This window comes from Streptomyces sp. NPDC002499, assembly GCF_053595415.1.
In genome coordinates this window covers 226671-336430 of the sequence record NZ_JBSFXO010000004.1, presented here as the reverse complement: position 1 = coordinate 336430, position 109760 = coordinate 226671, and the positions used below count along the sequence as shown (strand labels likewise).

Genomic DNA, 109760 nt, shown 5'->3' with positions numbered 1-109760 from the left:
CGGGGCATGAGAAGTGTCAATGGGTCGAACGGGTAACGGTTTCGACAAGCATTCGGGGGACCTTTCGGTCACCAGTGCCGTCTCCCACAGAACCTTCACAGACGCGCCTAGGAACCTGACCGTCCGGGAACTTAGTCTTCCCGCGTCATGGACTACTGCCTCCCCTGCCGCCGGCACCTCAACGGCGCCCTCGCCTGCCCGGGGTGCGGTGCACCCGTAGAAGAACTCCGCGCGCAAGCGGGGCAGCAGCCCAACGAGGAGCGCCCGCAGGCGAGTTCGTACGACGGTGAGGGCACCGCACGGGTCGACGTCGGCGCGGACGAGGCGGAGGAAGCCGGGGAGACCGGCGAGGCCCACGACGACGAGGACGCGCCGGCCGGGCGTGCCGCACGGCGTGCGCAGGACCGGGGACGCGGGCGCGGTCGAGGCCGTGGCACGGACGCCGAAGGGCCCGGCGGTGGCGCCAGTCGCCGCGATCGCAAAGCCGCGGCACACCGACGTCGCAGACGCAGAACCCTGCTGATAACCGCCGGCTTCGTCCTGGCCGCCGCCGGTCTGAGCCTCGCGGAACTCGGCGTGGACGCCCCCTTCTCCACCCCCAAGCCGGCCGCGGCGGGCGACGCCTCGGCGGAGGGCGGTTCCGGCGAGGAGGCCGGCGGGACGGCAAAGCCGCTGGACGACAGGTCGGACAAGGGGAGCGGGTCGGACTCCCCGTCACCGGACGACTCCGCCTCGCCCTCGGCCTCCGAGTCCGAGAAGGACAAGGACAAGAAGGGCGAGGACGACACCGACTCACCGTCGCCCACGCGGACTTCACGACCGGGCGTCACCTCGTCGGCGCCCGCCGAGAGCGCGCCGGCCTCGACGCCCACACCCACCTCGGACCCGACGACGTCCGACCCGAGCCCGGACCCCTCGCCGTCGGAGACGTGCGACCGGTTCCTGTGGTGGTGCGCGTAAGCCGGCACCTCTGTCCCGGCCGGCAACTCCGTCTCGACGCCTAGGCGTTGAGCATCCTCTGCAGCAAATCCCGCAAAGACAGCCGCTCTTCGTCCGACAGGCCGGCCAGTGGTGCGCGGGCGAAGCGCAGGTCCTCGCGCAGTTCCCGGGCGACCCGCAGTCCCTCGTCCGTCGCCGCCGCCAGCTTCACCCTGCGGTCCGCCGGGTCGGTCCGCCGCTCCACCAGGCCGCGTGACTCCAGCCGGTCCACTATCCCCGTCACGTTCGACGGCTCGCACTTCAGCTTCCGCGCCAGCTTGCGCATCGGCAGCGGCTCCAGCGACAGCAGACTCAGCAGCCGGGCCTGCGCCCCGGTCAGGGCGTGCTCGCCGGCCGCGTCCTCGTAGTCCTCGTAGAACCGGGCCACGACATCGCCGATCAGCTCGACGACCTCCATGGTCAGCGGGTCGGGGCGGCGGGTCCTCTGCGGTGTGGCCATGGCTTCAGGATACCCCGTTACTTGACATCATGAAATGTTAGCTGCATGGTTATTTCAGGTACTGAAGCATTTCTGCAGTGGCAAGCGTGAAAGGTTCCGTCATGATCAACCGCGAATGGCACCTCCTCAGCCGTCCCGTCGGCTGGCCGAAGTCCGAGGACTTCGCCCTGGTCGAGGCGGAGATCCCGACGCCCCGCGAGGGTCAGGTGCTGGTGCGGAACAAGTACCTCTCCGTCGACCCCTACATGCGGGGCCGCATGAGCGCCGCCAAGTCGTACGTCGCCCCCTTCGAGCTGGGCAAGGTCATGCAGGGCGGCGCGGTCGGCGAGGTCGTCGAGTCCAAGGCCGAGGGCATCGCCGTCGGCGACCACGTCCTGCACTTCCTCGGCTGGCGCGAGTACGCGGCCACCGACGCGAAGAACGTCGTCAAGGTCGACCCCGGCACCGCGCCCCTGTCCACCTACCTCGGCGTCCTCGGCATGACCGGCCTCACCGCCTACGCCGGCCTGCTGCGCACCGCCTCCTTCAAGGAGGGCGACTCCGTCTTCGTCTCCGGCGCCGCCGGTGCCGTCGGCAGCCAGGTCGGCCAGATCGCCAAGCTCAAGGGCGCCTCGCGGGTCATCGGCTCGGCCGGCTCCGACGAGAAGGTCAAGCTGCTGGTCGAGGAGTACGGCTTCGACGCCGCGTTCAACTACAAGAACGGGCCGGTGAGCGAGCAGCTGCGCGCCGCCGCACCCGACGGCGTCGACGTCTACTTCGACAACGTCGGCGGCGACCACCTGGAGGCGGCCATCGGCTCGCTGAACCAGGGCGGCCGGATCGCGATCTGCGGCATGATCTCCGTCTACAACAGCACCGAGCCGGTCCCCGGCCCGAAGAACCTCGGCCGCCTGATCCAGACCCGCGGCCGCATCGAGGGCTTCCTGGTCGGCGACCACTACGACCTCCAGCCGGAGTTCGTGGCCGAGGTCGGACCCTGGGTCGCCTCGGGCGCCCTGAAGTACCGCGAGACCGTCGTCGAGGGCATCGAGAACAACCTGGAGGCGTTCCTCGGCCAGCTCCGCGGGGACAACACCGGGAAGATGATCGTCAAGCTGTAGGACGTACGGCCCGTTCGGCCGTCGGACTGCTGGAGGCCGCACCCCTGGACGTGGGGTGCGGCCTCTGCCCGCTGGATAAGCCGCCGCTGCTCACCCCGCCGCCCGACCCGCGAGAGCGGCCGCGTGTACGGCCATGACCAGCCGGTTGTTCTCCGGTGCCGCCCCGCCGGGGAAGGCGAAGCGGCGGCGGGTGTAGCCGTAGGCCAGGCCCGAGCGGGGGTCGGCGAAGGCCTGGGAGCCCGCCGCTCCGCTGTGCCCGAAGGCGCCCGCGCCCAGGAACGCGTGCCAGGTGTCCGCCGTGGCCTGGAAGCCCAGGCCGTAGGAGCGGTGGGTGCGGGTGACCAGGTCGTAGCCGGCCGAGTGGATCTGGCCGACCTCGGCGATGGTGTCCGGCTTGAGCAGCGGCGGCCGCCCGTCCACCTCGCTGATCGTCGCCGCGTACATCCCGGCGAGCCCGCGCGCGGCGGCGACACCGCCCGCGGACGCCGGTCCCTTGGCGCGTACGGCACGGGAGTTGATGTAGTCCACGAGACCCACGGCGTCCGGCGCGTGCTCGTTGAACGCGATCGAGGCCAGGGTGTGCGGACCGGTCGGCACCGAGTCCAGCACCGCCTGCTCCGGCGCGGTGGGGATCATCGGCTGCGCGGGACGGAAGCGGGGTTCGAGGGCCGCGGGCAGACCCAGGTGGAGGGCCAACTCGTACGGGACGCGCACGCGTTCCTCGAAGACGTCCTGGAGGGTGCGGCCGGTGGCGCGGCGGACGACCTCGCCGGTGAGGGCGCCGATGACCAGCGCGTGGTAGCCGAAGGCCGTCCCCGGGCGCCAGAACGGGCGCTGGTCGGCGAGGCGTTCGGCGATCTGCCGGTCGTCGGCGAGCTCGGCGGGGGTGAAGCCGGTGTCCGTGCCGACGACACCCGCCTGGTGGGACATCAGCTCGCGCAGCGTGAGGGCGCCCTTGCCCTCGGCCGCGAACTCCGGCCAGTAGTAGGTCACCTTGCGGTCCAGCTCCAGAGTGCCCTCCTGGACCAGGAGCGCCACCACCAGATGCGCGGCGCCCTTCGTGGACGAGAACACCCCGAACAGCGCGTCGGGACCGCCGTCGCCCGCCCACAGGTCGACAACCCGCCGGCCGTGCACGTACGCGCACAACTGGCCCTCGTAGTCCGCCCGTTCCGTGGCCACGAACGCGGTGAACTCCTCGCGTACCGCCTCGTACCCGTCCGCGACGGTGCCGTGGATCTCCTGAGTCATCCGCTCTCCTCGATCTCAGCCGCTGCTCGCGTGCGCCATGCTGAACAACGCCCGTCCGACCTGCGGGAGTTCCCCCTTCGGGTGATCCCGGAAGAGAGGCTCCGTGCCGAACAGGACGACCTGTGGGCCGCTGACGACGGACGCCTGTCCGCCCGCCGCGGCGGGACCCCCCGAGCCGTCGGCGAGCGGCCGCCAGTGCCCGGAGAGAAGAGGATCGCCGGTCGCGTACGACTGCTCCACCCGGACGTCCGGGCCGAGCTCCGTGAACCACACCGGCGCGTAGACGAAGCCGTGGTCGGGGGCGCCTGCGGTGACCGGGCCCGAATTCACCACGCGCACCACGCCGTTGGCGTCCCCGTTGCCCTCGACGGCCCGCGCCTTCAGCAGCCCCGCCGCCGAACTCAGCTCCGCACCGGTCGCTCCCCGCCCCACCAGTCCGTGACCGGCGAGGAAGGCGTCCAGGGCGGCCCGTGCGGTGTCCGTGAGGCCGCCCCGGTCCAGCCCGGCGGAGACGAACAGCACGTCCGTCGCCGACCAGTCGAAGCCGGCGTTGAGGGCACCGGTCGAGACCGGGGTGACGTCGAAGTCCATCTCGCGCAGCGCGAACAGCTCGCCCGCGGTGACGGCGGCGGCGACCCGGACGCGGTGCAGGGGCGTCGTCGGACCGGCCTGCCTCGTCGCGTCGAAGGCGACGTCGTACGCACGGGCCGCGGCCTCCACTTTCGCGCGCACCGAGGCGGACACCGGCTCGGGGACGAGCGCGCTGCCGTCGGCGGCCCGCCGTACCGGAACGCCTTGCCGGAGCAGGGAGTTGAGCGCCGCGAGTTCGGCCGGATCGGTGAGCTTCAGGCGGAGGGCGCCGCGCGGGGCGACGTATCCGACGCGCGCCGCGGCCGAGACGGGGCGCAGCGGCAGACCGGCGAGGCGTCCGTCCGGTACGGGCCGCACGGTCGCACCCCACAGCCGCCCCAGACTCCAGCCCGAGATGTCGTACATCACCGACACCTTGTCGCTGATGTCCCGCCCGTCCGCGAGGAGCACGTTCGCGAGCCCCCGCTTGGGCTGGCGCATGTCGACGACGTACGAGCCCTTGGCGTACGTCCGTCCGCCGAGCCGGATCGCCCTGCTCGCGCGGGTGACGCGGACGTCGTTGGCGAGGAGGTGGTCGACGAGCCGGGCGGCGGCCGTGGTGGCGGGGCCTGGGATGACGTAGGCGCGCGGGAAGTCGGTCGTGTAGACGTCCTCCGGGCCGATGCCCGGCACGCCCGGTACGGTCCGCTCCGACACCGGCACCTGGGCGGCGCCGGTGGCTCCGCGGCGGAAGACCTCGATCTGGTCGGCGATCAGGGAGGTGCGGCGGGTGCCGACGAAGTCGAGGGTGGCGCGCAGGGCGGCGCCCGCCACGTCCACGTTGATCGCGGCCCGGCGGCGGAGTTCGGTGACCGGCAGGTTGTCGTAGGCCGCGTTGTTGACCTGGAGCGGGATCTCCACCGTGTGCGCGGCGACCGTGCCGTGGAAGGCCGCGTACTGCGGGGTGAAGATCGGCGGCCAGTCGTCCCAGCCCTCCTCCTGGTCGCGGAAGGGGATCTGAGCCGGCTCGACGCCGTCCGCCGCCGGGGTGTAACCGAGGCCGTTGACGGCGGCCTCCATGCCGAGGGCGTTGGCGTAGGTGTTCTTCAGGAAGAGGTCGTACTCGTAGTTCTCGCCGTGCGGGGGAGTGGTCGGCTCGATCAGGGTGCCGTTGACGTACCCGTGCAGATCCAGCATCACGGCCGGCTGCTTGTCGATCTCGGTCTGCCGCATGGCCCGCACCTCGGGCTGCGAGGCGGTCACGAAGTCCCGGTTCAGATCGAAGCCGTTGGCGTTGGTGCGGGTGCCGGCGATACGGCCGTCGGGGTTCGCGGTGACGTTGAAGTAGAGGCGGGTGTGCGCGAGCAGGTCCTTCGTCTTCGTGTCCTTGGCGGTGGCGAGTCGCTCGATGAGCGCGAGGGAGGCGTCGGTGCCCTCCCACTCGTTGCCGTGGATGTTGTTGTTGAAGAACACGGGCGCCTTGTAACGCGCCTTGACCTCCGGGGACTTGGCGGCCGTGGCGGGCGCGTTCTCGATCAGCTCCCGCATCCGCTCCTGGGCCGAGGCCTCGCGGGCGGTCTCCGGGGCGGTGACGGTGACCAGAAACAGCCGATGCCCACCGGCCGACCGCCCGGTCACCTCGACACTCACCCGATCACCGAGCCGCTGAAGGGAGTTCAGCTTCGGGGCGATGGCGTGGTACGGGGTGAGGCCGAGCTTGAGGGACTTGTCGGCGGGGTTCTCGGGGTCGGGGGAGAGGACTTGGCGGCGGGGATAGCCGAGGGGAGTGCTGGCGCCGGTGCTGGTATCGGCACCGCCGGCCGACGGGTCGGCGAGGGCGCGCAGGGCGGCGCTCAGGGGACTGCGGGCCGCACCGGTGTCGCTGCTGTCGCTGTCGAGGGCCGAGCCCTCCCGGACGGGTGGCTTCGGGTCGGCGCCGGCGGTGTGGGGGGTGAGCAGGAGTGAGCCTGCCGTGGTGAGCGCGAGGGCGGTGAGCAGGGGTCTCGCAGGGACGGTTCGCGTGATGCGCACGTGTACCTCCTCCGGGGCTTCCTGAGATCGGTACGGCGAGATGTACCTGTTCGACTCAACCGCAACAAGAGGGAGTTCCCGGCACCGATGCCCCGGATGGCGCATCCCGATGGGTGCGATCGGGGCATGCTGAGAGCGGCGGCGACCACCGGCGGCGGTGTGCGAGGCGAGGAGAGACCCCGTGGCAACGATCCCTTCGCTCCCCAGCAGGGACGACGTACTGCGCATGGCACGCAGCACGACCGACATCACCGGCCAGCTCCTGGACACGGCCGGCAACATCACCAGGATCGCGATCAACACCTTCGATCCGAGGGACGGTTCGGGTGCGGAGGCACTGCGCGTACTGCGCGAGACGACGGCGGAGTTGGCCGAGGCGAGCGCGTCGCCGCAGGCCCAGGAGGCCTTCTACCGGATCGTCGACACGCTGACCCGCCTGGGCACGACCGGCGCGCCGCTGGCCGTGCACCCGGTCAGTGAACCCGCCCAGGTCCTCCTCGCGGCGCTCGGCGACAGCCTGTTGCCGGTGCTGGACGCGGTGGAGCCGGCGGTGGAGGAGTTCGCGACGGCGCTCGGAGACCTGCTGGAGGCGAGCTCTCCGCTGCTGCCGGCCGTGGCCGGGGTGATAGCGGGCGTGCTCCTCGCGGCGACCCCGGTGATCCGCTCGACGGCGGAGGTGCTGCGAGACGCGTCCCCCGAACTCCGCCGCATGGCCGACGCGTTGACGTCGGCGCTGGCGCCCCTGCTGCCCCTCCAGGTGGCGTTGGCGGAACGAGCGGCCACGGCAGGAGCGGGCGTGGCCCGCGCGACCCTGTCCCCCCTGGCGGACCTCACGGAGGCGGCAGCGGCGACGACCCAGACGGTCCGGCCGGTACTGATCGCGGGAGAGGAGCTGGTGGTGTCGACCCTCGAACAACTCCAGCCGCTCCTCCTGACGGTGGCATCGAGGACGGGACGATTGGCGCGTTCGGCGGCGGTACGGGTGAGTGCGGCGATGGCGCCGGCGGGGGAGCGGGGGGTTGTGGTGGCGGTGCCGGCTTGAGGCGCGGCGTGGGAGACACATCGCCTGGTGGCCACGGCACGGCCCCGCTAACGTGACTGCCATGCCGAATGACCTCCCCGACCTCCCCGCCCTCCGGGCATCGCACGAGGACCGCGACCGGGTCGTGGACGTCCTGCGGATCGCCGCGGGCGACGGCCGACTCGACGCCGAGGAACTCGACATCAGGCTGGAAAGCGCGCTGACGGCCCGGACGTTGGGCGAGCTGGCGGAGCTGACCGCGGACCTGCCGAGCGCGCCGGCGACCAAAGCCAAAGACGTCCTGGTGGTGGAACAACACGGCGGCAAATACATCCGTGAGGGCCGCTGGCAGGTACCCACCCGCATCGAACTCCGCACCCAACTCTGCCGAGTCACCTTCGACTTCACCCACGCGGAGATCACCTCGGACGTCCTGCGCATCGAGACGGACATGGTGCACGGCAAGCTGTTCTTCGTCGGCGCGCGGGACATCACGATCGACACGGACGAACTCAACCTCACGTACTCCAAGCTCAAACTCCGCCGCAAGATCTCCACCGAGGCTCCCCGCCTCCGCGTCGAACTCACCGGAAGGCTCCTGCACGCGAAGGTGATCGAACGCCGATCGTGAGGGTGCTGAGCCCCTTGCTAGGGTGCGCCGATGCCATCGATCAAGCAGTTCCAGGTCACCTTCGACTGCGCGGAACCCGAGCGTCTGGCTCGCTTCTGGTGCGAGGTGCTGGGATACGTCGTACCGCCGCCCCCGGAGGGTTTCACCACCTGGGACGACTACAGGAACGCGCAGTCCCCTGAGGAGCGGGACGCGTGGTTCGCGTGCGTCGACCCCTCGGGCGTGGGCCCGCGCCTGTACTTCCAACGCGTCCCCGAAGGAAAGGCCGTCAAGAACCGCGTACACCTCGACGTACGGGTCGGCACCGGCCTGGTGGGCCCGGAACGCCTCGCCGCCCTGGAGGCCGAGTGCGCCCGCCTGCTCCCACTGGGCGCGGTCCACGTACAAACCCTGTACGACGGCACCGACGCCTGCATCCCGATGCAGGACATCGAGGGCAACGAGTTCTGCATCGACTGAGGGTCCTTGGAAGGATGCCTACCGTCGGCGAGGGGTCACGTCACGTCGTGCCTGCGCGTCGGACAGTGCTTGGCACTCTCGTCAGCGAAAACGCAGAGCTGACCGATGAACTCCCGGTACTCGGCGGGGTAATCGAGGTCCTTGGCGGGCGGCCCGGTGATCCACTGCTGCCAGAGGCCGTCCGGGGCGAGGAATCGGGCCGCGTGGTCGGTGCCGAGCTTGGCGTCGAGCAGGAGGAGCGCACCGAGGGCGTCCGTCTGGTCATAGTCGAGGTCGGGGCGACGCAGGTAGTGGTCGAGGTAGGCGACCAAGAGGTCGGCGTCGGCGGCGGTGCCGAAGGTGGCCAGCGCGACACAGTACGCCTGGCCCGCATAGGGACCCTTGCTGGCGAGCAGGACTTCGCCGAGACGTTCCCGGAACTCGGTTCGGCCGGCGACAGCGATCAGCCAGGCCGCCGTCTTGCTCTCACGCCATCCCCAGTCGAGCAACAGCCTCAGTTCTCGAGGGGTGATCTTCCCGGCGTCCTTGCCCAGCTTCCGCGTGAACTTGGCTCGGTCGCGCCTGCTCAGAAAGAGAAGAGCGCCGCCCAGTTTGAGATACCGGCGTCCGGGAGTGACATAGCGACGGGTCAATCTGAACAGTTCGGCTTCTTCAGCGGTTTGACGCATGGCGGCATCCTCGTACGCACGCAGCCGTCTTCGGACCGCGGCCCCCCAAAGGCCCCTCACAGACACCGGCCCCCACCCCACCCCCGCTCGCCGATAGGCTTCCCACATGCGAGATCTAGGGGCCGGCTTCACGTACCTTCTGAAGGGCCATCAGTGGGCGGCCCGGCACGGCAAGCAGTATGGGTTCGGGCTGTTGCCGGGGCTCATCACGCTGGTGCTCTACCTCGCGGCGCTGATCGCGCTGGCTCTCTGGGGCGAGGACTTCGTCACCTGGGCCACGCCGTTCGCCGACGACTGGTCGAGTCCGTGGCTCGGTCTGTTCCGGGGGTTCCTGACCGCCGTGCTGTTCGCGCTCGCCCTGCTTCTCTCCGTGCTTACGTTCACCGCGATGACTCTGCTGATAGGGCAGCCCTTCTACGAGAACCTCTCCGAGAAGGTCGACCGGGATCTGTCCCCGGACGGCACCGCGCCCGAGTCCGGGCTGCCGCTCTGGCGGGAGTTGTGGATCTCAGCCCGTGACAGTCTGCGGATTCTCGTCCGCGCCGCGGTCTGGGGCGTCCTGCTCTTCGGCCTCGGCTTCCTGCCCTTCGTCGGGCAGACGGCGATCCCGGTGATCGGCTTCTTCGTCACCGGGTTCTTCCTCACCGAGGAACTCACCGCTGTCGCGCTTCAGCGCCGAGGCGTCGACCTGCGCGCCCGCCTCACCCTCCTGCGCTCCCGCAAGACCCTGGTCTGGGGCTTCGGCACCCCGTTGGCCGTGGCCTTCCTGGTCCCGTTCGTGGCCGTCTTCCTGATGCCGGGCGCGGTCGCGGGCGCCACCATGATGGCCCGCGACCTGTTGGACGAGGGAACGGCGGAACCTGATCCCGAGCCCGAGCCCGACAACAAGCGGCTCACCTTCTGAACGTCACTTCCCGAACGTCACGTCCGCCGCCACCGTCACGATCGCCCGCACCTGATCGATGATGTCCAACCGGTTCTGTACGAACTGCGGATCCGTCACCGCCCCCGTCGCCGGATCCGTGTTCCCCGCCCCGAACTGCAGTACCGGCGTGTGCACATGCCCACCCGGCAGCGTGTCGTGCAGACCGAGCCGGTCGCGCAACAGCGTCGCGCGGTACGCGATCTCGTTGGAGAGATAGTCCCCACCGCCCCCGGCCCGCGCGGTCGACCCCGCCGTCGGCCCGTCCTCCCGCACGACCGGAACCGTGCCGCCCGCCGGTATCTCGGTGACCGCCGTGTGGTCGTACACCGGGAACCGCCCCGTCTGAGCCGCCACGATCGCGGCATACGGCAATGTCGTGGTCGTCCACTGCGGCTGCGAGGCCGGGTCCGTGACCGGCACGGTCTCCGTCCTGCTGACGTTGTCGTTGTCCGGGAACCCGCCCCGCCAGGCCCCGTTGGTCCGCTCCACGTCGATCCGGCCGACCCGCCCCTGACTCACGGTCGTGAACAGGTCCACCTGCTTCAGATACGGCCGCAACGTCCGCTCCACGGTTCCGTCCGCGAAGTCCTGCCACCGCACCGGGAAGACGACCGTCTCGATCCGCGCCGGCCCCTCCGCCGTCCTGATCACCGTGCCGTCGAGCGCGAGCGCGGTGGCCCCGGAGGGGTTGGAGATCCGGATGTCCCGGTCCAGCGTGAACGGGTCGAAGCCGGTCACGAGGATCCGCTTGACGCCTTTCCCGTGCGATGAGTTGACGCCCTTGCCCGACGACGACTTGCGCGAGTAACGGACGTCCTCCTGCCCCCTGGACGTCCGCTCCAACGCGTCGATCAGCGCCGCGCGTCGAGTGTCACTCAGCCCGAACCCCGGCTCCCAGGTGCGTACTTCCTTCGTCAACCCGAGCCGCGCCCAGTACAGCGGCCGGTCGTCGTCCCGGCTCAGATCCCCGCCCGCCGGCCCGCGCCCCTGCGCCCGGTCCACGGCCCGCCGCCACAACGCCGACCCCTCGCGTACGACGATCCGCCGCGCCTCGGCATAGGAACGGGCCCGCTCCAGCGCCCGCGCGAACCCCGGTGCCACGTTGTCGAATCCGGACCGCTGAAGGATCTCCTGCGGTACGGCCCGGTCGAGCCGCTGTTCCTCGACGGTGGGCGCGGGAACCGTCTCGGCGGCCGTCGCCGCAGTGGGGGTGGCAAGGCCGGCCATCAGGGCCAGGCCGAGTACGCCGATCCGAACACGTAGAGAACTCAAGGGAGTCGGGTCCTTCCGTCGCCGTGGGGTGCGTGGTACCGGACGGCCGCAGTATCGCCCGAGGGAAGCGGTCCACGCCATGGGGCAGGTGGGACAGCCGGATCGGGCAGGTCAGGCGGTCGGACCGATCACGTGGGCATCATCAGCAGCACGAGGACGAGCAACGGCACCGTCTGGAACACCGCCGCCCCGCGCAGCCGCCCCACCCACAGCGCCACCCCGACGGCCACCACCACCCCGCAGGCCACGCCCAGTTCGGTCAACGGCGGCTCGTACGCCTCCTCGTCCCAACTCGCCGCCCACCCGGTCATCCCGGCCGCCAGCCACCCGTATCCCACGAGAAGGGCATTGAGGGGCAGAAGCGCGAGCGCCGCCACGAAGTTCCGCATGGACACCATCGTCGCGACGGGGGACGGTCGGCGCCTGAGTAGCCGTACCTAAAGACTGTCCGAAAAGCCGTCCGACTCCGCCTGCCACGGGGACTTCCTCGGCCAGTCACCCCGGCACCCGCCCCGCCCCCTCCCGCAGCACCCCCACGAACGCCTCCACCGCCGCCGCCGGCGTCCGCCCCCGGGCCGTCGCCGCGTACACCGCCCGGGCAGGGGCTCCCTCGTCGAGCACCCGTAGCAGCACGATGTCCGGGCGTACGGACCCGGCGGCGAGGGCCGGGACCAGGGCGACGCCGAGGCCGGCGGCGACGTAGCCCTGTTTGGCGGTCCACTCGGCTACGACGTGGGCCACGCGGGGGCGGAAGTCCTGGCGCAGGGCCGCGTCCAGGAGGGTGCCTTCGGGGTGGGGGCTGCCGGAGATCCAGTCGGCGTCGGCGAAGCGGCCGAGGGGGATCGGGGAGGTGGAGTTCGACAGGGGGTGGTCGGCGGGGACGGCTACGTACAGGGACTCGTCGAGGAGGTGGTGCAGTTCGTACGGGTCCAGCGGGGCGCCGGCCGTCGTCGAGACGACCGCCAGGTCGAGGTGGCCGGTGGTGAGGCGGTCCAGGAGCCTGGGGGTGAGGCCCTCCTCGCGGGAGACGTGCACGCCGGGGTGCCGGGCGCGGAACGCGGCCAGGGCGTGCGGCACCAGCTCCGCGTCCGCCGTCGGGAACGCCCCGAACCGGAGCCGCCCGCCCGCCACTTCGCGCAGGTCGGTCAACTCGCGGGCCACGCCGTACAGGATCTCGGCGACGGACTCCGCGTGCGGCACGAGGACCCGGCCGGCCTCCGTGAGCCGCACCCCGCGCGGCAACCGGTCGAAGAGCGGTGTGCCGCCCAACGCCCCTTCCAGTGCGGAGATCTGGCGGGACACGGCCGACTGGGTCCAGCCGAGCGCCCGCGCGGCCACCGTGAACGAACCGTGCCGGGCGACCTCCAGGAAGACGCGCAGCCAGACCGTCGAGACATCCGGTGCGGTGGGGGTCTTCCGTGAAGTCGCGCGATGCTGATTCGGCATGTCAGGCATGCTAGACACTCGCTTGTCGCATCGTGACGGCCGCGCCTAGCGTCGACGGCATGCGTATCACCCTGGACAGTCCGCCCACCGCGCCCCAGCCCGCGAGCCCCTACTACTCCCAGGTCGCCCGCGTCGAACACCCCGACGGCAGCGCCCTGTTGTTCGTCTCGGGGCAGATCGCCGAGGGCGACACCATGGCCGAGCAGACGCGCGGGATCTTCGAGGCACTGGAGGCTCTGCTGAGGGCCCACGGGGCGACCCTGGACCACGTCATCAACATCCGCTCGTACCTGACCGACATCGACAAGCTGCCCGAATACGGCGCCGTACGAAGGGAGTTCCTCACCGGGACTCCGCCGACGAGCATGACCTTCGAGGCCTCGCGGCTGTTCCGGCCGGAGGCGCAGATCGAGATCGAGGTCGTGGCGGCGGTGCCCGCGCCGCACTGATCACTGTCCGGCCGGCTCAGGCCTCCCTGCCCCTTTCCCTGCCCCTTTCCCCGTCCGTTTCCTCGCCCAGCAGCGCGAGGAAGTCCCGGAACGCCCCCGGCATGTCCACCGACTCCGGGTCCAGCAGCCACTGGTACTGGAGCCCGTCCATCACCGCGACCAGCAGCGGAGCGCCCCGCTCGGGCGTGAGGCCGTTCGGGAGACGGTCGCCGTACTCGGCGCGCAGCACCGCCGCCATGTTCGCCCGCACCCGCGTGTACCGCTCGGTGAAGTACTCCCGCGCCGGATGCCCCTCCGTCACGCTCTCGCCGAGCAGCGCCGAGAAGGTCTGGATGATCGCCGGGCGCATGGCGTTGTACTCGACGAGGGCGGCGAGCAGATCCACCCGCCAGGCGGTGTCCGGCATCGCGTCCCACCGGTCCCGTTCCTTCAGGACGGCCACCAGCAGCGCCTCCTTCGTCGGGAAGTGGTGCAGCAGCCCCTGCTGGGTCAGCCCGACCCGCTCGGCCACCGCTGCGAGGCTCGCCCCCCGATAGCCGCGCTCGGCGATCACCTCAAGGGCGGCCCGGACGATCTCCGCCCGCCGCTCCTCGCTCCTGGCCCTCATGCCGTCACGGTACGGCACACGGCGCACGAAAAATAACTGGGAGGTAACGAAACCTACCGCTCTACAGGCAATCGAGGCAGGATGAGGAGAACCGAAGGCACTCAATGAGGAGGCACTCCCATGGGGGGAACGGAATCAGCCGTCGAGGCCGCGCTCGGCAAGCTGGACCTGGACGCCAAGGCCCATCTCCTGGCCGGCCAGGACACCTGGTCCCTGCCCGCGCTGCCGGAGATCGGCCTGCGGTCCCTCGTCATGTCCGACGGCCCGATCGGCGTCCGGGGTGTGCGCTGGAGCGCCGACGACCCGTCCGTCGCCCTGCCCTCCCCGACCGCCCTCGCGGCCACCTGGGACCCGGAGCTGGCCCGCCGGGCCGGCACGCTGCTCGCCCAGGAGGCCCGCCGCAAGGGCGTCCACGTGCTCCTCGCGCCCACGGTCAACCTGCACCGGTCCCCGCTCGGCGGACGGCACTTCGAGGCGTACAGCGAGGACCCGTACCTGACGGGGCGGATCGGCGCCGCGTACGTCGGCGGCGTACAGGCGGGCGGTGTCGGCACCACCGTCAAGCACTTCGTCGCCAACGACGCCGAGACCGACCGCTTCACCGTCGACAACTCCGTCTCCGAACGCGCCCTGCGCGAGCTGTACTTGGCCCCCTTCGAGCACATCGTCGAGAACGCCCACCCGTGGGGCATCATGACCGCCTACAACACGGTCAACGGCACGACGATGACCGAGCACCGGTATCTGGTGAACGAAGTCCTGCGCGGCGAATGGGGCTTCGACGGCTACAACGTCTCCGACTGGAGCGCCGCCCGCCACACGGTCGCGGCCGTCGAGGGCGGTCTGGACGTCGCCATGCCGGGCCCGCGGACCGTGTACGGCGAGGCCCTGGCGAAGGCCGTCCGCAACGGCGAGGTCGAGGAGGCCACCGTCGACGAGGCCGTGCGCCGCGTCCTGCGGCTCGCCGCCCGCGTCGGCATCCTGGAGGGCGCCGAGCCCGCCGTCACCGACCTGCCCGAGACCGTCGACGGCGAGGCGCTGGCCCGCGAGATCGCCCGCCGCTCCTTCGTCCTCGTCCGCAACGAGCAGGGCGCCCTCCCGCTGCGGGCGAACGGCACGGTCGCCCTCATCGGCGCCGCCGCCCGCGACGCCCGCGTCCTCGGCGGCGGCTCCGCCACCGTCTTCCCCTCCCACATCGTCTCCCCGCTCGACGGCCTCACCGCGACCCTCCCCGACGGCACCCTCACCTACTCCGTCGGCGCCGACCCCGCCACCGAACTCGCCGTCGCCGACAAGGGGTTCGAGCTGACCACGATCTGCCGCGACGCGGCCGGCGAGGTCATCGGCACCCGTTCCGTGCCCAACGGGCACATCCAGTGGATGGGTTCGGACCTCCCGGTGGGCGTCACCCACGAGAACCTCCACACCGTCGAGTTGACCGGCACCTTCACCCCGCGCGACAGCGGCCCGCACACCTTCGGCATCAAGGGCATGGGCCCCTTCACCCTCACCCTCGCCGGCACCACGTACTACGACGACGTCCAGCGCCCCGCCGACGACTCCGACCCCTTCGAGGCCATCTTCGGCGCCCCGGTGCCCCGCGCCCAGGCCGAACTCGTCGCAGGCGAACCGGTGCAGATCTCCCTCACCCACGTCTTCTCGCTCCCCGAGGGCGTCCCCTTCAAGGTCGTCGCCTTCGCCCTCGCCCACCAGGAACCGCAGCGCGACGAGGACGAACTGATCGCCGAGGCCGTCGAGTCGGCCCGCGCCGCCGACACCGCGGTCGTCGTGGTCGCCACCACCGAGCGCGTCGAGTCGGAGGGCTTCGACCGCAAGGACCTCCGACTCCCCGGCCGCCAGGACGACTTGGTCCGCGCCGTCGCCGCTGTCAACCCGAACACGGTCGTGGTCGTCAACTCCGGCTCCCCGGTCGAACTGCCCTGGCGCGAGGACGTGTCCGCCGTCCTGCTCAGCTGGTTCCCCGGCCAGGAGGGCGGCGAGGCCCTCGCCGACGTCCTCACCGGCGCGCACGAGCCGGGCGGCCGACTGCCCACCACCTGGGGCGCCCTGGCCGACGCCCCGGTCACCCAGGTGACCCCCGTCGACGGTGAACTCCCGTACACCGAGGGCGTCTTCATCGGCTACCGCGCCTGGGAGAAGGAGGGCCGCACCCCCTCGTACCCCTTCGGCCACGGCCTCGGCTACACCGACTGGACCTATCAGTCCGTCGACGTGGACGGCATGACCGCCAGGATCCGCGTCCGCAACTCCGGCGCGCGCCCCGGCCGCGAGATCGTCCAGCTCTACCTCGCCCCCGCCCGGCCCACCGCCGACCGCCCCGGCCGCTGGCTGGCCGGATTCGCGAGCGTGGAGGCCGGTCCGGGCGAGACCACCGAGGCCGTCATCGAACTCCCGCGCCGCGCCTTCGAGATCTGGGACGAGACGGCCAACGGGTGGTCGTTTGTGAAGGGTTCGTACGAGATCCAGGTCGGCCGCTCGATCACCGACCGCAGGATCACCGCGACGATTAACGTCTGAGGCGGGACGAGCCTCCCCACGAACTGCCCCGGTCCGGGACCTGACCCCTGGACCGGGGCGAAGTGGTTCTCGGGCACGTGGTGTTCGGGCGGCCTCAGCGGGTCGCGAACCCGTACACCGTCTCCGACCGGTACACCTCGCCCGGCCGCAGCACCGTGCTCGGGAAGTCGGGCCGGTTGGGGGAGTCGGGGAAGTGCTGGGTCTCCAGGGCGACGGCGTCGCCGGGGGAGAAGGGCTCGGGCAGGTGCTCCCCGGTGTACAGCTGGAGACCGGGTTCGGTGGTCGAGACGGTCAGCACGCGCCCGGACGCCGGGTCGTACAGCTCACCGACCTCGCGAGGAGCGGACGTCACCCCGCCGTCCAGCACGAAGTTGTGGTCGTAGCCCGCCCCGACCTTCCGCGTCTCCCGGAAGTCGAACCGCGTGCCCGCGACCCCCTCCAGCACACCGGTCGGGATCAGATCGGCGTCGACGGGGGTGTACTGCGAGGCGGCGAGCCGCAGTTCGTGACCGCCGGCGTTGCCGCCACCGGCCAGGTTCCAGTACGAGTGGTTCGTCAGGTTCACCACGGTCGGCGCGTCCGTGACCGCCTCGTACGCGATGCGCAGCGCGCCGGAGTCGTCGAGCGTGTACGTCGCCGAGACCTCCAGCCGGCCCGGAAACCCCTCCTCACCGTGCGGACTGACGCGGCTCAGCCGCACCCCGTGCCCCTCGTCCGCGGTCACCGGCGTCATCTCCCAGACGCGCTTGTCGAAGCCGCGCTCGCCGCCGTGCAGGGAGTTGGGCGGGGTGTTCTGCGCGAGCGCGTACGTCACGCCGTCCAGCGGGAAGCGGCCGCCCGCGATCCGGTTGGCGTACCGGCCGACCAGGGCGCCGAGATACGGGTCCGGATGCGTGAGATAGCCGTCCAGGTCGGCGAACCCGAGCACCACGTTCCCGGTCCGCCCCTCCCGGTCCGGGATCTCGACGGACTGCACGATCCCGCCGTACGAGAGGATCCGCACCCGGACGCCGGACCGCTCCAGGGTCCAGCGGTGCACCGGGGTGCCGTCGGGAAGTGTGCCGAACTGTTCGCTCATGGGCGGAACCCTAAGTCACGCCTCTTTGGCGACGACGGCACGGTAGGCCATCTCCGCCAGTCGGGCCTGCCCGTTCACACTCGGGTGGAACCAGTCCCAGTGGCTCAACTGGTCGGTGCCGAACCGGTAGTCGTAGACCGCGCCGCCGTCGAACCGGCACCGCTCGTCCTTGGCGCAGACCTCCTTGAGCACCCGGTTGTAGTCCTCGACCCGCTGCTGCACGGTGTCCCGGCGCAGGGTCGCCGCCGAGTCCAGCGCGTCCGCGTCGGCCAGCATCGAGGGGCAGATGCCGAGCTTCCACACCTGCTTGCCCATGGCGTTGGTGCGCCCCTGGGACCACAGCCGCTTCAGGTTCGGCACGCTCGCCACGTACACCTGTGTCTTCGGCAGTCGCGTGCGCAGGGTGCCCAGGGCGTCCTCGAACTCGGTGCGGAAGTCGGCCACCGAGGTCATCGCCGAGGTCGAGGCGCGACAGGCGTCGTTCGCGCCCGCCATCACCGTCACCAACTGCGGCTTCTTCACGGCCGCCTGCGTGATCTGCGCGGACAGGTCGGCCATCCGGGCCCCGGTCACCGCGTAGTTCCAACTGTGCTCGGCCGCCTTCGCCCGCCCCAGCAGCCGTACGGCGAGACTGTCCACCTCCTCGCTGTCACCCGTCGCCCACGACACCTCCGGGCAGTCCGCCAGCACCGAACAGGCGTCGAAGCCGCGCGTGATGGAGTCGCCCACGGCGGCGACGGAGCCCGGACTCACGTCCCAGGCCGAGGTCGGCGACGGCTTCGCCTTCTGCGCCTTGGTGCCGTCCGGCGCCGGGGAATTGCCACCGGCGGCGTCGCAGCCCGCGACCCCCAGGACGGTCGCCGTCACGGCGGCCAGCACGGTCCGGGAGCGGTGGCTGGGCTTCCGCATCGGCGATGATCCCCTCGGTCGGCGCACACCGGCAGACATCAACCGGTCTCCGTACATAACAACGCGCGAGAGTTCCCGATCCACGCGGCGTGCAACGGTTCACGCCGTACAGGCGTCCTGCCGGGTGAATGGCAGGCGTTTGTGGGCATCAGGACGGACGGTACGTCACACTCCTTGCGCCGCCGCACGGTAGCCTCGCCATCAACGTGGCCCGCCCGCCACAACCGCCCGCCAGTCAGCAAGATGTCCCGCTCAGCCCGGAGGTCCCGGTGACGACACGTGGAGTTCTGTACGTGCACTCCGCGCCGCGCGCGCTGTGCCCACACGTCGAATGGGCCGTAGCCGGCGTGCTCGGCACCCGAGTCAACCTCGACTGGATCCGGCAACCGGCCGCACCCGGCACCTGGCGCTCGGAGTTCTCCTGGCAGGGCCAGCCCGGCACCGCGTCCAAACTCGCCTCGGCGCTGCGCGGCTGGCACCTGCTGCGCTTCGAGGTCACCGCCGAGCCCACCGCCACCGCCGAGGGCGAGCGCTACAGCTGCACCCCCGAACTCGGCATCTTCCACGCCGTCACCGGCATCCACGGCGACATCCTCATCCCGGAGGACCGCCTGCGCGCGGCCCTGATCCGCTCCCAGCAGGGTGAGACGGACCTGGAGGCGGAGATCGCCAAACTCCTGGGCAAGCCGTGGGACGACGAGTTGGAGCCCTTCAGGTATGCCGGTGAGGGCGCGCCGGTGCGCTGGCTGCACCAGGTGGTGTGAGGTCGGCAGACGCCGATTCCTCCTGCACGCCGAAGGGCCCCCACCGACCGGTGGGGGCCCTTCAGTTACGTACGAGAGTGCGTACGGGCGATTCTCAGACCGTCCGGAACGCCAGCACCACGTTGTGCCCACCGAACCCGAACGAGTCGTTCAGGGCGGCGATACGGCCTTCGACCGGCAGCTTGCGAGCCTCCCCGCGGACGACGTCCGCGTTGGCCTCCGCCTCCGGGTCGAGGTTGTCGACGTTGATCGTCGGCGGCGCGAGCCGGTTGTAGAGCGCCAGCACGGTCGCGACCGTCTCGACGCCGCCGGCCCCGCCGAGCAGGTGACCGGTCATCGACTTGGTCGCGGAGACCGCCATGTGGTCCGCGTCGTCGCCGAACACCTTGCGCAGCGCCTTCAGTTCGGCCACGTCACCGGCCGGCGTCGAGGTCGCGTGCGCGTTCACGTGCACGATCTCCGCCGGGTCCAGGTCGGTGTTGTCGAGCAGGTTCTGCAGGGCGTGCGAGATGCCACGCCCCTCCGGCTCCGGCTGCACGATGTCGTGGCCGTCGGCGGAGATGCCCTGCCCGACGGCCTCGGCGTACACGCGGGCCCCGCGCTTGGCGGCGTGCTCGGCGGACTCCAGGACGATCACGCCGGCGCCCTCGCCGAGGACGAAGCCGTCCCGGGCGGTGTCGTAGGGACGCGAGGCGCCCTGCGGGTCGTCGTTGTTCTTGGACATCGCCATCATGTTGCCGAACGCGGCGATGGGCAGCGGGTGGATGGCCGCCTCCGTGCCACCCGCGACGACGACGTCGGCGCGGCCGGTGCGGATCATCTCGATGCCGTAGCCGATGGCCTCGGCGCCCGAGGCGCACGCGGAGACCGGCGTGTGCACGCCCGCGCGGGCGCCCACGAGCAGACCCACGTTGGCGGACGGGCCGTTCGGCATCAGCATGGGGACGGTGTGCGGGGAGACGCGGCGGACGCCCTTCTCCTTCAGCACGTCGTACTGGTCGAGCAGGGTGGTCACACCGCCGATCCCGGAGGCGATGACGGTGCCGAGACGGTCGGGGTCGACCGCGGCGTCCTCACCGGCCTTGTCGGTGAAACCGGCGTCGGCCCACGCCTCCTTGGCCGCGATCAGCGCGAACTGCGCCGAGCGGTCCAGTCGGCGGGCCTGCGGACGCGGGATGACCTCGGAGGGGTCCACGGCGGCCGGCGCGGCGATACGGACCGCCTGTTCGGCGGCCCACTCCTGCTCCAGGGGCTTCACGCCGGAACGTCCGGCGACCAGTCCCTCCCAGGTCGAGGCTGCGTCGCCACCCAGCGGTGTGGTTGCGCCGATACCGGTGACGACCACGGTGCGATTGGTCGGGCTCACGGGAATTCTTTCTCCAACGATTACGAGGATTCAGCGGCGCCACCGCCGGGTGGCGGGGCCATGCAGTCGGGGCTAGGAGGTGACTCAGCCCTGGTGCTTGAGGATGTAGTCGGTCGCGTCGCCGACCGTCTTGAGGTTCTTGACGTCCTCGTCCGGGATCTTGACGTCGAAGCGCTCTTCGGCGGCGACGACGACCTCGACCATGGACAGCGAGTCGACGTCCAGGTCGTCGGTGAAGGACTTGTCCAGCTGGACGTCCTCAACCGGGATGCCGGCGATCTCGTTCACGATGTCGGCGAGACCGGCGACGATCTCTTCTTGAGTGGCGGCCATGTCAGGCGCTCCTTCTTTGTGATCCAGAGGGTTTGGCGGTGGTGCCGTGCCGGATCCTTGGTGAAGATCCGGCACGCAGTGCCTAGGGGAGGGTAACGACCGTCGCGGCGTACACGAGACCCGCCCCGAAGCCGATGACGAGCGCGGTGTCGCCGCTCTTCGCCTCACCGGTCGCCAGAAGCCGCTCCATCGCGAGCGGAATCGAGGCGGCCGAGGTGTTGCCGGTGGTGCGTACGTCACGCGCGACCGTGACGTGCTCCGGCAGTTTCAGTGTCTTCACCATCGAGTCGATGATCCGCTCGTTGGCCTGGTGGGGAATGAAGACGTCCAGGTCGTCCGCGGTGATTCCGGCCGCGTCCAGCGCCTGCTGGGCGACCTTCGCCATCTCGAACACGGCCCAGCGGAACACCGCCTGGCCCTCCTGCGTGATCGCAGGGAACTTGTCGACCGTGCCGTCGCGGTAGTCCGTCCACGGCACCGTCTGCTTGATGGTCTCGGACTTGTCGCCCTCCGAGCCCCACACGGTCGGACCGATGTGCGGTTCCTTGGCGGGGCCGACCACGACCGCGCCCGCGCCGTCACCGAACAGGAAGGCCGTCGCGCGGTCCTCCAGATCGGTCAGGTCGGACAGCCGCTCGACACCGATGACGAGCACGTACTCCGCGCTGCCCTCGACGACCATGCCCTTGGCGAGCGTGAGGCCGTAGCCGAAGCCGGCGCAGCCCGCCGAGATGTCGAACGCGGCGGCCTTGTTCGTGCCCAGCTTGTCGGCGATCTCCGTCGCCACGGCCGGGGTCTGCTTGAAGTGCGAGACCGTCGACACGATCACGCCGCCGATCTGCTCGGCGGTGATCCCCGCGTCGGCGATCGCCTTGCCGGACGCCTCGATGGACATCGCGGCGACGGTCTCCTCGGCGTTCGCCCAGTGCCTGGTCTCGATGCCCGAGCGCGAACGGATCCACTCGTCGGAGGAGTCGATCGTCTCGAGGATCACCTCGTTCGGCACGACACGGACCGGCCGGTAGCCGCCCACACCGAGGATGCGCGCGTACGGTGCGCCCTTGCTCGGCTTGATCTTCGACATGTTCGTACGGCTCCTTCTTCAGGCGTTGGCGTGCTCGGTGATGAGCTCGCGGGCCGCGTCGAGGTCGTCCGGGGTCTTGAGGGCCAGCGTCTTCACGCCGGGCAGTGCGCGCTTGGCGAGGCCGGTGAGGGTACCGCCGGGGCACACCTCGATCAGGGCCGTGACGCCGAGCTCCTTGAAGGTCTCCATGCACAGGTCCCAGCGGACCGGGTTGGCGACCTGGCCGACCAGCCGCTGAAGGATCTCGGCGCCGGTGGCGACCGTACGACCGTCCTTGTTGGAGACGTACGGGAGCTTCGGGTCGCCCGGCGCGAGGTCGGCGGCGGCCTTGGCCAGCGCGTCGACGGCCGGGGCCATGTGGTGGGTGTGGAAGGCGCCGGCGACCTTGAGCGGGACGACCTTGCGGACGCCCTCGGGCTTGTCCTCGGCCAGCGCGGCGAGCTGCTCCAGCGTGCCGGCCGCGACGATCTGGCCCGCGCCGTTCACGTTCGCCGGGGTCAGACCCAGCTTCTCCAGGTGCGCGACGGAGACGTCGGGGTCGCCGCCGAGCAGCGCCGACATGCCGGTCTCGGTGATCGCGGCGGCCTCGGCCATGGCCAGACCCCGCTTGCGTACGAGGGTGAGGGCGGCGGAGTCGTCCAGGACGCCCGCGAAGGCGGCCGCGGTGATCTCGCCGACGGAGTGGCCCGCGACCGCGCCCGGGGTGACGTCGCCCAGGGCGGTGGCGGACAGCAGCCCGGCGGCGACCAGCAGCGGCTGGGCGACGGCGGTGTCACGGATCGCGTCCGCGTCGGCCTGCGTGCCGTAGTGGGCGAGGTCCAGGCCGATGGCGTCCGACCACGCGGCGACGCGGTCGGCGGCACCGGGGAGGTCGAGCCAGGGAGTCAGGAAGCCGGGCGTCTGAGCGCCCTGGCCGGGAGCGACGAGTACGAGCACTCTCACACTCTCTCTTGTGGACGGCCACGACCGCCCGTGGGGACAGGGACGAAGAACACGAGGCGGTTTTGTGGAGCCCCGACAAAAGGCTAGGTCTGGGGATCTCCATCGGCCAGACGCCCCAGGATCAGCGCGATCCGCAGCGTGAACGCCGACCGTACATCCGATGGCGACCAGCCGGTGACGTCAGTCACACGTCGAAGCCGGTAGCGCACGGTGTTCGGGTGCACGAAGAGCATCCGGGCGGCGCCTTCGAGACTGCTCGCCTGTTCGAGATAGACGGAGAGCGTCTCCAGAAGCGCCGACCCGGCTTCCTCCAGCGGTCTGTAGATCTCCTCCACCAACTGCTCCCGCGCGCCGGGATCACCGGCCATCGCGCGCTCCGGCAGCAGATCGTCCGCGAGCACCGGCCGCGGGGCGTCCTGCCAGGCGGAACACGCCTTGAGTCCGGCGGCGGCGGCCTGCGCGGACCGGGTCCCGGCGAGCAGGTCGGGCACCACGGGCCCGGCCACCACGGGACCCGCGGCGAAGGGCCCGATCAGCGACTTGGCGACGGCGATCGGGTTGTCGCTGCCGCCGGCGATCACCACGAGCCGGTCGCCGAGCACGCCGGTGAGTACCTGGAGCTTGGCGTGGCGGGCGGCCCGCCGGATGGCCTCGACGGTCAGCTCGGAGTCCCCGTCGGGCGCGGTCCCGAGGACGACGCAGACATGTTCGGGCGCGTTCCACCCGAGGGCGGCGGCCCGGCTGACGGCGCCCTCGTCGGCCTCCCCGCTCAGCACCGCGTTGACCACGAGCGACTCCAGGCGCGCGTCCCAGGCACCGCGTGCCTCGGCGGCCTGGGCGTAGACCTGGGCGGTGGCGAAGGCGATCTCCCGGGCGTACACCAGCAGCGCCTCGCGCAGCACGCTCTCGTCGCCGGGGGCCGCGACCTCGTCGATCGCGGACTCCATGACCTCGATGGTGGTCCGCACCATCTCGACCGTCTGCCGCAGCGTGATCGCCCGGGTCAGCTCACGGGGCGCGGTGCCGAACACGTCGGTGGAGATGGCCTGCGGGGCGTCGGGGCGCCGGAACCACTCGGTGAACGCGGCGATACCCGCCTGGGCGACAAGACCGATCCAGGAACGGTTCTCCGGGGGCATCGCCCGGTACCACGGCAGCGTCTCGTCCATCCGCGCGATGGCCTGCGCGGCGAGACTTCCGGACGACTTCTCCAGTCGCCTCAGGGTCGCGGAGTGCGAATGGACGGGCACCGGGGCGCCGGGCTTGCTGGCTTCGGGTTCGGGCACGGGGACAAGACTGCCTTATCGGGACGGGGGTGTGGGGGGTCGGGGCTACCGTGGGGGTGTGATGGATGTGCGGCGCGCTGCTGAGCGCTATCCAGGCGGGGAGCCGGCGGCCGGCATCGAGTCCTGGCACGCGTTCTCCTTCGGGCCGCACTACGAGCCCGACAACCTTCGGTTCGGGGCCGTGATCGCCTGCAACGAGGAGCGGCTCGCTCCCGGTGCCGGGTTCGACGAGCACCCGCACAGCCATACCGAGATCGTGACGTGGGTGGTGGAGGGGGAACTCACCCATCGGGACTCCGCCGGGCACGAGACCGTCGTCAGGGCCGGGGACGTGCAGCGGCTCAGCTCCGGGGCGGGGGTACGGCATGTCGAGCGCAACGTCGGGCCCATGCCCCTTGTCTTCGTCCAGATGTGGCTCGCCCCGCTGGAGCCCGGTGGCGATCCCGCCTACGAGATCGTCCACGGCATCGCCGACTCCACGCCGTACGCCGTTCCGGAGGCGGGCGCGATGCTGCATGTGCGGCGACTGGTGGCGGGGGAGCGGACGGCCGTGCCGGACGGGGCTTTCGTGTACGTGCATGTCGTGCGCGGTGAAGTCCGGCTGGACGGCGAGGAGTTGGCGGCGGGCGACGCGGCCCGCATCACCGACGCCAAGGGGGTCGAGGCGGTGGGGGTGACGCCCGTCGAGCTGCTGGTGTGGGAGATGGCGGGCCAGGACCGGAACTAGGGCCCGGATTAAGGGAGTTCGGCGAGCACGGCATCCGTGAACGCCGGCCACACCTCGACCGCCCACGGTCCGAACGCCCGGTCCGTCAGGGCCACGCAGGCCGCGCCCGCGTCCGGGTCGAGCCACAGGAACGTACCCGCCTGGCCGAAGTGGCCGAAGGTGCGCGGGGAGGACGAACCGCCCGTCCAGTGCGGGGACTTGGAGTCGCGGATCTCGAAGCCGAGGCCCCAGTCGTTGGGGTTCTGGTGGCCGTAGCCGGGCAGGACGCCCTTGGTGCCCGGGTACTGGACCGTCATCGCCTCGGCGACCGTGCGCGGGTCGAGCAGGCGCGGGGCCTGGACCTCGGCGGCGAACCGGAGCAGGTCGTCGACCGTCGAGACGCCGTCCTTCGCGGGGGAGCCGTCGAGGGAGGTGGCGGTCATCCCGAGCGGCTCGAGCACCGCCTGGTGCAGGTAGTCGGCGAAGGGGATCTCCGTCGCCGCGGCGATGTGCTCGCCGAGCTGCTCGAAACCGGCGTTGGAGTACAGCCGCCGCTCACCGGGCGGAGCCGTCACGCGGTGCTCGTCGAAGGCGAGGCCCGAGGTGTGCGCGAGCAGATGCCGCACCGTCGCGCCGGGCGGACCGGCCGGTTCGTCGAGGTCGATCGCCCCCTCCTCGTACGCGACGAGGGCGGCGTACGCCGCGAGCGGCTTGGTGACCGAGGCCAGCGGGAAGCGGTGGTCCGCCGGGCCGTGCGTGCCCAGGAGGGTGCCGTCCGCGCGCACGGCGCCCGCCGCGGCGGTGGGCACCGGCCAGTTCTCGATCAGCGCGAGGCTCTTCAGCGACATGCCGTCGAGCCTATGCGCTCACAGGTGCAGCTCCAGCAAGGGGTCCGGCTTGGGGCGGAAGCCCAGGGAGACGTACAGCGGCTCGGCCTGCGGCGACGCGGTCAGGTGGACCCGGGCGGCGCCCCGCTCGCGGAACCAGGACAGCAGCTCCGCCATGCACGCGCGCGCGTACCCCCGGCGCCGGGCGTCGGGATCGGTCGCCACGCTGAAGACGAAACCGACCGCCCCGCGCGGATCCCCGGACTTCCCGATCCGGTAGTCGACGGTGCCGACCACCAGCGCGGCCAGCCCCTCGGGCCGCGCTGGGTGATCCACGACGAACGCGGCGAAGTCCCCGTCCCGCTCACCCAGCTTCTTCCGCAGGGTCGGCAGCGACTCCGCATGCCACTCCGTGGACCCGTCCGACCCCGGCAGGGCGTCGATCATCACCTGGCGCAGACGCAGCACTTCCGGCGCATCCTCGGGTACCGCACGACGTACGAGACTCATGCCCGTACGCTAGCCACCGCCCCGCCACCACGTCCTGCCGATTTATTACCTGTTCCGCTTGCTTGGAGTGCACTCCAAGGCCATAGCGTTGAGCGCATGACGGTGATGGAGACCACCCCCACCAGGACCGACCTCTGCGGCGCCCCGCCCCACCCGCACCGGCGCCCCGAGGGCGAGGACAGCTACACGATCAGCGAGGTCGTCGCGTTCACCGGCCTCACCGCGCACACCCTGCGCTGGTACGAGCGCATCGGGCTCATGCCGCACGTCGACCGCTCCCACACCGGCCAGCGCCGCTACAGCAACCGCGACCTCGACTGGCTCGACCTCGTCGGAAAGCTGCGGCTCACCGGCATGCCGGTCGCCGACATGGTCCGGTACGCGGAACTCGTGCGCGAGGGCGACCACACGTTCGGCGACCGTTTCGAGCTGCTCGAAGCGACCCGCCGGGACGTCGTGGCCCGGATCGCCGAGCTCCAGGACACGCTCGCGGTGCTCGACCGGAAGATCAGTTTCTACGCGGACGCCGACGGCGCCCGTGCCTACGAGGCGGAGAAAGTGCGATGACGAACGGCAGGATCCCGACCGTACGACTCGGCGCCACCGGTCCGGAGGTCGGCGTGCAGGGCCTGGGCTGCATGGGCATGAGCTTCGCCTACGGCCCCTCGGACGCGCAGGAGTCCCGCGCCACCCTGGAGCGCGCCCTCGAACTGGGGATCACGCTGTACGACACGGCGGACGCGTACGGCCAGGGCGAGAACGAGCGCTTCCTGTCCCCGTTCTTCAAGGCCAATCGTGACCAGGTCGTCATCGCGACCAAGTTCGCCCTGTCGATCCCGCCGGGCGAGCCCACGCGCCGGGTCATCCGCAACGACCCGCCCTACATCCGCCAGGCCGTCGAGGCGAGCATGAAGCGCCTGGACGTCGACGAGATCGACCTCTACTACATGCACCGGCGCGATGTGAACGTACCGATCGAGGAGTCCGTCGGTGCCATGGCCGAACTGGTCCGCCAGGGCAAGGTCAAGCACCTGGGCCTGAGCGAGGTCACGGCGGCGGAACTGCGCGCGGCGCACGCGATCCATCCGATCGCGGCCGTCCAGTCCGAGTGGTCCCTGTTCAGCCGGGACATCGAGCCCAACGTGGTGCCGGCGGCGCGGGAACTGGGCGTGGCCCTCGTCCCCTACTCCCCGCTCGGCCGGGGCTTCCTCACCGGCTCCTTCACCCACGCCGACAAGGAACTCACCTCCGACGACTTCCGCCGCCAGCAGCCCCGCTACACGGGCGAGAACGCGGCGGCCAACGCGGCCCTCCTGGACCCCATCCGCACCATCGCCGCGGCCCACGACGCCTCCCTCGGCCAGATCGCCCTGGCCTGGGCCCAGCAACAGGCAACGGTCCACAACCTGCCGGTCGTCCCGATCCCGGGCACGCGCAAGCCGAGCAGGGTGGAGGAGAACGCCGGAGCAACGGCCATCGTCCTGACGGAGGCCGAGCTGGCAGCCCTGGAACCCATCGCCTCCAAGGTGGCAGGCGACCGCTACGCAGACATGCGGTTCTCATCAGCGGGCCGCGAGTAGAGGTACCTCACAGCTCCGCCAGCAACTCCGCCTTCTTCACGGAGAACTCCTCATCGGTGACCAACCCGGCCTGATGCAGTTCCCCAAGATGACGGATCCTCTCGGCGATGTCGGCCGGATCGCGCCTCGGTGCCCCGGCCGACACAGCCGCAACGGGCCCACGATCCCGAACCGCCGCCAAAACCGCCGCAGCGAACGGCAACGACTCGTGCACGGGCCCGTACCCCAGCCCGAACACCACGGCCGCCGGATCCTGATCGGCCTGCGCCGGCTGCGCGCCCACATCCCGCCGCAGCAACCGCAGATGCCCTTCGAAGACCTCGGGCGACCGCCACTCGACACCACTCAGCTCGGTCACCGGGAAACTCTGGTCGCCGGCCTTCCACTTCGCGGACGACGCGCCGGTCCAGAACCACCGGAAGTGCACGGTCTTCCCGTCGAAGGACGCCTTCGCGTCGTACGCCTTGAACGCCCGCGGTGCCTCGGGCGCGGCCACCAGGAACCGCTCCGCGGGCTCGTCGTCCCCGCTCAGCCGTGCCCGCAGCTCGTCGGCGTAGTACTCGGCGAGCGTCTCGCGTTCGGCGGACAGCACCAGCCGATACGGATCGCACGCTTCCTTCAGCTGCCCCGCCGCCGCCTCGACCAGTGGATCCGCCCCGACCCGTGGAACGATCCGCAGGACCACCGTGCCGCGCTTGCCGGGCGTCAGCGTCACCCCGGCGATCGCGTCGAGCGGAACACGCCGTTCCCCCAGCGCCTGAAAGAGCTTGGGTGTCCGAATCCCGCGTTCGTAGCGGATGAGCACGGAGTCGGACTCGAACTCCCAGGCAGCGTGAAATCCGGCCAGTACGTCACCCATGCGGCTCATCGTATGCGCGGACCGCTTCTTCGTCGCCATCTCGCGCAGACCGCAGTTCCTGCGCCTCTACGCGCGTCCGGTCGTCGCCGCGCCGGACAAACCGGCGAGACACGCGTCGTTGTCACGCGCGCACCGCACCGAGCCGTACGCGCCGACGCCGATCTCGGCGAAGTTGAGGAGGCTCTCGGTGTCCGGCTCGAAATAGCCGCCGTGTCCCTTCGCGCCCTGTGCCGACAGCACCCGTGCCCCGAAGGCCGAGGAGACCGGGTCGGCGCCGTGGCCGAGCCCGCCGAGCTCCAGGTAGGGCACGTCCTGGATCCAGTCGGTGGCGTCCCGCATCGACCACACCTGTGCGGAGGTGTGCAGGTGGGAGGCCTTCTCGGTGCGCATGCCGGGGCTGCCGGCCACCGCTATGTCGGCCACCCGGCGCGGCAGCGTGTGCGCGGCGATCCCGCACACCACGGAGCCGTAGCTGTGGCAGAAGAGCGAGACCGGCGCCTTGCCGGGCAGGGCGCGCACCAGGGCGTTCAGCCGCACGGCGCCGTCCTTGGCGCGCATCGCGGTCGCCGAGTCGATGCCGAGTCCGGCGGGCGCGGTGTAGTCGGCCCAGGCGATCACGGCCGTACGCGTCGAGGGGTCGGCGGCCTGCTCCGCGGTGTAGAGCGACTTGGCCATGCCGACCGGTGCCGAGTACGGCTTGTTGGTCTTCTGGAAGGTGAGCAGGTCGGTGTCGACGCCGGGGACGACGACCGAGACGCGCTCGGCGTGCTGGAGGTTGCCGAAGACCTCGGCGACCCGGCCGGTGCCCTCGGGGTCGAAGGCGAGGATGTGCCGGCCCTGGTGCATCAGCGCCTCGTAGCGGTGCATCCGGCGGCCGGCCTCGTGCTGCCCGGTGGGCGAGAGCCGGCTGTCGTGCATGCGGTTGGCCTCCACCCGGCGCTGCTTGGCGAGCGCGAGGTGGTTGGCGCGGTAGCGCAGGGCGACGGGGGCACCGTTCATGTTGCCGACCGCGAGGGGATAGCGGTGGGCGAGATCGGTGCGCTGCTGCACGGTGAGCGAGGCGAAGAACCGGGAGAGCACGGCGGGGGCCGCGTCCGGGTCCGGGAGCCGGTGTCCGTGCAGGCGGCCGTGTTCCCAGGAGGAGCGGGAAGCCTGGAGCGGGGTCTTGTCGTGGTGGCTGCGCAGGGCCGTCCAGCCCGTGGTCGCCAGCATCACGAAGACGACGGCCAGCGCGAGCAGCGCGCGCCAGACGTTCAGTTGCGGGGAGGTGTCGAAGGAAGTCACTGGGAGGACACACTAGGAGAACGGGACGGTCTCGCGTGAGCCGAGTGACCGAGATCACGTTTCGATAAACGTGGCGTTGACCTCAAAGGTTCCGAAGGTTCCTCAGTGTGTTCGCCAGCTGTCCGTGAGTGCGGGTCCCACCTGTTCGAGGTAGGTGTTCGTCAGCTCGCGCATCGCCGCCAGACCGAGGTCCTCGCGCCGGGTCCACTGCCGCTCCGCCACCCGCATCACCCCGCCGAAGACCGCCACGGCCAGCCGCGGCCGCGGATCGGCGTCCACGTCGAGGCCCTCGCGCTCGGCGAGCACCCGCGCGATGGTCTCCTCGGTCTCCTCGCTGTGCCGCAGATGCGCGGCGAGCAGCACCGGCGTCGACTCGATCACCCGGTACATGCGCAGGAAACTCTCCAGCGGTACGACCGACTCGACGATCTCGTTGAGGTCGTCCCAGTTCCCGAGCACCGCCCGGCGCAGCGCCTCCAGGGGCGCCTCGTGGGCGGGACGCTCGCGCACCGCCTCGATGAAGCGTTCGGTGACCAGGTCGTGCAGTGCGAGGGCGGCCTCGTCCTTGCCGGCGAAGTAGCGGAAGAAGGTGCGCTGCGAGACGTCGACGGCGGCGGCGATGTCGTCGACGGTGGTCCGCTCGTAGCCGCGGGAGGTGAACAACTCGACGGCGGCGCGCAGCAGCTCGTCCCGGGTGCGCTGTTTCTTGCGTTCGCGCAGTGTTTCCATATGCGTCAGTTACCGACTTGTGAATTGGTTTGTCAATTGTCAGCGGCTGTCATTAGCCTCGCGGTATGACTAGTCAGACCACCATCGAGACGGCGGGGTCGGGGGACAAGGCACCGACGCTCCCGTCGGACAAGGCGCCGTCCGCCGGGCTGCGCGGCCACCCCTGGTTCACCCTCATCACGGTCGCCGTCGGCGTCATGATGGTGGCCCTGGACGGCACCATCGTGGCCATCGCCAACCCGGCCATCCAGAAGGACCTGGGCGCGAGCTTCGCCGACGTCCAGTGGATCACCAACGGCTACTTCCTGGCCCTCGCGGTCTCCCTGATCACCGCCGGCAAGCTCGGCGACCGCTTCGGGCACCGCCAGACCTTCCTGATCGGCGTCACCGGCTTCGCCGCCGCGTCCGGCGCCATCGGCCTGTCCAGCAGCATCGCCGCGGTCGTCACCTTCCGCGTGCTCCAGGGCCTGTTCGGCGCGCTGCTGATGCCGGCCGCGCTCGGCCTGCTGCGCGCCACCTTCCCGGCCGAGAAGCTCAACATGGCGATCGGCATCTGGGGCATGGTCATCGGCGCCTCCACCGCCGGCGGCCCGATCCTCGGCGGTGTCCTCGTCGAGCACGTCAACTGGCAGTCGGTGTTCTTCATCAACGTGCCGGTCGGCATCATCGCCCTGGTCCTCGGCCTGGTGATCCTGCTGGACCACCGCGCGGAGAACGCGCCGCGCTCCTTCGACCTCCCGGGCATCGGCCTGCTGTCCGGCGCGATGTTCTGCCTGGTCTGGGCTCTCATCAAGGCTCCGGCGTGGGGCTGGGGCGACGGCAAGACCTGGGCGTTCCTGGCCGCGGCCGTCCTGGGCTTCGCCCTCTTCGCCTTCTGGGAGACGAAGGTCAAGGAGCCGCTGATCCCGCTGGGCCTGTTCCGCTCGGTCGCGCTGTCCGCGGGTGTCGTGCTGATGGTCCTGATGGCCATCGCCTTCATGGGCGGACTGTTCTTCGTGACGTTCTACCTCCAGAACGTGCACGGCATGAGCCCGATCGACGCGGGCCTGCACCTGCTTCCCCTCACCGGCATGATGATCGTCGGCTCCCCGCTCGCGGGCGCCCTGATCACCAAGCTCGGCCCGCGCATCCCGCTGGCCGGCGGCATGGCGTCCGTCGCGATCGCCATGTACGGCATGTCGACGCTGGAGACGGACACCAGCAGCGCCGTCATGTCCATCTGGTTCGCCCTGCTCGGCCTCGGCCTCGCGCCGGTCATGGTCGGCGCCACCGAGGTCATCGTCGGCAACGCTCCGATGGAGCTCTCCGGCGTCGCCGGCGGTCTCCAGCAGGCCGCGATGCAGATCGGCGGCAGCCTCGGCACCGCGGTCCTCGGCGGCGTGATGGCGTCCAAGGTGGACAGCGACCTGGCGGCCAACTGGAAGGGCGCCGGGCTTCCCGAGCTCACCCCGAGCCAGCTGGACCAGGCCTCCGAGGCCGTCCAGGTCGGCGTGGCACCGGTCGCCAAGGGCACACCCGAGGCGATCGCCGCGAAGATCGCCGACGTCGCGCACGACACGTTCATCTCCGGCATGAGCCTCGCCTCCCTCGTCGCGTGCGGGGTGGCGGTCGTGGCCGTCTTCGTCGCCTTCCTCACCAAGCGCGGTGCGAACGCGGACGCCGGCGCGGGCGTGGGCCACATCTGACGGGACGGGGTCCGGGGACGGCCGGTCGGGCTCGCCTGACGGGTTTTCAACGGACTTCGCCTATCAGGGTGAAGACGCTAAAGATTCCTTCAGTTCGGCACGCGCCGCAGGTCACAGTGGGTCAAGCCCTCCGCAGGGGGTGACTCGGACCGCGGCGCGCTGCCGGAGGGGGACAGCGCGCCGCAGGCCCGGGGCGATGAGCGGCCGCATCGGGGGTACCCGAACTTCCGAGCCCCGAACAGACTCCGGGGCAGAGGGAGTTGATGATGGCGGGCTTCGGAAGCCGAACGCGCAGGCACCCCCGCTCGCGTGGCCGCACGAGGTCACGGACCGGGCCGGACCGCGCGACGCTGGGAATCGTCGGAGTCGTCTGCGCGATCGCCGGATTCTTCGTACTGGGCCTCATCCTCGGCCCGGTGGCGGTCGTCTGCGGCTGGCTCGCCATGGGCCGCACCTGGGGCAGGACCCGTCCGGTCCCCGCCCTCGTGGCCCTGGTGCTGGGCGCGCTCGACACGCTCCTGGCGATCTACTGGCTGTTCCTCTGACCGAGCCCGCCACATCCTCCGGCGCACCGCCGATCACGTCTTGGCCGACGGCTCCCGCAACGGCGCGGACGGCTCGCGCAGCGCCGCGACCTCGGCGCGCAGCGCCCGCACCTCCGCGGTCAGCGCCTCGATGGCCTCGGTCTGCCGCCGCTCCTCCACGTCGTCCTTCTCGAACCGCGCGAGGAACCACGTGGCGATGTTCGCGGTGACCACACCGAGCAGCGCGATGCCGGACAGCATCAGCCCGACGGCGACCATCCGGCCCAGACCGGTGGTCGGCGCGTGGTCCCCGTACCCCACGGTCGTCATCGTCGTGAACGACCACCACAGGGCGTCACCCAACGTCCGGATGTTCCCGTTCGGCGACTCCTGCTCGACCGACAGCACGGCCAGCGACCCGAACATCAGCAGCCCGACGACGGCCCCCACGACATACGTCGTCAGCTGGATCTGCGAGGCCATCCGCGCCCGCCGCCCCACCAGCATCAGCGTGGACACCATGCGCAGCAGCCGCAACGGCTGGAGCAGCGGCAGCAGTACGGCGCACAGGTCCAGCCAGTGCGTCCGTACGAACTGCTTGCGCTGCTCGCTCATCGCCAGCCGCACCAGGTAGTCCCCGGCGAAGGCGCCCCACACCACCCACTCGACCGTCGTGCACACCGTCGTCAGCGAGTGCCCGGCGGTCTTGTCCACGATCGGCACGGCGTAGGCAACGGCGAACGCCACCGCGAGCGCCAGCAGCGGCCGCTGGGTGCGCTGCTCCCAACGGGCTTGCGCCGACAGTTCCTTCATGCCCGCATCGTAAAGAAACACCGAAGGGTGGTGAGGCCATCGGCCGCACCACCCTTCGGTCGTTCAACCTATGCGTCGCCGCCCGCGGCGCCAGGATCGGCAGCCGCGACATCGAGCAGCTGGTACCGGTCGATGGCCTGCTTCAGCGCCGACCGGTCGACCTTCCCTTCCCGGGCCAGCTCCGTCAGCACGGCCACCACGATCGACTGCGCGTCGATGTGGAAGAACCGCCGAGCAGCCCCCCGGGTGTCCGCGAACCCGAACCCGTCCGCGCCCAGGGACTGATACGTCCCCGGCACCCAGCGCGCGATCTGGTCCGGAACCGACCGCATCCAGTCGGACACGGCCACGAACGGACCCTGCGCGTTGCCCAACTTCCGCGTCACGTACGGAACGAGCTGCTCCTCCTCCGGGTGCAGCAGGTTGTGCCGCTCCACGTCGACCGCCTCGCGCCGCAGCTCGTTCCAGGAGGTCGCCGACCAGACATCGGCCCGCACGTTCCAGTCCTCCGCGAGGATCCGCTGCGCCTCGACCGCCCACGGCACGGCCACGCCCGAGGCGATGATCTGCGCCGGGATGGAGCCCGAGGTGCCCTCGCCGATGCGGTGGATGCCCTTGACGATGCCGTCGACGTCCACGTTCTCCGGCTCGGCCGGGTGCAGGATCGGCTCGTTGTAGACGGTCAGGTAGTAGAAGACGTCCTCGCCCGGCTTGCCGTCCGCGGTCGGCCCGTACATCCGCCGCAGCCCGTCCTGCACGATGTGCGCGATCTCGTACGAGTACGCCGGGTCGTACGCGACACAGCCCGGGTTGGTCGAGGCGAGCAGCTGCGAGTGGCCGTCGGCGTGCTGGAGCCCCTCACCGGTCAGCGTCGTCCGTCCGGCGGTCGCACCCAGGACGAAACCGCGCGCCAACTGGTCGGCCATCTGCCAGAACTGGTCGCCGGTGCGCTGGAAACCGAACATCGAGTAGAAGACGTAGACCGGGATGAGCGGTTCGCCGTGGGTGGCGTACGCCGAGCCCGCCGCGATCAGGGACGCCGTGCAGCCGGCCTCCGAGATGCCGTCGTGCAGCATCTGGCCGGTCGGCGACTCCTTGTAGGCGAGCAGCAGATCACGGTCGACCGACTCGTACTGCTGGCCCAGCGGGTTGTAGATCTTCGCGCTCGGGAAGAAGGAGTCCATGCCGAACGTGCGGTACTCGTCCGGCGCGATCAGCACGAAGCGCTTGCCGAGCTCCTTGTCCCGCATGAGGTCCTTGAGGAGCCGGACGAAAGCCATGGTCGTCGCGATGGACTGGTGGCCCGAGCCCTTCTTCACACTCGCGTACACCTTGTCGTCCGGCAGCGCGAGCGGCTTGGCGCGCACGACACGGGTGGGGACGTACCCGCCCAGCGACTTGCGCCGGTCGTGCATGTACTGGATCTCCTCCGAGTCGCGACCCGGGTGGTAGTACGGCGGCGGGCCGGACTCCAGCTCCTTGTCGGAGATCGGCAGGTGCAGCCGGTCCCGGAAGCCCTTGAGGTCGGCGACCGTCAGCTTCTTCATCTGGTGCGTGGCGTTGCGGCCCTCGAAGTTGGGGCCCAGCGTCCAGCCCTTGATGGTCTTGGCGAGGATGACCGTCGGCTGGCCCCGGTGCTCGTTGGCCGCCTTGAACGCCGCGTAGACCTTGCGGTGGTCGTGACCGCCGCGGCCCAGGTGCAGGATCTGCTCGTCGGACATGCCCTCGACCATCGCGCGCAGCCGCTGGTCGTCCCCGAAGAAGTGCTCGCGGATGTAGGAGCCGGACTCGGTCGCGTACGTCTGGTACTGGCCGTCCGGCGTCGTGTTCATCCGGTTGACCAGCACGCCGTCGCGGTCCTGGGCGAGCAGCGGGTCCCAGGAGCGGTCCCAGACCAGCTTGATCACGTTCCAGCCGGCGCCCCGGAAGACCGACTCCAGCTCCTGGATCACCTTGCCGTTGCCGCGCACCGGACCGTCCAGGCGCTGGAGGTTGCAGTTGACGACGAAGGTCAGGTTGTCCAGGTTCTCGCGGGCCGCGATGGTCAGCTGGCCCAGCGACTCCGGCTCGTCCATCTCGCCGTCGCCGAGGAAGGCCCACACGTGCGACTTCGACGTGTCGGCGATCCCGCGCGCGTGCATGTAGCGGTTCATCCGCGCCTGGTAGATCGCGCCGATCGGGCCGAGGCCCATCGACACGGTCGGGAACTCCCAGAAGTCCGGCATCAGCCGCGGGTGCGGATACGAGGACAGCCCGTTGGGCGCCTTGGACTTCTCCTGGCGGAAGCCGTCCATGTTCTGCTCGCTGAGGCGGTCCAGCAGGAACGCGCGCGCGTAGATGCCGGGGGAGGCGTGGCCCTGGAAGAAGACCTGGTCACCGCCGTCGCCCTCGTCCTTGCCGCGGAAGAAGTGGTTGAAGCCCACGTCGTAGAGGGACGCGGAGGAGGCGAAGGTGGCGATGTGGCCGCCGACCCCGATGCCGGGCCGCTGCGCGCGCGAGACCATCACCGCCGCGTTCCAGCGGGTCGCGTTCAGGACCTTGCGCTCGATCTCCTCGTTGCCGGGGAAGAACGGCTCGTCCTTGGTCGCGATGGTGTTCACGTAGTCCGTGCTGCGCATCTCGGGCACGGCCACGCGCCGCTCGCGGGCCCGCTCGATCAGCCGGAGCATCAGGTAGCGGGCCCGCTCACGGCCGCGCTCGTCGACGGCGGCGTCGAGGGAGTCGAGCCACTCCTGCGTTTCCTCGGGGTCGAAGTCAGGAACCTGACTCGGAAGGCCGCCAATGATGATCGGGTTGCGATCGGATCCGGAAGCCACGCTGTTCCTTACCTGTCAGAGGGCTGCTGTGAGGCTGCTTTTCGGTCTGTCTGCACCGTTCCCCATCGTGTACCTCGGGAAAGCAAACGTCATCTCTACTGAGAGGTAACCGAGACCTACGTGAGCTCCGGCTGGTTCTCAATGCCACAAAGGGGGCAGAAAGGTGTGGTGTGGGTCACTTATGGCCGTGTCGGCGTGCCTGGAGTTGGGGTGACACGGCCAGGAACGTCACCGTTTCGGCGGTCTGAACGGCCGGGTACTTGCGCGATCCGCCCCGCCCGTGTGGACTACGGCCAATGCTTCGCGCGTGCGCGACGCTGAGACACTCATCAAGACATGATCAGGAGGCAACCCGTGAGCGCGACCGCGGACCACGCGGAGACGAGCCCTGCCGTGAGGCTGGGGTTCCAGCCCGAGCAGGTGGTCCAGGAGATCGGCTACGACGACGACGTAGACCAGGAGCTCCGCGAGGCCATTGAGGAAGTCATCGGCAGCGACCTTGTGGACGAGGACTATGACGACGTCGCCGATGCCGTGGTGCTCTGGTTCCGCGACGAGGACGGCGACCTGACCGATGTGCTGGTGGACGCCACCACGTACATCGAGGAAGGCGGCTCGATCCTGCTCCTCACGCCGAAGACCGGCCGTGACGGATACGTCGAGCCCAGCGACATCTCCGAAGCCGCGACGACGGCGGGGCTGTCGGCCTCCAAGAGCGTCAGCGTGGGGAAGGACTGGAGCGGCAGCCGGCTGGTGACTCCCAAGGCGGCCAAGTCCAAGAAGTGACCCATTGACCCCGGACGGGCCGGTTCGCCCGGCCCGTCCGCCGGTTCCCGGTGATCGCTGCGTAGGGTGGGAGGCCACCCGAACAGCCCACCGAAGGGACAACCGCGACAATGGCGATCCAGGTCGGCGACAAGGCCCCTGACTTCGAGCTCAAGGACAACCACGGCGCCACCGTGAAGCTTTCCGACTTCCGTGGCGCGCAGAACGTGGTGGTGCTCTTCTACCCCTTCGCCTTCACCGGTGTGTGCACCGGCGAGCTGTGCGAGGTGCGGGACAACCTGCCGAAGTTCGCCGACCGCGACACCCAGGTGCTCGCGGTCTCCAACGACTCCATCCACACCCTGCGCGTCTTCGCCGAGCAGGAGGGCCTGGACTACCCGCTGCTCAGCGACTTCTGGCCGCACGGCGAGGTCTCCCGCGCCTACGGAGTCTTCGCCGAGGACAAGGGCTGCGCGGTGCGCGGCACCTTCGTCATCGACAAGGAGGGCGTGGTCCGCTGGACCGTCGTCAACGCCCTGCCGGACGCCCGCGACCTGAACTCGTACGTCAAGGCGCTCGACACCCTGTGATTGTTCGGTTCCAGGGCCTGCGTGGTACGGGAACCCGTCACTAGGATCGAGACGTTGATCCGATAGCAACGCACGTCGGGGCTCCCCGCCCCCACAAACCAATGGAGGACTCGTGGGAGTCAGCCTCAGCAAGGGCGGCAACGTTTCACTGACCAAGGAGGCCCCGGGCCTGACCGCGGTCATCGTCGGTCTGGGGTGGGACGTCCGCACCACGACCGGTACGGACTTCGACCTGGACGCCAGCGCCCTGCTCCTGAACAGCGCGGGCAAGGTCGCCAGTGACGCGAACTTCGTCTTCTTCAACAACCTCAAGAGCCCGGACGGCTCCGTCGAGCACACCGGTGACAACACCACCGGTGAGGGCGAGGGCGACGACGAGGCGATCAAGGTGAACCTGGCGGCGGTCCCGGCCGACGTCGACAAGATCACCTTCCCGGTCTCGATCTACGACGCCGAGAACCGCCAGCAGTCCTTCGGCCAGGTCCGCAACGCGTTCATCCGCGTGGTGAACCAGGCCGGCGGCGCCGAGATCGCCCGCTACGACCTCTCCGAGGACGCCTCCACGGAGACGGCCATGGTCTTCGGCGAGCTGTACCGCAACGGCGCGGAGTGGAAGTTCCGCGCCATCGGCCAGGGCTACGCCTCGGGCCTGCGCGGTATCGCCCAGGACTTCGGCGTCAACGTCTGAGGCGCTGCCCCGGCAACGGGGACGCCCTCAGGGCAATCGTCCGGCGCCGCACCGTTTGGGTGCGGCGCCGGAGGCGCAGGACAACCAAAGAAGCATCACCTCGGGGAGGACCAGCACTATGGGCGTCACGCTCGCCAAGGGGGGCAACGTCTCCCTGTCCAAGGCCGCACCCAACCTCACGCAGGTGTTGGTCGGGCTCGGCTGGGACGCACGTTCCACCACCGGAGCCGACTTCGACCTGGACGCCAGTGCGCTGCTGTGCACCGGCGGCCGGGTGATGGGGGACGAGTGGTTCATCTTCTACAACCAGCTCAAGAGCCCGGACGGCTCCGTCGAGCACACCGGCGACAACCTCACCGGTGAGGGCGAGGGCGACGACGAGTCGATCATCGTCGACCTGCCGAAGGTGCCGGCCACCTGCGACAAGATCATCTTCCCGGTCTCCATCCACGACGCCGACAACCGCGGCCAGACCTTCGGCCAGGTCAGCAACGCCTTCATCCGCGTCGTCAACCAGGCGGACGGCCAGGAACTCGCCCGCTACGACCTCAGCGAGGACGCGTCCACCGAGACGGCCATGATCTTCGGCGAGCTCTACCGCTACCAGGGCGAGTGGAAGTTCCGCGCCGTGGGCCAGGGGTACGCCTCCGGACTGCGCGGCATCGCCCTCGACTTCGGGGTCAACGTTTCGTAAGGTCCGCCGGGACCATGCCCCGATCCCCTACGACGACCCCTCCGACCTGCGCCTTCATCGGCGGAACGCCCCTACTGTTCCGGCTGGAGAGCGAAGCCCTAGACTTCGTGGTCAACAGTGAGTAAAGCCGAGTACGGCGCGGGGGAGACCCGTACATACAGGATTGGGTAGCCAGTGCTTCTGAAAACCTTCGGCTGGTCGTTCGCGATTACCGCGATCGGCCTGGTCGCGGCGGTCCTCTACGGGGGGTGGGAGGCCTTCGGCATCGTCGCGATCCTCTCCATCCTCGAGATCTCGCTGTCGTTCGACAACGCGGTGGTCAATGCCGGAATCCTGAAGAAGATGTCCGCCTTCTGGCAGAAGATCTTCCTCACGATCGGTGTCCTCATCGCGGTCTTCGGCATGCGGCTGGTCTTCCCGGTCGTGATCGTCGCCGTCACCGCCAAGATCGGCCCGATCGACGCGGTCGACCTCGCACTCAACAACAAGGACCACTACCAGGAACTGGTCACCGACGCGCACCCGGCGATCGCCGCGTTCGGTGGCATGTTCCTGCTGATGATCTTCCTCGACTTCATCTTCGAGGACCGGGACATCCAGTGGCTGCGCTGGATCGAGCGCCCGCTCGCCAAGCTCGGCAAGGTCGACATGCTGTCGGTCTGCATCGCCCTGATCGTCCTGCTGATCACCGCGTTCACCTTCGCGACCCACGCCCACCAGCACGGCGGCGGGCACGCGGACAAGGCGCAGACGGTCCTCATCTCCGGCATCGCGGGTCTGATCACGTACATGGTCGTCGGTGGTCTCTCCGGCTTCTTCGAGGACCGCCTCGAAGAAGCGGAGGAACGCGAGCACGAGGAGGAGGAAGAGGCGGAACGTACCGGCAAGAAGCGCCCGCCGATCGTCCTGGCCGGCCAGGCAGCCTTCTTCATGTTCCTCTACCTCGAAGTCCTGGACGCCTCGTTCTCTTTCGACGGCGTGATCGGCGCCTTCGCCATCACGAACGACATCGTGCTGATGGCGTTGGGTCTGGGCATCGGCGCGATGTACGTCCGTTCGCTGACGGTCTACCTGGTCCGGCAGGGCACGCTCGACGACTACGTGTACCTGGAGCACGGGGCGCACTACGCGATCGGCGCCCTGGCCGTGATCCTCATGGTCACCATCCAGTACCAGATCAACGAGGTCATCACCGGCCTCGTCGGCGTCATCCTGATCGGCTGGTCCTTCTGGTCCTCCGTCCGCCGCAACCGGGCCCTGGCAGCGGCAGAGGGAAAAGCGACGGGCACGGACGAGAAGACTGAGGTCTCGTCCGGGGTGTGACACCCCTCAGGGGGCGGGAACGCTCTCAGCGGGGCGGCCGGAAGCCTCCGGCCGCCCCGCCGGTTTTTCCAAGTGGGCGCCGTGCACACGGCGGACGTAGGGGCGGGCGGGAATGGGCTTCTTTGACGGACTCATGGGTGGCCGGAAGGGCGAGTTCGACTCCGGCAGCGCGGCCACGAACGCCATCGAGCTGACCAAACGGCACCATCAGGTCTCCCTCACCAAGCAGGGAGCGGCCACCGGACACCTGCGCGTCAACCTGAACTGGCGGATGCGGACCTCCGACATAGGCGGCTCGCCCCGCGAGTCCCTGCTGCGGCACCCCTTCAAGGCCCTGAAGCCGCCGGAGGTCATGGGCCACAGCCAGAGCATGGTCAACGTCGACCTCGACCTCGGCTGCCTCTACGAACTGATGGACGGCTCCAAGGGCGTCGTACAACCCCTCGGCGGCTACCTCGGGGACACCAACGGACCGCCGTACGTCAAGCTCAGCGGTGACGACCGGTTCGGTTCGGCGTCCGGCGAGACGATCTACATCAACCTCGACCACCGGGACGAGATCAAGCGCCTGCTGGTCTTCGTCTACATCTACGACCAGACCCCGGCGTTCGACCGCACCCACGCGAGCGTCACGCTCTACCCGAGCAACGGCCCCCGCATCGAGATCCACCTCGACGAACGCCACCCCCAGGCCCGCTCCTGCGCGGTCGTGATGATCGAGAACATCAAGGGCGAACTGATCGTGCGCCGCGAGGTGAAGTTCGTCTACGGCTTCCAGGCCGAGCTGGACCGGCTGTACGGCTGGGGACTGCAATGGGGCCGGGGCTACAAGGCGAAGGCGGACCGTTAGCGGCCGCACCGGCCGGGTCCGCCCTCGCCTGCTACTGCACCGTCACTGTCCTCAGGGCCGGATGAACTGCGGCCCCTGGGGAGGCAGCCGGACGTCCGGCGCGGGCGCCGTCGTCACCGGCGGCGGGTAGCCGTAGCCGCCGTAGGCCGGCTGGCTGGTGGGCTGCGGATAGCCGTACGCGGGCTGGGTGGCGGGCGGCTGCTGCGGATAGCCGTAGTCCGGCTGGGCCGGGACCGTGACCGGCGGCTGCTCCGGGGGCAGCGGCTGGGCGGGGGCCTCCGGCTGGAGGGGGGACGACGCGTCCGGCGCCTGCGGGAACGGCTCCTGGACCGCCTCCGACTCGTCCACCGTGATGCCGTAGACGGTCGCGAGCCCCCGCAGACCGTTCGAGTAGCCCTCGCCCAGGGCGCGGAACTTCCAGCCGTCCCCGCGGCGGTAGAGCTCGCCACAGATCAGTGCCGTCTCCTTGCCGGTCTCCGGCTTGATGTCGAACTGGAGCAGCGGCTCGCCGTCCGCGACCGACGCGTCGTACAGCAGGATGCGTAGCCCCTGTACCCGGTCGAAGGTGACGTCCTCCGCCGAAGCGACCAGCAGAATCTGACGGATGGCGGGCTCGACACCGGCCAGATCTGTCTGGATCGTGTCGGTGGGGCCATCGGCGGCACGCTTCTTGCCGAGCCACCAGACCTTCCCGGAAGGGTGCCGGGGCTGGTTGTAGAAGACGAAGTCCTCGTCGGAGCGCACGCGACTGTCGGGGCCGAGGAGCAGCGCGGAGGCGTCGACGTCCGGAGCCCCCTGCCCGGGCGTCCAGCGCAGCACGGCGCGTACCGTGGTGGCTTCCAGTGGGACGTTCGATCCCTTCAGCATCGCGTGCGTCATGCGGTCATCCTGCCCTCTCGGTCCTGGTCACGACAATGCGGGGGGCCTGTGGCCCACCACCGTTGTGCCCGTTGGCGTTACCAGAAATTCATGACCGACGGGAACTCTTGACATAGGTCCATACGTACTATTACCGGCCACCTGTTCTCAGAATCCACAGGCCCACCTTGCGCCACGGGGGAGCTTTATGCGTCATTTCGGGCACATCGCCCCTGAGGTGCGACAGCGTCTCTTCCATCAGGAGCCGTGCGAGTTCTCCGCCGACTCCCCGGCCCGGCTGCTCTCCGCGGCCCTGGGCGCCACGCTCTACAGCCCCGCCACCAGGCCGCGACTCGCCGACGACATCGTCAAGCAGGCGGCACTCGGCGTGGTCTCGATGGTGCTGTGCCTCGAGGACTCGATCGACGACGCGGACGTCGCCGCGGGCGAGGAGAACCTCGTCCGGCAGTTCGCCGACCTCGACGCGCGCGCGGACACGGGCGTCCCGCTGCTGTTCATCAGGGTGCGCACGCCCGAACAGATCCCCGACCTCGTCCGGCGCCTCGGCGACACCGTCCGGCTGCTGTCCGGATTCGTCTTCCCGAAGTTCACCGAGGAACGCGGCATCCCGTTCCTGGAGGCCCTGGCCAGCGCCGAGACCGCGAGCGGCCGCCGGCTGTTCGCCATGCCCGTCCTGGAGTCGCCCGAGCTGCTCTACCGCGAGTCCCGGGTCGAGACCCTGGAGGGCATCTTCCGCGCCGTCGACAAGTACCGCGACCGGGTCCTCGCGCTGCGCCTCGGCGTCACCGACTTCTGCTCCTCCTACGGCCTGCGCCGCGCCCCCGACATGACGGCGTACGACGTCCACGTCATCGCCTCCGTGATCTCGGACGTGGTGAACATGCTGGGCCGGGCCGACGGCACCGGATTCACCGTGACCGGGCCGGTGTGGGAGTACTTCCGCGTCCCCGAGCGCATGTTCAAGCCGATGCTGCGCACCAGCCCCTTCCTGGAAGGACAGGCGGTGGAGCTGCGGATCAAACTGATCGAGCACGCCATGGACGGGCTGCTGCGGGAGATCTCCCTGGACCAGGCCAACGGCCTGATGGGCAAGACCTGCATCCACCCCTCCCACGTCCTGCCCGTGCACGCGCTGTCCGTGGTCAGCCACGAGGAGTTCAGCGACGCCGCGGACATCGTGCGCCCCGGCCGGGACGGCGGAGGCGTGCTGAGATCGGCGTACACGAACAAGATGAACGAGGTGAAGCCGCACCGCGCCTGGGCCGAGCGGACCATGCTGCGGGCCGAGATCTTCGGCGTAGCGCACGAGGACGTCAGCTTCGTGGACCTGCTCGCCGCGGGCATCCCCGGCTGAGCGTCACCATCCGGGACCGTCTCGGGACTAACTAGGGAATCGTCATCAACGCAGTGAACAACGGGGTCTGGTCCGGGACCTGGGTCGCCGAGCGACTCGGGCTCGAACTCGTGGGCGACACCAAACTCACCGACCTGCTGGGCCTCGCCCTGCGCCGCAACCCCAAGCGCGCGCATCTCCTGGTCTCCAACGTGCTCGGCAAGCACGTACCGCAGGCGCCGTCCGTCGTCTACGGCTACGGGTTCGCCCTCGGTCGCCGGGTACGGGAGCTTCTGGGCACGGAAGAGGCCCGCACGGCGGTCGTCCTCGGCTACGCGGAGACGGCGACGGGCCTCGGCCACTCGGTCGCCGACGGCATCGGCCTCGCCCCCTACCTCCACTCCACGCGCCGCCCCGTCGCGGGTGTCGCGGCGGCGGGCGGTTTCGAGGAGGCCCACTCCCACGCGACGTCGCACCTTCTGCTCCCGGAGGATCCCGAACTCCTCGTCGGCGACGGGCCGTTGGTGCTGGTGGACGACGAGTTCTCGACGGGGAACACGGTCCTGAACACGATCCGTGATCTGCACGAGCGGTATCCGCGAGGGCGTTATGTCGTGGTGGCGTTGGTCGACATGCGGTCGGCGGCGGATGCGGGGCGCCTCTCGGCGTTCGCGCGGGAGATCGGTGCGCGGGTTGATCTGGTGACGGCGGCTTCTGGGACCGTGCGGCTCCCGGAGGGGGTGTTGGAGAGGGGGCAGGAGTTGGTGGCGCAGTATGAGACGGCAGGTAGTCGGTCGTCTGCTGCGCCGTCGGGGCTGGTCGCGCAGTTCCCCGCGCCCCTAAAAGACAGGGGCGTCGGCGCCGAGGCCGACTTGAACGTTGAAGCCAACTCGAACCCCCACTCCCTAGGGGCGCGGGGAACTGCGCGACCAGCCCCCACCGGGCCGCAACCGCTCACCACCGAACCTCCCCTCGGCCGCATAGACCGCGTCGAACTCTGCTGGCCGCGAGGCCTCCCCGACGGTGGCAGACACGGCTTCACCCCCGCCCACCGAGCCCGTCTCGAGAACGCCCTCCCCGCCATGGCCGCCCGCCTCGCAGAGGCGATCCCCGCCCAAGCCCGCCGCGTCCTGATACTCGGGTTCGAGGAGCTGATGTACGCGCCCCTCAGACTCGCCCGCGAACTCGAACAGGTCGCCGACGCCGAGGTCCGCTACTCCACCACCACCCGCTCACCCGTCCTCGCCGTCGACGACCCCGGCTACGCGATACGCAACCGCATAGTCTTCCCGGCCCACGACACCCCGGCCGACGGCCCCGGCGAGCGCTACGCCTACAACGTCGCCGCCAGCACGAGCACCCCCGGCTTCGACGCCGTCGTCGCCGTCGTCGACTCCACCGCCGACACCCCCGAACTGCACGCGCCGGACGGCCTGTTGGCCCAGCTCGCGGCACACGCCCCGCAGATCCTGCTCGCGGTCGTCCCCTCCTACGTGCCCGAGCCCCTGTACGTCCCCGAAAGGCCCCCGATGCTGCCCGAGCCCCTCCGCGGCCCCGCGTTCTCCTCGTACCCGCCCGACGAGGTCGGCTGGCTGCTCCAGGACCTCTCGGACGTGACCCTGGAGGCACCGACCGAGGAGCGCGAGGAGGCCATCCAGAGCGGCGGCGCCCACTACGCGGAGTCGCTGCCGGTGGAGTACCAGCCCAGCGAGCAGTACCAGGAGCTGTTCCAGGCCGCGCTCAAGACGTCCGCCACCCGCATCGCGCAGGCGGTCGGCGCCGTCACCGAGATCGTGCTCGCCGAGCGCTCGCCCCGCCCGGTCCTCGTCTCGCTGGCCCGCGCCGGCACCCCGGTCGGCGTCCTGATGCGCCGCTGGGCCCAGTTCCGGCACGGCGTCGACCTGCCGCACTACGCCGTCTCGATCGTGCGCGGCCGCGGTATCGACGTCAACGCGCTGCGCTGGCTGGCCGCCCACCACGACCCGGCCGACGTCGTGTTCGTCGACGGCTGGACCGGCAAGGGCGCGATCACCCGTGAACTCACCCAGGCGGTGCGGGAGTTCGAGGCCGCCGAGGGAGTCACCGGCTTCGACCCGGAGATCGCGGTACTGGCCGACCCGGGCTCCTGCGTGCGCACCTACGGCACCCGCGCGGACTTCCTCATCCCCTCCGCCTGCCTCAACTCGACCGTGTCGGGGCTCATTTCACGCACCGTCCTGCGTTCCGACCTGGTCGGCCCGCACGACTTCCACGGCGCCAAGTTCTACCGCGAACTCGCCGGCGCCGACGTGTCGGTGGACTTCCTGGACGCGGTGGCCGCCCGCTTCCCCGAAGTCACGGACGCGGTCGACGCCCAGGCCAAGGAGCTGTTGTCCGGCGACCGCACGCCAACCTGGGAAGGGTGGGCGGCAGTTGAGCGCATCAGCGAGGAGTACGGCATCCACGACGTGAACCTCGTCAAGCCCGGTGTCGGCGAGACCACCCGCGTGCTGTTGCGCCGGGTGCCCTGGAAGATCCTGGCCCGGGCGGGCGCCGGCGCCGACCTGGACCACGTACGCCTGCTGGCACAGCAGCGCGGCGTACCGGTCGAGGAGGTAGGCGAACTCCCGTACACCTGCGTGGGGTTGATCCACCCCCGCTTCACCCGCGGCGCGACCGGCGCCGACGGCAAGGCGGTGGCGGTCTGATGCCGGTACTGGTGGCGAGCGACCTCGACCGTACGCTCATCTACTCCGCGGCGGCCCTCGCGCTGACCATGCCCGACGCACGGGCACCCCGGCTGCTCTGTGTCGAGGTGCACGAGAGCAGGCCGCTGTCCTTCATGACGGAGACGGCGGCCGGGCTGCTCACCGAACTCGGCGACGCGGCGGTCTTCGTACCGACGACGACCCGCACGCGCAAGCAGTACCAGCGCATCAACCTGCCAGGCCCCGAACCGAAGTTCGCGATCTGCGCCAACGGCGGGCACCTGCTCGTGGACGGTGTCACCGACGCGGACTGGCACGCGCGGGTGACGGAGCGGCTGGCGGACGAGTGCGCGCCGCTGGCGGAGGTGGAGGACTACCTCGCGTCCTCCGCCGACCCCCTCTGGCTGCGCAAGCAGCGCAACGCGGAGGACCTGTTCGCCTACCTCGTCGTCGAGCGTGAGCTGCTGCCCGAGGAGTGGGTGAAGGAACTGGCCGCCTGGGCCGAGAACCGCGGCTGGACGGTCTCCTTGCAGGGCCGCAAGATCTACGCCGTCCCCAAGCCGCTCACCAAGAGTGCCGCCATGCACGAGGTGGCCCGCCGCACCGGCGCCGAACTCACGCTGGCCGCCGGTGACTCGCTCCTCGACGCCGACCTGCTGCTGGCCGCGGACCGCGGATGGCGGCCGGGGCACGGGGAGTTGGCCGAGACGGAGTTCGCGGCTCCCGGCATCACCGCGCTGCCCGAGCGGGGCGTGCTGGCCGGCGAACGGATCCTCCGGGAGTTCCTGAAGGCGTCCGCCGCGCCCCGCTGACGCGGGTCAGGAGCAGCAGTCGGCAGGTCAGGAGCAGCAGCCCCCGCCGCAGCAACCGCCGCCGCCTCCGCCGCCCGCCTGGGGCGCGGGGGCGGACTTGCTGCCGCCTCCCACGGCCACCGTCGACAGCAGCTTGACCGTGTCGTCGTGGCCGGCCGGACAGTCGGCGGGCGCGCCGGACTCGGCCATCGGGCGGTTCAGTTCGAACGTGTCGCCGCAGGTCCGGCAGCGGTACTCGTAGCGAGGCATGGGCACAGGTTAACCGGCGGCGCGGGATCGTCGTACAGACAAGTCGTACAGACAGGGCGTACAGACAAGGGCGTACAGGCAAGGCGAGCCGTCGTGCGACGGCCGTACCACTCTCAGTGGACGCCCCCGCGCTCCTCCCGGATCTGCGCGACCACGCGCGCCACCGACTGCCGGACCGCTTCCGTCTCCGTCAGGAAGTGCCAGTAGTCGGGGTGCCGGCCCTCCAGGCCGGTGATCGCCCGGTCCAGCCGGGCGACAGCTTCGTCCAGCGGGCGGGCCTGGCGGGGGTCGGGGGTGCTGCGGCCGGACATGGCCAGGCGCTGGGCGTCCCGGATGGCGAAGCGGGTGCGGTCGATCTCCTGCTGGGGGTCCTTCTGCACGGCGTTGAGCCGGCGCAGCCGGTCGCCGGCGGCCGAGACCGACTCGTCCGTCGTGTTCAGCAGCGCGCGGACCGTCGACAGCAGCGCGGTCGCGTCCGGCCAGCGCTGGGCGTCCCGCGCGGACTGCGCCTCCTTCAGCTTCAGCTCCGCCTGCCGTACGTTCTCCCCGGCCTGGTCGGGCACGTGCTGGAGGTCCTGCCAGCAGGCCGCGGTGAACCGGCGGCGCAGCTCGCTCAGCACCGGATCGACCTGCCCGGCACGGGTGGTGAGCGCCTGCGCGCGCGTGCGCAGCGAGACCAGCCGGTGGTCGATCTCGGCGGCCTTCTCCGGCAGCCGCTCGGCCTCCACCCGGATCGTCTCGGCCTCCCGGGCCACCCGCTCGGCCCGCTCCAGGGTCTCCGGTACGCCGTGCTGTCCCGCGCCCTGGTTGAGCTTGGTCAGCTCGGGGGCGAGGGTGGCGAGCCGGGCGGCGAGGTCGTCGGCGCGCAGCCCCGACTCCCGTACCGCGTCCAGGGCGTTCGACGCGGCGAGCAGGCCCTGCCGGGCCCGTTCGACCGCCGGGGCGAGGCGGGCCAGCTGGGTCTCGGCCTTGCCGATCAGCGGGCCGAGGCTGTCGCCGAAGCGGTCCAGCTCGCGCTTGACGTTCGCCAGCTCGTCCTTGGCCTTGGTCAGTTCGGTGCGCGCGTGGGCCGCGACCGACGCCTCCAGCTCGTCCCGGTCCAGGTCGTGCGCGTCCACCGCCTCGATGTACTGCCGGCTGGCCTCGTCGATGCGACGGCCCAGCGCCTCGAAGTCGGCGACCACGCGCCGGGCGGCCGGCGAGTCGTCCACGGCCGTGATGGTCTCTATCGAGATCCGCAGATCCCGCTGGGCGGTGTCCAGCTCGTAGAACGCGGCCGCCGCCGCGTCCTTCGCGGCCTGCGCCTCGGCCCGCTGGCTCTCGGCCCGGCCGCCGAACCAGCGCCGGGTGCCGCCGCCGGCGAACGCGGCCGGCAGGGCGAGGGCGACGACGAGGGGCAGCGCGAGGAGGGTGAGGGTGTCCCGCACCGACGGCGAGTACGGCTTCCCAGGTGTCGCCGTCACGTGCCTCTCCCGAGCTGTCATCCGTCCTTACCCGTTACCGGTGTCTCGTTTCATTCTCCCACCGGTTAAGGACGAACACACGGGCCGGTTAGTTCGCGGTCTTCAAAGTGACTTTTCCATCACCGGTGTGCGCGGTCACGACATGCGTGCTGCTGCTGTCGCGGGGCACGGAGACATCGACCCCGCCGTCGCCGGTCTCGGTGGTCACCCGGTACGAGGCACGCGGCAGCGCGATGGTCACGGAGCCGTCGCCGGAGCGGGACTCCACCAGGTCCGGTACGGCGCCCAGTTCGAGGTGGACGGAACCGTCACCGGTCTGCGTACGCACCTGCCGCGAGGAGACGTCGGCGTGCACGGATCCGTCGCCGGTACGGACCTGGAGCCGCCCGCTGGAGTCGGTGACATGCACGGACCCGTCACCCGTACGGATGTTCAGCGCGTCCTTGAAGCCACGGGCCCGCACGCTCCCGTCCCCGTCCTCCACCTTCACGGCGACCCCGCGCGGCACCTCGATCCGGTGCTTGGCGGAGCAGTCGGCGACGACGCCGCTGCACTTCATCCTGAGCACCAGCCGGTCACCCTTCATGGACCAGGTCACCTTCGGGTCCGACCCGATGGCGACGCTCCCCTGGAACCACCGGGTCACCTCGATCTTCCCCGCCGCGTTCGAATCCGCCGCGACGATCTCCAACGCCGAGTCGTCGGAGTCGACGGTGAGCGTCTTCCCCTCCAACGCGAACGTCCGGTGATCAGGATCCTTGTCGTCCCCGGCGGACGCCCCACAGGCGCTGACACCCCCGACGAGCAGTGCGACGGCTCCGATGGCAAGGGCGGTACGGGCTGTGGTGGTGCGGTCCATGGCGATCTCCCCCTGAGGCGGTTGTGCAGGCTCTACGACCGTACGGAGCGGGGGGCCGCGGAGGGATCCGGGCCGCTCCCGGATCTGGGGTGGGGATAACCCCCGGTCCGACTCAGGGTTCTCCCTGATACGCGTTTGCGGGGCAGTGCCCAGGGCAAGGTAGGCTGTCGACTCGTCTTGTCCCGGGTGCGTAGCTCAGGGGTAGAGCGGCTGCCTTACAAGCAGCATGTCGGCGGTTCGAAACCGTCCGCGCCCACGTAGGAACGACATGGGAAGGCCCCGGCCGCATCGGCCGGGGCCTTCTGTGTTCCCGGGGCCTTCGGTGTTCGAGGAACGCGTCAGTTGTCCCCGTTCTCGTTTCTGTCCCCGTCCCCGTGTGCGTGCTTCAGCCGCATCCGTGCCTGGACGCGCTCCCCTTGTGTGACCTCCACCCAGAAGCGGTGGGTGGTGACGAAGACGGCCAGTTCGTGTTCGCGCTGGCGGAGCTTCTCCACCTCGGCCTGTTCGTCGGACGTCCAGCCCGGGGAGGCGGGGCGCTCCACCTTGCGCCAGCCGGCCTGGTCGCTGAACCCGTCGAGGGGGACGACCGACCAGGGCAACCGCTTGAGCAGGGCCGACAGCTCGGCCCGGACCTGATGCAGCTCCTCCTGACCGGCGAGGAGGTCACTCGGAAAGTCGTAGGTCGTAGCCACGGCGCAATGGTACGCCTGTTCGAATTTGGGATGCGAGTTCCTTCACGGGGTTCATGCGAACGGGTGCGGCCGGGCGCTTCGGTTGCCGGTCGTTCAAACCACGCTTTCAGTGTGTGGCGGCGGCTCGAAGGCGAACGGCAACCTGGGCTCGGAAGCGTCACCGAGACCTTCCGGACCAGTTCGGCAGACCAAGGCAGAGCAAGGGGGAGAACATGGGACGAGGGTTGAGCAGAACGGCGACCGCCGCGGCGGGGGTTCTCGTACTCGCGGGGTCGTTGCTGGCAGGGACCGCCGGCGCGGCCGGCGCGGCTGACGCGGCGCGGAGTGCGGGACCCACCCTGGAGTGCTTCGGGGTGCCCGGCCTGGAGGATTCGACCACCGCCACCAGCGTCAGCACCGCCGTGCAGGGGCCCGCCACTTCGTCGGGCACCGCGCAGGTGCGGACCGGGTACGCCAACGGCGCGCAGTACGGCTGGGGTCGTGTGGTGGGTGGTTCGGGCGGCCGTTCGGTCGTCTTCGAGGTGGACATCGACGGCGACCGCGTCTGGGACTGCGCGGCATGGACCCACAGCACGGCCGCGACCATCTGGACGACCGGAACGCAGACGAGCTCGAGCTCCAGCCGAGCGTTCCGGGCCTGCGTCGTACCCAATTGGGAACTCTGCTCCAGCTCGGTCGCCGTTTCGATCACGCCCTGGTGGTGAGGGACAGCACCGAGCTCTTCCGAGGCCCCCGTTCCGCGTCGCGCGGGCGGGGGCTTCGGCCGCTTCTACGAAGTCGCTCCGGTCGAGCCCGTCGGCCGCTTCGGGTGGTCGTCCGACCGCCACAACCAGCGCAGGGCATCCGGGAGCAGGACGCCACCGTGGTTGGGACTGTGGCCGCCGTCGCCCAGGACGAGGCGGAAGTCGTAGCCGGCCTCCGCGAGCGCCGCCGCGACGCGCAGGTTGGCGGCGAGCCAGTTCGCCTCGGGTTCGTTCCAGCGCAGGTCACGATGGCCGGCCTGGAGGAAGATCCGTAACGGCTTGCGCGGAGCGCGGGGAATGGCTTCGGGGTACGGGTTGCCGTCCGGCATCTGCGCGAAGCTCGACAGGAACCCGATCACCCGGCGGAATCTGTCCGGGCGCAGCCACGCCGCGGTGAAGGCGCAGTTGCCACCGCTGCTGCCACCGCAGATGCCCCACCGATCGGGGTCCTCGGCGATCGACCAGTGCTTCCTGACCTCGGGGATGATCTCGTTCAGGAGGAAGCCGACGTACGAATCGTCGTATGCGTCGTACTCGGTGTTGCGGTTCTTCGGGTCCTCGGCGTCGGGGAAGACGCCGGGGTCGACGAACACGCCGATGGTGACCGGGATGTGCCCGCGGTGGACGAGGTTGTCCAGGACTGTCGCACCGCGGACCTCCCCTCCGGGATCCAGGTACCACCAGCCGTCCTGGAACACCATCAGCGACGCCGGTACGGCGGAGTCGTACCGCGCGGGCGCATGGACCCAGAACTTCCGTGCCGTTCCCGGGTAGATCGCGCTGTCGTTCCAGTCGAACTCGACCGTCTCCCCGACGGGCACGTCCGGCTGCGGAACCGAGTCGGGGCCGTGGGCGTAGCGAACGTCCGTCTGGTCAACCGGAATCGGCCGGTAGGGCACCTCGATCGTCATCCGGGCCAACCTAGGAGGAATCGCGGACCGCCTCAAAGGGGGTTTGGGGGTCCACCTCGGAATCAGGATCGGCGTGGAGTGTCCAGGCGTTCCGTCGGTCCGCCGAAAGGCAGGACGAGGGTGCGTGTCGCGAGGAGCCAGACGTCGTCGATCTTGCGGAAGGTGTCCTCGTAGTGGCCGATGTTCGCGGGCAGGCGAGGGGGAATCAGTGTGCCGTCGGTATAGCCGTCGACCCGGTAGGTGGCGAAGTACGTGGTCGCTGTCGCGGTGTCCGGCGAGTCGACCGTGACCAGGACGTTCGTGCACATCCGACGGGACAGGCGGTCCGCCGGTCGCGAGCCGAAGTATGCGCGCAGGGCTTCCCGGCCTTCGACCCGGCGCCCGTCATGCGGCCATTCCCAGAAGCCGTCCGGGGTGAACAGATCGCAGACCGTGCTCGGGTCACCCAGGTCCAGCCGGCGGACGAGTTCCAGGATCACGCGTTCGCAGCTGCGTTCCGCCAATAGGCGCGCCATGGGGTCAAGGTCGTGAGTGGTCATCTCCGCATCCTGGCAGCTCGGTCGGCGCCCTCACGACTCGGTGTCGAGCCTGTCGGCAGGTACTCGCTCGATGCGCGTCCAGCCTCTCCAGCCGCGTTCCTCCAGGATCGCCATGAGTCGTTCGGCGCCCGGTGAGGACTCGACCATGGTCGAGTCCAGGAGGTCGACGAACTGGTCGTCGAAGACGTCGGTACCCACCTCGCCGGCCTTCACGGCGCGCATCATCAGGCGCTCCACGATGTCGGCGATCTCGACCAGTCGTGGATCGTCGACCGGCTGTGGACCGTCTTCCGGCTGTGGAGTGTCTTTCGGCCGCGGATCGTCTTCCGGTCGTTCGAGTTCCTCGCTGAGAAGGCTGTAGAGCTTCGCCATGTCGGGGTCGTCCAGCTGTTCGTGCTTCCTGGCGATCACCGCTTCGATCAGGTGTGGTGCCTGGGCGGCGACCATGATCCAGGCATCCCGTTCCATCTCGATGTACCGCTCCTCGACGCCGAGTTCACGCAGTCGGTCGAGGTAGTCCACGACGCTCTGCGGGAGCGCCAGGTGTTCTCCGGCGGCGAGTCGGGCGAGTCGGCCACGGGTGTCCCGCAGTCGTCGGATCTCGGCGCGCAGAGTCCTGTCGATCTCCTGGACGCCGTCGCCGAATTCGTCCGGGCCGGCGTCGAGGAGTTCCTGCACCCGGGCCAGCGGCACGCCGGCGTCCGCCAGGGTGCGGATCCTGATCAGGCGTACGACCGCGGCGGCGTCGTAGCTCCGGTACCCGGACCGGTCGCGTTCGGGCTCCGGCAGCAGCCCGATCCGGTGGTAGTGGCGTACCGCCCGCACCGTCACCCCGGCGTGCGCCGCGAGCCGGCTGATGGTCAGCATGGGTCTCAGCCTGCCTCAGGCGATCTTCCGGCGGTAGGCGGCCATCGCGAGGACGTACGCCACCACGAGAATGCCGACGCACCACGCGAGCGCCGTCCAGATGTCGTCGCCGACCGGCCGCCGGGCGAACAGATCGCGGATCGTGTCGACGATCGACGTCACCGGCTGGTGCTCGGCGAACCAGCGCACCGGGCCGGGCATGGTCCCCGTGGGCACGAACGCCGAGCTGACGAAAGGCAGGAAGACGAGCGGGTAGGCGAACGCGCCCGCGCCCTCGACCGACGCCGCGGACAGCCCGGGGATCACGGCGATCCAGGTCAGCGCCAGGGTGAACAGGAACAGGATGCCGACGACCGCGAGCCAGGCCGGCACTCCGGCTCCCGTGCGGAAGCCCATGAGCAGGGCGACGCCCACGACGATCACGAGCGAGATCAGGTTGGCGACCAGAGAGGTGAGGACGTGTGCCCACAGCACACCCGACCGTGCGATCGGCAGGGACTGGAATCGCTCGAAGATCCCGCTCTGCAGGTCGGTGAACAGCCGGTACGCGGTGTAGGAGATGCCCGACGCGACGGTGATGAGCAGGATGCCGGGCAGCATGTAGTTCACGTACGGGACCGACCCCGTGTCGATCGCGCCGCCGAAGACGTAGACGAACATCAGCATCATGGCGACCGGCGTGATGACGGTCGTGATGACGGTGTCCACGCTGCGTGTGACGTGGCGCAGGGTCCGCCCCGTGAGCGTGGCGGTGTCGCTGAGGAAGTACGCGGTCATCCTTGTCCCCCAGTTGTCGTGCCGTCGGTGGTGCTCTTGTCGGCGCCGCCGATGATCGCGAGGAAGATCTCCTCCAGGGTCGGCTGCTTCTCGACGTACTCGACCGTCGCGGGCGGGAAGAGCTGTTTGAGCTCCGTGAGGGTGCCCGTCACGATGATCCGGCCCTGGTGGAGGATCGCGATCCGGTCGGCCAACTGCTCAGCCTCGTCCAGGTGTTGAGTGGTGAGCAGCACAGTCGTTCCGCGGCCGGTGAGTTCCTTGACCGCTTGCCACACCTCGACGCGTGCCTCGGGGTCGAGCCCGGCCGTCGGCTCGTCCAGGAAGATCACCGGCGAGTTCCCGATGAGGCTCATCGCGATGTCCAGCCGCCGGCGCATCCCACCCGAATACGTCGCCACTCGGCGCGCGCCCGCCTCGGTCAGCGAGAAACGCCTCAGCAGGTCGTCGGCGATCGCGCCCGGGTCCTTGAGGTGGCGCAACCTGGCGACCAGTACGAGGTTTTCCCGGCCGCTGAGGATCCCGTCGACGGCCGCGAACTGACCGGTGAGGCTGATGGACTCCCGCGTGTTCCCCGCTTGGGAGGCGACGTCGAAGCCGTTGACGCTCGCCCGCCCCGCATCAGCCTTGAGAAGCGTGGAGAGGATCCGCACGGTCGTGGTCTTGCCCGATCCGTTGGAGCCGAGCAGGGCGAAGACGCTGCCTCGCGCCACGTCGAAGTCCACGCCGCGCAGCACTTCGAGCTTCCCGTACGACTTCTCCAGACCCTGTACGCGAATCACCGGACCGGCGATCGGTGGGGCCGTCATGGTCATCTGCCTCCTTCGCGGAGCTCTTCCAGGCGGCTGCGAGGAGGGCTCGTACCGGGAGGATGGAGGGTTGACCCGGCGTCAAGGTCAAGCCCGCTCAGTCGCAACGGGCGGCCGGAGGCATATAGTGGACTAGAGAGTCCATTTTCAGGGAGTCATGGCATGCGTGGTGAGCTGACCGCCAAGGGCAAGGCGACCCGGAGTCGGATCGTCGAGGGGGCCGCGGCGGTGTTGCGGGAGAAGGGTGTCGCCTCGGCGACGTTGGACGACGTCATGGCGCGGACCCGGACCAGCAAGAGTCAGCTGTTCCACTACTTCCCGGCGGGCAAGGACGAACTCCTCGTCGCGGTGGCCCAGTTCGAGGCGGATCAGGTGCTCGCGGACCAGCAGCCGTATCTGGGGTGTCTCGACTCGTGGGAGGCCTGGGGGCGGTGGCGGGACGTCGTGGTCGAGCGCTACGAGGCGCAGGGGGAGCAGTGTCCGCTCGGGTCGCTGCTCTATCAGGTCGGGCGTTCGACTCCCGGGATGCGGGCGATCGTGATCGAGCTGACGCGCCAGTGGCAGGAGAACCTGGCCACGGGTATCAGGGCGTTGCAGGCGGCCTGCCTGGTTCCCGCCGACCTCGATGTCGACACCCGGGCCGCGGCGCTGCTCGCCGCGCTCCAAGGGGGCGTGGCGATCCTGCTGTCGACGGGGGAGTCCACCCACCTGCGTGCCGCGCTCGATCAGGGGATCGCCGACCTGCGGCACGCCGGCAGCGTCCTGGCGTGACGCGGGCCGCGGCTCCCGGCCCTAGTCCCCGGCTCCGACCCCCAGCACCGGCTCCGACCCCCAGCACCGGCTCCGGCCCCCTGATCACCCACTCCCATCAGGTCTCAGCCCGCGATGACCGCAGCGGTCGTACGGCCGCCGTCCACGTCGAGCACGATGCCGTGCACGAACGAGGACTCGTCGGCGGCCAGGTACACGGCCGCGTTCGCGACCGCGTCCGGCGTGCCCATCGTGCCTGCCGGGGTGCCCTTCATCATGATCTCGGCCGGGTGGGACTCGCCCGGTACGGGCGTCTGCACCACGCCCGGGGAGATCGCGTTCACCCGCACCCCCTGCGGTCCGAACTCCGCGGCCCAGGCCCGGGTCAGGGTCTCCACGGCCCCCTTGGTGGAGCTGTAGAGCGCGGCGATCGGAAGGCCCAGGCGGGCGATCCAGGAGCCCAGGTTGATGATCGCCCCGCCACCGGCCGTCACCATGGCGGGGGCGACGGCCGCGGTCAGGAAGAACGGGGCCTTCACGTTCACGGCGTAGACCTGGTCGAAGGTCTTCTCGTCGGTGGCCGCCGTGGTGTCGCCGGGGTAGATGCCGGCGTTGTTGACCAGGACGTCGATACGGCCGCCCAGGACCCGCGTCGCCTCCTGGGCCAGCGCCTGCGAGGCGGCGGCGCTGCCGTCCAGGTCGGCCCGTACGAAGTCGGCGCGGCCGCCGCGGGCGCGGATGCCGTCGACGACCTCCTGGCCCCGCTCGGCGCTGCGGCCGGACACGGCGACGTGCGCCCCCTGGGCGGCGAAGGCCTCCGCGATCGCCCGTCCGATGTTGCTGGTCGCTCCGGTCACCAAGGCGGTCTTGCCCGCGAGCCGCATCGACATGTTCCACTCCGTTGCTCGGTTCTCCGGCGTCGGTTCGACGCGGGTGCCACTGTGCTTCGGAAAAAATGGACTGGCAAGTCCATAATGTGAGGGTGGTCAGGGGAGCGTCCGGCCCAGGCGGGCGAGTGGGGACAGTGCCATCAGCGCGGGGGAGAGCAGCATCCCTGCCGCTGTTGTCAGGAGGCCGGCCCGCAGGGTCCATTCCTGTGCGAGGAAGCCGCCCAGGAGGGAGCCGAGCGGAGTCATTCCCATGCCGGCGAACGTGATCGTGGCGGCCGCGCGCGCCTGCATCCCGTCCGGCGTGACCGCCTGCCGTACGGCCATGACCGTGACGTTCACCAACTGGCCGCCGGTCCCGAACGCGAAGCCAACCGCGAGGAGTACCGGAACCGTGATCGCGGAGGAGCTGTGCAACGCGGGTACGCACAGGAACGCGCCGTCGCCGAGTACCGCCGCGGACACGAGCACCGGGCCGTGGCCGAACCGGCGCGGCAGGCGGGCCGCCAGCACCGAGCCCAGGAGCGCGCCCGGTCCCGTCGCCGCGAGTGCCAGCCCTACCGCCGTGCCCGAGAGATGCAGTTCCCGGGGGAGGTAGAGCAGATAGGCGGTCATCGTGGCGGCGAAGAAGAACTGGAAGGCGGCCGAGGCGAGGCAGACCGTCCGCAGTGAGGTGTCGTCGAGGACGAAGCGGATGCCGTCGTGGATCCGGCGCCCTATGTGCGGGGGGCGTCGCGTGCGCTTCGGCATCGATTCGCGGTGCCGGATCCGTCGTATCGAAAGGAACGACAGCGCGAAGAACAGGGCGCCGGAGGCGGCGGCGACCGGTGCCGACAGCAAGGTCACCAACGTGCCGCCGAGCGCGGGGCCGCCGATCTGGGCCACGGATCTGCTGCCTTCGAGGGCGCTGTTGCCTCGCACCAGCTGATCATGTGTCACCAGCCTTACGAGAGACGCCTGGTAGGACACGTCGAAGAACACGGACAGGGCGCCGACGGCGAAGGTGACCGCGAACAGCGTGGGCAGGTCGAGCCGGCCGAGGAGAGCGGCCAGCGCGGCGACGCCCAGCGCCAGGGTCCGGCCGACGTCCGCCAGCACCATCACCGTGCGGGTCCGCCAACGGTCCACCCACGCACCGACGAAGAGCGAGAGCAACAGGATCGGCGCCTGCCCCACCGCGCGGAGCGCGCCCAACTCGCCGGCACTGGCGTCGAGGGTCAGGACGGCGACGAGCGGCAGCACCAACAGGCTTGTGTGCTCGCCGAGTTGGGAGACGGTCTGACCGGCCCAGAGGCTACGGAAGTCGCGGTCCCGCCACAGGCTCGACGGAATGGGGGAGGGAGAAGCGGACGGCACGGGAGTCCTCGGGTTGCCGACAACGACAAGGAAGAAGGCTCGCTGTGCCGCGACATCAAGGGCAGCACGCGATTGACGGGCCGATCACGGCCTACGACGTCAACGCGCGCTCGGACGACCGGGCATGTCTCTTCGCTCCTCGTGGGTCGCTCGCAGGCTAGTCCTCAACTGGCCGGGTGGGAAAGGCGATTAATGCCGGGACGGGCCGCCGAGCGACTCGTACCGCTCGAACGTCACCGCCGGCGGCAGTGCGCTCTGGTGCGGGCAGGCCTCGAACGCCTGGATCACGAAGCCCGCGAAACGGCGGGAGGCGTTGGCCTGGAGGGTGGGTGACGGGGCGTGGATCCCCTTGTTGGCCATGAGCATCAGGACGAGGTCGTCGAGCGTGAAGTCGGGCCGCAGGCGCCCCGCGTCCTTGGCTCGTTGAGCCAGCGCGTCGACCGCCTTGAACTGGTACTCACTGCTCGCCACCACGGCCGCCGCGTCCGCTCCCGGGAGCGTCGACATGAACGCCTCGGTGAACCCCCGGTCACGCGCGTGCAGTTCGCAGACCTTCTCGACGACCGTACGGAAACCACGCCACGGATCGGGATCGGCGCAGGCCGCGTCGACGATGTCACGGCAGGCGCGCAGTTGGTCCGCGAAGGCGGCGGTCACCAGCGCCTGCTTGGTCGCGAAGTGCCGGTACAGGGTGGCGGGCCCGACCTCGGCGTGCCGGGCGACCTCGCGCATCGGCACGTTCAGGCCCTCGGCGCGGAAGAGCGCGCGGGCCGCGTCGAGGATGCGTTCGCGGTTGAGCTGGGCGTCGGAGCGCAGGGTGTGAGGCAAATCGTCGGTCACGCTCTCACTTTAGCCAAACGGACGGGGGCGTCCGTTACGGTCCGAAACGGCGGCCGCAACCGCCTCGAACATCCCCGACCCGGACGGAGACCACGTTGAAGGCCATCGAGATCAAGTCGTTCGGAGGACCGGAAGGTCTGGCCGTGGTGGATCTTCCGGCGCCGCTGCCTGCCGCCGGCCAGGTCCTCATCTCCGTGGAGGCGGTGGGCGTCGGCGGCGTGGACACCCTGATCCGGAGCGGTGCGCTGGCCTCCTACGGCTTCACGGAGGGATTCGTCCCCGGCGGCGAGGTGGCGGGCACCGTCACCGCCGTCGGGGACGGTGTCGACGGGTCGTGGATCGGCCGCCGGGTGTGGGGATCCCCCGGCGCGGGCGGCGGCTACGCCGAACAGGCCGTCGCCTCGGCGGAGCGGGTCATTCCGCTCCCCGCCGACCTGTCCGCCGTCGACGCGGTGACCCTCGGCAGCGCCGGGTCCGTCGCGCACTTCGCCCTCGCGCACGCCCATTTCGTGCCCGGGGAGACGGTCCTGGTGCGCGGCGCGTCCGGCAGCCTCGGGCTCATGACCGTACAACTGGCGGCGCGCGGTGGGGCCGCGGCGGTGGCGGTCACGACGTCGTCCGCCGAGCGGGGCGAGCGCCTGCGCGCGCTCGGGGCGACCCACGTCCTCGACCGCTCAGGCAACGGGAACGACCACGGCAACGGCAGCGCGGACACGCCCGCCGGCTACGACGTCATCATCGACATCGTCGCCGGCCCCGACCTGCCCGCGTTCTTCGACCGGCTCAACCCGAACGGCCGCCTCGTCGCCGTCGGCATGGTCGGCGGCCGGCCGCCCGCGGACTTCGGTACGAAGCTCATGGCCGCGTTCCGGAGTTCGCTGACCTTCGCCACCTTCAGCCTCGACACCGTGGACCAGGCCGACCTGCGGGCCGAGCGGAGCGCGCAGTTCGCCGCCGCGGGCCGCGGCGGACTGGAGGCGGTGGTCCACGAGGTGCTGCCGTTGGACGAGGCGGTGGTGGCGCACCGGAAGATGGACGCCGGAGAGGTGTTCGGCAGGATCGTGCTGAGCCCGTAGACCGCCGGATCGGCTCCCGTAGGACCGCCGGATCGGCCGACTCGCGGAGCAGGAAAACGAGATGCGTGGGTGCGGGCCCGGCGCCTAGCGTGAGTGCCATGCGCGTCGTCTTCACCAAGGGCCCCGGCACGAGTTACGACATCGCCGTGCACCGCGAGACCGGCGCGGCGCTGGCTCCGCGCAACGGTCCCGGTGGGCATCCGTATCTGCCGCACGACCTGGTGCACTTCCTCGTGGAGGCGGAGGCGGGGATCAGGCTCGGGGTGTACGGGCGACTGGCCGCCGGTGACAACGGCCTGTTCTGGCCCGCGGATCCCGCCGAGCGGAACAAGGCGGCCCGCCGCCGCAGGTCGAAGCCGACGACACCGTCCCCGCAGGCCCGCGCGGACATGGCCCGCTCGGAGGAACTGGCGGCCGTCGCGGTCCCCGTCTGGGAGGTCCGCCGCGGGCACGCGAAGACGCTCCCGGCGTATGTCCGTGCCGACCAACTCCCCCCGGTCGTCGACCACATCGTGGCCCGCTTCGACACGTACGCGGACCGCTGGCACGCCTTGCCGGTGGGCGGGAGCCTCGAACTCAGCTGGTAGGGCCGGGGCGTTCGACCGTACGAGGGGTAGCGGAGGTCGGGGTGCCGGCCAGGATCTGCACCCCGGCCGCCTCATGCCCGTTCATCGTGGCGACCGTGATCGGGCGGGTGTCGATGGACGTGAAGTCGCTGAGCAGGTCGGTGAACCAGTCGTCGGGGTGGTGGCGGCAGACGGCGCCGTCATCGGTGCGGAAGACTCCGTAGGGGCCGCCGTGGCGTTCGCTGTACTCGGTGTAGCGGTCGCGATTTCGCTGGTCGTTCTGGAGGAGCAGATCGCTGAGGTAGAGACGTCCGCCCGGTTTCAGGACGCGGCGCACCTCGCCGATCAGCCGGCGCTGTGCCTGGTCGTCGGGGACGCAGGTCAGTACCGCGAAGAGGACGACCAGGTCGATGCTCGCGTCCGGGCACGGCAGGGTCGGCGGGGCGTCCAGCACCTCGAAGCGCATCGCGGGGTGCAGACGGCGGGCGCGGGAGATCATCCCCGGCGAGGTGTCGACGCCGAAGAGGTCACCGAAGCCCTGCTGTTCGAGGGCGTCCATGGTCCGGCCGTATCCGCAGCCGTAGTCGAGGATCACGGCGTCCCGGCCGAGGCCGTCGAGCCACGGTGCGTGCAGCGGATGCGTGAAGCGCTTGGTCTCCGCGACCGCGTCCCAGTAGGCGGTCTGGTGGTGGAGGTCGGACATCGGACCATCCGTTCGGCGTAGTGGGTGAACGATTCGCCAGGTGAACAACGCGGGCGGCCCCTCAATCCCGCCGGGATACGTCGCAATACTCGGGCATCCAACCAACTGACCGGCAGGCACAAGCCTGTTCGTGTCGTCGGCCTGCACTGATCCAGGAGTTCCGCTTGCCTATTCGTCGTATGGTGACCCGCGTCCTCGGTGTCACCGCATTCGCGTTCGCCTCCCTGGCCACGGGGACCGTCGCCGCCGGACCGGCCGCCGCCGACCCGTGCGGGTTCTACGAGACCTCCAGCGACGCCTACTACAACCACTGCACCTCCGACGGCTCGCGTGTCGTCATCCAGGTCAGGGTCGCCCTGGCGCCGGACTACGAGCGCTGTGTCGCGCCCGGCACGACCTGGCTGGGCTCCGCCGACAAGATCCAGGGAGCCCACTACGTGGGCCGTACCTGCTGACGTACGGCCGCCGGTGACGGCGTGACGGTGTGAGCCGACCGAGCCTTGGCCGGTGCGATCCGGCCAAGGCGGACGCCCTACTCTCGTCGCCATGACAGAGCCAGTGGCACAGACGCGCACCCACGAGAACGCCCCGGGCGTGGCACGCCTGATCGCTTTGTCCGACGGCATATACGCCATCGCGATGACCCTTCTCGTCATCGACGTGGCGGTCCCCGCGGGTCTGAACGACGCCGCCTTCCACCGGGCCCTGAGCGACGAACTCCCCAGCCTCGGCGCCTTCGCCCTCAGCTTCACCCTCCTCTCCGGCTTCTGGCGCGACCACCGCCGCATCCTCGCCTCGCTGCCCGTCGAGTCGTTCGTGATCACCGAGTTGATCCTGCTCGGCCTGGGCCTGGTCGCCCTGTTGCCCTTCCCCACCGGGCTCCTGGCCGAGTACGCCTCCCAGCCCGTCGCCGTCGCCCTCTACGCCGGTGCGATGGCCGCGATCCACGCGGTGCACACCGCCCTGCTGCTGCTCACGCAACGCCAGGTGCACCCCACTCCCACCTCACCCGCCGCCGTGGCCCGCCGCCGACTCACCGCCCAACTCGGCTCCAGCGTGCTGGTCTTCGGCCTCTCCATCCCCCTGGCCTTCGTCAACACGGACGCGGCCATGTGGTTCTGGGTCGCGGTCGTCCCCACCCACTTCGTTCTCGGTCGCTTCCCCCGCCGCCCGGTGCCGACGCCGTGATGTGACTCCTCAGGATCAGATGGCTATACGCGGCGCGTATACATCGTATGTATAGTGGCCGCCATGGCGACGACTGCGACCCCGGACGGCTTGGGTGACTTGGCGGAAGCGGGCGGTGGCCTCGGTGTGTCAACTGCCGCAGTGGTGGCGACAGGCGGCGGAGTGCTGCTCGGCGTACTCACCAACCTCGCCCAGGGATGGCTGCCGGGAGCCTGGAACCAGATCGCCAACTCGGGCGCCGTGTGGTCGGCGGTCGCGTTCGTCGCCGGAGCGCTGCTCGCCGGGCGGGGCGGCACGGTGGTCCGGTCCGCGGTCGGTGGGCTGGGAGCGGAGGCCGGACTTGTCGTCGGGTACTACGGCTACGTCGAGTTCGGGCGCGACGGCATGGGCGCGCTGTTCTTTCCGCTGGTCTGGCTCGGGATGGCGGGTGTGGCGGGGCCGTTGTTCGGCGTCGCGGGGTACGCGTGGCGTAGCGGCAAGCGCGTGCGCGGCCGGGACGCGTGGAGCCGTGTCGCCGGGCTTGCCGCGTTCGCCGGGCTCTTCGGGATGGAAGGCGTGATGTTCGCCCGGGACCTCCACTACGCGCCCCAAGCCTGGGGCTGTTTCACGGTGTTCGCCCTCGTTCCCCTGATCATGGCCCGCACACACCGGGAGCGCGCCCTCACCCTGGCGACGGCCGTGCCCTGCGCGCTCCTCGCGTACGCGATCGTCGAACTGCCCCTCCAGATGGTCTCCGCCTGAGCAGTGGGTGGCGCACTCACTCGGCGGGAAGCGGTACCCGCGCGTGCAGCAGCCCGGCCTGCCGGACGGCGGTCCAGAATGCGCCCGGTAGCGGATGCGCGAGCATACGGGCGGTCTCCTCGACCTCGGCCGGTGTCCGGGCGCCGACCACGACGCTCGTCACCGCGGGGTGTCCGAAGGGGAATTGGACGGCCGCCGCCTTCGGGGGCACGTCGAAGCGGTCGCAGAGGGCGTACCAGGCGGTGACCTGACGGGACAGTTCGGCCGGGAGCCGGGTGTAGCCGTGCGGTGCGTCGGGGCGGGGGTCGGCCAGGAGTCCGGACTGGTAGACGCCGGCGGCCATGACGGCGACACCCCTCGCGGCGCACAGCGGCAGCAGCGCGTCGAGGCCGGACTGGTCGAGGAGGTTGTACCGTCCCGCGAGCATGACGCAGTCGGGCCCGGGCGCGGCCACCTCCTCCAGGTAACGGGCCGCCACCGGGGCGTGGTTGACGCCGATCGACACCGCGCCGACAGTGCCCCGGCGGCGCAACTCCGCCAGCGCCCGGTAGGCGTCCGTCACCGCCGTGGGGAAGTCCTCGTCGGGGTCGTGCACATGGAGCACGTCGATCCGATCCAGCCCCAGCCGCTCCAGGCTGTCCTCGACCGAGCGCATGACCCCGGCGTAGGAGTAGTCGCGCCGCGGTCCGACACCGGGCGGCGGATCGGCCCAGATCGGCTGGGTGTCGCCGCCTCCCGGCACGATCAGGCGGCCGACCTTGGTGCACAGCGTGTACCGCTCGCGCGGACGGCTGCGAAGCGCCGCCCCGGCGCGGCACTCGGAGCGGCCGTATCCGTAGACGGGCGCGGTGTCGAAAAGCCGGACGCCGACGTCCCACGCGCGGTCGACGGTCCGTGCCGCGTCCTCGTCGGAGACCGGCGTGAACAGGCCTCCCAGGGACGCGAGTCCGAGTCCGAGCCGGGTGACCCGCAACTCTGTACGCCCCAGTACGACCGTTTCATCGGCCCGCATCCGCAGCTCCTCACTCCGGCGAGTCCCGCTCGCCTGTCGGTCGAGTCCTCAAGTGGGTTGAGTCCACAAAGGATGCCTCCGCCTCGAAACCGGGCCACGGCCGCAACCACGCCTCACCGCTCACCGCGCGTCAGCCGCCCCGCCCGCCACCTTTCCCTCCCCGCCGCCCGACAACCAGAACCCCACCGCCAGTACCGCCATCCCCACCGTCCCCGCCGCGGCCAGCGCGAAGCCGCCCGTCGCGCCGAAGGCGTCCACCGCTCGGCCGGAGAGTGCCGCCGCGCCCGCCGAGCCGGCCGCGCCGGCGGAGTTCAGCCAGGTGAAGGCCTGGGTGAGGACGGCTCGGTGGACGGTGGACTCGGCCAGGACCGAGAGGAGTACCAGGACGGGTGGGACCGCCGCGCCGGTGAGGACGATCACGGATCCAAGTGCCAACGGTGAGCCGGCGGTGGGGAGGAGCAGGCTGCCGAGTGCCAACACGGCCGTGGCCACGGCAAGTTGTCGCTGCGGGGTCGCCCGCCATCGGCGTACCCCGTACAGCCAACCGGCGAGCAGTCCGGCGCAGTTCGATGCCGCGAAGATCGGTGCCGTCGCGGCCGCCGCGTGGTGCTCGACCGCGAAGGCGGTCACCGAGACCTGTACGGCGCCGAAGAACACGCCGATGGCGAGGTTGAGGCCGATCAGGGCCGTGAATGCGGGGCGTAGGAGCGAGCGCCCCGCGCGGGAACGTTCGGCTGCTTCGGATGGCGACGTCAACGGCGTTGGCGCGGTGCCGTGTTGGGCGGCGAGGAGGCCTCCGCCGGTCACCACCAGGGCGGCTGCCAGTACGGTGCCCAGGGCCGGATGCCCGTTCGCGCCGAGGGCGCTGACCAGGGTCGGTCCCGCCAGGTAGCCCACCGCGTTGCCGAGCGACTCCAGCGAGAAGGCGCCGGGCAGTTCCGCGGGCCGCTGCTCGCCCAGCAGCGCCACCCAGCGGGCCGCGGACAGCGCGCCGAGCTGAGGGATGGTGGCGCCGACCAGGACTCCGCCCGCTGTCATGAGCCCGGGCGGGCTGTCACCGGCGACCAGGGCCAGCAGCGTGGCCACCGCCGCCGCGTGCGCGAGCAGGAGGGGTGGCAGTACCCGGGTCTGGCCGAAGTGGTCGATCAGGCGGGCGAGTTGAGGTCCGACCAGGGCCTCGGCCACGGCGAAACCGCCGCTCACCAGACCGGCCGAGGCGTAGGAGCCGGTGCGGCCGTGCACGAGCCAGACAATGCCGAGGCCGGTCATCGCGATGCCGACGCGGCCGACGGTCGCGGTCAGGAAGAAGCCCGTGGCACCAGGGGTGCGCAGCAGACGGGGGTAGGGCGCCGACGACACGGCGAATCCTCTTCGCTGCCCGGCGGGGCGGACCACCCGGGGTCGTCGGCGCCCAGCTTCACCGACCCGTGGTCATCGCCTGGAACCGTCCAGTGGTGGCGCGGAACGGGGACACACACCCCACGCCGACTCCGTCACCGGGCAGAAGTCTCTCGTACGTTGGGGAGACGGTACTTCAGATGGACGGCGAGAGGAGTGTGGACCACCCGGACCGGCTCGACGGGGCGCGGCCGCTGTCCGGTGCCCAGTCCTTCGAACAGCCGTAGTCCGTCCCCCAACAGGGCGGGCACCACGTGCAGTTGGAGCTCGTCGACGAGGCCCTCCGCGAGGTACTGGCGGACCGTGTGCGCGCCGCCCGCGATGTCGACGTTCCGGGGTCCGGAAGGGCGGGTCGTCGCCCCAGAACTCCTCGCCGGTGTCGTACATCATCCGGCCCATCACCACCGCCCCCGTGGCGTCGAACCACTCGCGCATCAGCTCGGAGTCCTGGTTGTCCTCCCCGCCCGTCATGCCCTGGCGCTCCTGACTCCTGTGCGTCATGGAAGTACTGCCTTCACCCTCACGTCGATCGGGCACCGGCGCATTCGACACGTCCCGACGCCCGACCCACCCCGCTTCCCCCGGCGCTCTCAGCCCGCCGAATCCTCCAACTCCCGCACCAGCCGCGCAGCGACCGGCACAGTCACCCCGTGCCGTTCCGCCGCCCGCAGCAACGCCCCGCCGATGGCGTCCAGTTCGAGCGGGCGGCCGGCCTCCGCGTCGCGTTGCATCGAGGACTTGGCGCCGGGTGGGAAGGCGTCGTAGCGGGCCAGGGCCTGGGCCGGGTCCGACGGGCCGCCGCAGGCCCGACTGACCGCGGCCGTCTCCGCCACCAGGGCCGTCAGTTCGGCGCGGTGGCGGGTGCGGACCTGGTCCAGGGGGAGGGCGTAGCGGGTGGTGAGCAGGGCGAAGGGGGCCAGGAACGACATCTTCGCCCACAGCGTCGCCGTCTCGTCGTCGAGGACGCGGGTGGTGGGGCCGGCCGCGTTCAGGGTCCGCGACAGGGTGTCGAGCCGCTCGCGGGGGACCGGGTCGCCGGTCAGGTCGATCTCCGCGAACGGGCTGCCCAGTTCGATCACGCCCGGTGCGAGCCGGGTGGACTCGGCGCGGATGACGGCCGGGGCGACCAGCTCGGGGCGGTAGCGGGCGCGCAGGGCCGCCGGGTGTTCGACGCCGTTCAGGAACGGTACGAGGAGCGCGTCGCCCAGGGCGGCGGGCGGTACGCGCTCCAGGGCCGCGTCCAGGGCGGTGGCCTTGACCGCCACCAGGCACGCGTCGACCGGCTCGCGCAGCACCGCGTCCGCCTCGACCCGGGCCGTGAAGTCGCCGAACAGGCCGCTGCGGACCCGGATCCCGTCCGTCCGCAGCGTCCGGGCCGTCGCGTCACCGGCCAGGCAGATCACCCGGTGTCCGGCGCGCGCCAGCAGCCCCGCCAGCAGTCCGCCGATACCGCCGGGGCCGAGCACCGCCACGGTGAGTTCGTCGTTCGCCATGATTCTTCTGTCCCCTTCGTCGGTCGGCCCCTTGCCGGTGGCCGCCTCGAACGGGATCATCCCAGGCCTCGCCGAATCGGGGGAGACCGGTGGAGACTGGGCGCATGTGCCGAAGCATCAAGACACTCCGCCCGCCCGCGCTGCCCGAGGAGGCGACGGAGGAGGAGATCAGGGCCGCGGCCCTGCAGTACGTACGCAAGGTGTCCGGCTTCCGGGCCCCCGCCGCCCACAACCAGGAGGTCTTCGACCAGGCCGTCGACGCGATCGCCGAGGCCACGGCGGAACTGCTCGCCGGGCTGCAGGTGCGGGGTCAGGGACAGAAGACCAGCGCATAGGGGCTCAGGGGGCGTCCACCACGGCCGTCTTCTCCGGCCGTCGCATCACGTACGCCGCCCCCGCGCCCGCCCCGAACAACGCGAGTACGGACACCCCGGTGCCCAGCCAGGTCGTACCGAGCCAGCGGCCGCCGTAGTAGCCGAGGGCGACGCTGTACGCGGCCCAGGCCAGGCCCGCCAGGGCGGACCAGGGCAGGAACTCGCGGACCCGGCGGTGGGCGGCGCCCGCGCCGAGGGAGACGACCGAGCGGCCGGCCGGGGCGAAGCGGGCGAGGATGACCAGGGCACCGCCGCCGCGGGCCAGCGCGACGCCGAGACGTTCCTGCGCCAGGGTCAGCCGGCGGGAGCGGGCGATGGCGCGGTCCAGGCGTTCGCCGCCCCGCCAGGCCAGCCGGTACGCCACCAGGTCGCCGAGCACGGACGCGGTGGCCGCGCAGAAGATGAGCGCCAGGATGTCGGGCACCTGGGTCGGGACCTGGCTCGGCACCTGCCCGGTCGCCGAGCCCGCGGCGGCGGCCGTCGCGGCCGTGATCACCAGCACTCCGCTCGGCAGCACCGGCAGGAACACATCAAGCAGGACCGACAGCGCGACCATGGCATAGATCCATGGACTGCCTGTCAGCGTCCCCACACTCTCCAGCACCGCGACTCCCCGTGAACTCCCCCGTGGCCAGACCGTGCCGCATTGTCGCGGGGGAGCGGCAGGGGCGGCCATCAACAGCCATACAGCGTACGCCTGGAGTGTGACAGCAGATTCATGGGGGGCACGTGGGATCGGCACACGACGTTCACCCGGCTGCCGTCCCCCGGCGGGCGCGGGCCGCCGGTGTCCCGTAGCACGGAGAGGGGGCGACCTTCGGCCGCAGCGGCCGTACGACGTGAGGAACGGTACAGATCATGGTGGCAGGCATATGCGCGGGCGCCGTCGCGGCGGCCGTGCTCGCGGCAGGCCCTGGCGGCGCCCACGGCTACTCGATGCACACGGACGCGCGGTTCGCGCCGCCCACCGCCTTCGTCCCGTCGGCGGCGAAGACGTACGACATGAAGCTGGTGCCGGCGGGTTCGTGGATCGAGGTGGACCAGCGGACCGCCGAGAACGGGGCGACGACCGTGCGACTGCGGGTCGAGGGGCTGGTGCCCGGGCACGCGTACGCCGTCCACGTGCACCAGAAGCCCTGTGCCGCCGATCCGGCCGCCGCGGGCGGGCACTACCAGCACGAGGTGGGCACCGACGCGGCCCACGTGAACGCGGACAACGAGGTCTGGCTCGACTTCACCGCGGGCAAGGACGGCTCGGGCGAGGCGAGCGCCCGCCACGACTGGGGCTTCCGGCGGGGCGAGGCGTCCTCGGTCGTCATCCACGACATGCCGGGCACGCACGCCGCCCGCGTGGGCTGCTTCACGGTGCCGTTCGGCTGGGTCGCCGGGTGATCCGGTCAAGCCGGGTGAACTAGTCGACGCGGGCGAGCCGGGCGTCCGGCCACGGACCCGCCTCCGCCGCCGCCTCTGCCGCCGGCCCCACCTCGGCCGCCGCCACCCGCAGCACCGCTCTCGCCACCGCGTCCGCGTCCGAGAGCGTCACCGAGTCCACCCCGGGGCGGGCACCCGCGGCCGTCACCCAGTGGACGCCCTCCGTCGGCACGCCGAAGGCGAACCGCCGTGCGTGGGGGCGGCCTTGACGGTCCATCAGGCGGTAGGGCCGTTCCGTGACGTCGAGGCCGCCGGTCTCGTAGCCGTCGACGGTGTGCGGTCGGCAGCGGCCCGTCTTCAGCAGCCGGGCGAGGAGGGGGTCGGCGGTGCGGCGCAGGTCGGGTTCCGGGAGACGGGCCTCCACGAGGGTGGTCACGCGGGTCGCGGAGCCCGGTATCTCGGGGGAGCGGGCCAGCCAGGCGCCGTCCTCCTCGGTGATCTCCAGGCGGGGGCCGAGGACCTGCACCACGCCCGCCTCCACCAGCGCGGCCAGTTCCTCGATGCGGCGGCGGGGCGGGCCGATGGAGAGGAAGGCGTTGAGCGGGGTGTACCAGCGGTCCAGGTGGTCGCGGCGGGAGATGCCGGTCAGGCCGCCGTGGTCGACCACCAGCCGCAGCTCGTTGCGCAGGTCGCGCAGGACGTCGAGGGCCGCTTTGAGGGGCCCGTCCACCGTGCCGAGGGCGGCCTGCGCCGCGTCCTCGCGCAGATGGGCGAGGAGCCACTCGCGCCACTGCCCGGGATGCGCGAACTCCCTTTCCCGGTACGGCCGGGAGACCCGGTCCCAGCTCCAGCGCCGGGCGGCCGGTATCCCGAACTCGTCGAGTACGCCCGCCTCTTGGGGATCGCCGTGCGGTACGGAGAGGAAGCACGCCGTAAACTCCGGGCGCCGTGGGCGTCGTAGCAGCGCCGTGTAGTAGACCGTCTCGACCTCCTTCGCCACCAACGGCCATATCTCGGCGAGGAAGTCGGGCGCCTCGCCGTTCTCGGCGCGTTTGCGGAAGCCGGCGATCACGTCCGGGGTGAGGACGCGCGGGGTGTGCCGGCCGTAGGGGCCCTTCGCGTTGTCGCCGCGCGCCTGGTAGGGGACACCGCGTCGGGAGCCGGCGTACAGGCGGGGCTCGCGGCCGGAGGGGACGTACCGCAGACCGCCGCGGCGGGCGGGGACGAAGCGGCCGCCGCGGCCGGTGGTCAACAGGGCCGTGTGGTCGAAGAAGTTGAGGCCCAGGCCGCGCAACAGCACGGGTTCGCCGGGCGGTACGGCGGACAGGTCGACGTCGGCCGGGTTGGCGGGCGGGACATGGCGCAGGCCGTGCCGCTCGGCGTAGGCCGCGAGGCGTTGCTGCGTGCCGTCGGCGACGGTCGGCAGGTGGCCCTGGGCCAGGACGACCGCGGCGAGGCCGGTGAGCAGCCCGCCGTCGTCCAGGGTCAGCAGCTGGCGGCCGTCGGAGGTGTCGTCGAGGCGCACCGCGCGCGCCCGGTGCGGGACGACCCGGACCGCCGCCGGGGCCTCGCGCACGGCCTTCGCGAACGCCCACTCCAGGTACCGCCCGTAGTGCGCGCGGGTCGGGTACTCGTCCGCGCCCAGCTCGCCGTCCGCCCACTCGTACAGGCTCGGACCGGGCCGTACGGGCCCCGAGCAGTCCACGCTGTCGTCGGTGAAGAGGGTCACCTGGCAGGCCACGGTGTTCATCAGCAGCTCGGGCGACTGGCCGGTGCGCCACACGCTGCCCGCGCCCGGCGGGGCGGGGTCGACGACGTGCACGGTCAACCGGACACCCGGCGGCAGGAGTTCGGGCACCGAGGCGCAGAGGCGCTCCAGGACACCGGTGCCGCGCGGTCCGGCGCCGACCACGGCGAGCGAGACGGAGGGCGGTTCCGCGGTCGGTGCAGACAAAACGGGGACTCCCGGGCGTGTGGGGCGCTTGGCAGCAAACCGCCTACTGGAAGCAGACGGTCCGCATCATCATGCCTGCGGCAGTCACGTAAGCCAACGTGGGCCCCACCCGCCCCAATTGCCCCGCATACGGTGGTGAGGGCCGGATTACTCGGTGGTGAGTCGGGACTACTTGGTGGTGAGGACGGACTCGGTCACCGTCTCCAGATCACCGACCGTCCCCGGTACCGCCCCCGGCCGCACCCGTGCCTGCTCCAGCCGCAGCCCCGCCGAACGCCCGCGCAGCGTCAGCGTCATGAGCTGGTTGCCGAACCAGGGCCCGCCCTTCTTGCGCCACTTGACCTTCAGCGGCGCGCACCGGCCGTGCCGCAGGAACCGTCGCCCCAGCGCACGGGCCACCGCGCTCCAGCCGAAGCGGAAGCCGACGCGGACATAGGCCGGTACGGAGTTGTGGACCGGCGAGCAGGTCAGTTGCAGCACCCGCGCGTCCGGCGCGCCCTCGTCCCAGGTCGCCTCGGCCACGTACGCGTGATGCACGTCTCCCGAGAGGACGAGCACGCTCGCCGGCGCGGTGGGCCCGGAACCGACCTCGGCGATCAGCTCGGCCAGGGCCGCGAAGGACGTCGGGAAGGCCGCCCAGTGCTCCAGGTCCCCGGTGCGCCGCAGGTTCTCCCCGAACCGCGCCCAGCGTGCCCCGCGCTCCCCCCGGCACAGGGCCGCGTCCCACTGCTCGGCGTCGTGCACCAGATGCGGCAGCAGCCAGGGCAGGGAGGTGCCGATCAGGAGGTGGTCGTACGACTCCCGGTCCGCCAGGGCCTGTTCGCGCAGCCACCGCGCCTCGCCCGGGTCGAGCATCGAGCGGGACTCCTCGTCCAGGACGCGGGCCGCCCGGCTGTCCACCATCAGCAGCCGGACCCGGCCGAAGTCGCGCCGGTAGCTCCAGCGCACCGAGGCCGCGTCGGCGTCGGCCTTGGAGGCGAAGGCGCGCAGGTCGTCGGTGGCGTCGGGGACCGCGCGGACGGCCGCGTAGAGGGGGTCGTCGGCCAGTTCGTCGGGGGAGAGGTTGCCCAGGTGCTGGTGGACCCAGTACGACATCAGGCCGCTCAGGATCCGCTCCCGCCACCAGGCGGTGGCGCGCATGTCCTCGAGCCAGGCGGCGGAGGTGTTCCAGTCGTCGATCACGTCGTGGTCGTCGAAGATCATGCAGCTGGGCACGGTGGACAGCAGCCAGCGCACCTCGGGGTCGAGCCAGGACTCGTAGTAGAGCCGCGTGTACTCCTCGTAGTCCGCGACCTCGCTGCCCGGGGCGTCGCTCAGATCGCGCCGGGCCGCCAGCCACCGCTTCGTCGCGTCCGAGGTCTCGTCGGCGTACACCTGGTCGCCCAACAGCAGGAGCACGTCCGGGCGTTCACCGTCCGGGTCGGCCGCCATGCGGGTGGCGAGGGAGTCCAGGGCGTCGGGTCCGACGGGGTCGTGACCGCCGGCCGGCGGTGCGGCCCAGCGGCAGGAGCCGAAGGTGACGCGGACGCCGTCGTCCAGGACGCCGGTGCGGATCACGGAGGGCGGGAAACGGGAGTCCGGCAGCGGCCACACGCGCGTGCCGTCCAGGAACACCTCGTACGCGGTCGTCGTGCCGGGGGTCAGCCCGGTCAACGCCACCAGCGCGTAGTGATGGCCCGCGACCTGGAAGGTGCGGGTCTGTCCGGCGCTGCCGTCCGCGCAGCGCACCTCGGCGGTGCACGGACGGCTCGCCTCGACCCAAACGGTCGCGGACGAGCCGTCGGCATACCTCAGCAGTGGTCCCAGGCACAGTTCGGCCACGATGATCGCCCCTCCTCCGTCGCACCGTACGGTATTGAACGACGGGGGAGGGCGGACAGTGTCCGGCGATCACCGTTACCGAATCAGCAGCCGTCGCCGGATCAGCAGCCGGAGAGGTAGCTCGTCAGCGCGGACTTCTCGGCCGAGTCGACGGAGAGGTCGTAGTAGTACTTCACCTGCACCCAGGCGCGGACGTAGGTGCAGCGGTAGGACGTGAGGGACGGCATCCAGGTGGCCGGGTCCTGGTCGCCCTTGGACTGGTTGACGTTGTCGGTGACCGCGAGGAGCTGCGGGCGGGTGACGTCGTTGGCGAAGGACTGGCGCTGCGCGGTGGTCCAGTTGCGGGCGCCGGAGTCCCAGGCCTCGGCCAGCGGCACGAGGTGGTCGATGTCGACGTCCGAGGCGGCGGTCCAGGTGGCGCCGTCGTAGGGGGAGTACCAGCTGCCGCTGGTGGCGACGCAGGCGGAGGTGGTGACGACGTTCGTGCCGTCCCGCTTGAGGATGTACTCGCGGGTGTTGCAGGTGCCGCTGATGGTGATCCAGGTCGGGAACAGGTCCCGGTCGTAGCCGGTCCTGACCTCGGTCGCCACGGGGAGGGAGGCGAGGTAGGTGCGGGCGGTGGAGGCGCTGATGGGGGTGGGGAGGGCGGCGGAGGCGTTCGGTCCGTTGAACAGGGCGACGGAGGCTATGAGTCCGGTGAACGCCGCGAGTATGCTCAGCCGTCGACGCGCGTAGAGTTTCGGCATACGAACTCCCTTGGGGTGGGGGGACGTTGGAGTGCGAGCGAAGGAATGCTCGCGGTGCCGTGTTGCGGTGGGGTGTGCGTTGGGTAAGAAGCTAGTGACGCGTACATGACATGACAAGGTTTACGGTCGAACTTCTGCCCTGTGCGTCGGTCGCGTACAGTGGACGGCGCAGAAGGGGAGTAGCTCTTCGCTGGACCGTCGACATACTGCTCAGCTCGTCTGAGCCGGCGCCCAGAGGCAGGTCCGTGGTTCGTCACGGCCGGCCAGCGAGACCTTCGGTAAGCAGTGCACCAGTTGTTTTTGTGTGTGCTGCCGTGCCGAGGTGTCCGCGGACAGCAATCACACTCTCGGTGGGGCAGCCCCGACCGATAGAGGAACCTTGATCACCTTCAGCGTCACGGCGGTCGTCTTCGGCGTCGTCTTCCTGGCCGAACTCCCCGACAAGACCGCGCTCGCCGGGCTCGTCCTGGGCACCCGCTACCGCGCCTCGTACGTCTTCGCGGGCGTCGCCGCCGCGTTCCTGCTGCATGTGGTGCTCGCCGTGGCGGCGGGCAGTGTGCTCACGCTGCTGCCGCAGCAGCTCGTGGCCGCCGTGACCGGTGTGCTCTTCCTGGGCGGGGCCGCGGTGCTCCTCTTCAAGAAGGACGACGACGAGGAAGAGGTCCGCAAGCCCAGGGACCAGTCCTTCTGGAAGGTCTCCGGCGCCGGGTTCATGCTCATCCTGGTCGCCGAGTTCGGTGACCTGACCCAGATCATGACGGCCAACCTCGCGGCCCGCTACGACGATCCGCTCTCCGTCGGTCTCGGCGCGGTGCTCGCGCTGTGGGCGGTCGCCGGGCTCGGCATCGTCGGCGGAAAGGCGCTGATGAAGCGGGTTCCGCTGGCGCTGATCACGAAGATCGCGGCGCTGCTGATGCTGGGGCTCGGGGTGTGGAGCCTGTGGGAGGCGGTGGCGGGCTGAGGTTCGGGGCCGGGGGGTGGAGGGTCCGAGGTGAGGGATCGGCCGAGCTGAACGTTCGGTGAACTGTTCCCGGAGTCGGTGGCGGATGCGGGAGATGTTTTGTACCGTAGAGGAACAAAGTGGCTCCCGTCCGTTCTCCCTGACCGGCGGGCGGGGCGCTTTGTCCCTCCGGCTGTACCGCCATGGGCTCGACCCGTAAGCCTCTGGCGCCCCTTCCCGCCGCCTTGGAGCTGCCGATGACGGCCACCACCGTGCCCACCGTCCTCACCGCCCACGCCCTCCTGCTGGACATGGACGGCACCCTCGTCAACTCGGACGCCGTCGTCGAGCGCTGCTGGCGGCGCTGGTCCGAGCGGAACGGGCTGGACGCGGACGAGGTCATGAAGGTGGTGCACGGCCGCCAGGGCTACGCCTCCATGGCGGTCCTGCTGCCCGACCGGCCCATGGAGCAGAACATGGCCGACAACGCGCGCATGCTCGCCGAGGAGACCGCCGACCTGGACGGCGTGGTCCCCGTCCCGGGCGCCCAGGAGTTCCTCGCGTCCCTGGCGGGCCTTCCGCACGCCCTGGTGACCTCGGCCGACGTGGCCCTCTCGACGGCCCGCATGGGCGCGGCCGGCCTCTCCCTCCCGGACATCCGCATCACCGCGGAGTCGGTCGGCGCGAGCAAGCCGGACCCCGAGGGCTTCCTCAAGGGCGCCGCCGAACTGGGCGTCGACCCCGCCGACTGCATCGTCTTCGAGGACTCGGCGGCGGGCATCGCGGCGGGGCGATCCGCGGGGATGCGGGTGGTGGGGGTGGGTCCTCGGGCCGACTTCCACGAGCCGGATGTCGTGGTGCGGGATCTGACGCAGGTGCGGGTCGAAGGCGTTGCGGGCGGGGGGATCCGGCTCTACGTGGCCTAGGCGGTCTGCGGACTCCGGTTCCCGAGGGGTCTCCGGGTCGGCGACGACGATGTGACCTAGGCGGTCTCCCGGTCGGCGACGAGCACGACGCCGCCCCGGAATCCGCCCTTCGCCAGCATCGCGTGCGCTTCCGCGGCGCGCTCGAACGGGAACGTCCTGGCGACGCGCAGGTCCAGTCGGCCGCTCTCCACCAGGCCCACCAGCTCGGTGAGTTCGGCGCCGTTCGCACGGGCCTGCACCAGGCCGACCCCGATGCCGCGCTCCGACGGCGGAACGCTGGGTGGTGTCACCGCGACGAAGGAACCGCCGTCGCGTACGGCCCCGATCGCCGCGGACCCGACGGACGCGGCGTCGAGGAGTCCGTCGACCCCGCCCGGCACGGCCTTGCGCACCGCGTCGGCGGGATCCGAGCTCCGGGCCACGAAGGTCGCCCCGAGGCCGGTGAGGTACGACTCGTCCTCCGGAGCGGCGACAGCGACCACGTCCAGGCCCTGGTGCCGGGCCAACTGGACCGCGAACGCGCCGATGGCGCCCGCCGCTCCGGTGACGGCGATCCGGTCACCGGCCCCCAGCCCGAGGATCCGCAGCGCCTGCGCCGCGGTGTGGGCGTTGAGCGGCAGCGTCGCCGCGGCGGCCGGCTCCACGCCTGCCGGGGCGGGCGCGAGGAAGGCCGCGGGCAGCACCACGAACTCCGCCTGCGTGCCGACCTTGGTCTCCGGCCAGTTCGACATCGCCAGCACGGGCTGCCCGAGGCCGAAGCCGGACACGCCGTCGCCGATCGCGTCGACGGTGCCGGCGGCGTCGACACCGAGCACGTACGTCGGTCCCGCGGGCACCATCGGGCCCAGCCAACCCGCCCTCGCGACCACGTCCAGCGGGTGTACGGCGGCCGCCTGGACCCTGACCCTTACGTGCCCGTCGGGGACCTCGGGAATCGGGCGCTCGTCGACGGTCAGGACATCCGGGCCGCCGAACTCGGTGAACGCGACAGCGCGCATGACGCCGGCCCGGTCGGTGTGTGGGGATTCAGTCATGCCACCACTGTCCGTCCGGCCCGCCTCGTACTCCCAGCCAGACCGCCATACCGCGGCCGAAGCTCCATGCCGATCGATCCTGCGCCTCTATAATTCCGTCATGGATGTGACCGACCGGCGGATCGTTCAATGCCTGCTGCGCGACGCGCGGGCGTCCTTCCGGCGCATCGCCGAGGTGGCCGAGGTTTCCGAGCAGACCGTGGCCCGCCGCTACCGCGCCCTGGTCGCCGACGGAGCCGTCCGCGTGCGCGCCCTGCCCCGGCACGGACTGCCCGGCGACCAGACCTGGTTCGTCCGGGTCCAGTGCCGTCCCGACGCCACCGACGCCCTGGCGGACGCGCTGGCCGCCCGCGACGACACCTCCTACGTCAGCGTCACCTCCGGCGGCTCCGAGATCGTGTGCCAGGCCCGCACCGGGCTGCGCGACCAGGGCGGCTCCGTCCTGCAACGCCTGCCGCGCACCGCCAAGGTGCTGGGCTTCGACGCCTGTGCGGTCATGCACATGTACCTGGGCAGCGGCGCCAAGTGGCTCGCCTTCGACGACCCTCTCACCGACGACCAGGCGGCTCTGCTCCACGCCTCCGACCCGCAGCAGCGGGCCACCGTCGGCACGACCGCCCCGGAACTCCGCGACGCCGCGGCCCCCCGCGACCAGGACGCCCCGCTGATGGCCGAACTCGCCCGCGACGGCCGCGCCGGAGTCGTCGAACTCGCCCGTGCCTGCGGCTGGTCGAAGTCCCGGGTCTCCGCCCGCCTGGAGGAACTGCTGGCGGCGGGGGCCCTGCGGGTCGCCGTGGACCTGGCCTACCCGCGCTTCGGCTTCCACGCCCCCGCCTACCTGTGGCTCACCGTCGCCCCCGGCCGGCTGAACGCCACCGGCGAGACACTCTCCGCCCATCCCGAGACCACCTTCGCCGCCGCGGTCACCGGCTCCGCCAACCTCCTGGTGACCGTCACCTGCCGCACCATGGACGACCTCTTCGCCTACGTCACCACCAAGGTCGGCGCCCTCGACGCGGTCCGTCAGGTCGACGTCGTCCCGGTCCTGCACCGCCTCAAGCAGGCGGGCACCCGACTCCGCGACGGCCGCCTGATCCCGACCTGACCGGCATCGTGGTGATGCACGATGCGCCGGGCAGCGCCATCCATGGCGGAAGTACGGGAAGCTTCGGTCTTCCAATCTGGAGGTTCGGCGCGCTTTCGCCGTGATCGACTGTCGGTTCCGTCGTCGCGGCGGCAGGGTTGAGAACCACCCCCCGAGTGTGTTCTCAGCAAGGAGCTCGCTATGAGCAACGACCTTCCCGGCGGCACCCTGCGCCTGTCCGAGACCCTGACCGTGACCCGCGTCGGCTACGGCGCCCTCCAGCTGGCCGGGCCCATGGCCTACGGCCCACCACGCGACCGCGACGAAGCCCTGGCTGTCCTGCGTGCCGCGGTCGAGGCGGGGATCACGCATCTCGACACCAGCGACTACTACGGTCCGCATGTCGTGAACGGGCTGGTCCGTGAGGCCCTGCACCCCTACCCCGAGGGTCTCCACATCGCCACCAAGGTCGGCGCGCGCCGCACGGCCGAGCGCGGGTGGCCCGCGGCGCTGTCGCGCCCGGAGCTGGTGCAGGCCGTCCACGACAACCTGGACCACCTGGGTCTTGAGGCGCTGGACCTGGTGAATCTGCGGATGACCGACACCCTGGCGGCGGACGACATCGTCGAGCCGTTCACGGTCCTGGCCGAGCTGCGCGAACAGGGCCTGATCCGCAACCTCGGCGTCAGCAACGTCAGCGCGGAGCAGGTCGAGGCCGCCCGGCGGATCGCCCCGGTGGTCGCGGTGCAGAACCACTACAACATCGCCTTCCGCGAGGACGACTCCCTGGTGGACCGGTGCGCCGAGCAGGGCATCGCGTTCGTGCCCTTCTGGCCGCTGGGCGGGTTCCGGCCGCTCCAGGTCAAGGCGCTGGAAGAGGTCGCGGCCGACCTCGGTGCCACCCCCCGGCAGATCGCCCTGGCCTGGCTGCTGCACCGCTCTCCGACGATGCTGCTGATCCCCGGCACCTCCACCCGCGCCCACCTCACCGAGAACATCGCCGCCGCCGCGATCGGTCTGTCCGCGGAGACGCTGCGCACCCTGGACGCCATCGCCGACCCGGCCCGCTGACCCCGCCGGCCCGTCCGGCCCCGCCGCATGGCACTTCTCTGGCTCGCCCTGACCTGCCCTGTCCTTCCTCTCCTGGTCCTTCCCTTCCTCCCACTGGAGTTCGCCTTCATGTCACAGTCGCCCGCCGCCCGTCACCGCACGCTGGTCCTGTCCGGGAGCCTGCGCGCCGGGGCCGTCACCACCCAGGTCGCCCACGCGGCCGTGGCGCAGAACCGCCCCGGACACGAAGTCGTCCTGGCCACCGGCCTGGATGAACTGCCGCTGTTCAACGAGGACTTGGACACCGATCCGGCCCCGCCCGTCGTGGCCGCGCTGCGGGCCCAGGTCGCCGACGCCGGCAGCCTGCTGGTCCTGAGCCCGGTCAACAACGCCAGCATCTCGGCCCCCCTGAAGAACGCGCTCGACTGGCTCTCCCGGCCCCGCGACGACGCCCCCCTCGCCGGCAAGCCCACCACAGGGCTGGTCGTCGGCTACCGCTCCCAGGGTGCGGAGGGCCACCTGGAGACGATCCTGCGCGCCGCCGGCGCCCGTACCGTCCCGGCCCCGACCCCCGTGCTGAGCCTGCGCACCCTCGACGGGAAGCGGGCCGCCCACGACCCGAACGTCACCACCGCCGTGACCCAGGCCCTCGCCGTCCTGCGCCTTCCCGACCCGGCCGCGGTATGACCTGCCCCGCCCACGGCTTCGACTCACCCTGTTCCCTCAGCAAGGCGAAGGTGCCCACGTGACCCTCCCCACCGCGCCGGCCGCTCTGGCGGAAGCCCTGGCCTTCCTCCTCCAGTTCGCCCGCACGGCGAGAACGACGGGATCCGTCGTGCCCAGCGGGGCCGCCCTGTCCCGAGCTCTCACCCGGCACATCCGACCCGGCAGCGCGCAGCGGCCGCGCGCCGTGCTGGAGGTCGGACCGGGCACGGGAGCCGTCACCCGGCACCTCGCCCGGCGTCTCGGCCCGCACGACACGCTCGAACTCGTGGAGGCCAACGGCCCGTTCGTCGACCACCTGACCACGGCCCTGCGGCACGACACACGACTGGCCGCCATCGCCCACCGCACCCGCCTGCACCACGGCCTCGTCCAGGACCAGCAACTCGGGCAGTACGACAACATCGTGTGCGGGCTGCCCTTCGCGAACCTCCCGCCCGCACAGGTCGAAGCCGTCGTCGGCCAACTCCTGTCGTCGCTCGGGCCCGGCGGCCGGCTCTCCTTCTTCAGCTACGTCGGCGGGCGGGCCGTACAGCACCTCGACCCCAGGCAGGCCCGCTCCCGGCGCGTGCTGCGCGAGGCCATAGCCCCGCACGTGGTGGGCAGCGAGATCGTCGTCTCCAACCTGCCGCCCGCCTACGTCCACCATCTGCTGGTCCCCGCCCTGGCGACCTGCGACTGCGGAGCTACGGCTCCGTCGTCTCGGACTCCAGCTTCGCCCGCGTAGCCGCCCCGTACACCCCGGACTCGTCCCCGGTGATCCCCCTGGCCACCTGGAACGTCCGCACCGAACTCTCCACCGCCGTGCCGAAGTCGCCGTCGTCCTTGCCGATGTACAGGTTCAACTGGCCGAGCCGTTCCTGGAGTTCGACCACCTCGGCGCCGTGGTCGCCGCGCCGCAGCACCGGTGGCGTGGTGCTGTCGCCGCCGCCCTCCTGGATCGTGCCGGTGGCGCCGACGGTCGACGGCGTGTGGGTGGGCTCGGTCGACCGGGTCGGCCTCGGCGAGACGGCGGTCGCCGACGGTGACGTCGAGGGCGTAGGGCTCGTGCTGACGGACGGTGACGGCGACGAGGTCGTCGGCGACGGGGAGCCGGTCTCCTCGGACGGCGACACGGACGCCGTCGCGCTCGACGCCGGCACACTCGCCCGTACCCCGCCCGAGGCCGCGTCGTCGCGGGACGGCGTCTGGTACGACAGGAACCCGCTCGCCAGCCCGGTCGCGGCCACCACGGCGACGACGGCTCCGCCGGCCGCGAGCAGGACGGTGCGGCGACGGCGTACGGGCCTGACGCCTTCCTCGGCCTCGGGCTCGTCCATCGACGGAACCGACGGAACCGACGGAACCGACGGAACCGACGGCACCGGCGGCAGCAGGGACGTGGCGTCCACGGCCTGGAGCGGGACCGTCTCGTCCGCCGGTAAGGCCGACGGCGTGGGCGTCACCGGTGGCGGTGCGGGCGGCACCGCCTCGTGGCCCTCGCTGCCCGCGCCCCCCTCGCCCGTCAGTTCCACGTACGGCCGTATGCGCAGCGGGTCGAAGTCCTCCGCCGCGGCCGCCTCCGCCGTGCGGGCATCGCGCAGGGCGTCGGACGCCCGCTGTGTGCAGCCGCACGACGGGGTGTTGTCGGCCCCTCTGGGTGCCCCGCACTCCGGGCACTCGTGGCCTGTCGGCTCTGTCACGCGTCGTCCCTCCCTCCGCATTCCCCCCACGAACTCCAGAGATTATGCAGACCGTCTCCACAGCCGCTGTCGGAAGCCCCCTGGGGAGGGTCCCGGTAAATCGGGCGGCAACGGGACTCGACAGGCCATAACGGTGCGCACCGATCACCATGGATGTGAGGGATGTGCAGGCGAGGGTGCTGTGTAACGAGAGCCGTTGGAGGTCTTCATGGCCGAGGATGCGCACGGTATGACGGGAAATATGCGAGACGTACCGATGCGGGGCAGTGCTCCCAAGAAGGGCAGTGCCGCCGAGGAACATGTGCCCGGCAATGTGCTGGTCTCCATCGGTGCCCTGCTGCTCGGCATGCTGCTCGCCGCCCTCGACCAGACGATCGTGTCGACCGCGCTGCCCACCATCGTCAGCGACCTCGGCGGTCTGGAGCACCTGTCCTGGGTGGTCACCGCGTATCTGCTGGCGTCGACCGCCGCGACCCCGCTGTGGGGCAAGCTCGGTGACCAGTACGGGCGCAAGCGGCTCTTCCAGACGGCGATCGTGATCTTCCTGATCGGTTCGGCGCTGTGCGGAATGGCGCAGAACATGCCGCAGCTCATCGCCTTCCGCGCGCTCCAGGGGCTGGGCGGCGGTGGCCTGATGGTGCTGTCGATGGCGATCGTCGGGGATGTCGTGTCGCCGCGCGAACGCGGGCGCTACCAGGGGCTGTTCGGCGCGGTGTTCGGGGCGACGAGCGTGCTGGGCCCGCTGCTCGGCGGGCTGTTCACCGAACACCTCAGCTGGCGCTGGGTGTTCTACATCAACCTGCCCGTCGGCCTGGTCGCCCTCGCGGTGATCGCGACCGCGCTGCGTATCCCGCGCAAGTCGACGCGGCACGTCATCGACTATCTCGGTACGTTCCTGATCGCGTCGGTCGCGACCTGTCTGGTGCTGGTCGCCTCGCTGGGCGGTACGACGTGGGGCTGGGGTTCGCCGCAGATCATCGGTCTGGCGGTGCTGGGTGTGGTCCTGGCGGTCGTCTTCGTACAGGTGGAGCGTCGGGCCGCGGAACCCGTCCTCCCCCTCAAGCTCTTCACCGTCCGCACCTTCACCCTCTCCGCGGTCATCAGCTTCGTCGTCGGATTCGCGATGTTCGGCGCGATGACGTATCTGCCGACGTTCCTCCAGGTGGTGCAGGGCATCTCGCCGACCATGTCGGGCGTGCACATGCTGCCGATGGTGATCGGGCTGCTGCTGTCGTCGACGGCGTCCGGGCAGATCGTCAGCCGGACGGGCCGCTGGAAGGTGTTCCCGGTGGCGGGCACGGGCGTCACGACGATCGGCCTGCTCCTCCTGCACCGCCTCGACGAGAACAGTTCGACGACGGAGATGAGCGCGTACTTCTTCGTCTTCGGCCTCGGACTCGGCCTGGTCATGCAGGTGTTGGTCCTCATCGTGCAGAACGCGGTCTCGTACGAGGATCTCGGCGTCGCCACCTCGGGCGCGACCTTCTTCCGCTCGATCGGCGCGTCCTTCGGTGTGGCCATCTTCGGCGCGATCTTCGCGAGCCGCCTGGCCGACAAACTGACGGACGCCTTCCGCGGCACCAGCCTCCCCACGGGCATCTCGGCGGACACCTTGAAGTCCGACCCGAGAGGCATCGGCTCCCTGCCACCGGCGCTGCGGGACCCGGCCATCCACGCGTACGCGTCCTCGATCACGGACGTGTTCCTGTACGCGGCCCCCGTCGCCCTCCTCGGCTTCGTCCTGGCGTGGTTCCTCAAGGAGGACCGCCTGCGCGGCTCGGTCACGGCGCCCGACCTCACGGAGACGCTGGCCAGCAACCCGGTCGAGCGCTCCTCCTACGACGAGGTGTGCCGCGCCCTGTCCGTGCTCGGTACGCGGGACGGCCGGCGCGAGATCTACCAGAAGATCACCGACCGGGCGGGCTACGACCTTCTCCCGGCCGCCAGTTGGCTCCTGCTGCGCATCCGCCGCGACGGCTGGGCGGAACCGGCGGTCCTCGCCGAACGCAGCACCGTGCCCCTCCCGGTCATCCTCGCCGCGGCCCGCCAGGTCGAGGAACGCCGCCTCGCCACCCGCGAGGGCCTGGACCTGGTCCTCACCCCCGAGGGCCGAGAAACGGCCGACCACCTCTCCAAGGCCCGCGAGGAGTCCCTCGCCACCCTCCTGGGCGACTGGTGGACCCCCGACCGCCCCACCGACCTCAACCGACTGGTCACCGAACTCACCGACGAACTCTGCGGCTCGGACAGAGAACAGCCCCACAACGGGTCGGCGCCGCGGATCAGTTGAACGGGCGCCCAGGACCCCTCACCCGACCAGCTTTTTCCGGAACCAGTGCTCGGCGTACTGATCGTCGTTGTGCGGCCCGGTCTCCGCGTACCCGAGCCGCGCGTACAGGGCACGGGCCTCCACGAGGTCGCTGCGGGTGTCGAGGATCCGCTCCTTTGTGGTGACGTCCTCGGTGTCTCTCGACGCAGGTCGGCGAAAATCAGCCTGTCCGGCGTTTGAGGACGAGGCCCCTTCAGGGCCGATCGGGGGTCTGGGGGCGGAGCCCCCAGTGGGGGCCGCGCCGACGCAGGGTGCGCTCCCAGTTTGAGTGCCCGGTTCCGGGCAACCCGGAGGGAGAACCGGCCCGTTGGGCCGAAGCATCCGGAAGGCACCCATGTCCACAGGCATGATCATCATCGTTATCGTGATCGTGGCGGCCGTGGTCGTTGTCGCGGCCGCCCTCACCCTGCGAGCCCGCGGCGGCGTCGGTGGTCGGGACCTGAAGCACCGCTTCGGGCCCGAGTACGACCGCGCGGTGACCCGCCACGACGGCGACACCAAGGCCGCCGAACGTGAGCTCGCAGAGCGCGTTGAGCGGCACGGATCGCTGCGTGAGCAGCCGTTGGAGCCGGCCCGGCGTGAGCAGTTCGAGGCCCGTTGGGCGGCCGCGCAGGAGCGGTTCGTCGACTCGCCCCGAGAGGCCGTCGCCGACGCGGACCAGCTGCTCGGCGAACTCGCCACCGTCCGCGGTTTCCCCGACGGCGCCCAGTACGAGGAGCAGCTCGCCGCCCTCTCCGTCCACCACGCGCCCGACGTCAACGGCTACCGCCACGTGCACAGCGTGGCCCGCGCCGACGACACCCGCGCCGACACCGAGGAACTGCGCGAGGCGATGGTCGAGGCCCGCGCGCTCTTCGAGTCGCTCGTCGCCGGCGCCCGCACGTCGTCCGGCACGTCCCACGACAGGTCGCACGGCAAGACGTCCCACAAGCTGTCCGACAGGCTCCCTGGCAAGACGGCCAGGCGGTCGCACGACACCTCATCCGACAAGCAACAGACGATCAAGGGGGGTTGACACAACCATGGCCGACGAGACCAAGAGTTCCACACCCGCATCCACACCTGGTTCCACACCCGGTTCCACGCCCGCAGCGACACCGACGCCGATACCGATGTCCGCGCGTTCGGACCGCTCGGACCGCTCGGACCGCTCGGACGGCTCGGACGGCTCGGACCGTTCGGAGCGCCTGGACCGTCCGGACCGCTCGGACCGTACCGAGACGCCCACGCGTACGGGCACGGACGAGACCAAGACGTCCGCCCGCACCGACGGGAGCAGGGTCCCCGCACCCACTCCCACCTCCACCTCCGCGCGTACGGACACCCCCGCCCGCACGGAGACACCCGCACCGACGTCCACGCGGTCGACCGACGGCAGGACCCCGGCGCAGACGTCCTCGCGCCCGAACTCCTCCACCCCGTCGTCGTCTTCGTCCTCGACGCCGTCCTCGTCCTCGTCCCCGCTGCTTCCGCGCGACGAGACCGACAAGCTCGCCGAGCGGCTCCAGCACGCCCTGGCCGGGTTCGTCGACGACCCTCGTACGGCCGTCGAGGAAGCCGACCACGTCGTGGAGGAGATCACCGGCCGCTACACGGACGCGCTGACCCAGCGCCGTCGCACCCTGCGCAGGTCCTGGCAGGAGGGTGACGCGAAGTCCGACGACCACTCCGACACCGAGCAACTCCGGCTGGCCCTGCGGGACTACCGCGAGATCGCCGAGCGGCTGCTGCACGCCTGACTCGCCCGATCCGCCCGACCCGCTCGATCAGACCGTCCCGCCCGACCCGTCCCCCGCCCGGCGCTCCCGCCACTCACGCACGACGTCCTCGACGTCGTAGGGCTTCTTGCCCAGGGGAGGGCCGGGCGGCGGCTTGAACATCATCTCGCGGATCTTGACGTTGACTTCGGTGATGATCTTGCGGACGATACGTTCGGAAGGGGCCGCGTACGCCGCCGCGAGCGCGTCCTCGGCCTCCTTGCGCAGGGCCAGTGTGGGCGGCAGGACCGAGAAGCCCTCTCGGGCCAGCTTCTGCCTGATCCACCAGAGTTCGTCGTAGGACGTGTCCGCGCCGTTCGGCAGGGGCTTGCCCGCGCCGGGGAGCTCGGCGAAGTCGCCGCGCGCCTCTGCGTCGCGGATCTGCTTGTCCACCCAGGATTCGAACGGCACGCCGGGAGGCTTTCGCTCGGTCATGAGTCCAGTGTGCCGGACGCGACATGGCCGGGCGATTTATCATGCGGCGGCTGCATAAGGACACTTCAGGAGGAGCGCCGCGTGCTCGAACTCACCATGGCCACCGTCTCCGGGACGGAAGAGGGGGCCACGGCCGGCATGCTCATGGCCGAAGCGCCGAGCGAACCCGGTGCCGTGCTCCGGGTGGGGCGGGACAAGTCCGTGTGCCGGCTGGCGACGCCGGACGACTGGCTGTTCGTCTCACGGGTCCATCTGGAGTTCCTGTGCGGCCCGGAGGGCGTCTGGCAGGTCTCCTGGCTGCGCGGTTCGCAGCCCGACCCGTCGTCCGAAGTCCGCCTGATCGTGGGGGAGTACGCACAGCCCCTCGTCTACGGCGGCAGCGTGACCCTGCCCCGGGGCGGCAGCGGCGAGATCGTCGTCCAGGACCGCACCGCCCCGCGCAGCGTCAACGTCGGCTTCTACCACGAGGGTTGAGCACCAGAAGGGGCCTACGCCAGCACCCGCGCCAGCGCGAACCCGTCGTACCCCTTCGTGCCCACCGTCTGGATCGCCGTGGCGCTCAACTTCGGGTGGGCGCCGATCAGTTCGATGGCGGCGCGGGTGCCCACCACGTCCGCCGCGGTGCTGTCCGTGTCGGTGACCCGGCCCTCCCGGACGATGTTGTCGACGATGATCAGGCTGCCGGGGCGGGTCAGCTTGAGCGCCCACTCGACGTAGTGCGGGTTGTTGCCCTTGTCGGCGTCGATGAAGACCAGGTCGAAGGGGGCCGGGTTCTCCTCCGCCAGCTTGGGCAGCGACTCCAGGGCCGGGCCCACCCGTACCTCGACGAGGTGGTCGAGGCCGGCCCGCGCGATGTTGCTCGTCGCGACCTCGGCGTGCTTCGCGCTGAACTCCAGGGAGATCAGCCGGCCGTCGGCGGGCAGCGCGCGGGAGAGCCAGATGGTGCTGTAGCCGCCCAGGGTGCCGATCTCCAGGATCCTGGAGGCGCCGTGGATCTGGGCGAGGAGATGCAGGAGCTTGCCCTGCGGGGCGGTCACCGCCGCGTGCGGCAGACCGGCCGCCTCGCTGTCGCGCGTGGCCGCCGTCAGGGCTTCGTCCTCCGGGGTGAGGTGGGCGGTGAAGTAGTCGTCGACGGCGTCCCAGACCTGCGACTGGCTCATGAGTCCGTGCCTCCCGTGGCCTCGCGGATGTCTCATTAGAGTTTCTAACTAGGTGCGCTAACGAACATAGCCCTGTGCGGGTTCCCCGTCAGCCGCGTCACCACTCCGCGCGTGCTCCGCCGACCGCCGTGACCGCCGTACCGCCCAGGCCGTCGCGGCCGTGACCGCCAGCAGGAAGGCGCCGAGGACCGTGAGCAGCCAGGCCGGCACCCCGGCCACCGTGCGCAGCCGCTCCTCGTGGATCACCTGCTGGAACGGGGTGTCCGCGGCGGCCCGGCGCAGGACGTGGTCGCCGGTGATCGACGCGGGGCGCGGGAACTCCTGCGCCACGGCGGTCAGGAACGGCGTGCCCGCGGCCAGCGCGGCGAGCGGGCCAGACGCGCCGCTGACGCGCCCGGCGTAGGTCACACGGATCGGCTCGCCGCCGATCGCGGAGCGGGGTTCCATGCGGTGCGCGGCGAGGACGTACAGGCCCAGGGACTGCGGTGTGGCCGCGAGGGCGGACAGGCGCATCGGATAGACGGGCAGGTCGGCCGCGAAGGTGAGGTGGAGCGGGTCGAGGGTGCCGTCGAGCGGGGCGCCGGCGCTGTCGGGCGCCAGCCGGACCGCCACGTACTCCCAGCGGAGGTCGACGTACGGGCGCAGGGCGGTCGACAGGCGCGGTGGGAGGGCGAAGCCGTTGCTGCCGAGCCAGCTGTCCAGCGCGGCCGGGTCGGTGGCCGTGAGGCGGGCCACGTCGAAGGGGCCGAGCCGCTGCCGGCCCACCACGCCCACGCCCGGGCCGGCCCCGGGACCCGGCGGCGGTGCGCCCGCCTCGTCGCCCATGACCAGCGGCCAGTCGCCGTCCTGGGGCCAGAAGTGGTAGCGGGTGCGGTGGACGGGCGCGGTGAGGGCGGCGAGCCGGGTGAACAGCGCCGGGTCGCCGAGCCGCACGGTCGCCCGGTGCGGCACGGGCATGATCCACGCGGCCCGCTCGGCGTCCCCGCCGACGGTCAGGCTCATCACGATCTGCTCCTGGTGCCCGTCCCACCGCACGACGGACTCCTCGCGCCCCACGGTCACCTGTGTCCGCGCCCCCGGGATCATCGCCCCGCAGCCGCACGCGTAGGCCGGCGCGATCAGCGACCCCAGCTGGATCCCGAGCAGTGTCACGACCACGGCGAGCACGCGCGCGTGGGCACTGCCCCGCCGTAGGAACCAGCCCATGCCCCGAAGCCTCCTGATGCCGTCGACAGGGGTTCAGAGGCTACGGCGCGGCGGCGAGGGGCGGAGGTGTTTCCGGACAGTCATCGGGGCTCCACCGAGGGTGCAGAGCCCGGCAGCGGGCGGCCCGCCGACTCGGTCATGCGCCAGACGGCGAAGCCGCCGATCACGGCCGCTGCCATCATGTAGTACGCGGGCATCATCAGGTCGCCGGTCGCGCCCACCAGGGCCGTCACCACCAGCGGGGTCGTGCCGCCGAACAGCGACACCGACACGTTGAAGCCGATCGAGAGGGAGCCGTAGCGCACCCGCGTCGGGAACAGGGCCGGGAGCGCGGACGGCATCGCGGCCGTGAAGCAGACCAGGAGCAGGCCCAGGGCGGCCATGCCGAGCGCGACCGCGACCAGGCTGCCCTGGCGGATCAGCAGCAGGGCGGGGACCGACAGGAGCAGGAAGCCCGCGCAGCCCGCCGCGATCACCGGGCGGCGGCCGACGCGGTCCGTCAGGGCGCCCGCGAACGGCTGGACGACCATCATCAGCGCCATCACGCCCAGGACCACGAGCAGCCCGTGCGTCTCGTCGTACTCGAGCTCACTGGTGAGGTAGCTCGGCATGTACGACAGCAGCATGTAGTCGGTGACGTTGAAGACCAGGACCAGGCCCACGCACAGGAGCAGCGCCCGCCACTGGCCCGTCACCATCTCGCGCAGCGGCACCTTGGGGCGGCTGGCCTCGGACTTCGCGACCTCGGCGGCGAAGGCCGGGGTCTCCTCCAGGCGCAGCCGCAGATACAGGCCGATGATCCCCATCGGGCCCGCGATCAGGAACGGGATCCGCCAGCCCCAGGACGTCAGGTCGTCCGTGGACAGCAGGGCCGTCATCAGCGTGACCAGGCCCGCGCCGCCGACGTAACCGGCCAGCGTGCCGAACTCCAGCCAGCTCCCGAGGAACCCGCGCCGCCTGTCCGGCGCGTACTCGGCGATGAAGGTGGACGCGCCCGCGTACTCACCGCCGGTCGAGAAGCCCTGGACCAGGCGCGCGGCCAGGAGCAGCAGCGGGGCGCCGACGCCGATCGACCCGTACGACGGGATCAGGCCGATCGCGAACGTGCCCGCGGCCATCATGACCATCGTCAGCGCGAGGACCTTCTGGCGGCCGATCCGGTCGCCCAGCGGGCCGAAGACCAGGCCGCCGAGCGGGCGGACCAGGAAGGCCGCGGCGAAGGCGCCGAAGGTGGACAGCAACTGGGCGGTCGGATTCCCGGAAGGGAAGAACACCTTGCCGAGCGTCACCGCGATGTAGCTGTAGACGCCGAAGTCGAACCACTCCATCGCGTTGCCCAGCGCGGCGGCCTTCACGGCCCGCCGGACCAGCGCGGGATCGGTGACGGTGACGTCGGGAGCGTCGGGAGCGTCGGTAGGGCGGGAGGGAGCGGGGTACTCGGACGGGGGACCGGGGGTCGTGTCTAGGAGGGACATATCCGACCGACCATAGGGGCGGTCGCGGTGTGTACGTGGCGTATGCAATCAGTTGCGCAGGGCAGCAAAAGGGCGGGTGCGCAGCGCCGCTCACCCGGCCGCGGGCGGTTCCCGGCGGACGCCACTGTGATCCATCTCGCGTCCCGCCGAGGCAACCCAACCTCCGGCGCACTATCGTCGTCCAGACAAAAGGAGAACGGACGACAGGTGAAGCCGGGGTAGCCTGCGTCTCTCTGTGGGGGCACACAGAAAACGGGGCGGGAGGCCTACGAGGCGTGGCGAACGTGGAGCACAGCGGGCGACCGGCGGATGCCTTCCGGGCGACGGCCGCCGGAGCCGTCAGAGGGCGGCTGCGCGTGGCACGTCTGGGGTTGTGGCTGGTGGCCGCGGTCCTGGCCGTCCGTCAGGTGGTCGTCGTCCTGAGCACCCCCAAGGGCGAACGGCTGACGGACCTGGAGACCTGGGTCGGTCCCGACGGTGTCCTGCACGTGAACGGGTCGCTGTACGACTCGACGCGCTTCACGGGTACGCCCTTCGGCGGACTCGTCCTGAAGCCCCTGACCAAGGCCGCCGAACAGGCCCTCGGCTGGGGCTGGACCTTCGGCACGCTGCTCCTGGTCGTCGCCCTCGGGCTGATCGCCGCCCGCGCCCTGCCCAAGCCCGTCACCCGCCGCAGCGCGCTGCTGGCCGCGCCCGTCGCGATCAGCCTGCTGATGCTGTCGCTGCCGGTGCGCAACACGCTGTGGCTCGGCCAGACCAGCATCATCCCGGTCCTGCTCGTGCTGCTCGGCTGCTTCACCGTCCGCGGCGAGCGGACCGGCGGCCTGCTGATCGGCATCGCCGCGGCCCTCCAGCCGACCGTGCTGCTCTTCGCGCCGCTCCTGTGGTTCACCGGCCGCCGCCGTGCCGCCGTCTCCGCAGGGGTCACCTTCGCGGCCTGTACGGCGATCGCCTGGGCCGCGATGGCGCACGACTCGTACACCTACTGGGTGCACCACATGGCGGGCACCGGACTCGGCGGCCCCGCCGACGACCTCGCCAACCAGTCCCTGCACGGCGCCCTGCTGCGGCTCGGCCTGTCAGGACCGCTGGAGATCGGCCTCTTCCTCACGCTCGGTGCCGCCGTCGCCGTCCTCGGAGTGCGCCGCGCCGTCCACTACGCGCGCGACGGACAGCTGCTCCTCGCGGTCGCCATCACCGGCTGCGCGGCCATCGCCGTGTCCCCGACCACCTGGCAGCACCAGCTGCTGTGGGTGCTGCTCGCGGTCGTCGGACGGGTCGGCAAGCGCGCCTCCGACCGGTACGTGTGGCCGGTCGCCGTCGTCCTGGTGATGACGCTGCCCGCCAAGATGATGCTGCCGAACATGTCGGCGATGTACGCCCTGCGCGACAACGTCGTCCTGCTCGCCGCCCTCGCCGCGGCCACCGTCATCCCGTTCCTGTCGCGCACCTCGCCGTACTACCGCTCGCCGATCCCGACCGAGTACGCCGCCCCCGTGCCGGCCCGCCTCAAGCACGTGCCGCTGCTGCCGTTCCTGCGCCGCGTGCTGACCCGCCCGAACCTGCTGCTGGAACTGCTCCTCATCCGCGTCACCTACGCCGCCTACCAGAAGGTCCGTCTCGCGGCGACCGGCGGCTCCAACTCGGCGGGCCGGGTGCGGGCGGAGGAGCACGGGCACCAGATCCTCGACATCGAGCGCTTCCTGCACATCGACGTCGAGCACTGGGTCAACCACGCGGTGGTGAAGGTCGACTTCCTGCGGAACTTCTTCGACTTCTACTACGAGTCGTTCCACTTCATCGTCCCGCTGAGCGTCATGGCCGTCCTGTATGTGCGCCGCCCAATCGACTACCGCTGGGCCCGTACGTCCCTCGGCTTCGCGACCCTGCTCGCGCTGGTCGGCTTCTGGCTCTACCCGCTGGCCCCGCCGCGCCTGCTGCCCGGCCTGGGCATCATCGACACCGTGCACGGCGTCCAGGACTTCTCCAAGCCGGACTACGGCACCCTGACGGCCCTCACCAACCAGTACGCGGCGATGCCGTCCCTGCACTTCGGCTGGGCCCTGTGGTGCGGTGTCGTCATCGCGATCATCGCGCCGAAGTGGTGGATGAAGGCGCTGGGCCTGCTGCACCCGTTCTTCACCGTCTCGGCCATCGTCGCGACCGGCAACCACTGGGTGCTGGACGCGGCCGGCGGCGCGGCGGTCGTCGGCGCCGGGTTCGGCCTTTCCTACCTGCTCCAGGGACCGCGGGCACGCTTCGCGGGACGGGCCGGCGGCGCCGGGAAGGCCGCCGACCCGAGTTCCGAGCCGGTGGGCGTCAGCCCGTCCGGACCTGAAGGTGCTTCACGCCGTTGATCCACGCCGAGCGCAGCCGGTCGGGGTCGCCGGCCAGGGTGAGGTCCGGGAGGGCGTCGGCGATCGCGTTGAAGATGAGGTCGATCTCCAGGACGGCCAGGGACTTGCCCAGGCAGTAGTGCGGGCCGCCCCCGCCGAAGCCGAGGTGGGGGTTGGGGTCGCGGGTGATGTCGAAGGCGTCGGGGTCGGTGAAGACCTCGGGGTCGTGGTTGGCGGAGGCGTAGAAGACGCCGACCCGGTCGCCCTTCTTGATGAGTTTCCCGCCGAGTTCGGTGTCCTGGGTCGCGGTGCGCTGGAAGGCGTTGACCGGGGTCGCCCAGCGGACGATCTCCTCGGCCGCCGTCGCGGGCCGGTCCCGCTTGTACAGCTCCCACTGCTCGGGATGGGTGAGGAAGGCGTGCATCCCGTGCGTGATCGCGTTGCGGGTCGTCTCGTTGCCGGCGACCGCCAGCATCAGCACGAAGAAGCCGAACTCGTCGGAGTTCAGGTTCCCTTCGTCCTCCGCGGCCACCAGGGTGGTGACGATGTCCTTGGCCGGGCACTGCTTGCGGTCGGCGGCCATGTTCATCGCGTAGGCGATGAGTTCGGTGGCCGACTCGGCGCCGACCTCCTCGGTGATCGCGTACTCGGGATCGTCGTACGAGATCATCTTGTTGGACCAGTCGAAGATCTTGGTCCGGTCGTCCTGCGGGATGCCGATGAGTTCGGCGATGGCCTGGAGGGGCAGTTCGCAGGCGACCTCGGTGACGAAGTCGAACGGGCCCGCGTGGGTACGGGCGTTGGCCGCGATGGCGCGGGCGCGCTCGCGCAGACGGTCCTCCAGGGCGCGGATGGCCCGCGGGGTGAAGATGCGCTGCACGATCTGGCGGACCCGGGTGTGTTCCGGCGGGTCCATGTTCAGCAGGATCAGCTGCTGCGCGTCGATCGCGTCGCGCTCCATGTGCTCGTGGAAGCGGATGATCGCCGTGTTGGTCGTCGAGGAGAACAACTCCGGGTGCGTGGACACGTACTTGACGTCGGCGTGCCGGGTCACGGCCCAGTAGCCCTCGTCCTGGAAACCGGCGATGCCTGCCCGCTGGGGGATCCAGCAGACCGGTTCGACCCGGCGCAGTTCGGCGAACTCCGGTAGGGGAACGCGGTGGTGAAGCACGTCGGGGTCGGTGAGGTCGAACCCGTCGGGGAGAGCTGGACAGGCCATGGATGTCTCCAGCTGAGTTCTGACGGTCCATCAGGAATTGCCGTGAAGGTAGTAACGGGTTCTACAAGAGGCAAGGGGTATGGCAGCCCTAATTACCTGCACGCCCCTTGCGGTTGCGGACGGACTGTCAGCAGACTGCACAAAGAACTAGAACACGTACTAGTTCTGCGTGGCGGGTGGGCCGGGACGCCCGCGCCGCGCGGGTACCGGATGGAGAGGATCCACCCTCATGGCCGCGGAACCCGTGATCGTCGAAGCCGTACGCACCCCCATAGGCAAGCGCGGCGGCGCGCTGGCCAATCTGCACCCTGCCTACCTTCTTGGCGAGACCTACCGTGAACTCCTGGGCCGCACCGGCATTCCCGCCGATGCGGTCGAGCAGATCGTCGGCGGCACCGTGACCCACGCCGGCGAGCAGTCCATGAACCCCGCGCGTACGGCCTGGCTGACCGTGGGCCTGCCGTACGAGACGGCGGCGACGACCGTCGACTGTCAGTGCGGCTCCTCGCAGCAGGCCTCGCACATGACCGCCAACATGATCGCGGCCGGTGTCATCGACGTCGGCATCAGCTGCGGCATCGAGGCGATGTCCCGCGTGCCGCTGGGCTCGGGCTCCAAGCACGGTCCGGGCAAGCCGTTCCCCGACGAGTGGAACGTCGACCTGCCCAACCAGTTCGAGGCGGCGGAGCGGATCGCTCGCCACCGGGGCCTGACCCGGGAGAACGTCGACTCGCTCGGCCTCATCTCGCAGGAGCGGGCGGCCAACGCCTGGTCCGAGGAGCGCTTCAAGCGGGAGACGTTCGCGGTCCAGGTGCCGACCACGGAGGAGGAGCAGCGGGCCGGTCAGGGCATGTGGCGGCTCGTCGACAAGGACGAGGGCCTGCGCGACACGTCCATGGAGGCGCTGGCCCGCCTCAAGCCGGTGATGCCGACGGCGATCCATACGGCGGGCAACTCGTCGCAGATCTCCGACGGAGCGGCGGCCATCATGTGGGCGTCGAAGCGGATGGCTCGCGCCCTGAAGCTGAAGCCGCGGGCGCGGATCGTGGCGCAAGCCTTGGTGGGTTCCGACCCGCACTTCCACCTGGACGGGCCGATCGACGCCACGCGGGCCGTGCTCGGCAAGGCGGGCATGACCCTGAAGGACATCGACGTCGTCGAGATCAACGAGGCGTTCGCGTCGGTGGTGTTGAGCTGGGCGCAGGTCTTCGAGCAGGACCTGGAGAAGGTCAACGTCAACGGCGGCGGGATCGCGCTCGGGCACCCGGTGGGAGCGACGGGTGCGCGGCTCATCACGACGGCCCTGCATGAACTGGAGCGCGCGGACAAGGAGTTCGCGCTGGTGACGATGTGTGCGGGTGGCGGTCTGGCCACGGGCACGATCATTCAGCGGCTGTAGACGTCCAGTTCAGGAACGTGGTGAAGGCGGCGGGGTCGATCTGGAGGATCGGTCCCGCCGGGTTCTTTGAGTCGCGGAGGGCGATGGTGGGGGTGGCGGGGGAGGAGGTTTCGGCGACCTCGACGCAGTTGCCGCCCTGGTCTCCGCTGTACGACGACTTACGCCACTTGGTCTCCATAGCGGTCCTCCATCAAGCGCCGGATCAACTCCGCCGAGTCCTTGAGGGATAGAGCGGCGGCCTGGAGATGATCGTAACGGAGTGAACAGTCCTTGACGGTGTCCGGGTTGGCAGTGGGATGCCCGCTTCCGTAGCCCTCGGTATAGACGATGGTCGGGTCGCTGCTGAAGTGGTAGACGTCGAATGAGCCCTGCATACCCGCATGCGCCCCTGCCGAGTACGGCAGGATCTGGATGTTGATCCGGGGGTTGGTCTCGTACGACAACAGGTGGGCCAGTTGTTCGCGCATGACCTCGGGGCCGCCGATTTCCTGGTAGAGCGCGGCCTCGCTCAGCACCAACCAGTAGACCGGCGGCGTCTCCTTCTCGAAGATGCTCTGCCGGGCCAACCTGACAGCCGTGCGGTCGTCCAGGTTGTTGCCGTCGAGCACGCCTAGGACGGCACGCGCGTAGGCCGGGGTCTGAAGCAGACCGTGGATCATCTGCGCGTTGAACGAATAGATCTGCGTGGCCCGCGCCTGCAGCTCCGCAACCTGCTGAAACCACGCCGGAAGTTGACTTCGCAGCACCAGCTCCACGAGCCGGGACAGCGACCCGCCCGTCCCCAACGCCGCGTCCACCCGTTCGCTGAACTCCCGCGTCGGCAGCTTCCTCGCCGTTTCGATCTGGCCGACCAGTGACCCGGTGTAGTTGACGATGTCGCCGAGCTGCCGTTGGGTCAGGGCCGCCGCCTCGCGGTAACGGCGCAGTTCGTAGCCGTAGTAGTCGAGTGGCGAGGCGCCGGGGTCGAGGACGTTGATGTTGGTCACGCAGGGCCCCCTCTCGGGCAACTCGGTCCACAGACGGACCGGTTGTGTCCATTCGGTAGCCCAGGGTAGTCAGTCGGGGTCACCCTCGTCCTGTGAACGGATACCTTCCCCCTACGTACCGCATGCGCCTGACCGTAGGCGAACACTCGGTACGTCACATTCGCCGTATCGTGCGCTCGCTGCTCGACGAGTGGGAGCTGCTGGAGCTGTGTGACGCCGCGGAGTTGGGCGTCAGCGAGCTCATCACCAACGTCGTCCGCCATGTCCCGGACCGGCGCTGCACCGTGCTGATGCTGCGGGTGGCGGCGGGGATGAGGGTGGAGGTGTCCGACGGGGTGCCCGAACTGCCGGTGATGGCGGCCGAGTTGTCCATGGACGCGGAGGGCGCCCGCGGGCTCGTACTGCTCGACGCCGTGGCCGACAAGTGGGGTGCGGAGCGGGTCAGCGGGGGTGGGAAGAGGGTGTGGTTCGAGTGCTGGAGACGGTGACGCGGCCAGGGTGGGCGGCGGGCTATCGGCCGATGAGGACGGCCAGCAGGTCGGCGAGCGCGAGCGCGCCCTCGGGGTCGTCGGCGTGACGCTGGACGCGGCGGACGGGACCGACCTGTTCGAGGGTGACGCCGGCGCGCGCCAGGACGTACGTGAGGGTCAGGAAGGCCGAACGGGCGTTGCCGTCGTCGAAGGGGTGGAAGAAGCAGACGTCGAGGTAGGCACGGGCCGCGCGGGCGGTGAGGGGGAGGGACGGGGTGTCGGTCTCGGCCTCGGTGAGGCAGGCGTTCAGGAGGGCGGGGAGGTCCGCGCCGGTGCCGTACCGCTCGCGGCCTCCCTTCGCGTAGGCCGGGTGTCGGCGGAACGGGGCCTCGGGGACGTCCAGGACGTGCCGCTGCCAGGCGCCGATCGTCGCGAACGTCAGCGGCGTACCGGATGCGGCGTCCGCGCGGGCCAGGGCGAGCGCGGTCAGCAGGGAGCGCGCGCGGTGCGGGGAACGGGCGTGGTCGTGGGTGCGAATGTCGTGGACGGCGCCGTCGCGGGCGGGGCGGCGGGCGGGGAGGGTGACCGGGCGGGTCCGGTGCCAGGGCACCTGGGTGCGGAGGGTGAGCCAGGCGCGGAGGTGGTCCGGGGTGACGGGAGCGACGGGAGTGACCAGGGCACCGGTCGGGTCGGTGGTCATTCGTCGAGGTGGGACTGGATGCGGGCGGACGTGTAGGTGTACGTGCCGCCGGGGTCGGCCGGTTCCTCGGCGCCCAGCGCGGCGGCCAGCTGGTCCGCCACTTCCTCCACCAGCTTCCCCTCCGGCGCGACCCAGCTCTCGAACCGGCCGCCGATCGCCTCCTCGACCAGGGCCCGTGCCGTCGCCGGGTCCGTGTCCCAGCGGGTGAGGTACCAGGTCAGGACCTGTCGGCAGTGGCCGTACCAGGCGTCCCCCGCGCCGGTGCGGTCCAGGACCTGGAGGATCAGGCGGTGGGTGACGGGCGGCCCGTCCAAGGGGAAGCGGTCGAACCAGTCGGCCAGGAACTCCAGCCACTCCCGCCACTCGCACAGCGCGGCGGCGACCCGGTCCAGGGTCTCCTCGGAGGTGCCGATCGTGTGCAGGGTGCAGCACCAGGCGCCGACGGGCCCGCCGCCCAGGTCGCCCTCGTCGTGCGCCCACCGCCAGCCCGTACTCCACCTGCCGTACCGCTCGGCCAGCGCCTGGGTCATGTCGTCGGCCCAGGCCCAGCCCTCGTTGTGGGACCAGTGGCAGAGCCTGCGGTACTGCTCGGCGGCCTCGACGGGTTCGGACGTACGTTTCTGGACCGGCCGCACCGGGACGCGGCTCGCCGGCTCCAGCGCGCGCACGTTGTCGGGCGCGTCGGTGGGGTCGAAGGCGTGCGTGCGCGGGTCGACGTCGGTCCAGGCGAGGTCGTAGGGGAGCAGCTCCGGGTTCACCGCACAGACGTTCCATGACGGCCGTCCCGCGCTCAACCCAATTAGTCCCGCCCGGACGCGACCACGGCCAGGATCCCGGTCAGGGCCGCGGCGACCAGCAGGGGGATGCCCAGGCCGTGGTGGGTCACCAGCCAGGCGCCCAGGCAGGCGCCGGCCGCCAGCGCGACCACGGAGGCCGTGCGGCGCGCGCCGTGGGTGCCCGGGCCGCCGCCGGCGGGCGACTCGGCGGCGAGACCGGTCAGGGTGGTGGTGACGACTACCGTGGTCGGCAGGGCGGTCACGCCGAGTTTGCGGACCGTCGCGGTGCGCAGGCCCATCGCGAAGGCGGTGAGGGCGATCACGGCGTAGCGGGTGCCGCCCGCGTCCGGGGCGGCGAAGGCGACCACCGCCGCCGCGCCGACCAGCAGCGCCTCGGCGGTCAGCGTGAGCCGTGCCCAGCGCCGCTTCGGGCCGCCGCCCAACCACCCCTCGATCCGGCCGCCGACCACCGCGCCGACCAGGAAGCAGCCCAGTGAGGTCACCGTGTGCGGCACCGAGAACCCGGGCGCCCCGGCCGCCGCGAAACCCAGCACCACGACGTTGCCGGTCATGTTGGCGGTGAAGAGATGGCCGAGACCGAGATAGGCCACGGCGTCGATGAGCCCGCTGACGACGGTCAGCCCCAGCAGCACGAACACCAACCGCAGGCCGCGGGCGTCGGTGTCGGACGTCTCCGGTGACTCAGGCGTCTCCGGGGTCTCGGGACTGGCGCTCATCGACCCAGAAAACCACGAAGTGCCCCCGAGGTCGGTCCGACCTGGGAGGCACTTTTGCTTGGGCGACTATGTGCGAAGCCACTGCGGGACGGCTCAGTACCAGCCGTTCGCCTGCCAGAAGGCCCACGCGCCGGCCGGGCTGCCGTAGCGGGAGTTCATGTAGTCGAGACCCCACTTGATCTGGGTCTTGGCGTTGGTCTTCCAGTCCGAACCGGCCGACGCCATCTTGGAGCCGGGGAGCGCCTGGACCAGGCCGTACGCGCCGGAGGAGGCGTTGCTGGCGTCGACGTCCCAGCCGCTCTCGTGCTCGACGATGTTGCTGAAGGCGTTGTACTGCGCGGAGCTCGGGATCAGCTTGTGCGCGATCGCCTTGGCCTCGGTGGCCGAGTCGGCGGTCGCGGCATGGGCGGGAGCCGCGGTCAGCACCATGCCGGCGGTGGCGGCGGCCACGGCGGCGGAGGCGAGGGCCTTCTTCGGGGACGCGATGCTGCGGGCGATGCGGGAGACGATCACGAGGAACCTTTTCTTCGGGGACGGGACGGTCGCGCACACCTTCGGCATGCGTCGGCGCCGAGGCCCAGTGGGCTCGTCGGCGCCGTGCGACGTTGTCCAGAGAAACAGGCTTGAGGGGCGTCCGCAATGACCCCTTTTACTAGTTGTGGTCGAATCGAGCGGAATGGCCGGTCGTGTGACCTGGCTCTCAATGTGCAGGTCAGAGCGGGTTATGGCATGCTCATGGCGTCCGATATGCCCTACGAGGGAAGATAGTTGGTGATGTGGGTCATGTGGGGTGGTTCACCGCTCAACCGGCCTCGAATGTGACCGCGGTCTCGAACGCGGCCCGCCGGGTGGCTCTGCGTAGCGCCTTGAGCACGGCCGGACCGACGGCGAGGGTGAGGACGACGGTGACCACCGCCCGGCCCAGGTCCCAGCCCAGCGAGGTGGCCACGCAGTACGCGACGAAACGGGCCAGGTTCGCCGGGACCGCGGCCTGCGGATCGAAACCGATGCCCGAGGCGAGCGCGCCCATGAAGGGCCATCCCGCCAGGTTCATGATCGTGCCGTAGGCGAACGCGGCCAGGAAGCCGTAGCAGGCCAGCAGCGCCAGCTCGGTACGGCCCCGCAGCCGGTCGGGCCCCGGCAGCAGCCCCGCGCCCATGGTGAACCACCCCATCGCGAGCATCTGGAACGGCAGCCACGGCCCCACCCCACCCGTGAGCAGCGCGGACGCGAACATGGTGACCGACCCGAGGGTGAACCCGAAGCCGGGCCCGAGCACCCGCCCGCTCAGCACCATCAGGAAGAACATCGGCTCGAGCCCGGCGGTCCCGGCCCCGATCGGCCGTAGCGCGGCCCCGGTCGCCGCGAGCACCCCCAGCATCGCCACGGCCTTCGGCCCGAGCCCGGACTCCGAGATCGTCGCCGCCACGACCCCCACCAACAGCACGAGCAACCCCGCGAACAGCCACGGCGCGTCCTGCGCGTGCGCCGCCACCTGCGACCCGGGCGGCGCGAGAAAGGGCCACCCGAACCCGACGACGCCTACGGCGCTGACGAGGAGGAGAGCGGCGACGGATCGGGGGCCCAGGCGGACAGGGCGGGCTTGGCGGGTAGCGACGCCGGGCGATGACGAGGGCGCTTCGGTGGGCGTGAGCGGGGTGGGCGGCGCGGGCTTGTGTGGGGTTGGGGGCGTGTGCGGGGTGGGCGGCGCCGGTCTGTGCGGGGTTGGGGGCGCGGGTGTGTGCGGGGTCGGCGCCCCGGGCGTGTGCCGGGTCGCGTGGCCGTGCTCCGGCGGGGTGGCGTCCTCGCGGGCGGGCGGGGGCGTCTTCGCGGTCCCGTGCGCGGCTGCCTGCCAGAGGCCGCGCGGGATCGCCTTCCTGATCCATCGCCCGGTCATGCGAGAGCCTCCCGCACCTGCGCCACCGTGAGCCATTGCTGCGGTGCCAGGATCTTCGTCACCTGTGGTGCGAAGGACGGCGAGGACACGACCACCTCGGTCGTCGGACCGTCGGCGATCACCTCGCCCTCGGCCAACAGGACGACCCGGTGGGCGAGTTCGGCCGCCAGCTCCACGTCGTGCGTCGCGAGGACGATGGCGTGCCCCTCGGCGGCGAGCGACCGCAACAGCCCTACGAGCCGTGCCTTCGCCGCGTAGTCCAGCCCCCGCGTCGGCTCGTCGAGCAGGAGCAGCGGCGGGCGTGCGGTCAGGACGACGGCCAGCGCGAGCGTGAGCCGCTGGCCCTCGGAGAGGTCACGGGGGTGGACGTCGTCGGCGACACCGGGGAGGAGGTCCGACAGCAGCGCACGGCAGCTACCGGGCTCGGCCTCCGCGTCCCGGTCGGCCGCCGCACACTCACCGGCGACCGTGTCGGCGTACAGCAGATCGCGCGGTTCCTGCGGGACCAGCCCGACCTTCCGTACGAGGTCCCGGGGCCGCGTGCGGTGCGGGGTGAGGCCGTCGACGCGTACCGTCCCGCCGCTCGGCTCGACCAGCCCGACGAGCGCCCCGAGGAGCGTCGACTTCCCGGCGCCGTTACGGCCCATGAGGGCGACGGTCTCGCCGGGGGAGACGGTCAGGTCCACGTGCCGGAGAGCTTGAACGCGGGCACGGCGGACGGCGAGGGCGCGAATTTCCATGATGGGCGCGGGAGTTGAGGAGGCGGCGGGGGTCGGGGTGGGCGGCACCTCGTGGTCCGCCAGCCGCTCCCGCAGCGCACCCGCCCGGCGCCGCGCATCCCTGACCGACAACGGCAGTGGCGACCACCCCGCCAGCCGCCCCAGCCCCACCACCGGTGGATACACCGGCGATACGGCCATCATCTCGGCCGGTGTGCCGAGCAGCGGGGCGGCGCCGGGGGCGGGCAGGACGGCGACCTGGTCGGCGTACTGGACGACCCGTTCCAGCCGGTGCTCCGCCAGCAGGACCGTCGTGCCCAGGTCGTGGACGAGGCGTTGGAGCACCGCGAGGACCTCCTCCGCCGCTGCCGGGTCGAGGGCCGAGGTCGGTTCGTCGAGGACCAGGACGCGGGGGTGCGGGGTGAGCACCGAGCCGATGGCGACGCGCTGTTGCTGTCCGCCGGAGAGCGTGGCGATGGCGCGGTCGCGGAGGTCGGCGAGGCCCAGCAGGTCGAGCGTCTCCTCGACCCGGCGGCGCATGACGTCCGGCGCCAGCCCCAACGACTCCATCCCGTAGGCGAGTTCGTCCTCGACGGTGTCCGTCACGAAGTGAGAGAGCGGGTCCTGGCCCACCGTGCCCACGACGTCGGCGAGTTCACGCGGCTTGTGCGTACGGGTGTCGCGTCCGGCGACCGTGACGCGACCGCGCAGCGTGCCGCCGGTGAAGTGCGGGACAAGGCCGCTCACGGAGTTGAGGATCGTCGACTTGCCGGTGCCCGACGGGCCGACGAGCAGGACGAGTTCGCCCTCGGGGACCTCGAAATCCACGCCCCGCACGGCGGGTTCGGCGGCTCCGTCGTAGGTCACGGAGACATCCTCGAAGCGGATCACGACGGCTCCTCGGGGGCGGAAGCGGGGGCGGGGGTGGGTGCGACGAACGCGGGCAGCAGGCCGACGAGGACGGCCGCGGCCGGCCACAGGGGGAGGGCGGGTGCGACCAGCGGGACGACACCGGGATGCAGCGCGTCCGGATCGGCGCTCGCGGCGAGGGCGAGCAGCGCGGCGACGGCCGCGCCGGAACCGGCGACCAGCCAGGCGCGTACGCCCCAGCGGTCGGGGCGATAGCGGGTCCGGATGCTGCGCCGCCCCCCGAGCCGCAGCCCACCGAGCGCCGCCACGAGCCCCGCGAGCAGCAACGGCAGCCCGTACGTGCCCCCTTCGGCGGTGAGCAGCCCGTACGTGCCCGCGCAGACGCCGAGCAGACCGCCCAGGGTGAGGGCGGCGGTCGTACGGCGGACCGGGGCGGGCACGTCGGCGGTGCGGCCGTACCCGCGGGCGTCCATCGCGGCGGCGAGGGAGACGGAACGCTCCAACGCGCCCTCCAGGACCGGGAGTCCGACCTGGAGCAGGCCGCGGACGCCCTTGTCCGGACGGCCCCGCAACCGGCGTGCGGCGCGCAGGCGTTGGACGTCGGCGATGAGGTTCGGCGCGAAGGTGAGCGCGACGACCACCGCCACGCCGATCTCGTACAGGGCGCCCGGCAGGGACTTGAGCAGCCTGGCCGGATTGGCGAGGGCGTTCGCCGCGCCCACGCAGATCAGCAGGGTGGCCAGTTTGAGACCGTCGTAGAGCGCGAAGACGAGCGCCTCCGCGGTGACCTCGCCGCCGAGCCGGATGCCCTGCGCCCAGTGCGGGAGCGGGACTTCTGGGAGCGTGACGAGCACGTGCGTGCCGGGGATGGGGGAGCCGAGGGCGACGGCGAAGAAGAGACGGATGAGGAGAACGGCGAGGGCGAGCTTGACGAAGGCCGCGTAGGAGCGCGCCCAGGGGGTGTCGGGGCGGCAGGTGGCCACGACGTACGCGGAGACCGCGACGAGCAGGGCGAGGAGGAGGGGGTTGGTGGTGCGGGTGGCGGCGGTGCCGAGGCCCAGTGACCACAACCACCAGGCACCGGGGTGGAGTTGGCGTCCGTGACCGGCAGCGGTGCGCGCGCCGAGGCGGGGTGCGCGGACGTCAGCCATGCCTGCGTCGCCGCGCCTGCCACACCGCTGCCGCACCCAGCAGGGCGACGGCCCCGGCACCGGCCCACAGCCCGACCGAGGGTCCGCCGCCGTCGTCCTTCGGCGCCTTCTTCCGCACCTCGGTGCTCGGCTTCTTCCCGGCCGACACCTGCTCCCCGCACCCCGTCCGCGGATACCCCGCGATCGCGCAGAGCAGCGCGCCGGTGTCGTACCGCAGGGGCTTCGCGACCGAGGCGAGCGCCTGCGCCGTCGTCGCGTCGGACGCCACCCGCGCACAGGCCGTACGACGGGCCGGCGGGGTCTCGCCCGACGGGGCGTCCGCCGCCGTACCGAAGTCGATGACCAGCGCGACGCGCTTCTCGCCGTCCTTGGCGGGCGTCCGCGCGCAGATCACGGCGAAGACCGCCGGTCCGCGCGGCCGCGCCGAGTCCGAGGAGTCCTCGCTGACCGAGAAACGGAAGCCCTGGACGTCTCCGTCGGACGGGCGGGCGGTGGAGGGGCCCTGGGTGGCGTAGGCCCAGGTGTCGCCGGTGCGGTCCCAGAAGGACCAGTAGCGGTAGCCGGCGGCCTGGGCGGGGACGGCCTGGCCGATGCCGGCGGCCAGGGCGACGAGGAGGAGGACGGCGAGGTGCAGGACGTGCCGGGCGCGGCTCACGGCTGCTGCCGCCGTCGGCCGCGGAACATCAGCGCGGCGCCGATCAGGGCGCCGATCAGGAGGCCGCCGCCGATCGCCCAGACGGCCTTCGGGGTGCCGTCGTCCCCGTCCGCCGACTTGGTGGCGGGGGTGGCCGTGTCGGTGGCCCGCGCGCCGGACGTCTTCTTCGGCGTCGGGCCGGTCGCGCCGAGCTGGTCGACCAGGTTCTGCCCGCCGAAGTCCCGGGGATCGGCACCCGCGTCGGTGGCGGCGAGGATCAGCTGCGCGTACGCGGCGGGGCCGGCCTGCGCCGCCCACTTCGCGGAGTTCGCCTCCAGCCAGCGCACGGCGGGCTTCGCCTGGTCGGCGAGGCCGGCCGAGGTGAGGGCGACGACCGCGTCGGCGGTGTTGCCGTAGTCGGGCTGGTCCTCGGCGCCGGGGAGGGCGGAGGTCAGGTGGCCGTCCTTGGCGAGGGCCTTGGCGAGATAACCGGCGCCGTTCAGCGCGGCGCGCTCGGGGTCGGCGGTCTTCGCGCAGGCGGAGGGGGTCTGGGTGCCGGCCGTCTCCTTGCCGGAGGAGCCGGTCATGGGCTTGCCGAGCGCGCCCAGGACCGCCGCCGCGGTGGCGTCCGCGTTGGCGTTAAGGGCGCCCTTCTTGTCCGGCTGGTAGGCGAAGGCGCCCGCGTCGGCGCCGGTGCAGGGCAGCGCGAGCGCGAGCAGGGCGTCGTAGGGAGATTTGCCGGAGCTGCCGGAGCCGGCGCCCTTGCGGATGTCCTGCGGCTTCGTTCCGGCCGTGGCGAACGCGCCGATGACGACGGACGTCGAGTTCGCGTCGCTGGGCCCGCCCGCCGTGTACCCCCAGCCGCCGTCCTTGTTCTGCACGGACTTCAGCCAGGTCAGCGCGTTGTCGGTCGCGGTGTCGTGGCCGCCCAGCGCGGCGAGCGCCTGCACGGCGACGGCGGTGCTGTTGGTGTCGGCGGCGCAGGGCTTCCCGGCGTCCGCGCGGAAGGCGCCGAAGGCACCGTTCGCGCACTGCTGCCCGGTCAGCCAGGTCACCGCCTTGTCGGCCGGGACCACTCCCACGGCGTCCTGCGCGATCAGGGCGAGCGACTGGCGCCACACGCCGTCGTAGGTCGGGTCGGCGGTGCCGTAGAGCCCGGCGGGGATCGCCACGGACGGCGAGGGCGAGGGCGTCGCGGCGAGGGCGGGTGCCGCGGTGCCGACGACTGCGGAGCCGATGACTGCGGTGCTGATGACCGCGGAGCCGATGACTGCGGTGCCGACGGTTACGGAGCCGATGACTGCTTTGGCGGCGGCCAGAGCCGCGGCGGTGCGGCGGACGGCGTTCATGATCGGCGGATGCCTCTCCCTGCGGGAGCCGGGCAGGCGCACGGGACACCCCGGGCGGCTCGGCTCCGTATGCCTCGACGGTGCCGTGCGCCGACGGGTTGCCGACACACCTGAGCCGGTCACGATCCGCGCGGGGCGATCCGGCTCACCGGTCCCAGGGCCTCTCAGGCTTCCGCGGACCGGCACACGGTTGCGGGTCAGCGCCGGAATTGCACCGGCTTCCCCCCGTACGGGTGACGACGACCGGGCCACTGTACCCGCCCGTAGCAACCACTCCGGGAGCCGCCTGTGTGCCCGTCCGCTCGACTCAGACGGCCACGTACGTCACCGGCTCCGTCCCCGGCACGGCCTCCGCCCGCCCCAGCTTCACGAGCCGCCGTAGATGCGCCTCGGCCTCCGAGACCGCGATGTTCCTCGATCCGTACGGGATCTGGGCCCAGGGCCGGTTCCACTCCATGCGCTCGGCGACCTGCCAGGGGGTGAGCGGCTCGACGAGGAGGGCGCGCAGACCGGTGAGCCGTTCCTCGTGGTGGTCGAGCAACTCCCGTACCCGGCCCGGCCCGTCGGTGAACGCGTACTGGTGGGCGGGGAGGACCTCGGCCGGGGCGAGGCGGCCGATGCGTTCGAGGGAGTCGAGGTAGTCGCCGAGCGGGTCGGTGACCGTGACGTCGTCGGGATCCTCGTACAGGCCGATGTGCGGGGTGATCTCCGGGAGCAGGTGATCGCCGGAGAACAGGCGTCCGTGGCCGGGGAGTTGAGCCGGGTGTGCCTCCTCCAGATGGAGGCAGACATGCCCTGGCGTGTGCCCCGGGGTCCAGATCGCGCGCAGCCGCCGCCCTGGAAGATCGAGCAGCTCACCGGGGACGATCTCGCAATCCGGCAGCGCGGGGGCGAAGCCCGGCAGGGTGCTGCGCGGAGCGGCGTCGCGCAGGGGCGCCACGTGCTCCTCCGGAGCGCCGACGGTGACCAGCTTGTTGGCCATGTACGAGAACCAGCGCCCCGGCCGGGTCTCCCGCGTCCGCCGCACGATCGCGGTGTCCGCCGCGTGCATCGCGATCCAACTCCCGGACGCCTCCCGCACCTTGCCCGAAAGGCCGTGATGATCGGGGTGATGGTGGGTGACGACCACGCCATGGATCTCGTCCACCGAGGTACCGCACCCCGTCAGCCCCTCGGCGAGCGTGTCCCAGGAGGCCGGGTCGTCCCAGCCGGTGTCGATCAGGACCGGGCCGCGGTCGGTGTCGACGACGTAGACGAGGGTGTGGCCGAGCGGGTTGTCCGGGATGGGGACCTTGATCGACCGTACGCCCCCGCCGTGATCGGCCGTGTCCACCATGGGTTCCCCTATCGCCGCGTCCCGGCCACTATAACTAGAACGCGTTTCGATGGGAGCCCGAGTCATCCGTCCGTCCCGTTCCGTGGACTCCTCCGAGTGGAACTGGTATCAGTTCCACTGAGTGCGTATCTGATGGATCGTCAGAGACTCAATGAATCGTCAGAGACTCAGTGGAGACTCAGGGGCGAGGATCCGGGGAGGCGGTCGGCCATGGCCGAGCTCGTGGAACACGGACAGCTTTTCATCGGCGGGGAGTTGACCGACCCCCTCGGCAAGGACGTCATCGAGGTCGTCTCGCCGCACACCGAGGAGGTCATCGGGCGGGTGCCGCACGCCTCGCCGGCGGACGTGGACCGGGCGGTCGCGGCGGCCCGGACGGCGTTCGACCAGGGGCCCTGGCCCCGGATGACCCTCGACGAACGGATCGAGGTGGTCGGCCGGATCAAGGACGCGATCGCCGTACGGCACGAGGAGATCGCGCGCGTGATCTCGTCCGAGAACGGGTCGCCGTACTCCTGGAGCATCCTGGCGCAGGCGCTCGGCGCGATGATGGTGTGGGACTCGGCGATCACGGTCGCGCGGAACTTCACGTACGAGGAGTACCGCGACGGGGTCCTCGGCAAGATCCTGGTGCGCCGGGAGCCGGTCGGCGTCGTGGCGGCCGTCGTCCCCTGGAACGTCCCGCAGTTCGTGGCCGCGGCCAAGCTCGCGCCCGCGCTGCTGACCGGCTGCACGGTCATCCTCAAGCCGTCGCCCGAATCGCCCCTGGACGCCTATCTGTTGGGCGAGATCGCGAAGGAGGCGGGCCTGCCGGAGGGCGTGCTGTCGATCCTGCCCGCCGACCGCGAGGTCAGCGAGTACCTGGTCGGACACCCCGGCATCGACAAGGTCTCCTTCACCGGTTCGGTCCCGGCCGGCAAGCGCGTGATGGAGGTCGCCGCGCGCAACCTCACCCGCGTGACACTGGAGTTGGGGGGCAAGTCGGCGGCGGTCGTGCTGCCCGACGCGGACATCACGACGTCCGTCCCCGGCATCGTCTCGGCCGCCTGGATGAACAACGGCCAGGCCTGCGTGGCCCAGACCCGCATCCTCGTACCGCGCTCGCGCTACGACGAGTTCGCGGACGCCTTCGCCGCGGCGGCGAGCGCGCTGGTGGTCGGCGACCCGCTGGACCCGGCGACCCAGGTGGGCCCGTTGGTGGCGAAACGCCAGCAGCAGCGCAACCTCGACTACATCCGCATAGGCCAGGAGGAGGGCGCCAAGATCCTCACCGGCGGCGGCCGTCCCCCGGGCCTCGACCGCGGCTGGTACGTCGAGCCGACCCTCTTCGGAGACGTCGACAACTCCATGCGGATCGCCCGCGAGGAGATCTTCGGCCCGGTCATCTGCCTGCTCCCGTACGGCGACGAGACGGAAGCGGTGAAGATCGCGAACGACTCCGACTACGGCCTCAGCGGCAGCGTCTGGACGGCCGACGTGGCCCACGGCATCGACATCGCCCGCCAGGTCCGTACCGGCACGTACTCCGTCAACACCTTCAGCCTGGACATGCTCGGCCCCTTCGGCGGCTACAAGTCCTCAGGTCTGGGACGGGAGTTCGGCCCCGAAGGCTACGGCGAGTTCCTCGAACACAAGATGATCCACCTGCCGGCCGGCTGGGAGGCATGAGCGGTATGGGCGACCGCTGGGAGGTAGAGGTCGACCGCTCCATCTGCATCGGCTCGGCCCAGTGCGTCCACCGCGCCACGGGCGCGTTCCGTCTCGACTCGGCCATGCAGTCCCACCCGATGGAACGGGAGACCGACGCGAACGAACTCATCCTGGAGGCGGCGGAGAGCTGTCCGGTGGAGGCGATCGTGATCACGTTGCTGGGGAGCGGGGAGCCGGTTTTTCCACCGGAGGAGTAGCTCGTACGTGCGAAACTCTGCCTCGACTGTGTGTGAACTGTGAGGCGGGAGAGTCATGCGAGGGGTGGGAGCCGTGCTGTCCGCGGCCGTGACGACCGTGGTGGTCGTGGCGCTGGCGGGATGCGGCGGGGGAGACGGTGGCGGGGGTGAGCGGGCCGTGACCGTCACCTCCGTGAAGGAGGACGTCCGGGCCGCCGTGGCGGCCGGGGGGTTGGAGCGTCGGCCGGTCTTCACGGACGAGAAGTCGAGGCTGCTGGACGGGCGCCCGTGCCAGGTGGCCGGGGAGGTGGGCACCGGTACCGCGCCGGACCGGAAGGCCGCCGACCGGTTGGTCGCCGAGATGAAGGACCGCGGCTGGAAGGCGACCGAACCGTTTCCCGACCGGCGCGCGGTCCTCTGGGCGTTGGACCGGGACGACTGGACGGTGACCGTGGTCTCCGGTGAGGCGTCGCCGGAGGAGATGGCCTCGGGGATGCTGTCGGGCGCCGTACCCGGCAAAGAGGACGGGTTCAAGGGAGTGATGTTCTACGGATTCGGCAGAGGCTGCGGGCGCGGTACGGCGACGCCGACACCCTGACCCCGCCCCCCACCAGGGACTACTCCCGCTCCCTGGTCTCCGTCAGGTCGATCAACCGGCACACCGTCTCGATGTCGATCTTCACCTGGGCGATGGACGCGCGGCCCGAGAGCCAGGTGATGAGGGCCGAGTGCCAGGTGTGCTCGATGACGCGGACCGCGGAGAGCTGTTCCGGGGTCGGGTTCTCCAGGCCCATGGCGTCCAGGATGATCACCGTGGTCTGGCGGGAGACCTGGTCGACCTCGGGGGAGACGCTGCGGTCCGCGAAGGTCAGGGCGCGGACCATCGCGTCGGCCAGGTGCGGCTCGCGCTGAAGGGCGCGGAAGGCCCGCATCAGGGTCTCCGCGACCCGCTGGGCCGAGGTCTCGCCCTGGGGCGGCTTCTTGCGGAGCGTGCCGTGCATGTGTTCCAGCTGGTCCTGCATGGTGGCGACCAGGAGGTGGACCTTGGACGGGAAGTACCGGTAGAGGGTGCCGAGGGCCACCTGGGAGGACTCCGCGACCTCCCGCATCTGCACCGCGTCGAAACCGCCCCGGCTGGCCAACTGCGCGCTCGCGTGCAGGATCCGGCGCCGACGTGCCTCCTGGCGCTCGGTCAGCGGCGCGGAGGACGGCAGGGTGGAAGGCAGGGGCGACGACGGGGAGGGCGGCGGGGAGGTTCTGGCCTCCGCCTTGGCCGGCTTGGCTTCCGCAGGCATGGGTCCCGTTCCGTGACGGTCGGTGAGGGCGAGTGATCGGACCGATCATGACAGGGGCTCCGTCGTGGTGTGAATCACCTGATCCACTTCTCACGGCGCCCCTACCAGCCGGTAGATTCAGAGCCTCCTGGACGATCAAGTCTGAAACTTGTTCTAGATTAGCGTCCCGGCGTAATCTCGCGGGACAGTGCAGGCAGAAGGGGGCTCAGAGTGACCGCTGAGGCCAGTCAGGCGGGTCTCCAGGAAGACCTCGCCACAGACGGCGAGCGACCGCTCCGTATCGCACTCCTCACCTATAAAGGGAACCCGTTCTGCGGCGGCCAGGGCGTCTACGTCCGGCATCTGTCGCGCGAGCTGGCCCGCCTCGGCCACCATGTCGAGGTCATCGGATCCCAGCCCTACCCGGTGCTCGACGAGGTCGAGGACCACGCGGGGCGGCTGAGCCTCACCGAGCTGCCGAGCCTGGACCTCTACCGCTCGCCGGATCCCTTCCGCACCCCCAAGCGCGACGAGTACCGCGACTGGGTCGACGCGCTCGAAGTCGCCACGATGTGGACCGGCGGCTTCCCGGAGCCGCTGACGTTCTCCCTGCGCGCCCGCCGTCATCTGCGCGCCCGGCGCGGTGAGTTCGACGTCGTGCACGACAACCAGACCCTGGGGTACGGGTTGTTGGGGGAGGTGGGCGCGCCGCTGGTGACGACCATCCACCACCCCATCACCGTGGACCGGCAGTTGGAGATCGACGCCGCCGAGAACTGGCGTCAACGGCTGTCCAAGCGACGCTGGTACGCCTTCACCCGCATGCAGCGCCGGGTCGCCCGCCGGCTGCTTTCGGTCCTCACCGTCTCGGGCACCTCCCGCCGGGAGATCGTCGACCAGCTGGGGGTGCGGGACG

The 109760-nt window shown here is 71.0% G+C and carries 113 protein-coding genes, 1 tRNA gene and 1 pseudogene (1 of these 115 only partly in view); 50 read left to right on the top strand and 65 right to left on the bottom strand.

Features of this window, described 5'->3' with window-relative positions; genetic code table 11:
* Positions 1-147: 147 nt before the first annotated feature.
* Complete coding sequence (locus ACWD5F_RS12575) at positions 148-960, top strand: SCO2400 family protein (protein WP_451253672.1); 813 nt, start codon at positions 148-150, stop codon at positions 958-960.
* Between the two features lie 40 nt (positions 961-1000).
* Here the strand turns inward: ACWD5F_RS12575 and ACWD5F_RS12570 are convergent, their stop codons facing one another.
* Complete coding sequence (locus tag ACWD5F_RS12570; protein WP_401727775.1) at positions 1001-1438, bottom strand: MarR family winged helix-turn-helix transcriptional regulator; 438 nt, start codon at positions 1436-1438, stop codon at positions 1001-1003.
* A gap of 101 nt (positions 1439-1539) precedes the next feature.
* On the opposite strand from ACWD5F_RS12570, the gene ACWD5F_RS12565 reads away from it, so the two are divergent.
* Positions 1540-2538 carry an NADP-dependent oxidoreductase gene (locus tag ACWD5F_RS12565; protein ID WP_451253669.1) on the top strand — a complete coding sequence of 333 codons (999 nt, stop codon included), beginning with the start codon at positions 1540-1542 and terminating at the stop codon, positions 2536-2538.
* A gap of 90 nt (positions 2539-2628) precedes the next feature.
* Here ACWD5F_RS12565 and ACWD5F_RS12560 read toward each other — a convergent pair whose 3' ends face one another.
* Both ACWD5F_RS12560 and ACWD5F_RS12555 read right to left on the bottom strand, forming a co-directional pair.
* Positions 2629-3789: a serine hydrolase domain-containing protein gene (locus ACWD5F_RS12560; RefSeq protein WP_451253667.1), complete on the bottom strand. Its 1161-nt coding sequence runs from the start codon at positions 3787-3789 to the stop codon at positions 2629-2631.
* 15 nt (positions 3790-3804) lie between these two features.
* Positions 3805-6390, bottom strand: a complete 2586-nt coding sequence (locus ACWD5F_RS12555; RefSeq protein WP_451253665.1) for a M14 family zinc carboxypeptidase — start codon at positions 6388-6390, stop codon at positions 3805-3807.
* Positions 6391-6571: 181 nt separating this feature from the next.
* On the opposite strand from ACWD5F_RS12555, the gene ACWD5F_RS12550 reads away from it, so the two are divergent.
* The 3 genes from ACWD5F_RS12550 to ACWD5F_RS12540 all read left to right on the top strand — a co-directional run bounded on the left by ACWD5F_RS12550 (position 6572) and on the right by ACWD5F_RS12540 (position 8501).
* Positions 6572-7432 carry a hypothetical protein gene (locus ACWD5F_RS12550; protein WP_451253663.1) on the top strand — a complete coding sequence of 287 codons (861 nt, stop codon included), beginning with the start codon at positions 6572-6574 and terminating at the stop codon, positions 7430-7432.
* A 61-nt stretch (positions 7433-7493) separates the two neighbouring features.
* On the top strand, positions 7494-8042 hold the full coding sequence (locus ACWD5F_RS12545; protein ID WP_451253661.1) for a DUF1707 SHOCT-like domain-containing protein: 549 nt from the start codon (positions 7494-7496) through the stop codon (positions 8040-8042).
* A 30-nt stretch (positions 8043-8072) separates the two neighbouring features.
* A complete protein-coding gene (locus ACWD5F_RS12540) occupies positions 8073-8501 on the top strand; it encodes a VOC family protein (RefSeq protein WP_451253659.1) in 429 nt (142 codons plus the stop codon).
* Between the two features lie 35 nt (positions 8502-8536).
* Here the strand turns inward: ACWD5F_RS12540 and ACWD5F_RS12535 are convergent, their stop codons facing one another.
* Positions 8537-9169: a DUF6000 family protein gene (locus tag ACWD5F_RS12535; RefSeq protein ID WP_451253657.1), complete on the bottom strand. Its 633-nt coding sequence runs from the start codon at positions 9167-9169 to the stop codon at positions 8537-8539.
* Between the two features lie 106 nt (positions 9170-9275).
* On the opposite strand from ACWD5F_RS12535, the gene ACWD5F_RS12530 reads away from it, so the two are divergent.
* A complete protein-coding gene (locus tag ACWD5F_RS12530; RefSeq protein ID WP_451253656.1) occupies positions 9276-10073 on the top strand; it encodes an EI24 domain-containing protein in 798 nt (265 codons plus the stop codon).
* Between the two features lie 3 nt (positions 10074-10076).
* Here the strand turns inward: ACWD5F_RS12530 and ACWD5F_RS12525 are convergent, their stop codons facing one another.
* The 3 genes from ACWD5F_RS12525 to ACWD5F_RS12515 form a co-directional block, all read right to left on the bottom strand.
* A complete protein-coding gene (locus ACWD5F_RS12525; protein ID WP_451253654.1) occupies positions 10077-11366 on the bottom strand; it encodes a pyroglutamyl-peptidase I family protein in 1290 nt (429 codons plus the stop codon).
* Positions 11367-11494: 128 nt separating this feature from the next.
* Positions 11495-11755, bottom strand: coding sequence for a hypothetical protein (locus ACWD5F_RS12520; RefSeq protein ID WP_451253652.1), 261 nt, complete (start codon positions 11753-11755; stop codon positions 11495-11497).
* Positions 11756-11861: 106 nt separating this feature from the next.
* Positions 11862-12821 (bottom strand): LysR family transcriptional regulator, encoded by a 960-nt coding sequence (locus ACWD5F_RS12515; protein ID WP_451253650.1) that lies wholly within the window; start codon positions 12819-12821, stop codon positions 11862-11864.
* 50 nt (positions 12822-12871) lie between these two features.
* Here ACWD5F_RS12515 and ACWD5F_RS12510 point away from each other — a divergent pair, with 50 nt between their 5' ends.
* Positions 12872-13261: a RidA family protein gene (locus ACWD5F_RS12510; protein WP_451253648.1), complete on the top strand. Its 390-nt coding sequence runs from the start codon at positions 12872-12874 to the stop codon at positions 13259-13261.
* A gap of 16 nt (positions 13262-13277) precedes the next feature.
* Here the strand turns inward: ACWD5F_RS12510 and ACWD5F_RS12505 are convergent, their stop codons facing one another.
* Entirely contained in the window at positions 13278-13886 is a 609-nt protein-coding gene (locus ACWD5F_RS12505; protein ID WP_451253646.1) for a TetR/AcrR family transcriptional regulator, read from the bottom strand.
* 102 nt (positions 13887-13988) lie between these two features.
* On the opposite strand from ACWD5F_RS12505, the gene ACWD5F_RS12500 reads away from it, so the two are divergent.
* Positions 13989-16406 carry a beta-glucosidase gene (locus ACWD5F_RS12500; RefSeq protein WP_451253644.1) on the top strand — a complete coding sequence of 806 codons (2418 nt, stop codon included), beginning with the start codon at positions 13989-13991 and terminating at the stop codon, positions 16404-16406.
* Between the two features lie 94 nt (positions 16407-16500).
* On the opposite strand, the gene ACWD5F_RS12495 is transcribed toward ACWD5F_RS12500, so the two are convergent.
* Together ACWD5F_RS12495 and ACWD5F_RS12490 are read right to left on the bottom strand one after the other, a co-directional pair.
* The gene (locus tag ACWD5F_RS12495) at positions 16501-17484 is read right to left on the bottom strand and encodes an aldose epimerase family protein (RefSeq protein ID WP_451253642.1); all 984 of its coding nucleotides are present in this window, start codon (positions 17482-17484) and stop codon (positions 16501-16503) included.
* A gap of 15 nt (positions 17485-17499) precedes the next feature.
* Positions 17500-18393, bottom strand: coding sequence for an SGNH/GDSL hydrolase family protein (locus tag ACWD5F_RS12490; RefSeq protein ID WP_451253640.1), 894 nt, complete (start codon positions 18391-18393; stop codon positions 17500-17502).
* Between the two features lie 269 nt (positions 18394-18662).
* Between ACWD5F_RS12490 and ACWD5F_RS12485 the strand changes: the two genes are divergently transcribed.
* A complete protein-coding gene (locus tag ACWD5F_RS12485; protein WP_401727756.1) occupies positions 18663-19157 on the top strand; it encodes a DUF3145 domain-containing protein in 495 nt (164 codons plus the stop codon).
* 94 nt (positions 19158-19251) lie between these two features.
* Here the strand turns inward: ACWD5F_RS12485 and ACWD5F_RS12480 are convergent, their stop codons facing one another.
* From ACWD5F_RS12480 to fasR, 5 genes are all read right to left on the bottom strand, one after another.
* Positions 19252-20523: a beta-ketoacyl-[acyl-carrier-protein] synthase family protein gene (locus ACWD5F_RS12480; protein WP_451253638.1), complete on the bottom strand. Its 1272-nt coding sequence runs from the start codon at positions 20521-20523 to the stop codon at positions 19252-19254.
* An 84-nt stretch (positions 20524-20607) separates the two neighbouring features.
* Positions 20608-20856 carry an acyl carrier protein gene (locus ACWD5F_RS12475; protein ID WP_004001566.1) on the bottom strand — a complete coding sequence of 83 codons (249 nt, stop codon included), beginning with the start codon at positions 20854-20856 and terminating at the stop codon, positions 20608-20610.
* An 82-nt stretch (positions 20857-20938) separates the two neighbouring features.
* Complete coding sequence (locus tag ACWD5F_RS12470) at positions 20939-21940, bottom strand: beta-ketoacyl-ACP synthase 3 (RefSeq protein ID WP_451253636.1); 1002 nt, start codon at positions 21938-21940, stop codon at positions 20939-20941.
* An 18-nt stretch (positions 21941-21958) separates the two neighbouring features.
* Complete coding sequence (locus ACWD5F_RS12465; RefSeq protein WP_451253634.1) at positions 21959-22876, bottom strand: ACP S-malonyltransferase; 918 nt, start codon at positions 22874-22876, stop codon at positions 21959-21961.
* An 89-nt stretch (positions 22877-22965) separates the two neighbouring features.
* Complete coding sequence (fasR, locus tag ACWD5F_RS12460) at positions 22966-24168, bottom strand: fatty acid biosynthesis transcriptional regulator FasR (protein WP_123999600.1); 1203 nt, start codon at positions 24166-24168, stop codon at positions 22966-22968.
* A gap of 61 nt (positions 24169-24229) precedes the next feature.
* Here fasR and ACWD5F_RS12455 point away from each other — a divergent pair, with 61 nt between their 5' ends.
* Positions 24230-24895 carry a pirin family protein gene (locus tag ACWD5F_RS12455; RefSeq protein WP_451254120.1) on the top strand — a complete coding sequence of 222 codons (666 nt, stop codon included), beginning with the start codon at positions 24230-24232 and terminating at the stop codon, positions 24893-24895.
* A gap of 8 nt (positions 24896-24903) precedes the next feature.
* On the opposite strand, the gene ACWD5F_RS12450 is transcribed toward ACWD5F_RS12455, so the two are convergent.
* Positions 24904-25722, bottom strand: a complete 819-nt coding sequence (locus ACWD5F_RS12450; protein ID WP_451253632.1) for a serine hydrolase domain-containing protein — start codon at positions 25720-25722, stop codon at positions 24904-24906.
* Between the two features lie 18 nt (positions 25723-25740).
* On the bottom strand, positions 25741-26211 hold the full coding sequence (locus ACWD5F_RS12445) for a GNAT family N-acetyltransferase (RefSeq protein WP_451253630.1): 471 nt from the start codon (positions 26209-26211) through the stop codon (positions 25741-25743).
* 96 nt (positions 26212-26307) lie between these two features.
* Here ACWD5F_RS12445 and ACWD5F_RS12440 point away from each other — a divergent pair, with 96 nt between their 5' ends.
* A complete protein-coding gene (locus ACWD5F_RS12440) occupies positions 26308-26778 on the top strand; it encodes a MerR family transcriptional regulator (RefSeq protein ID WP_185146173.1) in 471 nt (156 codons plus the stop codon).
* The gene (locus ACWD5F_RS12435; protein ID WP_451253628.1) at positions 26775-27791 is read left to right on the top strand and encodes an aldo/keto reductase; all 1017 of its coding nucleotides are present in this window, start codon (positions 26775-26777) and stop codon (positions 27789-27791) included. Before ACWD5F_RS12440 ends, ACWD5F_RS12435 begins: the two co-directional genes overlap by 4 nt.
* Positions 27792-27798: 7 nt before the next feature.
* On the opposite strand, the gene ACWD5F_RS12430 is transcribed toward ACWD5F_RS12435, so the two are convergent.
* From ACWD5F_RS12430 to ACWD5F_RS12420, 3 genes are all read right to left on the bottom strand, one after another.
* On the bottom strand, positions 27799-28659 hold the full coding sequence (locus ACWD5F_RS12430; protein ID WP_451254118.1) for a DUF4429 domain-containing protein: 861 nt from the start codon (positions 28657-28659) through the stop codon (positions 27799-27801).
* A gap of 57 nt (positions 28660-28716) precedes the next feature.
* Positions 28717-29934 (bottom strand): alpha/beta hydrolase, encoded by a 1218-nt coding sequence (locus tag ACWD5F_RS12425; protein WP_451253626.1) that lies wholly within the window; start codon positions 29932-29934, stop codon positions 28717-28719.
* A 102-nt stretch (positions 29935-30036) separates the two neighbouring features.
* Positions 30037-30663: a TetR family transcriptional regulator gene (locus ACWD5F_RS12420; RefSeq protein ID WP_451253625.1), complete on the bottom strand. Its 627-nt coding sequence runs from the start codon at positions 30661-30663 to the stop codon at positions 30037-30039.
* Between the two features lie 197 nt (positions 30664-30860).
* Here ACWD5F_RS12420 and ACWD5F_RS12415 point away from each other — a divergent pair, with 197 nt between their 5' ends.
* Positions 30861-32348 (top strand): MFS transporter, encoded by a 1488-nt coding sequence (locus tag ACWD5F_RS12415; protein ID WP_451254116.1) that lies wholly within the window; start codon positions 30861-30863, stop codon positions 32346-32348.
* 263 nt (positions 32349-32611) lie between these two features.
* The gene (locus ACWD5F_RS12410; protein ID WP_451253624.1) at positions 32612-32893 is read left to right on the top strand and encodes a small hydrophobic protein; all 282 of its coding nucleotides are present in this window, start codon (positions 32612-32614) and stop codon (positions 32891-32893) included.
* Positions 32894-32926: 33 nt separating this feature from the next.
* Here the strand turns inward: ACWD5F_RS12410 and ACWD5F_RS12405 are convergent, their stop codons facing one another.
* Entirely contained in the window at positions 32927-33685 is a 759-nt protein-coding gene (locus ACWD5F_RS12405) for a potassium channel family protein (RefSeq protein ID WP_451253622.1), read from the bottom strand.
* A 68-nt stretch (positions 33686-33753) separates the two neighbouring features.
* A complete protein-coding gene (gene aceE / locus ACWD5F_RS12400) occupies positions 33754-36501 on the bottom strand; it encodes a pyruvate dehydrogenase (acetyl-transferring), homodimeric type (RefSeq protein WP_401727744.1) in 2748 nt (915 codons plus the stop codon).
* A 354-nt stretch (positions 36502-36855) separates the two neighbouring features.
* On the opposite strand from aceE, the gene ACWD5F_RS12395 reads away from it, so the two are divergent.
* From ACWD5F_RS12395 to ACWD5F_RS12370, 6 genes are all read left to right on the top strand, one after another.
* A complete protein-coding gene (locus tag ACWD5F_RS12395; protein WP_123999590.1) occupies positions 36856-37287 on the top strand; it encodes a DUF3052 domain-containing protein in 432 nt (143 codons plus the stop codon).
* Positions 37288-37397: 110 nt separating this feature from the next.
* Positions 37398-37856, top strand: a complete 459-nt coding sequence (locus tag ACWD5F_RS12390; protein WP_451253619.1) for a peroxiredoxin — start codon at positions 37398-37400, stop codon at positions 37854-37856.
* 112 nt (positions 37857-37968) lie between these two features.
* Positions 37969-38544, top strand: a complete 576-nt coding sequence (locus tag ACWD5F_RS12385; protein WP_019060360.1) for a TerD family protein — start codon at positions 37969-37971, stop codon at positions 38542-38544.
* Between the two features lie 118 nt (positions 38545-38662).
* Positions 38663-39238 carry a TerD family protein gene (locus ACWD5F_RS12380; protein WP_123999588.1) on the top strand — a complete coding sequence of 192 codons (576 nt, stop codon included), beginning with the start codon at positions 38663-38665 and terminating at the stop codon, positions 39236-39238.
* Positions 39239-39412: 174 nt separating this feature from the next.
* Complete coding sequence (locus ACWD5F_RS12375) at positions 39413-40561, top strand: DUF475 domain-containing protein (protein WP_401727742.1); 1149 nt, start codon at positions 39413-39415, stop codon at positions 40559-40561.
* Positions 40562-40673: 112 nt separating this feature from the next.
* Entirely contained in the window at positions 40674-41411 is a 738-nt protein-coding gene (locus tag ACWD5F_RS12370; protein WP_401727741.1) for a TerD family protein, read from the top strand.
* 51 nt (positions 41412-41462) lie between these two features.
* Here ACWD5F_RS12370 and ACWD5F_RS12365 read toward each other — a convergent pair whose 3' ends face one another.
* Complete coding sequence (locus ACWD5F_RS12365) at positions 41463-42290, bottom strand: TerD family protein (RefSeq protein ID WP_451253617.1); 828 nt, start codon at positions 42288-42290, stop codon at positions 41463-41465.
* 187 nt (positions 42291-42477) lie between these two features.
* On the opposite strand from ACWD5F_RS12365, the gene ACWD5F_RS12360 reads away from it, so the two are divergent.
* Genes ACWD5F_RS12360 through ACWD5F_RS12350 form a run of 3 tightly spaced genes read left to right on the top strand, consistent with a single transcriptional unit; the run spans position 42478 to position 47122 of the window.
* Positions 42478-43644 (top strand): HpcH/HpaI aldolase/citrate lyase family protein, encoded by a 1167-nt coding sequence (locus ACWD5F_RS12360; protein WP_451253616.1) that lies wholly within the window; start codon positions 42478-42480, stop codon positions 43642-43644.
* A gap of 53 nt (positions 43645-43697) precedes the next feature.
* A complete protein-coding gene (locus ACWD5F_RS12355) occupies positions 43698-46310 on the top strand; it encodes a phosphoribosyltransferase (RefSeq protein WP_451253615.1) in 2613 nt (870 codons plus the stop codon).
* Positions 46310-47122: an HAD family hydrolase gene (locus tag ACWD5F_RS12350; RefSeq protein ID WP_451253613.1), complete on the top strand. Its 813-nt coding sequence runs from the start codon at positions 46310-46312 to the stop codon at positions 47120-47122. The genes ACWD5F_RS12355 and ACWD5F_RS12350 overlap by 1 nt, the downstream gene beginning before the upstream one ends.
* Positions 47123-47149: 27 nt before the next feature.
* Here ACWD5F_RS12350 and ACWD5F_RS12345 read toward each other — a convergent pair whose 3' ends face one another.
* The 3 genes from ACWD5F_RS12345 to ACWD5F_RS12335 all read right to left on the bottom strand — a co-directional run bounded on the left by ACWD5F_RS12345 (position 47150) and on the right by ACWD5F_RS12335 (position 49693).
* On the bottom strand, positions 47150-47371 hold the full coding sequence (locus ACWD5F_RS12345) for an FmdB family zinc ribbon protein (protein WP_402348452.1): 222 nt from the start codon (positions 47369-47371) through the stop codon (positions 47150-47152).
* 113 nt (positions 47372-47484) lie between these two features.
* On the bottom strand, positions 47485-48834 hold the full coding sequence (locus ACWD5F_RS12340) for a hypothetical protein (RefSeq protein ID WP_401727735.1): 1350 nt from the start codon (positions 48832-48834) through the stop codon (positions 47485-47487).
* An 88-nt stretch (positions 48835-48922) separates the two neighbouring features.
* Positions 48923-49693 carry a DUF4097 family beta strand repeat-containing protein gene (locus ACWD5F_RS12335; RefSeq protein ID WP_451253611.1) on the bottom strand — a complete coding sequence of 257 codons (771 nt, stop codon included), beginning with the start codon at positions 49691-49693 and terminating at the stop codon, positions 48923-48925.
* A 184-nt stretch (positions 49694-49877) separates the two neighbouring features.
* Between ACWD5F_RS12335 and ACWD5F_RS12330 the strand changes: the two genes are divergently transcribed.
* A tRNA-Val gene (locus ACWD5F_RS12330) sits at positions 49878-49949 on the top strand.
* Between the two features lie 82 nt (positions 49950-50031).
* On the opposite strand, the gene ACWD5F_RS12325 is transcribed toward ACWD5F_RS12330, so the two are convergent.
* Positions 50032-50385: a hypothetical protein gene (locus ACWD5F_RS12325; protein WP_451253609.1), complete on the bottom strand. Its 354-nt coding sequence runs from the start codon at positions 50383-50385 to the stop codon at positions 50032-50034.
* Between the two features lie 212 nt (positions 50386-50597).
* Between ACWD5F_RS12325 and ACWD5F_RS12320 the strand changes: the two genes are divergently transcribed.
* Positions 50598-51089, top strand: coding sequence for a hypothetical protein (locus ACWD5F_RS12320; RefSeq protein WP_451253607.1), 492 nt, complete (start codon positions 50598-50600; stop codon positions 51087-51089).
* A gap of 65 nt (positions 51090-51154) precedes the next feature.
* On the opposite strand, the gene ACWD5F_RS12315 is transcribed toward ACWD5F_RS12320, so the two are convergent.
* The 5 genes from ACWD5F_RS12315 to ACWD5F_RS12295 all read right to left on the bottom strand — a co-directional run bounded on the left by ACWD5F_RS12315 (position 51155) and on the right by ACWD5F_RS12295 (position 55028).
* A complete protein-coding gene (locus ACWD5F_RS12315) occupies positions 51155-52039 on the bottom strand; it encodes an alpha/beta hydrolase (protein ID WP_451253605.1) in 885 nt (294 codons plus the stop codon).
* Between the two features lie 62 nt (positions 52040-52101).
* Entirely contained in the window at positions 52102-52578 is a 477-nt protein-coding gene (locus tag ACWD5F_RS12310; RefSeq protein WP_451253603.1) for a nuclear transport factor 2 family protein, read from the bottom strand.
* Between the two features lie 30 nt (positions 52579-52608).
* Positions 52609-53445 (bottom strand): MerR family transcriptional regulator, encoded by an 837-nt coding sequence (locus tag ACWD5F_RS12305; RefSeq protein WP_451253601.1) that lies wholly within the window; start codon positions 53443-53445, stop codon positions 52609-52611.
* Positions 53446-53460: 15 nt separating this feature from the next.
* Positions 53461-54222 (bottom strand): ABC transporter permease, encoded by a 762-nt coding sequence (locus tag ACWD5F_RS12300; protein ID WP_451253599.1) that lies wholly within the window; start codon positions 54220-54222, stop codon positions 53461-53463.
* Positions 54219-55028 carry an ABC transporter ATP-binding protein gene (locus ACWD5F_RS12295; protein WP_451253597.1) on the bottom strand — a complete coding sequence of 270 codons (810 nt, stop codon included), beginning with the start codon at positions 55026-55028 and terminating at the stop codon, positions 54219-54221. The genes ACWD5F_RS12300 and ACWD5F_RS12295 overlap by 4 nt, the downstream gene beginning before the upstream one ends.
* A gap of 162 nt (positions 55029-55190) precedes the next feature.
* Between ACWD5F_RS12295 and ACWD5F_RS12290 the strand changes: the two genes are divergently transcribed.
* Positions 55191-55799: a TetR/AcrR family transcriptional regulator gene (locus tag ACWD5F_RS12290; protein WP_451253595.1), complete on the top strand. Its 609-nt coding sequence runs from the start codon at positions 55191-55193 to the stop codon at positions 55797-55799.
* Between the two features lie 104 nt (positions 55800-55903).
* On the opposite strand, the gene ACWD5F_RS12285 is transcribed toward ACWD5F_RS12290, so the two are convergent.
* The 3 genes from ACWD5F_RS12285 to ACWD5F_RS12275 form a co-directional block, all read right to left on the bottom strand.
* The gene (locus tag ACWD5F_RS12285; protein WP_451253593.1) at positions 55904-56668 is read right to left on the bottom strand and encodes an SDR family NAD(P)-dependent oxidoreductase; all 765 of its coding nucleotides are present in this window, start codon (positions 56666-56668) and stop codon (positions 55904-55906) included.
* 96 nt (positions 56669-56764) lie between these two features.
* On the bottom strand, positions 56765-58021 hold the full coding sequence (locus ACWD5F_RS12280) for an MFS transporter (RefSeq protein WP_451253591.1): 1257 nt from the start codon (positions 58019-58021) through the stop codon (positions 56765-56767).
* Positions 58022-58210: 189 nt separating this feature from the next.
* Complete coding sequence (locus ACWD5F_RS12275) at positions 58211-58861, bottom strand: TetR/AcrR family transcriptional regulator (protein ID WP_451253589.1); 651 nt, start codon at positions 58859-58861, stop codon at positions 58211-58213.
* Positions 58862-58956: 95 nt separating this feature from the next.
* On the opposite strand from ACWD5F_RS12275, the gene ACWD5F_RS12270 reads away from it, so the two are divergent.
* Together ACWD5F_RS12270 and ACWD5F_RS12265 are read left to right on the top strand one after the other, a co-directional pair.
* Positions 58957-59937 carry a zinc-dependent alcohol dehydrogenase family protein gene (locus ACWD5F_RS12270; RefSeq protein ID WP_451253587.1) on the top strand — a complete coding sequence of 327 codons (981 nt, stop codon included), beginning with the start codon at positions 58957-58959 and terminating at the stop codon, positions 59935-59937.
* 98 nt (positions 59938-60035) lie between these two features.
* Positions 60036-60524, top strand: coding sequence for a hypothetical protein (locus ACWD5F_RS12265; protein WP_401727725.1), 489 nt, complete (start codon positions 60036-60038; stop codon positions 60522-60524).
* Here ACWD5F_RS12265 and ACWD5F_RS12260 read toward each other — a convergent pair.
* A complete protein-coding gene (locus ACWD5F_RS12260) occupies positions 60514-61206 on the bottom strand; it encodes a class I SAM-dependent methyltransferase (RefSeq protein WP_451253585.1) in 693 nt (230 codons plus the stop codon). The genes ACWD5F_RS12265 and ACWD5F_RS12260 overlap by 11 nt on opposite strands.
* Before the next feature lie 179 nt (positions 61207-61385).
* Between ACWD5F_RS12260 and ACWD5F_RS12255 the strand changes: the two genes are divergently transcribed.
* The 3 genes from ACWD5F_RS12255 (at position 61386) to ACWD5F_RS12245 (ending at position 63135) form a co-directional block, all read left to right on the top strand.
* Entirely contained in the window at positions 61386-61661 is a 276-nt protein-coding gene (locus ACWD5F_RS12255; protein ID WP_451254114.1) for a DUF6355 family natural product biosynthesis protein, read from the top strand.
* Positions 61662-61752: 91 nt separating this feature from the next.
* The gene (locus ACWD5F_RS12250; protein ID WP_451253583.1) at positions 61753-62394 is read left to right on the top strand and encodes a TMEM175 family protein; all 642 of its coding nucleotides are present in this window, start codon (positions 61753-61755) and stop codon (positions 62392-62394) included.
* Positions 62395-62457: 63 nt separating this feature from the next.
* On the top strand, positions 62458-63135 hold the full coding sequence (locus ACWD5F_RS12245; protein ID WP_451253581.1) for a DUF6518 family protein: 678 nt from the start codon (positions 62458-62460) through the stop codon (positions 63133-63135).
* Between the two features lie 16 nt (positions 63136-63151).
* Here the strand turns inward: ACWD5F_RS12245 and ACWD5F_RS12240 are convergent, their stop codons facing one another.
* From ACWD5F_RS12240 to ACWD5F_RS12225, 4 genes are all read right to left on the bottom strand, one after another.
* The gene (locus tag ACWD5F_RS12240) at positions 63152-64147 is read right to left on the bottom strand and encodes an aldo/keto reductase (protein WP_451253579.1); all 996 of its coding nucleotides are present in this window, start codon (positions 64145-64147) and stop codon (positions 63152-63154) included.
* Between the two features lie 120 nt (positions 64148-64267).
* A complete protein-coding gene (locus ACWD5F_RS12235) occupies positions 64268-65506 on the bottom strand; it encodes an MFS transporter (RefSeq protein WP_451253577.1) in 1239 nt (412 codons plus the stop codon).
* A gap of 134 nt (positions 65507-65640) precedes the next feature.
* Positions 65641-65868, bottom strand: a complete 228-nt coding sequence (locus ACWD5F_RS12230) for a dihydrofolate reductase family protein (protein ID WP_451254112.1) — start codon at positions 65866-65868, stop codon at positions 65641-65643.
* Positions 65869-66135: 267 nt separating this feature from the next.
* Complete coding sequence (locus ACWD5F_RS12225; RefSeq protein WP_451253575.1) at positions 66136-67038, bottom strand: ketopantoate reductase family protein; 903 nt, start codon at positions 67036-67038, stop codon at positions 66136-66138.
* A gap of 104 nt (positions 67039-67142) precedes the next feature.
* Here ACWD5F_RS12225 and ACWD5F_RS12220 point away from each other — a divergent pair, with 104 nt between their 5' ends.
* Positions 67143-67373: a DUF2277 domain-containing protein gene (locus ACWD5F_RS12220; protein ID WP_451253573.1), complete on the top strand. Its 231-nt coding sequence runs from the start codon at positions 67143-67145 to the stop codon at positions 67371-67373.
* Between the two features lie 4 nt (positions 67374-67377).
* Here the strand turns inward: ACWD5F_RS12220 and ACWD5F_RS12215 are convergent, their stop codons facing one another.
* The gene (locus ACWD5F_RS12215) at positions 67378-68016 is read right to left on the bottom strand and encodes a DedA family protein (protein WP_451253571.1); all 639 of its coding nucleotides are present in this window, start codon (positions 68014-68016) and stop codon (positions 67378-67380) included.
* A gap of 254 nt (positions 68017-68270) precedes the next feature.
* On the opposite strand from ACWD5F_RS12215, the gene ACWD5F_RS12210 reads away from it, so the two are divergent.
* Positions 68271-68804 (top strand): superoxide dismutase family protein, encoded by a 534-nt coding sequence (locus ACWD5F_RS12210; protein ID WP_451253569.1) that lies wholly within the window; start codon positions 68271-68273, stop codon positions 68802-68804.
* 19 nt (positions 68805-68823) lie between these two features.
* Here ACWD5F_RS12210 and ACWD5F_RS12205 read toward each other — a convergent pair whose 3' ends face one another.
* From ACWD5F_RS12205 to ACWD5F_RS12195, 3 genes are all read right to left on the bottom strand, one after another.
* A complete protein-coding gene (locus tag ACWD5F_RS12205) occupies positions 68824-70737 on the bottom strand; it encodes an FAD/NAD(P)-binding protein (RefSeq protein ID WP_451253567.1) in 1914 nt (637 codons plus the stop codon).
* Positions 70738-70905: 168 nt separating this feature from the next.
* The gene (locus ACWD5F_RS12200; RefSeq protein WP_451253565.1) at positions 70906-72558 is read right to left on the bottom strand and encodes an alkaline phosphatase D family protein; all 1653 of its coding nucleotides are present in this window, start codon (positions 72556-72558) and stop codon (positions 70906-70908) included.
* 101 nt (positions 72559-72659) lie between these two features.
* The gene (locus ACWD5F_RS12195; protein WP_451253563.1) at positions 72660-73304 is read right to left on the bottom strand and encodes an HNH endonuclease family protein; all 645 of its coding nucleotides are present in this window, start codon (positions 73302-73304) and stop codon (positions 72660-72662) included.
* A gap of 379 nt (positions 73305-73683) precedes the next feature.
* On the opposite strand from ACWD5F_RS12195, the gene ACWD5F_RS12190 reads away from it, so the two are divergent.
* Positions 73684-74265, top strand: coding sequence for a TMEM165/GDT1 family protein (locus ACWD5F_RS12190; protein WP_451253561.1), 582 nt, complete (start codon positions 73684-73686; stop codon positions 74263-74265).
* 236 nt (positions 74266-74501) lie between these two features.
* On the top strand, positions 74502-75170 hold the full coding sequence (locus ACWD5F_RS12185) for an HAD family hydrolase (protein ID WP_451253559.1): 669 nt from the start codon (positions 74502-74504) through the stop codon (positions 75168-75170).
* Between the two features lie 56 nt (positions 75171-75226).
* Here the strand turns inward: ACWD5F_RS12185 and ACWD5F_RS12180 are convergent, their stop codons facing one another.
* On the bottom strand, positions 75227-76204 hold the full coding sequence (locus tag ACWD5F_RS12180; protein WP_451253557.1) for an NADP-dependent oxidoreductase: 978 nt from the start codon (positions 76202-76204) through the stop codon (positions 75227-75229).
* Positions 76205-76304: 100 nt separating this feature from the next.
* On the opposite strand from ACWD5F_RS12180, the gene ACWD5F_RS12175 reads away from it, so the two are divergent.
* The 4 genes from ACWD5F_RS12175 to ACWD5F_RS12160 all read left to right on the top strand — a co-directional run bounded on the left by ACWD5F_RS12175 (position 76305) and on the right by ACWD5F_RS12160 (position 79788).
* Entirely contained in the window at positions 76305-77309 is a 1005-nt protein-coding gene (locus tag ACWD5F_RS12175) for an Lrp/AsnC family transcriptional regulator (protein WP_451253555.1), read from the top strand.
* 180 nt (positions 77310-77489) lie between these two features.
* The gene (locus tag ACWD5F_RS12170; protein WP_451253553.1) at positions 77490-78359 is read left to right on the top strand and encodes an oxidoreductase; all 870 of its coding nucleotides are present in this window, start codon (positions 77490-77492) and stop codon (positions 78357-78359) included.
* 108 nt (positions 78360-78467) lie between these two features.
* Complete coding sequence (locus ACWD5F_RS12165) at positions 78468-79025, top strand: NADPH-dependent FMN reductase (protein WP_451253551.1); 558 nt, start codon at positions 78468-78470, stop codon at positions 79023-79025.
* Positions 79026-79083: 58 nt separating this feature from the next.
* Positions 79084-79788 carry a class I SAM-dependent methyltransferase gene (locus ACWD5F_RS12160; protein ID WP_451253549.1) on the top strand — a complete coding sequence of 235 codons (705 nt, stop codon included), beginning with the start codon at positions 79084-79086 and terminating at the stop codon, positions 79786-79788.
* On the opposite strand, the gene ACWD5F_RS12155 is transcribed toward ACWD5F_RS12160, so the two are convergent.
* Complete coding sequence (locus ACWD5F_RS12155; RefSeq protein WP_451253548.1) at positions 79748-80743, bottom strand: peptidoglycan-binding domain-containing protein; 996 nt, start codon at positions 80741-80743, stop codon at positions 79748-79750. The genes ACWD5F_RS12160 and ACWD5F_RS12155 overlap by 41 nt on opposite strands.
* Positions 80744-80984: 241 nt before the next feature.
* On the opposite strand from ACWD5F_RS12155, the gene ACWD5F_RS12150 reads away from it, so the two are divergent.
* The gene (locus tag ACWD5F_RS12150) at positions 80985-83033 is read left to right on the top strand and encodes a DHA2 family efflux MFS transporter permease subunit (RefSeq protein WP_451253546.1); all 2049 of its coding nucleotides are present in this window, start codon (positions 80985-80987) and stop codon (positions 83031-83033) included.
* Positions 83034-83051: 18 nt separating this feature from the next.
* Here the strand turns inward: ACWD5F_RS12150 and ACWD5F_RS12145 are convergent.
* Positions 83052-83183: pseudogene (locus tag ACWD5F_RS12145) on the bottom strand (GNAT family N-acetyltransferase); the annotation flags it as partial.
* A gap of 223 nt (positions 83184-83406) precedes the next feature.
* On the opposite strand from ACWD5F_RS12145, the gene ACWD5F_RS12140 reads away from it, so the two are divergent.
* On the top strand, positions 83407-84087 hold the full coding sequence (locus ACWD5F_RS12140; protein ID WP_451253544.1) for a hypothetical protein: 681 nt from the start codon (positions 83407-83409) through the stop codon (positions 84085-84087).
* Positions 84088-84184: 97 nt separating this feature from the next.
* Positions 84185-84811 (top strand): hypothetical protein, encoded by a 627-nt coding sequence (locus ACWD5F_RS12135; protein WP_451253542.1) that lies wholly within the window; start codon positions 84185-84187, stop codon positions 84809-84811.
* Positions 84812-84838: 27 nt separating this feature from the next.
* Here ACWD5F_RS12135 and ACWD5F_RS12130 read toward each other — a convergent pair whose 3' ends face one another.
* Positions 84839-85264, bottom strand: a complete 426-nt coding sequence (locus ACWD5F_RS12130; RefSeq protein WP_401727703.1) for a DnaJ family domain-containing protein — start codon at positions 85262-85264, stop codon at positions 84839-84841.
* Positions 85265-85345: 81 nt separating this feature from the next.
* Between ACWD5F_RS12130 and ACWD5F_RS12125 the strand changes: the two genes are divergently transcribed.
* A complete protein-coding gene (locus ACWD5F_RS12125) occupies positions 85346-85738 on the top strand; it encodes a hypothetical protein (protein ID WP_401727702.1) in 393 nt (130 codons plus the stop codon).
* A gap of 14 nt (positions 85739-85752) precedes the next feature.
* Here ACWD5F_RS12125 and ACWD5F_RS12120 read toward each other — a convergent pair whose 3' ends face one another.
* From ACWD5F_RS12120 to proP, 3 genes are all read right to left on the bottom strand, one after another.
* Positions 85753-86424 carry an O-methyltransferase gene (locus ACWD5F_RS12120; protein WP_451253539.1) on the bottom strand — a complete coding sequence of 224 codons (672 nt, stop codon included), beginning with the start codon at positions 86422-86424 and terminating at the stop codon, positions 85753-85755.
* A 57-nt stretch (positions 86425-86481) separates the two neighbouring features.
* Positions 86482-87630 (bottom strand): DUF2330 domain-containing protein, encoded by a 1149-nt coding sequence (locus tag ACWD5F_RS12115; RefSeq protein ID WP_451253537.1) that lies wholly within the window; start codon positions 87628-87630, stop codon positions 86482-86484.
* A gap of 80 nt (positions 87631-87710) precedes the next feature.
* Positions 87711-89105: a glycine betaine/L-proline transporter ProP gene (gene proP / locus ACWD5F_RS12110; RefSeq protein ID WP_451253535.1), complete on the bottom strand. Its 1395-nt coding sequence runs from the start codon at positions 89103-89105 to the stop codon at positions 87711-87713.
* 275 nt (positions 89106-89380) lie between these two features.
* Here proP and ACWD5F_RS12105 point away from each other — a divergent pair, with 275 nt between their 5' ends.
* Positions 89381-91462, top strand: a complete 2082-nt coding sequence (locus ACWD5F_RS12105) for a bifunctional glycosyltransferase 87/phosphatase PAP2 family protein (RefSeq protein ID WP_451253533.1) — start codon at positions 89381-89383, stop codon at positions 91460-91462.
* On the opposite strand, the gene ACWD5F_RS12100 is transcribed toward ACWD5F_RS12105, so the two are convergent.
* Positions 91425-92660 (bottom strand): cytochrome P450, encoded by a 1236-nt coding sequence (locus ACWD5F_RS12100; RefSeq protein WP_451253531.1) that lies wholly within the window; start codon positions 92658-92660, stop codon positions 91425-91427. The genes ACWD5F_RS12105 and ACWD5F_RS12100 overlap by 38 nt on opposite strands.
* A 229-nt stretch (positions 92661-92889) precedes the next feature.
* On the opposite strand from ACWD5F_RS12100, the gene ACWD5F_RS12095 reads away from it, so the two are divergent.
* Positions 92890-94059: a steroid 3-ketoacyl-CoA thiolase gene (locus ACWD5F_RS12095; protein ID WP_123999548.1), complete on the top strand. Its 1170-nt coding sequence runs from the start codon at positions 92890-92892 to the stop codon at positions 94057-94059.
* Here the strand turns inward: ACWD5F_RS12095 and ACWD5F_RS12090 are convergent.
* Together ACWD5F_RS12090 and ACWD5F_RS12085 are read right to left on the bottom strand one after the other, a co-directional pair.
* The gene (locus ACWD5F_RS12090; protein ID WP_451253529.1) at positions 94043-94237 is read right to left on the bottom strand and encodes a DUF397 domain-containing protein; all 195 of its coding nucleotides are present in this window, start codon (positions 94235-94237) and stop codon (positions 94043-94045) included. The genes ACWD5F_RS12095 and ACWD5F_RS12090 overlap by 17 nt on opposite strands.
* On the bottom strand, positions 94218-95045 hold the full coding sequence (locus ACWD5F_RS12085) for a helix-turn-helix domain-containing protein (protein WP_451253527.1): 828 nt from the start codon (positions 95043-95045) through the stop codon (positions 94218-94220). The genes ACWD5F_RS12090 and ACWD5F_RS12085 overlap by 20 nt, the downstream gene beginning before the upstream one ends.
* A gap of 170 nt (positions 95046-95215) precedes the next feature.
* Here ACWD5F_RS12085 and ACWD5F_RS12080 point away from each other — a divergent pair, with 170 nt between their 5' ends.
* Positions 95216-95533 (top strand): ATP-binding protein, encoded by a 318-nt coding sequence (locus ACWD5F_RS12080; RefSeq protein WP_451253525.1) that lies wholly within the window; start codon positions 95216-95218, stop codon positions 95531-95533.
* Positions 95534-95555: 22 nt separating this feature from the next.
* On the opposite strand, the gene ACWD5F_RS12075 is transcribed toward ACWD5F_RS12080, so the two are convergent.
* The 10 genes from ACWD5F_RS12075 to ACWD5F_RS12030 form a co-directional block, all read right to left on the bottom strand.
* Positions 95556-96215 (bottom strand): Fic family protein, encoded by a 660-nt coding sequence (locus tag ACWD5F_RS12075; RefSeq protein WP_451253523.1) that lies wholly within the window; start codon positions 96213-96215, stop codon positions 95556-95558.
* Positions 96212-96973 carry a hypothetical protein gene (locus ACWD5F_RS12070; RefSeq protein ID WP_451253521.1) on the bottom strand — a complete coding sequence of 254 codons (762 nt, stop codon included), beginning with the start codon at positions 96971-96973 and terminating at the stop codon, positions 96212-96214. Before ACWD5F_RS12070 ends, ACWD5F_RS12075 begins: the two co-directional genes overlap by 4 nt.
* A gap of 41 nt (positions 96974-97014) precedes the next feature.
* The gene (locus tag ACWD5F_RS12065) at positions 97015-97728 is read right to left on the bottom strand and encodes a YoaK family protein (protein ID WP_451253520.1); all 714 of its coding nucleotides are present in this window, start codon (positions 97726-97728) and stop codon (positions 97015-97017) included.
* 93 nt (positions 97729-97821) lie between these two features.
* On the bottom strand, positions 97822-98241 hold the full coding sequence (locus ACWD5F_RS12060; RefSeq protein WP_401727691.1) for an aggregation-promoting factor C-terminal-like domain-containing protein: 420 nt from the start codon (positions 98239-98241) through the stop codon (positions 97822-97824).
* A gap of 289 nt (positions 98242-98530) precedes the next feature.
* Positions 98531-99316, bottom strand: a complete 786-nt coding sequence (locus ACWD5F_RS12055) for an ECF transporter S component (protein WP_451254110.1) — start codon at positions 99314-99316, stop codon at positions 98531-98533.
* Between the two features lie 305 nt (positions 99317-99621).
* Positions 99622-101235 (bottom strand): ABC transporter ATP-binding protein, encoded by a 1614-nt coding sequence (locus ACWD5F_RS12050; protein WP_451253518.1) that lies wholly within the window; start codon positions 101233-101235, stop codon positions 99622-99624.
* Positions 101232-102365 carry an energy-coupling factor transporter transmembrane component T gene (locus tag ACWD5F_RS12045; protein WP_451253516.1) on the bottom strand — a complete coding sequence of 378 codons (1134 nt, stop codon included), beginning with the start codon at positions 102363-102365 and terminating at the stop codon, positions 101232-101234. Before ACWD5F_RS12045 ends, ACWD5F_RS12050 begins: the two co-directional genes overlap by 4 nt.
* Positions 102358-103020, bottom strand: a complete 663-nt coding sequence (locus ACWD5F_RS12040) for an SCO2322 family protein (RefSeq protein ID WP_451253514.1) — start codon at positions 103018-103020, stop codon at positions 102358-102360. The genes ACWD5F_RS12045 and ACWD5F_RS12040 overlap by 8 nt, the downstream gene beginning before the upstream one ends.
* Positions 103017-104348, bottom strand: a complete 1332-nt coding sequence (locus ACWD5F_RS12035; RefSeq protein ID WP_451253512.1) for a prenyltransferase/squalene oxidase repeat-containing protein — start codon at positions 104346-104348, stop codon at positions 103017-103019. The genes ACWD5F_RS12040 and ACWD5F_RS12035 overlap by 4 nt, the downstream gene beginning before the upstream one ends.
* 307 nt (positions 104349-104655) lie before the next feature.
* A complete protein-coding gene (locus ACWD5F_RS12030) occupies positions 104656-105684 on the bottom strand; it encodes an MBL fold metallo-hydrolase (protein ID WP_451253510.1) in 1029 nt (342 codons plus the stop codon).
* A 210-nt stretch (positions 105685-105894) separates the two neighbouring features.
* Here ACWD5F_RS12030 and ACWD5F_RS12025 point away from each other — a divergent pair, with 210 nt between their 5' ends.
* From ACWD5F_RS12025 to ACWD5F_RS12015, 3 genes are read left to right on the top strand one after another with little or no spacing between them, the layout of a single operon-like run.
* Positions 105895-107352, top strand: a complete 1458-nt coding sequence (locus ACWD5F_RS12025; RefSeq protein ID WP_401727683.1) for an aldehyde dehydrogenase — start codon at positions 105895-105897, stop codon at positions 107350-107352.
* Positions 107353-107357: 5 nt separating this feature from the next.
* The gene (locus tag ACWD5F_RS12020; protein WP_401727855.1) at positions 107358-107591 is read left to right on the top strand and encodes a ferredoxin; all 234 of its coding nucleotides are present in this window, start codon (positions 107358-107360) and stop codon (positions 107589-107591) included.
* A 55-nt stretch (positions 107592-107646) separates the two neighbouring features.
* Complete coding sequence (locus ACWD5F_RS12015) at positions 107647-108168, top strand: hypothetical protein (protein WP_451253508.1); 522 nt, start codon at positions 107647-107649, stop codon at positions 108166-108168.
* 19 nt (positions 108169-108187) lie between these two features.
* Here the strand turns inward: ACWD5F_RS12015 and ACWD5F_RS12010 are convergent, their stop codons facing one another.
* Positions 108188-108865: a TetR family transcriptional regulator gene (locus tag ACWD5F_RS12010; protein ID WP_451253506.1), complete on the bottom strand. Its 678-nt coding sequence runs from the start codon at positions 108863-108865 to the stop codon at positions 108188-108190.
* A gap of 210 nt (positions 108866-109075) precedes the next feature.
* Between ACWD5F_RS12010 and ACWD5F_RS12005 the strand changes: the two genes are divergently transcribed.
* A protein-coding gene (locus ACWD5F_RS12005; protein WP_451253504.1) for a glycosyltransferase family 4 protein crosses the window boundary here: on the top strand, positions 109076-109760 show its 5' end (the start). The gene runs 698 nt beyond the window's last position; only the first 685 of its 1383 coding nucleotides appear in the window; its start codon is at positions 109076-109078; its stop codon lies off the right edge, out of view.

What these genes read in the sequence shown, in the direction of transcription:
- ACWD5F_RS12575 (WP_451253672.1), top strand. Translation starts at nt 148, where the DNA reads ATGGACTACTGCCTCCCCTGCCGCCGGCACCTCAACGGCGCCCTCGCC.
- ACWD5F_RS12570 (WP_401727775.1), bottom strand. Translation starts at nt 1,438, where the DNA reads ATGGCCACACCGCAGAGGACCCGCCGCCCCGACCCGCTGACCATGGAG.
- ACWD5F_RS12565 (WP_451253669.1), top strand. Translation starts at nt 1,540, where the DNA reads ATGATCAACCGCGAATGGCACCTCCTCAGCCGTCCCGTCGGCTGGCCG.
- ACWD5F_RS12560 (WP_451253667.1), bottom strand. Translation starts at nt 3,789, where the DNA reads ATGACTCAGGAGATCCACGGCACCGTCGCGGACGGGTACGAGGCGGTA.
- ACWD5F_RS12545 (WP_451253661.1), top strand. Translation starts at nt 7,494, where the DNA reads ATGCCGAATGACCTCCCCGACCTCCCCGCCCTCCGGGCATCGCACGAG.
- ACWD5F_RS12540 (WP_451253659.1), top strand. Translation starts at nt 8,073, where the DNA reads ATGCCATCGATCAAGCAGTTCCAGGTCACCTTCGACTGCGCGGAACCC.
- ACWD5F_RS12535 (WP_451253657.1), bottom strand. Translation starts at nt 9,169, where the DNA reads ATGCGTCAAACCGCTGAAGAAGCCGAACTGTTCAGATTGACCCGTCGC.
- ACWD5F_RS12530 (WP_451253656.1), top strand. Translation starts at nt 9,276, where the DNA reads ATGCGAGATCTAGGGGCCGGCTTCACGTACCTTCTGAAGGGCCATCAG.
- ACWD5F_RS12520 (WP_451253652.1), bottom strand. Translation starts at nt 11,755, where the DNA reads ATGCGGAACTTCGTGGCGGCGCTCGCGCTTCTGCCCCTCAATGCCCTT.
- ACWD5F_RS12515 (WP_451253650.1), bottom strand. Translation starts at nt 12,821, where the DNA reads ATGCCTGACATGCCGAATCAGCATCGCGCGACTTCACGGAAGACCCCC.
- ACWD5F_RS12510 (WP_451253648.1), top strand. Translation starts at nt 12,872, where the DNA reads ATGCGTATCACCCTGGACAGTCCGCCCACCGCGCCCCAGCCCGCGAGC.
- ACWD5F_RS12500 (WP_451253644.1), top strand. Translation starts at nt 13,989, where the DNA reads ATGGGGGGAACGGAATCAGCCGTCGAGGCCGCGCTCGGCAAGCTGGAC.
- ACWD5F_RS12495 (WP_451253642.1), bottom strand. Translation starts at nt 17,484, where the DNA reads ATGAGCGAACAGTTCGGCACACTTCCCGACGGCACCCCGGTGCACCGC.
- ACWD5F_RS12490 (WP_451253640.1), bottom strand. Translation starts at nt 18,393, where the DNA reads ATGCGGAAGCCCAGCCACCGCTCCCGGACCGTGCTGGCCGCCGTGACG.
- ACWD5F_RS12475 (WP_004001566.1), bottom strand. Translation starts at nt 20,856, where the DNA reads ATGGCCGCCACTCAAGAAGAGATCGTCGCCGGTCTCGCCGACATCGTG.
- ACWD5F_RS12470 (WP_451253636.1), bottom strand. Translation starts at nt 21,940, where the DNA reads ATGTCGAAGATCAAGCCGAGCAAGGGCGCACCGTACGCGCGCATCCTC.
- ACWD5F_RS12455 (WP_451254120.1), top strand. Translation starts at nt 24,230, where the DNA reads ATGGATGTGCGGCGCGCTGCTGAGCGCTATCCAGGCGGGGAGCCGGCG.
- ACWD5F_RS12450 (WP_451253632.1), bottom strand. Translation starts at nt 25,722, where the DNA reads ATGTCGCTGAAGAGCCTCGCGCTGATCGAGAACTGGCCGGTGCCCACC.
- ACWD5F_RS12445 (WP_451253630.1), bottom strand. Translation starts at nt 26,211, where the DNA reads ATGAGTCTCGTACGTCGTGCGGTACCCGAGGATGCGCCGGAAGTGCTG.
- ACWD5F_RS12440 (WP_185146173.1), top strand. Translation starts at nt 26,308, where the DNA reads ATGACGGTGATGGAGACCACCCCCACCAGGACCGACCTCTGCGGCGCC.
- ACWD5F_RS12435 (WP_451253628.1), top strand. Translation starts at nt 26,775, where the DNA reads ATGACGAACGGCAGGATCCCGACCGTACGACTCGGCGCCACCGGTCCG.
- ACWD5F_RS12430 (WP_451254118.1), bottom strand. Translation starts at nt 28,659, where the DNA reads ATGAGCCGCATGGGTGACGTACTGGCCGGATTTCACGCTGCCTGGGAG.
- ACWD5F_RS12420 (WP_451253625.1), bottom strand. Translation starts at nt 30,663, where the DNA reads ATGGAAACACTGCGCGAACGCAAGAAACAGCGCACCCGGGACGAGCTG.
- ACWD5F_RS12415 (WP_451254116.1), top strand. Translation starts at nt 30,861, where the DNA reads ATGATGGTGGCCCTGGACGGCACCATCGTGGCCATCGCCAACCCGGCC.
- ACWD5F_RS12410 (WP_451253624.1), top strand. Translation starts at nt 32,612, where the DNA reads ATGATGGCGGGCTTCGGAAGCCGAACGCGCAGGCACCCCCGCTCGCGT.
- ACWD5F_RS12405 (WP_451253622.1), bottom strand. Translation starts at nt 33,685, where the DNA reads ATGAAGGAACTGTCGGCGCAAGCCCGTTGGGAGCAGCGCACCCAGCGG.
- ACWD5F_RS12390 (WP_451253619.1), top strand. Translation starts at nt 37,398, where the DNA reads ATGGCGATCCAGGTCGGCGACAAGGCCCCTGACTTCGAGCTCAAGGAC.
- ACWD5F_RS12380 (WP_123999588.1), top strand. Translation starts at nt 38,663, where the DNA reads ATGGGCGTCACGCTCGCCAAGGGGGGCAACGTCTCCCTGTCCAAGGCC.
- ACWD5F_RS12370 (WP_401727741.1), top strand. Translation starts at nt 40,674, where the DNA reads ATGGGCTTCTTTGACGGACTCATGGGTGGCCGGAAGGGCGAGTTCGAC.
- ACWD5F_RS12365 (WP_451253617.1), bottom strand. Translation starts at nt 42,290, where the DNA reads ATGACGCACGCGATGCTGAAGGGATCGAACGTCCCACTGGAAGCCACC.
- ACWD5F_RS12360 (WP_451253616.1), top strand. Translation starts at nt 42,478, where the DNA reads ATGCGTCATTTCGGGCACATCGCCCCTGAGGTGCGACAGCGTCTCTTC.
- ACWD5F_RS12350 (WP_451253613.1), top strand. Translation starts at nt 46,310, where the DNA reads ATGCCGGTACTGGTGGCGAGCGACCTCGACCGTACGCTCATCTACTCC.
- ACWD5F_RS12345 (WP_402348452.1), bottom strand. Translation starts at nt 47,371, where the DNA reads ATGCCTCGCTACGAGTACCGCTGCCGGACCTGCGGCGACACGTTCGAA.
- ACWD5F_RS12335 (WP_451253611.1), bottom strand. Translation starts at nt 49,693, where the DNA reads ATGGACCGCACCACCACAGCCCGTACCGCCCTTGCCATCGGAGCCGTC.
- ACWD5F_RS12320 (WP_451253607.1), top strand. Translation starts at nt 50,598, where the DNA reads ATGGGACGAGGGTTGAGCAGAACGGCGACCGCCGCGGCGGGGGTTCTC.
- ACWD5F_RS12315 (WP_451253605.1), bottom strand. Translation starts at nt 52,039, where the DNA reads ATGACGATCGAGGTGCCCTACCGGCCGATTCCGGTTGACCAGACGGAC.
- ACWD5F_RS12310 (WP_451253603.1), bottom strand. Translation starts at nt 52,578, where the DNA reads ATGACCACTCACGACCTTGACCCCATGGCGCGCCTATTGGCGGAACGC.
- ACWD5F_RS12305 (WP_451253601.1), bottom strand. Translation starts at nt 53,445, where the DNA reads ATGCTGACCATCAGCCGGCTCGCGGCGCACGCCGGGGTGACGGTGCGG.
- ACWD5F_RS12300 (WP_451253599.1), bottom strand. Translation starts at nt 54,222, where the DNA reads ATGACCGCGTACTTCCTCAGCGACACCGCCACGCTCACGGGGCGGACC.
- ACWD5F_RS12295 (WP_451253597.1), bottom strand. Translation starts at nt 55,028, where the DNA reads ATGACGGCCCCACCGATCGCCGGTCCGGTGATTCGCGTACAGGGTCTG.
- ACWD5F_RS12290 (WP_451253595.1), top strand. Translation starts at nt 55,191, where the DNA reads ATGCGTGGTGAGCTGACCGCCAAGGGCAAGGCGACCCGGAGTCGGATC.
- ACWD5F_RS12285 (WP_451253593.1), bottom strand. Translation starts at nt 56,668, where the DNA reads ATGTCGATGCGGCTCGCGGGCAAGACCGCCTTGGTGACCGGAGCGACC.
- ACWD5F_RS12265 (WP_401727725.1), top strand. Translation starts at nt 60,036, where the DNA reads ATGCGCGTCGTCTTCACCAAGGGCCCCGGCACGAGTTACGACATCGCC.
- ACWD5F_RS12260 (WP_451253585.1), bottom strand. Translation starts at nt 61,206, where the DNA reads ATGTCCGACCTCCACCACCAGACCGCCTACTGGGACGCGGTCGCGGAG.
- ACWD5F_RS12255 (WP_451254114.1), top strand. Translation starts at nt 61,386, where the DNA reads ATGGTGACCCGCGTCCTCGGTGTCACCGCATTCGCGTTCGCCTCCCTG.
- ACWD5F_RS12250 (WP_451253583.1), top strand. Translation starts at nt 61,753, where the DNA reads ATGACAGAGCCAGTGGCACAGACGCGCACCCACGAGAACGCCCCGGGC.
- ACWD5F_RS12245 (WP_451253581.1), top strand. Translation starts at nt 62,458, where the DNA reads ATGGCGACGACTGCGACCCCGGACGGCTTGGGTGACTTGGCGGAAGCG.
- ACWD5F_RS12240 (WP_451253579.1), bottom strand. Translation starts at nt 64,147, where the DNA reads ATGCGGGCCGATGAAACGGTCGTACTGGGGCGTACAGAGTTGCGGGTC.
- ACWD5F_RS12225 (WP_451253575.1), bottom strand. Translation starts at nt 67,038, where the DNA reads ATGGCGAACGACGAACTCACCGTGGCGGTGCTCGGCCCCGGCGGTATC.
- ACWD5F_RS12220 (WP_451253573.1), top strand. Translation starts at nt 67,143, where the DNA reads ATGTGCCGAAGCATCAAGACACTCCGCCCGCCCGCGCTGCCCGAGGAG.
- ACWD5F_RS12210 (WP_451253569.1), top strand. Translation starts at nt 68,271, where the DNA reads ATGGTGGCAGGCATATGCGCGGGCGCCGTCGCGGCGGCCGTGCTCGCG.
- ACWD5F_RS12195 (WP_451253563.1), bottom strand. Translation starts at nt 73,304, where the DNA reads ATGCCGAAACTCTACGCGCGTCGACGGCTGAGCATACTCGCGGCGTTC.
- ACWD5F_RS12185 (WP_451253559.1), top strand. Translation starts at nt 74,502, where the DNA reads ATGACGGCCACCACCGTGCCCACCGTCCTCACCGCCCACGCCCTCCTG.
- ACWD5F_RS12180 (WP_451253557.1), bottom strand. Translation starts at nt 76,204, where the DNA reads ATGACTGAATCCCCACACACCGACCGGGCCGGCGTCATGCGCGCTGTC.
- ACWD5F_RS12175 (WP_451253555.1), top strand. Translation starts at nt 76,305, where the DNA reads ATGGATGTGACCGACCGGCGGATCGTTCAATGCCTGCTGCGCGACGCG.
- ACWD5F_RS12170 (WP_451253553.1), top strand. Translation starts at nt 77,490, where the DNA reads ATGAGCAACGACCTTCCCGGCGGCACCCTGCGCCTGTCCGAGACCCTG.
- ACWD5F_RS12165 (WP_451253551.1), top strand. Translation starts at nt 78,468, where the DNA reads ATGTCACAGTCGCCCGCCGCCCGTCACCGCACGCTGGTCCTGTCCGGG.
- ACWD5F_RS12150 (WP_451253546.1), top strand. Translation starts at nt 80,985, where the DNA reads ATGCGAGACGTACCGATGCGGGGCAGTGCTCCCAAGAAGGGCAGTGCC.
- ACWD5F_RS12140 (WP_451253544.1), top strand. Translation starts at nt 83,407, where the DNA reads ATGTCCACAGGCATGATCATCATCGTTATCGTGATCGTGGCGGCCGTG.
- ACWD5F_RS12135 (WP_451253542.1), top strand. Translation starts at nt 84,185, where the DNA reads ATGTCCGCGCGTTCGGACCGCTCGGACCGCTCGGACCGCTCGGACGGC.
- ACWD5F_RS12130 (WP_401727703.1), bottom strand. Translation starts at nt 85,264, where the DNA reads ATGACCGAGCGAAAGCCTCCCGGCGTGCCGTTCGAATCCTGGGTGGAC.
- ACWD5F_RS12120 (WP_451253539.1), bottom strand. Translation starts at nt 86,424, where the DNA reads ATGAGCCAGTCGCAGGTCTGGGACGCCGTCGACGACTACTTCACCGCC.
- ACWD5F_RS12115 (WP_451253537.1), bottom strand. Translation starts at nt 87,630, where the DNA reads ATGGGCTGGTTCCTACGGCGGGGCAGTGCCCACGCGCGCGTGCTCGCC.
- proP (WP_451253535.1), bottom strand. Translation starts at nt 89,105, where the DNA reads ATGTCCCTCCTAGACACGACCCCCGGTCCCCCGTCCGAGTACCCCGCT.
- ACWD5F_RS12100 (WP_451253531.1), bottom strand. Translation starts at nt 92,660, where the DNA reads ATGGCCTGTCCAGCTCTCCCCGACGGGTTCGACCTCACCGACCCCGAC.
- ACWD5F_RS12095 (WP_123999548.1), top strand. Translation starts at nt 92,890, where the DNA reads ATGGCCGCGGAACCCGTGATCGTCGAAGCCGTACGCACCCCCATAGGC.
- ACWD5F_RS12090 (WP_451253529.1), bottom strand. Translation starts at nt 94,237, where the DNA reads ATGGAGACCAAGTGGCGTAAGTCGTCGTACAGCGGAGACCAGGGCGGC.
- ACWD5F_RS12075 (WP_451253523.1), bottom strand. Translation starts at nt 96,215, where the DNA reads ATGACCACCGACCCGACCGGTGCCCTGGTCACTCCCGTCGCTCCCGTC.
- ACWD5F_RS12065 (WP_451253520.1), bottom strand. Translation starts at nt 97,728, where the DNA reads ATGAGCGCCAGTCCCGAGACCCCGGAGACGCCTGAGTCACCGGAGACG.
- ACWD5F_RS12045 (WP_451253516.1), bottom strand. Translation starts at nt 102,365, where the DNA reads ATGGCTGACGTCCGCGCACCCCGCCTCGGCGCGCGCACCGCTGCCGGT.
- ACWD5F_RS12035 (WP_451253512.1), bottom strand. Translation starts at nt 104,348, where the DNA reads ATGAACGCCGTCCGCCGCACCGCCGCGGCTCTGGCCGCCGCCAAAGCA.
- ACWD5F_RS12030 (WP_451253510.1), bottom strand. Translation starts at nt 105,684, where the DNA reads ATGGTGGACACGGCCGATCACGGCGGGGGCGTACGGTCGATCAAGGTC.
- ACWD5F_RS12025 (WP_401727683.1), top strand. Translation starts at nt 105,895, where the DNA reads ATGGCCGAGCTCGTGGAACACGGACAGCTTTTCATCGGCGGGGAGTTG.
- ACWD5F_RS12020 (WP_401727855.1), top strand. Translation starts at nt 107,358, where the DNA reads ATGGGCGACCGCTGGGAGGTAGAGGTCGACCGCTCCATCTGCATCGGC.
- ACWD5F_RS12015 (WP_451253508.1), top strand. Translation starts at nt 107,647, where the DNA reads ATGCGAGGGGTGGGAGCCGTGCTGTCCGCGGCCGTGACGACCGTGGTG.
- ACWD5F_RS12010 (WP_451253506.1), bottom strand. Translation starts at nt 108,865, where the DNA reads ATGCCTGCGGAAGCCAAGCCGGCCAAGGCGGAGGCCAGAACCTCCCCG.